At 70.2% G+C, this 114,576-nt stretch carries 105 protein-coding genes and 2 pseudogenes (1 of these 107 only partly in view); 34 read left to right on the forward strand and 73 right to left on the reverse strand.

Annotated elements, in window-relative coordinates; genetic code table 11:
* The coding region (locus C8E96_RS00005) for an aminotransferase class I/II-fold pyridoxal phosphate-dependent enzyme (RefSeq protein WP_133794072.1) at positions 1-436 on the forward strand (436 nt) is incomplete at its 5' end.
* Between the two features lie 10 nt (positions 437-446).
* Here the strand turns inward: C8E96_RS00005 and C8E96_RS00010 are convergent.
* Complete coding sequence (locus C8E96_RS00010; RefSeq protein WP_166657834.1) at positions 447-1,085, reverse strand: TetR/AcrR family transcriptional regulator; 639 nt, start codon at positions 1,083-1,085, stop codon at positions 447-449.
* Between the two features lie 70 nt (positions 1,086-1,155).
* Between C8E96_RS00010 and C8E96_RS00015 the strand changes: the two genes are divergently transcribed.
* From C8E96_RS00015 to C8E96_RS00030, 4 genes are read left to right on the forward strand one after another with little or no spacing between them, the layout of a single operon-like run.
* Positions 1,156-2,526, forward strand: coding sequence for a flavin-containing monooxygenase (locus tag C8E96_RS00015; RefSeq protein ID WP_091371022.1), 1,371 nt, complete (start codon positions 1,156-1,158; stop codon positions 2,524-2,526).
* Positions 2,523-3,323: an SDR family NAD(P)-dependent oxidoreductase gene (locus C8E96_RS00020; protein WP_091371021.1), complete on the forward strand. Its 801-nt coding sequence runs from the start codon at positions 2,523-2,525 to the stop codon at positions 3,321-3,323. The genes C8E96_RS00015 and C8E96_RS00020 overlap by 4 nt, the downstream gene beginning before the upstream one ends.
* A complete protein-coding gene (locus C8E96_RS00025) occupies positions 3,320-4,102 on the forward strand; it encodes an acetoacetate decarboxylase family protein (protein ID WP_228769709.1) in 783 nt (260 codons plus the stop codon). The genes C8E96_RS00020 and C8E96_RS00025 overlap by 4 nt, the downstream gene beginning before the upstream one ends.
* A gap of 1 nt (position 4,103) precedes the next feature.
* Positions 4,104-5,321 (forward strand): oxidoreductase, encoded by a 1,218-nt coding sequence (locus C8E96_RS00030; RefSeq protein ID WP_091371020.1) that lies wholly within the window; start codon positions 4,104-4,106, stop codon positions 5,319-5,321.
* Positions 5,322-5,367: 46 nt separating this feature from the next.
* Here the strand turns inward: C8E96_RS00030 and C8E96_RS00035 are convergent, their stop codons facing one another.
* Together C8E96_RS00035 and C8E96_RS00040 are read right to left on the reverse strand one after the other, a co-directional pair.
* Positions 5,368-5,823 carry a GNAT family N-acetyltransferase gene (locus tag C8E96_RS00035; RefSeq protein WP_091371019.1) on the reverse strand — a complete coding sequence of 152 codons (456 nt, stop codon included), beginning with the start codon at positions 5,821-5,823 and terminating at the stop codon, positions 5,368-5,370.
* Positions 5,824-5,836: 13 nt separating this feature from the next.
* Positions 5,837-6,607 (reverse strand): S1 family peptidase, encoded by a 771-nt coding sequence (locus C8E96_RS00040; protein ID WP_091371018.1) that lies wholly within the window; start codon positions 6,605-6,607, stop codon positions 5,837-5,839.
* A gap of 132 nt (positions 6,608-6,739) precedes the next feature.
* Between C8E96_RS00040 and C8E96_RS00045 the strand changes: the two genes are divergently transcribed.
* Both C8E96_RS00045 and C8E96_RS00050 read left to right on the forward strand, forming a co-directional pair.
* The gene (locus C8E96_RS00045; RefSeq protein ID WP_228769708.1) at positions 6,740-7,633 is read left to right on the forward strand and encodes a M15 family metallopeptidase; all 894 of its coding nucleotides are present in this window, start codon (positions 6,740-6,742) and stop codon (positions 7,631-7,633) included.
* Positions 7,634-7,637: 4 nt separating this feature from the next.
* Entirely contained in the window at positions 7,638-7,970 is a 333-nt protein-coding gene (locus C8E96_RS00050; RefSeq protein ID WP_091371016.1) for a YnfA family protein, read from the forward strand.
* Positions 7,971-8,703: 733 nt separating this feature from the next.
* On the opposite strand, the gene C8E96_RS00055 is transcribed toward C8E96_RS00050, so the two are convergent.
* Positions 8,704-9,756, reverse strand: coding sequence for a M48 family metallopeptidase (locus tag C8E96_RS00055; RefSeq protein ID WP_176926723.1), 1,053 nt, complete (start codon positions 9,754-9,756; stop codon positions 8,704-8,706).
* 128 nt (positions 9,757-9,884) lie between these two features.
* On the opposite strand from C8E96_RS00055, the gene C8E96_RS00060 reads away from it, so the two are divergent.
* The 3 genes from C8E96_RS00060 to C8E96_RS00070 are packed head-to-tail and all read left to right on the forward strand — an operon-like array spanning position 9,885 to position 12,553.
* Complete coding sequence (locus tag C8E96_RS00060; RefSeq protein WP_091371015.1) at positions 9,885-10,421, forward strand: YbhB/YbcL family Raf kinase inhibitor-like protein; 537 nt, start codon at positions 9,885-9,887, stop codon at positions 10,419-10,421.
* A 36-nt stretch (positions 10,422-10,457) separates the two neighbouring features.
* Positions 10,458-11,837, forward strand: a complete 1,380-nt coding sequence (locus C8E96_RS00065) for a mycothione reductase (RefSeq protein ID WP_091371014.1) — start codon at positions 10,458-10,460, stop codon at positions 11,835-11,837.
* Positions 11,838-11,878: 41 nt separating this feature from the next.
* Entirely contained in the window at positions 11,879-12,553 is a 675-nt protein-coding gene (locus tag C8E96_RS00070) for a FadR/GntR family transcriptional regulator (RefSeq protein ID WP_176926733.1), read from the forward strand.
* Between the two features lie 297 nt (positions 12,554-12,850).
* On the opposite strand, the gene C8E96_RS00075 is transcribed toward C8E96_RS00070, so the two are convergent.
* Positions 12,851-14,371, reverse strand: coding sequence for a cobyric acid synthase (locus C8E96_RS00075; RefSeq protein WP_091371013.1), 1,521 nt, complete (start codon positions 14,369-14,371; stop codon positions 12,851-12,853).
* Positions 14,372-14,420: 49 nt separating this feature from the next.
* Here C8E96_RS00075 and C8E96_RS00080 point away from each other — a divergent pair, with 49 nt between their 5' ends.
* Positions 14,421-15,110: an alpha/beta fold hydrolase gene (locus tag C8E96_RS00080; protein WP_091371012.1), complete on the forward strand. Its 690-nt coding sequence runs from the start codon at positions 14,421-14,423 to the stop codon at positions 15,108-15,110.
* Here C8E96_RS00080 and map read toward each other — a convergent pair.
* From map to dxr, 8 genes and pseudogenes are all read right to left on the reverse strand, one after another.
* The gene (gene map / locus C8E96_RS00085; protein ID WP_091371011.1) at positions 15,107-15,964 is read right to left on the reverse strand and encodes a type I methionyl aminopeptidase; all 858 of its coding nucleotides are present in this window, start codon (positions 15,962-15,964) and stop codon (positions 15,107-15,109) included. The two genes, C8E96_RS00080 and map, sit on opposite strands and share 4 nt — an antisense overlap.
* 21 nt (positions 15,965-15,985) lie before the next feature.
* A complete protein-coding gene (locus C8E96_RS00090) occupies positions 15,986-17,791 on the reverse strand; it encodes a penicillin-binding transpeptidase domain-containing protein (RefSeq protein ID WP_091371010.1) in 1,806 nt (601 codons plus the stop codon).
* 58 nt (positions 17,792-17,849) lie between these two features.
* Positions 17,850-18,707: a GNAT family N-acetyltransferase gene (locus C8E96_RS00095; protein ID WP_166657835.1), complete on the reverse strand. Its 858-nt coding sequence runs from the start codon at positions 18,705-18,707 to the stop codon at positions 17,850-17,852.
* A 41-nt stretch (positions 18,708-18,748) separates the two neighbouring features.
* Positions 18,749-19,351, reverse strand: coding sequence for an HNH endonuclease (locus C8E96_RS00100; protein WP_228769707.1), 603 nt, complete (start codon positions 19,349-19,351; stop codon positions 18,749-18,751).
* Between the two features lie 131 nt (positions 19,352-19,482).
* Positions 19,483-20,847: an AAA family ATPase gene (locus C8E96_RS00105; protein ID WP_091371008.1), complete on the reverse strand. Its 1,365-nt coding sequence runs from the start codon at positions 20,845-20,847 to the stop codon at positions 19,483-19,485.
* Between the two features lie 58 nt (positions 20,848-20,905).
* The gene (ispG, locus tag C8E96_RS00110) at positions 20,906-22,033 is read right to left on the reverse strand and encodes a flavodoxin-dependent (E)-4-hydroxy-3-methylbut-2-enyl-diphosphate synthase (RefSeq protein WP_091371430.1); all 1,128 of its coding nucleotides are present in this window, start codon (positions 22,031-22,033) and stop codon (positions 20,906-20,908) included.
* Positions 22,034-22,074: 41 nt separating this feature from the next.
* A pseudogene (locus C8E96_RS00115) lies at positions 22,075-23,294 on the reverse strand (M50 family metallopeptidase).
* A 2-nt stretch (positions 23,295-23,296) separates the two neighbouring features.
* A complete protein-coding gene (gene dxr, locus C8E96_RS00120; RefSeq protein WP_091371007.1) occupies positions 23,297-24,556 on the reverse strand; it encodes a 1-deoxy-D-xylulose-5-phosphate reductoisomerase in 1,260 nt (419 codons plus the stop codon).
* Positions 24,557-24,771: 215 nt separating this feature from the next.
* Between dxr and C8E96_RS00125 the strand changes: the two genes are divergently transcribed.
* On the forward strand, positions 24,772-25,041 hold the full coding sequence (locus tag C8E96_RS00125; RefSeq protein ID WP_091371006.1) for a GlsB/YeaQ/YmgE family stress response membrane protein: 270 nt from the start codon (positions 24,772-24,774) through the stop codon (positions 25,039-25,041).
* 104 nt (positions 25,042-25,145) lie between these two features.
* Positions 25,146-25,421: a DUF2631 domain-containing protein gene (locus C8E96_RS00130; RefSeq protein WP_091371005.1), complete on the forward strand. Its 276-nt coding sequence runs from the start codon at positions 25,146-25,148 to the stop codon at positions 25,419-25,421.
* 51 nt (positions 25,422-25,472) lie between these two features.
* Here C8E96_RS00130 and C8E96_RS33025 read toward each other — a convergent pair whose 3' ends face one another.
* From C8E96_RS33025 to C8E96_RS00140, 3 genes are read right to left on the reverse strand one after another with little or no spacing between them, the layout of a single operon-like run.
* Entirely contained in the window at positions 25,473-25,634 is a 162-nt protein-coding gene (locus C8E96_RS33025; RefSeq protein WP_166657836.1) for a hypothetical protein, read from the reverse strand.
* Between the two features lie 44 nt (positions 25,635-25,678).
* Complete coding sequence (locus tag C8E96_RS00135) at positions 25,679-26,920, reverse strand: ADP-ribosylglycohydrolase family protein (protein ID WP_228769706.1); 1,242 nt, start codon at positions 26,918-26,920, stop codon at positions 25,679-25,681.
* A gap of 38 nt (positions 26,921-26,958) precedes the next feature.
* Positions 26,959-28,122: a DUF418 domain-containing protein gene (locus tag C8E96_RS00140; protein WP_091371428.1), complete on the reverse strand. Its 1,164-nt coding sequence runs from the start codon at positions 28,120-28,122 to the stop codon at positions 26,959-26,961.
* Between the two features lie 88 nt (positions 28,123-28,210).
* Here C8E96_RS00140 and C8E96_RS00145 point away from each other — a divergent pair, with 88 nt between their 5' ends.
* A complete protein-coding gene (locus tag C8E96_RS00145; RefSeq protein WP_091371003.1) occupies positions 28,211-28,801 on the forward strand; it encodes a TetR/AcrR family transcriptional regulator in 591 nt (196 codons plus the stop codon).
* 14 nt (positions 28,802-28,815) lie between these two features.
* Here the strand turns inward: C8E96_RS00145 and rlmN are convergent, their stop codons facing one another.
* The 6 genes from rlmN to C8E96_RS00175 form a co-directional block, all read right to left on the reverse strand.
* A complete protein-coding gene (gene rlmN, locus C8E96_RS00150) occupies positions 28,816-29,922 on the reverse strand; it encodes a 23S rRNA (adenine(2503)-C(2))-methyltransferase RlmN (protein ID WP_091371002.1) in 1,107 nt (368 codons plus the stop codon).
* Positions 29,923-30,025: 103 nt separating this feature from the next.
* Complete coding sequence (locus tag C8E96_RS00155; RefSeq protein WP_091371001.1) at positions 30,026-32,572, reverse strand: phosphocholine-specific phospholipase C; 2,547 nt, start codon at positions 32,570-32,572, stop codon at positions 30,026-30,028.
* 35 nt (positions 32,573-32,607) lie between these two features.
* Positions 32,608-33,471: a carbohydrate ABC transporter permease gene (locus tag C8E96_RS00160; protein WP_091370999.1), complete on the reverse strand. Its 864-nt coding sequence runs from the start codon at positions 33,469-33,471 to the stop codon at positions 32,608-32,610.
* The gene (locus tag C8E96_RS00165; protein ID WP_228769705.1) at positions 33,471-34,427 is read right to left on the reverse strand and encodes a carbohydrate ABC transporter permease; all 957 of its coding nucleotides are present in this window, start codon (positions 34,425-34,427) and stop codon (positions 33,471-33,473) included. Before C8E96_RS00165 ends, C8E96_RS00160 begins: the two co-directional genes overlap by 1 nt.
* Before the next feature lie 92 nt (positions 34,428-34,519).
* Positions 34,520-35,836 carry an ABC transporter substrate-binding protein gene (locus tag C8E96_RS00170; protein WP_228769704.1) on the reverse strand — a complete coding sequence of 439 codons (1,317 nt, stop codon included), beginning with the start codon at positions 35,834-35,836 and terminating at the stop codon, positions 34,520-34,522.
* A gap of 203 nt (positions 35,837-36,039) precedes the next feature.
* Positions 36,040-36,825, reverse strand: coding sequence for a DeoR/GlpR family DNA-binding transcription regulator (locus C8E96_RS00175; protein ID WP_091370996.1), 786 nt, complete (start codon positions 36,823-36,825; stop codon positions 36,040-36,042).
* 197 nt (positions 36,826-37,022) lie between these two features.
* Here C8E96_RS00175 and C8E96_RS00180 point away from each other — a divergent pair, with 197 nt between their 5' ends.
* Genes C8E96_RS00180 through C8E96_RS00200 form a run of 5 tightly spaced genes read left to right on the forward strand, consistent with a single transcriptional unit; the run spans position 37,023 to position 41,700 of the window.
* Positions 37,023-37,913 (forward strand): SIS domain-containing protein, encoded by an 891-nt coding sequence (locus tag C8E96_RS00180; RefSeq protein ID WP_091371421.1) that lies wholly within the window; start codon positions 37,023-37,025, stop codon positions 37,911-37,913.
* Positions 37,914-37,939: 26 nt separating this feature from the next.
* Positions 37,940-38,845, forward strand: a complete 906-nt coding sequence (locus C8E96_RS00185) for an ROK family protein (RefSeq protein WP_091370993.1) — start codon at positions 37,940-37,942, stop codon at positions 38,843-38,845.
* Positions 38,842-39,960 carry an N-acetylglucosamine-6-phosphate deacetylase gene (nagA, locus tag C8E96_RS00190; protein ID WP_091370991.1) on the forward strand — a complete coding sequence of 373 codons (1,119 nt, stop codon included), beginning with the start codon at positions 38,842-38,844 and terminating at the stop codon, positions 39,958-39,960. The genes C8E96_RS00185 and nagA overlap by 4 nt, the downstream gene beginning before the upstream one ends.
* A complete protein-coding gene (locus C8E96_RS00195) occupies positions 39,957-40,883 on the forward strand; it encodes a 1-phosphofructokinase family hexose kinase (RefSeq protein ID WP_091370989.1) in 927 nt (308 codons plus the stop codon). The genes nagA and C8E96_RS00195 overlap by 4 nt, the downstream gene beginning before the upstream one ends.
* Positions 40,864-41,700 (forward strand): class II fructose-bisphosphate aldolase, encoded by an 837-nt coding sequence (locus C8E96_RS00200; protein ID WP_091370987.1) that lies wholly within the window; start codon positions 40,864-40,866, stop codon positions 41,698-41,700. The genes C8E96_RS00195 and C8E96_RS00200 overlap by 20 nt, the downstream gene beginning before the upstream one ends.
* Positions 41,701-41,894: 194 nt before the next feature.
* Here C8E96_RS00200 and C8E96_RS00205 read toward each other — a convergent pair whose 3' ends face one another.
* Positions 41,895-42,983 (reverse strand): ABC transporter ATP-binding protein, encoded by a 1,089-nt coding sequence (locus C8E96_RS00205; RefSeq protein ID WP_091370984.1) that lies wholly within the window; start codon positions 42,981-42,983, stop codon positions 41,895-41,897.
* 125 nt (positions 42,984-43,108) lie between these two features.
* On the opposite strand from C8E96_RS00205, the gene C8E96_RS00210 reads away from it, so the two are divergent.
* From C8E96_RS00210 to C8E96_RS00230, 5 genes are all read left to right on the forward strand, one after another.
* Entirely contained in the window at positions 43,109-43,996 is an 888-nt protein-coding gene (locus C8E96_RS00210; RefSeq protein WP_091370981.1) for an SIS domain-containing protein, read from the forward strand.
* 15 nt (positions 43,997-44,011) lie between these two features.
* Complete coding sequence (locus tag C8E96_RS00215) at positions 44,012-45,760, forward strand: glycoside hydrolase family 35 protein (RefSeq protein ID WP_091370979.1); 1,749 nt, start codon at positions 44,012-44,014, stop codon at positions 45,758-45,760.
* A gap of 126 nt (positions 45,761-45,886) precedes the next feature.
* Positions 45,887-49,756, forward strand: a complete 3,870-nt coding sequence (locus C8E96_RS00220) for an endo-alpha-N-acetylgalactosaminidase family protein (protein WP_091370977.1) — start codon at positions 45,887-45,889, stop codon at positions 49,754-49,756.
* 36 nt (positions 49,757-49,792) lie between these two features.
* Positions 49,793-51,043, forward strand: coding sequence for an ROK family transcriptional regulator (locus tag C8E96_RS00225; protein WP_091370975.1), 1,251 nt, complete (start codon positions 49,793-49,795; stop codon positions 51,041-51,043).
* 152 nt (positions 51,044-51,195) lie between these two features.
* The gene (locus C8E96_RS00230) at positions 51,196-51,729 is read left to right on the forward strand and encodes a PadR family transcriptional regulator (RefSeq protein ID WP_091370973.1); all 534 of its coding nucleotides are present in this window, start codon (positions 51,196-51,198) and stop codon (positions 51,727-51,729) included.
* Here the strand turns inward: C8E96_RS00230 and C8E96_RS00235 are convergent.
* From C8E96_RS00235 to rpsB, 6 genes are all read right to left on the reverse strand, one after another.
* Positions 51,726-52,478, reverse strand: coding sequence for a class I SAM-dependent methyltransferase (locus C8E96_RS00235; protein ID WP_091370970.1), 753 nt, complete (start codon positions 52,476-52,478; stop codon positions 51,726-51,728). The two genes, C8E96_RS00230 and C8E96_RS00235, sit on opposite strands and share 4 nt — an antisense overlap.
* A gap of 20 nt (positions 52,479-52,498) precedes the next feature.
* Positions 52,499-53,347: a phosphatidate cytidylyltransferase gene (locus C8E96_RS00240; protein ID WP_228769703.1), complete on the reverse strand. Its 849-nt coding sequence runs from the start codon at positions 53,345-53,347 to the stop codon at positions 52,499-52,501.
* 81 nt (positions 53,348-53,428) lie between these two features.
* The gene (gene frr / locus C8E96_RS00245; protein ID WP_091370966.1) at positions 53,429-53,986 is read right to left on the reverse strand and encodes a ribosome recycling factor; all 558 of its coding nucleotides are present in this window, start codon (positions 53,984-53,986) and stop codon (positions 53,429-53,431) included.
* A gap of 25 nt (positions 53,987-54,011) precedes the next feature.
* Positions 54,012-54,743 carry a UMP kinase gene (gene pyrH, locus C8E96_RS00250; protein WP_091370964.1) on the reverse strand — a complete coding sequence of 244 codons (732 nt, stop codon included), beginning with the start codon at positions 54,741-54,743 and terminating at the stop codon, positions 54,012-54,014.
* 102 nt (positions 54,744-54,845) lie between these two features.
* Positions 54,846-55,661 (reverse strand): translation elongation factor Ts, encoded by an 816-nt coding sequence (tsf, locus tag C8E96_RS00255; protein WP_091370962.1) that lies wholly within the window; start codon positions 55,659-55,661, stop codon positions 54,846-54,848.
* Between the two features lie 101 nt (positions 55,662-55,762).
* Entirely contained in the window at positions 55,763-56,611 is an 849-nt protein-coding gene (gene rpsB, locus C8E96_RS00260) for a 30S ribosomal protein S2 (protein ID WP_091370961.1), read from the reverse strand.
* Positions 56,612-56,967: 356 nt separating this feature from the next.
* Between rpsB and C8E96_RS33810 the strand changes: the two are divergent.
* Positions 56,968-57,987, forward strand: a pseudogene (locus C8E96_RS33810) (M23 family metallopeptidase); the annotation flags it as partial.
* Between the two features lie 78 nt (positions 57,988-58,065).
* On the opposite strand, the gene C8E96_RS00270 reads toward C8E96_RS33810, so the two are convergent.
* The 20 genes from C8E96_RS00270 to ffh all read right to left on the reverse strand — a co-directional run bounded on the left by C8E96_RS00270 (position 58,066) and on the right by ffh (position 76,209).
* Complete coding sequence (locus C8E96_RS00270) at positions 58,066-58,986, reverse strand: FliA/WhiG family RNA polymerase sigma factor (RefSeq protein WP_091370959.1); 921 nt, start codon at positions 58,984-58,986, stop codon at positions 58,066-58,068.
* The gene (locus C8E96_RS00275; RefSeq protein ID WP_091371419.1) at positions 58,958-60,037 is read right to left on the reverse strand and encodes a tyrosine recombinase XerC; all 1,080 of its coding nucleotides are present in this window, start codon (positions 60,035-60,037) and stop codon (positions 58,958-58,960) included. The genes C8E96_RS00270 and C8E96_RS00275 overlap by 29 nt, the downstream gene beginning before the upstream one ends.
* Before the next feature lie 31 nt (positions 60,038-60,068).
* A complete protein-coding gene (dprA, locus tag C8E96_RS00280; RefSeq protein WP_091370957.1) occupies positions 60,069-61,202 on the reverse strand; it encodes a DNA-processing protein DprA in 1,134 nt (377 codons plus the stop codon).
* Positions 61,203-61,319: 117 nt separating this feature from the next.
* On the reverse strand, positions 61,320-62,831 hold the full coding sequence (locus tag C8E96_RS00285) for a YifB family Mg chelatase-like AAA ATPase (protein ID WP_091370956.1): 1,512 nt from the start codon (positions 62,829-62,831) through the stop codon (positions 61,320-61,322).
* Positions 62,832-63,222: 391 nt separating this feature from the next.
* Entirely contained in the window at positions 63,223-63,579 is a 357-nt protein-coding gene (locus C8E96_RS00290) for a YraN family protein (RefSeq protein WP_091370954.1), read from the reverse strand.
* 146 nt (positions 63,580-63,725) lie between these two features.
* Positions 63,726-64,049, reverse strand: a complete 324-nt coding sequence (locus tag C8E96_RS00295) for a DUF2469 domain-containing protein (RefSeq protein WP_091371416.1) — start codon at positions 64,047-64,049, stop codon at positions 63,726-63,728.
* Between the two features lie 34 nt (positions 64,050-64,083).
* On the reverse strand, positions 64,084-64,821 hold the full coding sequence (locus C8E96_RS00300; RefSeq protein WP_091370952.1) for a ribonuclease HII: 738 nt from the start codon (positions 64,819-64,821) through the stop codon (positions 64,084-64,086).
* Positions 64,818-65,654, reverse strand: a complete 837-nt coding sequence (gene lepB, locus C8E96_RS00305) for a signal peptidase I (protein ID WP_091370951.1) — start codon at positions 65,652-65,654, stop codon at positions 64,818-64,820. Before lepB (C8E96_RS00305) ends, C8E96_RS00300 begins: the two co-directional genes overlap by 4 nt.
* 9 nt (positions 65,655-65,663) lie before the next feature.
* The gene (gene lepB, locus C8E96_RS00310) at positions 65,664-66,512 is read right to left on the reverse strand and encodes a signal peptidase I (RefSeq protein ID WP_091371413.1); all 849 of its coding nucleotides are present in this window, start codon (positions 66,510-66,512) and stop codon (positions 65,664-65,666) included.
* A gap of 87 nt (positions 66,513-66,599) precedes the next feature.
* On the reverse strand, positions 66,600-67,532 hold the full coding sequence (gene lepB / locus C8E96_RS00315; protein ID WP_091371410.1) for a signal peptidase I: 933 nt from the start codon (positions 67,530-67,532) through the stop codon (positions 66,600-66,602).
* Positions 67,533-68,060: 528 nt separating this feature from the next.
* Complete coding sequence (gene rplS / locus C8E96_RS00320; RefSeq protein WP_091370949.1) at positions 68,061-68,420, reverse strand: 50S ribosomal protein L19; 360 nt, start codon at positions 68,418-68,420, stop codon at positions 68,061-68,063.
* Positions 68,421-68,562: 142 nt separating this feature from the next.
* Entirely contained in the window at positions 68,563-69,342 is a 780-nt protein-coding gene (gene trmD / locus C8E96_RS00325; protein ID WP_091370948.1) for a tRNA (guanosine(37)-N1)-methyltransferase TrmD, read from the reverse strand.
* 9 nt (positions 69,343-69,351) lie between these two features.
* The gene (locus C8E96_RS00330) at positions 69,352-70,419 is read right to left on the reverse strand and encodes a M48 family metalloprotease (protein ID WP_091370946.1); all 1,068 of its coding nucleotides are present in this window, start codon (positions 70,417-70,419) and stop codon (positions 69,352-69,354) included.
* Positions 70,420-70,626: 207 nt separating this feature from the next.
* A complete protein-coding gene (rimM, locus tag C8E96_RS00335; RefSeq protein WP_091370944.1) occupies positions 70,627-71,145 on the reverse strand; it encodes a ribosome maturation factor RimM in 519 nt (172 codons plus the stop codon).
* A 16-nt stretch (positions 71,146-71,161) separates the two neighbouring features.
* The gene (locus tag C8E96_RS00340; RefSeq protein WP_054050002.1) at positions 71,162-71,401 is read right to left on the reverse strand and encodes an RNA-binding protein; all 240 of its coding nucleotides are present in this window, start codon (positions 71,399-71,401) and stop codon (positions 71,162-71,164) included.
* The gene (rpsP, locus tag C8E96_RS00345; protein WP_091370942.1) at positions 71,398-71,862 is read right to left on the reverse strand and encodes a 30S ribosomal protein S16; all 465 of its coding nucleotides are present in this window, start codon (positions 71,860-71,862) and stop codon (positions 71,398-71,400) included. Before rpsP ends, C8E96_RS00340 begins: the two co-directional genes overlap by 4 nt.
* Before the next feature lie 171 nt (positions 71,863-72,033).
* Positions 72,034-72,789: a LamB/YcsF family protein gene (locus tag C8E96_RS00350; protein WP_091370940.1), complete on the reverse strand. Its 756-nt coding sequence runs from the start codon at positions 72,787-72,789 to the stop codon at positions 72,034-72,036.
* Positions 72,786-73,526: a CPBP family intramembrane glutamic endopeptidase gene (locus tag C8E96_RS00355; RefSeq protein ID WP_091370938.1), complete on the reverse strand. Its 741-nt coding sequence runs from the start codon at positions 73,524-73,526 to the stop codon at positions 72,786-72,788. The genes C8E96_RS00350 and C8E96_RS00355 overlap by 4 nt, the downstream gene beginning before the upstream one ends.
* Before the next feature lie 74 nt (positions 73,527-73,600).
* A complete protein-coding gene (locus C8E96_RS00360; protein WP_166657838.1) occupies positions 73,601-74,674 on the reverse strand; it encodes an amidohydrolase family protein in 1,074 nt (357 codons plus the stop codon).
* Positions 74,671-76,209 (reverse strand): signal recognition particle protein, encoded by a 1,539-nt coding sequence (ffh, locus tag C8E96_RS00365; RefSeq protein WP_091370936.1) that lies wholly within the window; start codon positions 76,207-76,209, stop codon positions 74,671-74,673. The genes C8E96_RS00360 and ffh overlap by 4 nt, the downstream gene beginning before the upstream one ends.
* 246 nt (positions 76,210-76,455) lie before the next feature.
* On the opposite strand from ffh, the gene C8E96_RS00370 reads away from it, so the two are divergent.
* The gene (locus C8E96_RS00370; protein ID WP_091370934.1) at positions 76,456-78,387 is read left to right on the forward strand and encodes a hypothetical protein; all 1,932 of its coding nucleotides are present in this window, start codon (positions 76,456-76,458) and stop codon (positions 78,385-78,387) included.
* A gap of 179 nt (positions 78,388-78,566) precedes the next feature.
* Here C8E96_RS00370 and C8E96_RS00375 read toward each other — a convergent pair whose 3' ends face one another.
* The 3 genes from C8E96_RS00375 to C8E96_RS00385 are packed head-to-tail and all read right to left on the reverse strand — an operon-like array spanning position 78,567 to position 82,669.
* The gene (locus tag C8E96_RS00375; protein ID WP_091370932.1) at positions 78,567-80,948 is read right to left on the reverse strand and encodes a [protein-PII] uridylyltransferase; all 2,382 of its coding nucleotides are present in this window, start codon (positions 80,946-80,948) and stop codon (positions 78,567-78,569) included.
* 3 nt (positions 80,949-80,951) lie between these two features.
* The gene (locus C8E96_RS00380) at positions 80,952-81,290 is read right to left on the reverse strand and encodes a P-II family nitrogen regulator (protein WP_133794075.1); all 339 of its coding nucleotides are present in this window, start codon (positions 81,288-81,290) and stop codon (positions 80,952-80,954) included.
* A gap of 5 nt (positions 81,291-81,295) precedes the next feature.
* Entirely contained in the window at positions 81,296-82,669 is a 1,374-nt protein-coding gene (locus C8E96_RS00385) for an ammonium transporter (RefSeq protein ID WP_228769701.1), read from the reverse strand.
* A 173-nt stretch (positions 82,670-82,842) separates the two neighbouring features.
* Between C8E96_RS00385 and C8E96_RS00390 the strand changes: the two genes are divergently transcribed.
* Entirely contained in the window at positions 82,843-83,418 is a 576-nt protein-coding gene (locus C8E96_RS00390; RefSeq protein WP_091370930.1) for a (2Fe-2S)-binding protein, read from the forward strand.
* Positions 83,419-83,422: 4 nt separating this feature from the next.
* Here the strand turns inward: C8E96_RS00390 and C8E96_RS00395 are convergent, their stop codons facing one another.
* From C8E96_RS00395 to ftsY, 3 genes are read right to left on the reverse strand one after another with little or no spacing between them, the layout of a single operon-like run.
* A complete protein-coding gene (locus C8E96_RS00395) occupies positions 83,423-84,649 on the reverse strand; it encodes a DUF6986 family protein (protein WP_091370928.1) in 1,227 nt (408 codons plus the stop codon).
* Position 84,650: 1 nt separating this feature from the next.
* Positions 84,651-86,177, reverse strand: a complete 1,527-nt coding sequence (gene aceB, locus C8E96_RS00400) for a malate synthase A (RefSeq protein WP_091370927.1) — start codon at positions 86,175-86,177, stop codon at positions 84,651-84,653.
* Between the two features lie 37 nt (positions 86,178-86,214).
* Entirely contained in the window at positions 86,215-87,642 is a 1,428-nt protein-coding gene (ftsY, locus tag C8E96_RS00405) for a signal recognition particle-docking protein FtsY (protein ID WP_091370925.1), read from the reverse strand.
* Between the two features lie 94 nt (positions 87,643-87,736).
* Between ftsY and C8E96_RS00410 the strand changes: the two genes are divergently transcribed.
* Both C8E96_RS00410 and C8E96_RS00415 read left to right on the forward strand, forming a co-directional pair.
* The gene (locus C8E96_RS00410; protein WP_091370923.1) at positions 87,737-88,924 is read left to right on the forward strand and encodes an anhydro-N-acetylmuramic acid kinase; all 1,188 of its coding nucleotides are present in this window, start codon (positions 87,737-87,739) and stop codon (positions 88,922-88,924) included.
* The gene (locus C8E96_RS00415) at positions 88,911-90,467 is read left to right on the forward strand and encodes a sodium:solute symporter (protein ID WP_091370922.1); all 1,557 of its coding nucleotides are present in this window, start codon (positions 88,911-88,913) and stop codon (positions 90,465-90,467) included. Before C8E96_RS00410 ends, C8E96_RS00415 begins: the two co-directional genes overlap by 14 nt.
* Here the strand turns inward: C8E96_RS00415 and C8E96_RS00420 are convergent.
* The 3 genes from C8E96_RS00420 to C8E96_RS00430 are packed head-to-tail and all read right to left on the reverse strand — an operon-like array spanning position 90,384 to position 93,421.
* The gene (locus C8E96_RS00420) at positions 90,384-91,004 is read right to left on the reverse strand and encodes a GNAT family N-acetyltransferase (RefSeq protein WP_091370920.1); all 621 of its coding nucleotides are present in this window, start codon (positions 91,002-91,004) and stop codon (positions 90,384-90,386) included. The genes C8E96_RS00415 and C8E96_RS00420 overlap by 84 nt on opposite strands.
* Before the next feature lie 13 nt (positions 91,005-91,017).
* Positions 91,018-92,457, reverse strand: a complete 1,440-nt coding sequence (locus C8E96_RS00425; RefSeq protein WP_091370918.1) for an FAD-binding protein — start codon at positions 92,455-92,457, stop codon at positions 91,018-91,020.
* A gap of 43 nt (positions 92,458-92,500) precedes the next feature.
* Positions 92,501-93,421, reverse strand: a complete 921-nt coding sequence (locus C8E96_RS00430; RefSeq protein ID WP_091370917.1) for a GNAT family N-acetyltransferase — start codon at positions 93,419-93,421, stop codon at positions 92,501-92,503.
* Between the two features lie 248 nt (positions 93,422-93,669).
* Between C8E96_RS00430 and C8E96_RS00435 the strand changes: the two genes are divergently transcribed.
* A complete protein-coding gene (locus tag C8E96_RS00435) occupies positions 93,670-94,146 on the forward strand; it encodes a hypothetical protein (protein WP_091370915.1) in 477 nt (158 codons plus the stop codon).
* A 55-nt stretch (positions 94,147-94,201) separates the two neighbouring features.
* On the opposite strand, the gene smc is transcribed toward C8E96_RS00435, so the two are convergent.
* The 5 genes from smc to C8E96_RS33675 all read right to left on the reverse strand — a co-directional run bounded on the left by smc (position 94,202) and on the right by C8E96_RS33675 (position 99,993).
* A complete protein-coding gene (smc, locus tag C8E96_RS00440) occupies positions 94,202-97,828 on the reverse strand; it encodes a chromosome segregation protein SMC (RefSeq protein WP_091370914.1) in 3,627 nt (1,208 codons plus the stop codon).
* 87 nt (positions 97,829-97,915) lie between these two features.
* Positions 97,916-98,554 carry an anti-sigma factor family protein gene (locus tag C8E96_RS00445; protein WP_228769730.1) on the reverse strand — a complete coding sequence of 213 codons (639 nt, stop codon included), beginning with the start codon at positions 98,552-98,554 and terminating at the stop codon, positions 97,916-97,918.
* Positions 98,555-98,559: 5 nt separating this feature from the next.
* Positions 98,560-99,075 carry a sigma-70 family RNA polymerase sigma factor gene (locus C8E96_RS00450; RefSeq protein WP_091370910.1) on the reverse strand — a complete coding sequence of 172 codons (516 nt, stop codon included), beginning with the start codon at positions 99,073-99,075 and terminating at the stop codon, positions 98,560-98,562.
* A gap of 39 nt (positions 99,076-99,114) precedes the next feature.
* Positions 99,115-99,411 carry an acylphosphatase gene (locus tag C8E96_RS00455; protein WP_228769700.1) on the reverse strand — a complete coding sequence of 99 codons (297 nt, stop codon included), beginning with the start codon at positions 99,409-99,411 and terminating at the stop codon, positions 99,115-99,117.
* Positions 99,412-99,627: 216 nt separating this feature from the next.
* Positions 99,628-99,993 carry a hypothetical protein gene (locus C8E96_RS33675; protein ID WP_176926722.1) on the reverse strand — a complete coding sequence of 122 codons (366 nt, stop codon included), beginning with the start codon at positions 99,991-99,993 and terminating at the stop codon, positions 99,628-99,630.
* 93 nt (positions 99,994-100,086) lie between these two features.
* Between C8E96_RS33675 and C8E96_RS00465 the strand changes: the two genes are divergently transcribed.
* Positions 100,087-100,854 (forward strand): CAP domain-containing protein, encoded by a 768-nt coding sequence (locus C8E96_RS00465; protein WP_133794079.1) that lies wholly within the window; start codon positions 100,087-100,089, stop codon positions 100,852-100,854.
* 223 nt (positions 100,855-101,077) lie between these two features.
* On the opposite strand, the gene C8E96_RS00470 is transcribed toward C8E96_RS00465, so the two are convergent.
* Both C8E96_RS00470 and C8E96_RS00475 read right to left on the reverse strand, forming a co-directional pair.
* Positions 101,078-102,232, reverse strand: coding sequence for a DUF1700 domain-containing protein (locus C8E96_RS00470; protein WP_091370904.1), 1,155 nt, complete (start codon positions 102,230-102,232; stop codon positions 101,078-101,080).
* Positions 102,229-102,558, reverse strand: coding sequence for a PadR family transcriptional regulator (locus C8E96_RS00475; protein WP_091370902.1), 330 nt, complete (start codon positions 102,556-102,558; stop codon positions 102,229-102,231). The genes C8E96_RS00470 and C8E96_RS00475 overlap by 4 nt, the downstream gene beginning before the upstream one ends.
* Positions 102,559-102,677: 119 nt before the next feature.
* Between C8E96_RS00475 and C8E96_RS00480 the strand changes: the two genes are divergently transcribed.
* Positions 102,678-103,061 (forward strand): VOC family protein, encoded by a 384-nt coding sequence (locus tag C8E96_RS00480; protein ID WP_091370900.1) that lies wholly within the window; start codon positions 102,678-102,680, stop codon positions 103,059-103,061.
* Here C8E96_RS00480 and mutM read toward each other — a convergent pair.
* The 7 genes from mutM to rsmD form a co-directional block, all read right to left on the reverse strand.
* Entirely contained in the window at positions 103,056-103,907 is an 852-nt protein-coding gene (mutM, locus tag C8E96_RS00485; RefSeq protein WP_091370899.1) for a bifunctional DNA-formamidopyrimidine glycosylase/DNA-(apurinic or apyrimidinic site) lyase, read from the reverse strand. The two genes, C8E96_RS00480 and mutM, sit on opposite strands and share 6 nt — an antisense overlap.
* Complete coding sequence (gene rnc, locus C8E96_RS00490; protein WP_091370897.1) at positions 103,908-104,651, reverse strand: ribonuclease III; 744 nt, start codon at positions 104,649-104,651, stop codon at positions 103,908-103,910.
* Between the two features lie 15 nt (positions 104,652-104,666).
* Positions 104,667-104,849, reverse strand: coding sequence for a 50S ribosomal protein L32 (gene rpmF, locus C8E96_RS00495; RefSeq protein WP_091370894.1), 183 nt, complete (start codon positions 104,847-104,849; stop codon positions 104,667-104,669).
* 71 nt (positions 104,850-104,920) lie between these two features.
* A complete protein-coding gene (locus C8E96_RS00500; RefSeq protein ID WP_091371406.1) occupies positions 104,921-105,496 on the reverse strand; it encodes a YceD family protein in 576 nt (191 codons plus the stop codon).
* A gap of 106 nt (positions 105,497-105,602) precedes the next feature.
* Positions 105,603-106,325, reverse strand: coding sequence for a DivIVA domain-containing protein (locus C8E96_RS00505; protein WP_091370892.1), 723 nt, complete (start codon positions 106,323-106,325; stop codon positions 105,603-105,605).
* 144 nt (positions 106,326-106,469) lie between these two features.
* Positions 106,470-106,967 (reverse strand): pantetheine-phosphate adenylyltransferase, encoded by a 498-nt coding sequence (gene coaD, locus C8E96_RS00510; protein WP_091370890.1) that lies wholly within the window; start codon positions 106,965-106,967, stop codon positions 106,470-106,472.
* 25 nt (positions 106,968-106,992) lie between these two features.
* Positions 106,993-107,568, reverse strand: a complete 576-nt coding sequence (rsmD, locus tag C8E96_RS00515) for a 16S rRNA (guanine(966)-N(2))-methyltransferase RsmD (RefSeq protein WP_091371403.1) — start codon at positions 107,566-107,568, stop codon at positions 106,993-106,995.
* Positions 107,569-107,706: 138 nt separating this feature from the next.
* Here rsmD and C8E96_RS00520 point away from each other — a divergent pair, with 138 nt between their 5' ends.
* Positions 107,707-109,830: a HelD family protein gene (locus tag C8E96_RS00520; protein ID WP_091370888.1), complete on the forward strand. Its 2,124-nt coding sequence runs from the start codon at positions 107,707-107,709 to the stop codon at positions 109,828-109,830.
* 10 nt (positions 109,831-109,840) lie between these two features.
* Positions 109,841-111,328, forward strand: a complete 1,488-nt coding sequence (locus tag C8E96_RS00525; protein WP_133794081.1) for a GGDEF domain-containing protein — start codon at positions 109,841-109,843, stop codon at positions 111,326-111,328.
* A gap of 173 nt (positions 111,329-111,501) precedes the next feature.
* Here the strand turns inward: C8E96_RS00525 and C8E96_RS00530 are convergent, their stop codons facing one another.
* A protein-coding gene (locus C8E96_RS00530) for a pyruvate carboxylase (protein ID WP_091370884.1) crosses the window boundary here: on the reverse strand, positions 111,502-114,576 show its 3' portion. It continues 300 nt past the right edge of the window; the window shows 3,075 of its 3,375 coding nt (coding positions 301-3,375); its start codon lies off the right edge, out of view — the gene reads right to left on this strand; the stop codon is at positions 111,502-111,504.

Consider the following 114,576-nt stretch of genomic DNA (forward strand, 5'->3'; position numbering starts at 1 on the left):
CGGGGCCGTGGTCGGGCCGCGGAAGGTCATCCGGCACCTCGTGGAGAACGCGCGGTCGTTCATCTTCGACACCGGCCTGGCCCCCGGCAGCGCGGCGGCGGCACTGACCGCGCTGACCGTGCTGAAGGAGGAGCCGGAGCGGGCGGGGCGGGCACTGACGGTCGCGGTGACCCTCGCGGAGCGGTTGCGGGAAGCCGGACTTCAGGTGTCGGAGCCGACCGCGGCCGTGGTGTCGGTGCGCGCGCCATCGCCGGAGGCGGCGGTGAAGTGGGCGGACGACTGCCGGGCAGCCGGTGTGTGGGTTGGGTGCTTCCGACCGCCGTCAGTGCCGGACCAGGTGTCTCGCCTGCGGTTGACGGCACGGGCGGACCTCACCGCGGCGGACATCGACCGGGCCGTCTCGGTCATCACCGAACACGCCCCACCGCGCGCCTGATTTTCGCTGGTCAGCGCCCGCGGTTGAAGAAGGTTTCGACCATGAACCGGGCCATGGCGGTGAGGCGCTCGGGCGGGTAGGTGTCCGGGTCGTTGAGGATGAGGCGGCTGCCTTCCTCCATGGCGGTGAGAAGCAGGTGGGCCAGCAGGTCGACGTCGATGGTGTCGGCGTCGGGCTGCTCGCGGATGAACCAGCGGGTGATCTCGGCGATGCGCGCGCGGACCGCGGTCTCGGCCTGCTGTTTGTAGTTCCGCACCGGCGGCGGTGATCCGTCGACGGGGAGCAGGATGGAGCGCCAGCGTTGGGGGCTGGCGGTGACCGCGGCGAACAGCCCGGCGGCCACCTGGGTGAACGTCTCCACCGGATCGGCGTCGGTGAGATCGCCGGGCAGCACGGCCGCGATCTGGGCGAGCGCGCGTTCGCCCTCGCGGTGCAGCAGGTCGCGCAGGATGTGGTTGGCGTCGGTGAACTGCCCGTAGACGACCGGCCGGGTGACACCGCAGGCCTTGGCGACCCCGTCGACGGACACAGCGGCGACGCCGTCGGTGTTGATGATCTCCAGCGCGGCGTCGAGCAGTTGTTCGCGCCGCTCGGCTGCCGGTGTGCGCGCGCTGTAGCGGCGCTTGGGCGTCGTCGCGGAAGACGTCATGGGAGCCATCCTACCCTTGCGAATTTACAGCACTGTATATACAGTCATGTAAAATTCGTTGGAGGTCGTGATGGTGGATGGCACGCCGGAGCGTGTGTGCGTCATCGGCGCCGGCTACACCGGAATAGCGTTGGCGCGGGCGGTCAAGGAGGCAGGCCTCGCCTATGACCACTTCGAGGCCACCGGCGCGGTCGGCGGGAACTGGTCGCACGGGGTGTACGACTCGACGCACCTGATCAGCTCGAAGAAGTCCACGCAGTACCCGGAATACCCGATGCCCGCGCACTACCCGACGTTCCCGAGCGCGGCGCAGATGTTGGCCTACCTCAACGACTATGTGGACCACTTCGGGTTGCGCGAGCGGATCGAGTTCACCACCGCGGTGGTCGACGTGCGGCCGCTGGACCGCACCGGGATGGCGGGCTGGCGGGTGACCCTCGCCTCTGGCGAGCAGCGCGAGTACGCCGCGGTGGCAGTGGCGAACGGGCACTACTGGGAGCGCAACATTCCCAGCTACCCCGGCGTCTTCACCGGCCGTCAGACGCACTCCAAGGACTACAAGCGCCCCGCGGACTTCGGCGACGGCGGGCGGGTGCTCGTCGTGGGCGCGGGCAATTCGGCCGGCGACCTCGCGGTGGAGGCGGCGGCCACGTTCGGCGGCGCCGACCTGTCCATGCGCTCGGGGTACTGGTTCATCCCGAAGACCATCTTCGGCATTCCGGCCTCGGAGTGGGACCGGGTGTGGCTGCCGATGCCGGTGCAGCGCCTGGGTTTCAAGATTCTGCTGAGGCTGTCCTACGGCCGCTACGAGCGCTACGGCCTCGACCATCCGAACCATCGGCTGTTCACCAAGGACGTCACGGTCAACTCGTCGCTGCCCTACGCGCTGCTGCACGGGAAAGTGCGGCCGCGCAAGGAGATCGCCCGGTTCGACGGCGACACCGTGCACTTCGTCGACGGCACCCGCGGCGAGTACGACACCATCGTGTGGGCCACCGGCTACCGCACCCGGTTCCCGTTCCTCGACGAGGCGATGTTCACCTGGGAGAACGGCCAGCCGCTGTTGGTGGAGCACACGCTGGTGCCGCGGTACGCCAACCTCTACATCTGGGGACTGGTGGCACCCCGCTCCGGCGCCGGGAAGATCATCTCGGTGGGCGCGGCCTTTCTGGTCGAGGCCATGCGGGCACAGCGGCTGTTCCCCATCCCGCTGTCGGATCTGGTCGCCCGCCGGGTGCGGGCCCGCAGCTCCATCCTGGCCGGGTCGGCGGAAATCCTCGGTCGGATCAAGCTGCTGCGCCGGGCCATCCGGATCCATGCGCGCCGTGCCCGGCTGCTCGGTGGCGGGCTCGCGACCTGGAGCGTCCGCCGCGAACCACCGCCGGCGTCCCCCAATGGCCAGGTCAAAGTCGTCGACAAGATCGAGGAGCTGTCCGCATGAGCCTGCCCACACCGACACCGCGCAACCGGGCCGTGATCACCGGCGCCTCCTCCGGGATCGGCGCCGCACTGGCCGAGCGGCTGGCCGCGCGCGGTTATTCGCTGATCCTCGTCGCCCGCCGGGAAGACCGGCTGCGCGAGTTGGCCACCCGGCTCAGCGGCAGCCACCGGGTCGAGGCCGAAGTGCACGCGTGCGACCTCGGCGACCGCGACGCGCGCGCCAAGCTGGCAGGCGAACTGGCCGCCCGCGACATCGCGGTGCTGTGCAACAACGCCGGGTTCGCCACCTACGGTCCGCTGTCCACACTGGACCCGGAACGGGAGCGGCTGCAGGTGGAGCTGGACGTGGTCGCGGTGCATGAGCTGACCCTGGCGGTGCTGCCCGGCATGCTCGAACGCAAGGCGGGCGCGATCCTGATCACCGGTTCCACCGCGGGCAACCAGCCCGGCCCGAACAACACCACCTACGCCGCGTCCAAAGCGTTCGCCAACACCTTCGCCGAGTCGCTGCACACCGAGTTGGCGGGCACCGGTGTCGGCTGCACGCTGCTCGCCCCCGGCCCGGTGCGCACCGAGTTCGCCCAGGTCGCCGAGGTGTCCTCAGTGGACCGACTGGTGCCCGGCCCGCTCTGGGTCACCGCGGAGGAGGCCGCCAAACAGGCCGTCGCGGGCCTGGCCAAAGGCAAGCGCCGGGTCGTGCCCGGACCGTTCGCCAAGGCGCAGACCCTCGGCGGGCAGTACAGCCCACGCTGGATCAGCGCGGCGGTGCTGCGCGCGGTCTACCGGAGGCTGACATGAGCGACTGGGAACCCACCACCCGCACCCACGGCCGTGGCCTGCGCTCCGACCTACGCAGGATGCTCACCTTGGGCGACCCGCGGCGCACCCTCTACCGCGACGCGCACTACTTCGCCGCCACCGTCGAGGTCGACGCCGACACCATGAAGCAGTGGCTGCCGCGCGGAGTCCGCCTTGCCGAACCCGCCAGAGCAGACCTGTTCACCGCGTTCTTCCCGGACTGCAACTACGGCTCGGTGTACCACGAAGCCGGACTGTTCGTGCACATCAAGGCAGGCCGCAAGACCGGCATCCACTGCCCGTGGATGATCCTCGACGACGACGTGGCGCTCATCCTCGGCCGCGAACTGCTGGGCTACCCGAAGAAGCTCGGCGAGATCGACTGGAACCTTGGCGGCGACACCATCAGCGCCACCGCCACCCGCCGGGGCAGCAAGCTGATCACCATGAGCGGCACCCTCGGGGAGCGGATCGCCCAGCCACCCCCGATTCTTGGCCGCCCGCACCGCAACGTCGTCGGCCTCGCCGGGCTGGCGCTCCCCCGGGTCATCGCCTTCACCCCTGGCGAGCAGCCGATCGAGGTTCGCGAGGTCACCGACTTCGAACTGCGACTCGGCGGCTCCGAACGCGACCCGCTCGACCAACTGGGCCTCGGCCGGGTCATCCAGGCGCGGCTGCACCGCGTCGACCTGACCGGCGGCGGGTTCCTGCCGCCGATCCCGCTGTGGCCCCTGTCCCCGCTCTACACCGTGACCCGACTCCGACCGAGGGTGCTCTGACATGACTGATACGACGCTGAACCTCTCCCACCAGCTGAAACTGCCCTGCGGCGCCGTGCTGGCCAACCGCATCGCCAAGTCCGGCATGAGCGAGCAACTCGCCGACCGCGACGGCGCGCCCACCGACAAGCTGCGCCGCCTCTACGCCTGCTGGGCGCGCTCCGGCGCCGGACTGCTCATCACCGGCAACGTCATGATCAACCGCGACGGGCTCGTCGAACCCCGCAACATCGTCCTCGACGACGACCGGAACCTGGCCGACTTCGCCACCTGGGCCGACACCGTCCACGCCGGGGGCACCGCCGCCGTGTGGATGCAGATCAACCACCCGGGCCGGGTCGCCACCGTCCCGTTCACCCGCCGCCCGGTCGCCCCTTCGGCCGCCCGCGAACCCGTGCCCGGCTACAACCTGCGCAAACCCCGCGAGCTGACCGGCACCCGGATCCAGGAACTCATCCGGTCCTACGGCCGCACCGCCGAACTGGCCGTCGCCGCCGGGTTCGACGGCGTCCAGATCCACGCCGCGCACGGCTACCTGCTCTCGCAGTTCCTGTCCCCACTGGCCAACACCCGCGACGACCACTACGGCCGCGACGCCGTCGGCCGCCGCCGCGCGCTGCTGGAGACCGTGGCCGCCGTGCGCGCCGCCGTCGGGCCGCACGTGCCGGTCTCGGTCAAGTTGAACTCCAAGGACTTCCAGCACGGCGGCTTCACCGAGTCCGACTCGCTCGACGTCGCCGTCGCACTGGCCGACGCCGGTGTCGACCTGCTGGAGATCTCCGGCGGCAACTACGCCGAACCCGCCATGGAAGGGGTGCACCACACGGGCGAGGCCTACTTCGCCGACTACACCCGCAAGGTCCGCGATCGCGTCGACATACCGCTCATGCTCACCGGCGGCCTGCGCACGCGGGCAACCATGGAAACCCTGCTGCGCGACGGCGTCGACCTGATCGGCATGGCCCGCCCCATGGCGTTCGTGCCCGACTACCCGGCCCGCGTCCTGGCGGGCGAGGCCGAACCCGTGCTGCCCGCCGGCCCCCGCCCGCTCGGCTACCGCCCGCTCGACGGATATCTCCAGCTCGCCGCGCACAACGCCCAGTTCCACCGCATCGCCGACGGCCGCACCCCACACACCCACGCCGGACTCGGCACCGTGCTCCGCGCGCTGGGCAAGATGTCCGCGGCCATGGCGGGCCAGGCGGTGCTGCCCCGATGACCGACCGCGCGGCACGGGGGAGCCGCCCGTTTCCGCAGGTAGCGCCCTAGTCGGGTGCGCTCGCCGGACGGCGCATGGTGATGTGGGGGATGCCGTCCTCGTCGAAGGGGTCGCCGACGGGGACGTAGCCGAAGCGGGCGTACATGCCTTGGGCTTGCACCTGGGCGTCGAGGACGGTGTCGACCTCGCCGACGTGGGCCAGGGCCGCTCCCATCAGTTTGCCGCCCAGGCCGGTGCCTCGGGCGTCCTTCGCGGTGCAGACGCGGCCGATGCGGACCGGGCGGCCCGCGTCGGCGGGGAGGATGCGCAGGCAGGCCAGGGGTTCGGGGGCGTCGGCGGGCTGCCACCACAGGTGCACGGTGTCGGGGGCGAGGTCACGGCCGTCGAGTTCCGGGTAGGGGCATTCCTGCTCGACGACGAAGACGTCGACCCGGAGCTTGAGCAGGGCGTAGAGCTGGGCTGCCGTCAGGTCCGGCCCGGCGGCGGTGTGCAGTGCGGTCACGCCGCCTTGGATATCACAGGTGTTCGGCGATGTCCGAGGCGTAGACGGTCACGCGGGTGTAGACGCCGGGCTTGTTCGCCTCGGCGCAGCCTTCACCCCAGGAGGCGATGCCGACGAGCCTGCCCGCGATGACCAAGGGGCCACCCGAGTCGCCCTGGCAGGTGTCGACGCCGCCTTCGGGGAAGCCCGCGCAGACCATCGACTCCTCCGCGAAGGCCTTGTACGACTTCTGGCAGGCGTCGTCGGCGATGGTCGGGACCTCGGCCTTGAGCAGGTAGCGCGACGCCGGGCCGCCGTCGGAGGTGCGGCCCCAGCCGAGGATCGTGCCGCGGGTGCCCGGCTTGTAGAGGGCGTCGTCGCGGGAGTCGGCGACCGGCAGGGTCTGGTACTCGAGGGGCTTGGCGAGGGTCAGCACGGCGATGTCGGCGCCGCTGGCCACGTCGGTGAAGTCGGGGTGGATCCACGTGCTGGTGACCTTGACCTCGACGCCCTCGGTGGAGCGCTTGTCCTCGCGGCCCGCGATAACGCGGATGTCCTTGGGGCCGTAGGCCTGGGCGCAGTGCGCCGCGGTGACGACCTTGTCCTCGGCGACGAGGGTGCCGCCGCAGAATTGGTAGCCGTCGCGGGTGGCTATGTAGACCATGTACGGATGGTCGGCGATCTTCGCGCGGGTCCCGCCGACGATCTGCTCACGCGCGTCCGCGGCGAACTGGCCGAGGATGACGGCGACGATGGCGATGGCGGCGGCGACACCGATGATGCGGCGCGCGGCGGTTCCCCCCATGGGAGAGTCTCCTGTCGGTGAGTTTGGGCAACGATCCGTGCTCCGCAAGACACGCTAGGTCAAACGGACCCGAAATAGTGACTCGGTGTGGTCGCACGAATGGGTGGAAGTTGGGGCGGGCATGCTGGAGAGGTGCCGTACCGCATCCGGGTCGTTCTCGCCCTCACGCTGGTCCTTGTCGTAGGCGCGTGCGTCACGCCGCCCGAACAGGACGCGGCGCGGCGCTCCACAGAACCCCAGGTGAGTGCCCCCGCACCGACGACGACGACGTCGGCGACTGTGGAGCCGACGGAGTCGAGCGCGGCTCCCCCGCCCAGCACGGCGGCGGCGAAGCCCGCATGGGTGGTGGGTGCGAACCCGCTTCCATTGCGGCCCGACGGTTTCGGCCAGGTGCTCCCGACACCCCCCGTCCTGGTGAACCGGTCACTCCCGACCGCGGACCGGCTGCCGCCACCGACCCGCGGGTACGCGGCGACGGTGTCGGCGATCCCGGACGACGTGCTCGCCCGCAGCACCTGGCGCGTCGACTGCCCGGTGGGCCGCGACGACCTGCGGTACCTGACGATGTCGTTCTGGGGTTACGACGGTCGCGCGCACACCGGCGAGATGATCGTGAACGCGTCGGTCGCACGGAACGTGACGAAGGTGTTCGAGGAGCTGTTCAAGAATCGGTTCCCGCTGGAGGAGATGCGGGTGACCGCGCTGCCGGAACTCGACCTGCACCCGACCGGCGACGGGAACAACACCTCGGCGTTCGTGTGCCGCAAGACGGTGCGCTCGACGACCTGGTCGGCCCACGCCTACGGGCTTGCCATCGACATCAACCCGTTCTGCAACCCATACATCCGCGGCGACTTGGTACTGCCCGAGCTTGCATCGTCCTATGTGGACCGAAAGAACGTCCGGCCGGGCATGATTTTCGCGGGGGACATCGTGGTTCGGGCGTTCAGGTCGATCGGGTGGACCTGGGGCGGGACGTGGACGTCACCGGTCGACATCCAGCACTTCAGCTCGACAGGAAGGTGAAGCGGTGAACGTCGTGAAGTCGGTCCTGCTGTTCGGGGTGGCGGCGGTCGCCGAGATCGGCGGGGCCTGGCTGGTGTGGCAGGGCGTCCGGGAACAGCGCGGGTGGCTGTGGATGCTCGGGGGCGTGCTGGCTTTGGGGGCGTACGGGTTCGTGGCGACGCTGCAGCCGGACGCGCACTTCGGGCGGATCTTGGCTGCTTATGGGGGTGTGTTTGTCGTTGGGTCGTTGCTGTGGGGGATGGTGGCGGATGGGTTTCGGCCTGACCGGTTTGATGTGATCGGGGCGGCTGTGTGTTTGGTGGGGGTTGCGGTGATCATGTATTCACCGCGTGGGTGAGTTGTTCGGGCTTCGGTGCTGGTGGTTCGCCGCTGACTGGCGCGGGTGGGCCTGTTTGGGTGGTTCGCCGCTGGCTGACTTTGGGTGGGGTGCCTGTTTGGGTGGTTCGCCGCTGGCTGACTTTGGGTGGGGTGCCTGTTTGGGTGGTTCGCCGCTGGCTGACTTTGGGTGGGGTGCCTGTTTGGGTGGTTCGCCTTGATTTGGGGACCCCGGAAATGGACCTGCGCGGGTAAAGCGGGCAGGGTGAAGAAACTGCCCCGCGCCGCGAAAGTTTAGGTCCATTTCACCCCAAATCAAGGCGAACCACCCAAACAGGCAAGTGGGATCGGCCCCTTGCGTTTGAGGGTGCTAGGGCCCGACCCCTTGCGTTCAGCGGGTGCTGGGCTCGACCCCATGCGCTCAGGGGTGCTGGAACCGGGCCCTTGCGTTCAGCGGTGCCGGGATCGACCCCATGCGCTCAGGGTGCTGGACTGGCCCCCGCATCAGCGGCGCCGGGCCCGACCCAATGCGTTCACGGTGCTGGGACTGGCCCCGCATTCAGGGGTGTCGAGCCCGACCCCACGCGCTCAGCGGTGCCGGGCCTGGGCCCTTGCGTTCAGCGGCGCCGGGCCCGACCCCACGCGTTCACGGTGCTGGGACCAGCCCCTCACGTTCTAGTGGCTGGGGATGGTGATCGCCGCCGACCACGCGGGCGCGGTGGTGGGTCGGGGGCTGCAGCGCTGATCGCGGTGTGTCAGGAGTCGGTGGTGGTGTTTCCGTTGCTGTCGGGGCGGTTGCCGAACTTGCTGAAGACCTTGCCTGCCGCGTCCGACATGGCGTCGCCTACGCCGTTGAGGATTTTGAACAGTGGGTCCGAGGACTCGTTGAAGGAGTCCTTGTAGGACTTCGCGGCGGTGCGGAGGTCGTCGGTGAAAGCGGAGGAGGGGTTGTCGTCGTCGCGGCGGGCGTAGGTGCCTGCGAGGATGGCGCGGTATTCCTCCGAGGCGGCCCACTTCTGCAACTGGGCGGCGCGGACTACGGCGAAGGGGTGGCTCATGCCCTCGACGCTGCGGAGCTTGTGGATGCTGTCGCGGATGTCGTCGACTTCCTCGTACTCCTTCGCCTGCTGCAGGAAGGACGGGATGTCGATCTGCGTCAGGTCGGTGCCGCCCGCCAGGTAGACGTGGGTGCGCAGGGCGGCCGCCGGGTCTTGGGCACACAGCAGGCCCGCGCGGTCGCAGGTCAGTTCGGCCTTGCGGAACCACTCGCGCAGGGCGGCGATCGCCGCGCGCAGGGCCAGGGCGCCCGCGGGGATGAAGGCGATCGTCATCTGCAGGTGGAGCAGCCGCAGCAGCAGCGTGCGCAGGACGGCGTGGCCGGACAGCACATGGCCCATCTCATGGCCGATGACGAACCGCAGGCTCTCGGTGTCGAGGGCCTCCACCAGGCCCGTCGTCAGGACGATGAACGGCTCGTCGATGCCCACGGTCATCGCGTTGGCGACCGGGTTGCGCTCGACGTAGACCTTGGGGACCACATCAAGGTCGAGGGTCTCGGCGCACTCGACGACCAGCTGGTGGATCTTCGGGTACTGCTTCTCCCCCACCCGGATCGCCGACGCGAGGGCCAGCAGCCGCTCGCCGCGCTCGCTGAACAGGCCGGAGACCGCCTTGAGCACCTCGGACACACCCGGGATGGCGCGCAGGCCGGCCATCGCGCCGCGGTCGGCCGGGTGTTCGTAGGCGCGCGGGCTGATCCGCGGGAACCGCACGCGCGTGGTCGAGCGCGAGACCTCGTTGTCCGTCACTTTCGTTCCTCCCCTGGGTGTGTTCCGGACCCACAGTAGGCCGATTCGGCTGAGAGCGTCGTCGTTTGTCCACAGGCACTAACCTTCGGAGCGCAAAGCACCGGCAAGCTCGCGGAGGATTGAAGACGATGAGCCTGGAACGCCCTGTCGCACCCGACCCGTACGCGCTGCTGCCGCGAACCGAGTCGTTCACCGTGACGTCCGAGGACGTCCGTGACGGCGAGAAGGTCGCACTCAAGCACGTCTACGGCGGAGCGGGCGGCGACAACGTCTCCCCGCACCTGGCCTGGAGCGGCGCGCCGGAAGGCACCAAGAGTTTCGTGGTGACCTGCTTCGACCCCGATGCCCCGATCCCCGGCGGCTTCTGGCACTGGATCGCGGTCAACATCCCGGCGTCGATCACCGAGCTGGCCGCGGGCGCGGGCGCGCGGGACGAGACGCTGCCCGAGGGCGCTTTCCACGTCCGCAACGACTTCAGCACGCGCGACTACGCGGGCTCGGCGCCGCCCGAGGGCGACCAGGATCACCGCTACTACTTCGTCGTGCACGCCGTGGACGTCGAGAAGCTCGACGTCGACGAGAACAGCAGCGCGGCGGTGGTGAGCTTCAACCTGGCGTTCCACACGCTGGGCCGAGCCATCATCACCCCCACCTACCGGCACTAGCGCCACCAGGCGAGGTCGATGGGGTTTGATGGGAATGTGCGCCACTTCGATCTGATCATCATCGGGACCGGTTCCGGCAACTCCCTGCTCGACCCCAGGTTCGCGGACCTGGACGTCGCCATGGTCGAGCGCGGGGTGTTCGGCGGGACCTGCATCAACGTCGGGTGCATCCCGACGAAGATGTTCGTCCACGCCGCCGACCTCGCCGCGACGCCGAAGGCCGCCGCACGGCTGGGGGTCGACGAGACGCTCGACGGCGTGCGCTGGCCCGAGATCCGCGACCGGATCTTCGGGCGCATCGACCCGATCGCGGTGGGCGGCAAGGCGTACCGCGAAGAGCACCCCGACAACGCGAACGTGACGCTCTACACGGGCGACGCGCGGTTTGTGGGCGAGCGGCGGTTGGAGATCGACGGCCAGGAGACCATCACCGCGGACCGGATCGTGCTCGCCGCAGGCGGCAGGCCGGTGGTCCCCGCGATCGAGGGCATCGACGACGTCGAGTTCCACACCAGCGACACGGTGATGCGACTCGACGAGCTGCCCGCGCGCATGGTGATCCTGGGTGGCGGGTTCATCGCCGCCGAGTTCGCGCACGTGTTCTCGTCATTCGGTGTCGAGGTGACCGTGGTGGTCCGCTCCGGGGCCCTGCTGCGCCGGGAGGACCGCGACATCAGCGCCCGGTTCACCGAGCTGGCACGGGCCCGCTGGGACGTCCGGCTCGACCGCAAGATCGAGCGCGTGGAGCGTTCGGGCGACGGTGTGCGGGTCCGGCTGGTGGGTGACGAGGTGATCGACACCGACGTGCTGCTCGTCGCCGCGGGTCGCACGCCGAACTCCGACCAGCTCGACGTCGCCGCGGGCGGCATCAAGGTCGACGACCACGGCTACGTCGTGGTCGACGAGTTCCAGCGGGCGAGCGCCGAGGGCGTGTGGGCGCTGGGCGACATCTGCTCGCCGTGGGAACTCAAGCACGTGGCGAACCACGAGGCGCGGGTCGTGCAACACAACCTGCTCAACCCGGACAAGCCGCTGGCCGCCGACCACCGGTTCGTCCCGCACGCCGTGTTCACCTCGCCCCAGATCGCCTCGGTCGGGCTCACGGAGCAGGAGGCCCAGCGCCAGGGCGTCGACTATGTGACGGCCACCCAGGAGTACGCGGGGATCGCGTACGGCTGGGCGATGGAGGACACCACTGGTTTCGCGAAGCTGCTGGCCGACCCGAAGACCGGGCAGTTGATCGGCGCCCACATCATCGGCCCGCAGGCGTCCACGGTCATCCAGCCGGTCATCCAGGCCATGAGTTTCGGGCTCGACGCGCGGGCCATGGCGCAGGGTCAGTACTGGATTCACCCGGCCATGCCGGAGCTGATCGAGAACGCGCTGCTCAAGCTCCCACTGGAGATGGGACACTGATCCCGACCGATGTGGGATGGCAGGACGAGAGGATGAGCGCGGTGCCGTTGGCGACGACTCGGCGAGCCGGTCTGGTGGACCAGGTGATCGAGCAGATGCGCACGGCGATCGCGAACGCCGAATGGAAGGTGGGCGAGCGCATCCCCACCGAGCCCGAGCTGGTCACCGCCCTGGGCGTCGGCCGGAACACGGTCCGGGAAGCCGTTCGGGCGCTGTCCCACGCGGGTCTGCTGGAGGTCCGTCAGGGCGACGGCACGTTCGTCCGGGCGACCAGCGAGTTCTCCGGCGCCGTCCGCCGGTTGGCGGGCACCGAGCTGCGGGATGTCCTGCAGGTCAGGCGCACCTTGGAGGTCGAGGGTGCCCGGCTCGCGGCGAGCAGTCGGACGGACGCGGAACTGGCTGAGCTGACCACGCTGCTCGACGCGCGCGAGCGGGCGATGGAGGCGAAGGACTACGAGGTGGGCGTCGACAAGGACGCGGCTTTCCACCTCGCGGTGGTCCGGTGCTCGCACAACCAGCTGCTGGCGGAGCTGTACCAGGGGCTGACGGAGGTCGTGCGCGCCTCGGTGGCGAGCACGGTCCGCACCACGCCGAGCAAGGCGAACGTCGACCACCGCCAGCTGCTCAACGCCATCCGCGACCAGGACGCGGACCGCGCGGCGTCCGAGGCAGCAGGCTTCCTCGACGAACTCCTAGCCAACCTCGACACCCCCTAGCCCCACAAATCGCGAGTCGCCCCTCCAGGCAAGTGAGTCGCCCCTCCAGGCGAATGAGTTCAACACTCAAGACCAATCCGAGCCTCGGCACCCTGAGCTCGCCGGCCATGCCATATCCGCTCATGCCCGTGCCCAATGCGCACTCGCCAGCCGGAATGTCGAACTCGCTTGCCTGAACGTCGAACTCGCTCGCCGGAATGTCGAACTCGCTTGCCTGAACGTCGCACTCGCTTGCCTGAACGTCGAACTCGCTTGCCTGGAGGGGCGACTCGTTTGCCTGGAGGGGCGACTCGCGGGTTAGGGGGCGCCGGGGGGGATGAAGGGGAGGCCGGCAGGTGGTCCCTGGTCGATCAAGCGGCGGATGGCGGTGGTGTCGAGGTGGTTTTCGACCAGGTCGCCGAGGATGTCGAGTTGGGTGGCGCGGGCGGTGGCGAACGAGGTGTCCGAGGCGGGCTTGAAGCCGTCGCGGCCCGCCCATTCGGCCGCCCAGCGCAGGATCGCGCGGCGAGGGGCGTCGTTCTCCAGGAGGCCGTGCCAGTGGGTGCCGAGGATGGCGCCGTCGACGACGCCCTCCGTGGACCCGTCGGGCAGCATCACCAGGCCCTCGTGTTCGGACCTGGTGACCCGGCCGTGGTGGATCTCGTAGCCGACCGCCGGTTCGCCGAAGACCGTCCCCTGTGGACGGGTCAGGACCTTCTCCGCGGCGAATTCCACGTCCATGTCCAGCAGCCCCAACGCCTCCACGACGCCCGCGCCTGACTCGACGCGGTCGTTGATGCTCGCGCCGAGCATCTGGAAGCCACCGCAGACGCCGACCACCGGCAGGCCGCGTCGGGCGTGCGCCATGACGGCGTCGGCCAGGCCGGTACGACGGAGCCAGTGCAGATCGTCCACTGTGGACTTCGAGCCGGGGAGCACGACCAGGTCGGCGTCGGCGAGCCGGGACGGCTCGGTGACGAACCGGACCGAGACACCGGGTTCGCAGGCCAACGCCTCGACGTCGGTCGCGTTCGAGATACGCGGAAGCCGGACGACGGCCACACGGAGCCACTGGGTGCCGACCGGTGGCGCGGGTCGGCCGACGACACCGTCAGCGGCGTAGGACAGCGAGTCCTCCGCGTCCAGCCAGAGGTCTTCACACCACGGGACAACACCCAGGACATCGCGACCGGTCAGGGAGTGCAACTGGCGCAGACCCGGCTCCAGCAACGCCGGGTCGCCGCGGAACTTGTTGATGACGAAGCCGGAGATCAGGGCTTGGTCCGCCGGGTCGAGCAGGGCCAGGGTGCCGAAGAGGTGAGCGAAGACACCACCGCGGTCGATGTCGCCGACGACCAGGACCGGCAGGTTCGCCGCCCGGGCCAGGCCCATGTTGGCGATGTCGCTGGCCCGCAGGTTGATCTCCGTGGGCGAGCCCGCGCCTTCGCAGACGACGACTTCGTAGTCCGAGCGCAGGTCGGCGAGAGTCGCCAGGACGGTCTCCATCAGCTCGCTCTTGCGCGCGCGATACGACAGCGCGGTAGTGACGCCCACCGGCTTGCCCAGGACCACGACCTGCGAACTGCGGTCGGACCCCGGCTTGAGCAGCACCGGGTTGAAGCGGACGCTCGGCTCGATCCCGCACGCCGCCGCCTGCAGCGCCTGGGCCCGGCCGATCTCGCCGCCGTCGGGGGTGACCATCGAGTTGTTCGACATGTTCTGCGCCTTGAACGGCGCCACCCGCACCCCGGACCGGGCCAACCATCGGCACAGACCCGCCACGAGGACGCTCTTGCCCGCGTCCGAGGTCGTCCCCGCGACCAACAACGCTCCGGACATTCGACCGTCCCCTCACCTTTCGTCGGGCCAGGCTGCCATCATCCCCGTTATGCCCGCCGCACCCGTCACCGCCGTCCTGGTGCACAGCCCGTTCCTCGGGCCCGCCAGCCTGCGTCCGCTCGCCGACGCACTCGCCGCTCTCGGGCACCCCGCGGTCCTGCTGGACCTGCGCCTCAGCGTCGTCGCCTCCCCCGTCCACCAGCGGCTCATCGGCGCGTTCGCCGACGCCCTGTCCGACGTGCCGCTCACCGGACCGGTGGTCCTGGTGGGCCACAGCGCCGCCGGGCCGCTGCTGCCCGCGTTCGCCGAGGACCTGGAGGACGCCGTCGCGGGTCTGGTCTACCTCGACGCGGGCCTGCCGACGCCGGGTCAGAGCTGGCGCGAGACGGTGGCCCCCGAGGTCTACGACGGGCTGTACAAGATCAGCCGCAACGGCAGGCTCCCCCGCTGGCCGGACTGGTTCGACGCCGACCCGCTGCCCGACCTGGTCCACGACGAGGCGCTGCGCGCGGAGATCGCCGACGAGGCCCCCGAGGTGCCGATCGCGTTCCTCAAGGAGGCGCGGCCGAGCGTGGAGTGGTCCGGCCCGTCGAGCTACGTCTGCCTGTCGGAGGCCTACGTCGGCGAGTTGGCCCAGGCGCGCGAGTCGGGCTGGCCGACCCGCGTGCTCGACTCGCACCACCTGGCCCCGGCGACCGATCCGGGACCGGTCGCCGCGGCCGTCCTAGAGGTGCTCTAAGGGAGCGTGAGGATCTCGGAGCCGGTGTCGGTGACGACGATGGTGTGCTCGAACTGGGCGGTCCAGCTCTTGTCCTTGGTCGTGACCGTCCAGTCGTCGTCCCAGATGTCGTAGTCGATGCCGCCGAGGGTGATCATCGGCTCGATCGTGAACGTCATGCCGGGCTCGATCATCGTGGTGACCGTGGGCTCCTCGTAGTGCAGGATCACCAGTCCACTGTGGAACGACGTGCCGATGCCGTGGCCGGTGAAGTCGCGCACCACGCCGTAGCCGAACCGCTTGGCGTAGGCCTCGATGACGCGGCCGATCACGTTGATCGCGCGACCCGGCCGCACGGCCTTGATCGCGCGCATCGTGGCCTCGTGGGTGCGCTCGACGAGCAGCCGGGCCTCCTCGGCAACCTCGCCCGCGAGGAACGTCGCGTTGGTGTCGCCGTGGACACCGCCGATGAACGCGGTGACGTCGATGTTGACGATGTCGCCGTCCTCGATCACCGTCGAGTCGGGGATGCCGTGGCAGATGACCTCGTTGAGCGAGACGCAGCAGGACTTCGGGAAGCCGCGGTAGCCCAGGGTCGACGGGTAGGCGTGGTGGTCGAGCAGGAACTCGTGCACGACCGCGTCGACGTCGTCGGTGGTCGCGCCCGGCTTGACGGCCTTGCCGCCCTCCTGCAGCGCCTGCGCGGCGATCCGCCCGGCCACCCGCATCGCCTCGACGATCTCCGGCGGCTGCACCCACGGGTCGGTGTTCTTCCGGGGCGCGGGCCGGTCGACGTACTCGGGACGGGCGATGGTGGAGGGCACGACGCGACGAGGCGACTGCTCTCCCGGCTTCAGTGGAGCACGCACAGACATGACTACCAGCCTACGACCCGCTCAGGCGACGGCGCCGAGGAACCTCGCCGCGGCCTGCACCGCCGTGCCCGACTGGCCCACGTCGGTCAGCAGCACGGCGAACGCGAGGTCGCCGCGGTAGCCCACGAACCAGCCGTGCGAGTGGGTCCCGTCGCCGAACTGCGCGGTGCCGGTCTTGCCCCGGACGTCGCCGTACGGGCCGAGCGCGCCCGCAGTGCCCGCGGTGACGACCTCACGCATCATGTCCCGCACGGGCCCGAGCACCTCGGCGGCCACCGGGTCCGCAACGGTGTCGGACTTCGTCTCCGAGCCGCGCACCAGGACCGGCTTGGGCACCGTGCCGGACGCGACGGTGGCCGCCACGACCGCCATGCCGAACGGGCTGGCGACGACCTTGCCCTGGCCGAACCCGTCCTCGGCGCGCTCGACCTTGCCCGTGGCGGGCGGCACCGATCCGGTGATGGTGGTGAATCCCGGCACCACGTAGTCGACGCCCAGGCCGAGTTGCTTGGCCATGGTCGTCAGCTCGTCGGGCGCCATGGCCACGGCCAGTTCGGCGAACGTGGTGTTGCACGAGAACGCGAACGCCGAGCGCAGCGGGATGACGCCCTTGTCGAACTTGCCGCTGTTGGGGATCTCGCGGCCGTCGATGACCTTGGTCCCCGGGCAGCCCAGCGGGGTGTCCGCGGCGGCCTTGCCGGACTTCAGCGCGGCCGCGGCGGTGACGATCTTGAACGTGGAGCCGGGCGGGTACCGGCCGGTGAGCGCGAGCTGACCGGCGGCGTCGGCGGGCGCGTTCTGCGCGACCGCGAGGACGTCGCCGGTGGACGGCTGGATCGCCACGATCATCGACGGCGTCGCCTCGCCCGCGATCGCGGCCTGGGCGGCGGTCTGCACCTGCTTGCTCAGCGCGACCCGCACCGCGGTCGCGGTCTCGGCCTGCTTGCTGAACAGCTCCTCGACGTCGGCGCCCGCGCCGTCCACGGTGTGCACGCTCCACCCGGCCGCGCCCTCGACCTGCTGCTCGACGAGCTTGCGGATGCCAGGCAGCAGCGTGGGCGCCAGCGCCTTGTCCACCGGCAGCAGCCGCGACTCGGCGGTGAAGCGGACCCCTTGCAGCTCGTAGATCAGCGATCGGACCTTCTGGTAGTCGCCGTCGCGCAGCGCCACGACCTGGTAGGCCTTGCCGCCCGCCTTGGTCGCCCCTTCGAGGATCGAGGCCTGGGTGATGGTCGGGTCGATCCCGGACAGCGCGCCCGCGAGCTGACCGGCGATGGCCGTGGCGTCGCCTGCCTTGCCCTGGTCGAACAGCACCGAGATCACTCGTTCGGGTTGCAGCACGGGGGTGCCGTCGCGGTCGAGCACCGGGGCGAGCGACGCCTCGATGTCGCGCACGGCGATCGTCTGCTGGGCGGCGAGCTTGGGGTGCAGGACGCTGGGCTCCCAGTGCACCTTCCACGCGTCGTTCTCGGTGCGCAGGTCGAAGGTGCTCGTGTAGGTCCAGAGCCTGCCGCGGCCGAGGTCCCAAGTGATCTCGTAGGTCGCCTTCGCCGACGGCTGGCCTTCGGTGGTCACGACGTCCTTGACGTGCGCGATCACCGTCGCGGGCTTGATCCCGCCGCGCACCTTGTCCATCAGCGCCTTGGCCGATTCGGCGGAGTCGGTGTGCTGGGAAGCGGTCACGGTGTCGCCACCGGCGAACGCGGCGACGAACTGGTTGGCCGCGTCCTTGGGGCCGGGGTCGGACCCAAAGGCGCAGGCGGTCAGCGGGAGGACGGCCACCAGCGCGGCGAGGAGAGCGGCGGGGCGGCTGAGGGAGACGCGCACGCCCCGCAGTATGCCCGGCGCCGTGTGTGGCTCGTGCGGGATCTCCCCGGAACGGCCCTCAGAACAGCACCGTCGCGTACTGGCCGACCTGCGCGAACCCGATGCGCGTGTACGCGGCGCGCGCCGCGGAGTTGTACGAGTTGACGTAGAGGCTCGCCGTGCGGCCCATGCCGTCGATCAGCCGGTGCACGACGGCGGCGGTGCCCCCGCTGCCGAGGCCCTCGCCGCGACGGTCCGGGTGCACCCACACCCCTTGGATCTGGCCGACCGCGCTCGACAGCGCGCCGATCTCGGCCTTGAACACGACGTCACCGCCCTCGAACCGGGCGAACGCGCGCCCGCCCGCGATCAGTTCGGCGACCCGCGCGCGATAACCGGACCCGCCATCGCCGACGCGGGGGTCGACACCGACCTCTTCGATGAACATCGCGATGGCGGCGGGCAGGTAGCGGTCGAGTTCGTCGGGCCGGACCGGGCGGACGAGCGGGTCGGGCGCGGTGGCGGGCGGGGTGGAGATCGCCATCAGCGGCTGGTCGGCGCGGACCTCGCGGGCCGGGCCCCAGTCGGGCTCCAGTTCCGACCACAGGCCGAGGACCTGCTCGGCGGGGCCGACCATCGACGAGCACATACGGCGCCTGCGCAGCGCCCGCTCGGCGAACGCCTGCAAAGCGGACCGCTTGCCGCGTAAGGGAATCAGGTTGGGACCGGCGAAGCAGAGGGCTTCGAGCCTGCCCACCGGGCGCAGCCCGCGGGTCTCGCAGCCCCAAACCTCGCCACCGAGTCGCCACGGGTCCAGACCGACGGATTCGACTCGGGAGGCGACCATGCAGGACGCCACAGGGTCGGCGGTGAGCACCGCGCGCACCGCCTGACCGTCCCGTTCGTCGAGCAGCCGCGCTCCTGCTAGCCGCAACACCCCTCAAGCCTGCCAGAAACCGGGCCGCACGGGAAACGGAATCACCTGGCCAGACACGCGCGGAGCCGCGGATCGCGCAGCGTGGGCAGGACGTCGCTGTCGCGGCCGAAGACGATCTCGGCGCGCGGCACGTCGGCTTGGCGCAGCATCGCGTGGCACACGTCGGCGAACGGCTGCTCGCGGATGGTGAGGACGCATTCCTCCATGTCCGGCTCGTTGTCGCGGGCCCGGGCGCGCTCCCAGCCGCGCAGGCTCGCCACGACGACCCGTCTGGCCTGCTCGCGGCCGCGCACGAGCAGCGCGCGGTTGAGCCCGAACACCTCGATGGTCGCGGTCCCCTTCGGCGTCAGCGCCCGGTATTCGCCGACCGACAGCGACAGCAGGAGGTGGTCGAACGGGTCCTCGCTGGTCGGGTCGACGAGCAGCGGGCTTCCCCTGTCGTCGACGGGGAACCGGTCGCGCTTCTGGTGGCTGTTGCACACCGAACAGGCGAGGAGGTGGTTGAGCCAGTCGAAGGTCCGCAGCGGGGAACGGGAGAGCGGGTCGAAGTGGTCGATGTCGGCGCCGAGGCTGTCGCCGCAGTACATGCACCGCTGGACACCGGGCGCCATGTAGGCCAGCGCTTCACGAAGGGAGGCTTTCACCGCCGAATTCGTCCGCCAGAAGGCGCGAGCCGACGCCACACGTTCCGCGCGGCGGACGGCGGAGATTTTGTTGGTCAGGTCCGATAGTCGGTCCGTTGTTGTCGAGTGCAAAGTGACGCGAGCGATGCGAATCACGCTCCGGCAGCTCCCGCTTCGTGCAGCCGGGCAGTCACCTCTCCCACCCTGGCCACGGGTGAACTCTCGAGCAATTCCCGCAACTGCAGATAGCGCCGTTCCTGTTCTTCGTCGGCGACGTCACTGACGACCGCGACCTCGAGATCGACGAGTTCGCGGCGCAATGACTGCGCCTTCTCCGAGTATGGCGTATCCAGGCCGAAAAGGTCAGAGAGCACCGCGTCGTCCCCGCTGCCGAAAACGATGCGCTCATACAGGTCCTGACCGACCACGGAAGGAGGTTCTTCCTGGTCAGGACCGGCAAGGCGGATCAGACCACCAGGGTCGGCGGCCTGGCAAATGTAGGGGCTATGGGTGGTGACGATGAATTGAATGTTGGGAAAATGAGACTTCAGCCAGCCACCGATACGCTTCTGCCAGGAGACGTGCAGGTGGGCGTCCACCTCATCGATGATGACCACTCCGGGTGCGGTGACCGCGGTGATCCCGGAGTCATTATTCACCGGAATGGTCCCATACGCGTCGTTGATCTGCTTCAACAAGTCGACAACGAGTGCCGCTACCGTTCGGTAACCGTCACTCATTTCGCGCAATGGGAATCGTTTGTCCCCATTGGCCACCCACAGTCCGTCGGAATCGACCTTCTCGATCCGATAACCGTCCGGTAGCAGTCCGTTCGCCAGAATTTGTAGTGCGGCCACCTTCAGCTGCTCGGCACCGGGCCGTTCTTCGAGGGTGCGCAGGTGCTGCTCGATGAGCCACCCGACGCCCTCGGCGAGCGACGCGTCCTCATGGAAGAGGCTCACCAGTCGGGCGACCGGTCCCGGGCTGAGCATCAGCCGCTGCGCGTCACCGGCCCCGCCGACCAGCCTGCGGAACGGCCCGTAGGCCGCGCAGAACCAGCCGCCCGGGTTGTCCTGCCACGGGCCGCGGGCGACGAACTGGCTGCGGCTGCTGGGACTGCCCGCGGCCGCCATCGACGGCTGGTTGGTGCGCCTGCCGTCGTCGCTGTCGTCCGGGTAGGTCCACTGCAGGCCCGCGCCGAAGTCGCGGGCGGGCAGCCTGCCCTTGCCGTAGAACCGGTCGAAAACCGGGTCGTAGGCGATGCGGACCTGGGCGGAGGCCTCGCGGCACCCCACCGTCACCCAGTTCTCGAAGTCGGGCACGAGACTGCGGGCCACGGCCGGTCCGCTGACCGCGAGCGCGATGCCCCGCAGCAGGGACGTCTTGCCGGATCCGTTGCGGCCCGCGATCACGGTCCAACCGGCGTGCGAGCCGTCCGGTCGGGTGAGTGGCAGGTCGACGTCGCGCGCGCCGGAGAAGCCGCGGATGTTCCGCAGTGTCACGCGGGCGAGGTACATGACGAAGGTCCCCTCTCCTGTCGACGCGGGGAACTCTACGGAAGTTGATCCGTGTTCGTCAGCCCACGGTGACCGATGGCGTCCCTTCGGACTCACCCATCTGCTCGGCGAGCCGCATGGCTTCCTCGATCAGGGTCTCGACGATGAGGTGCTCAGGCACGGTCTTGATGACCTCGCCCTTGACGAAGATCTGGCCCTTTCCGTTACCGGAGGCCACACCGAGGTCGGCTTCCCGCGCCTCGCCTGGCCCGTTCACGACACAGCCCATGACCGCGACGCGCAGCGGGACCTCCATGCCCTCCAGGCCCGCGGTCACCTCGTCGGCCAGCTTGTACACGTCGACCTGCGCGCGCCCGCACGACGGGCACGACACGATCTCCAGCTTGCGCTGCTTGAGGTTGAGCGACTGCAGGATCTGGATGCCGACCTTGACCTCCTCCACCGGAGGGGCCGAGAGCGACACCCGGATCGTGTCGCCGATGCCCTGGCGCAGCAGGGCACCGAACGCCACCGCGGACTTGATGGTGCCCTGGAACGCCGGACCGGCCTCGGTGACACCGAGGTGCAGCGGGTAGTCGCACTGCTCGGCCAGCAGCTCGTAGGCGCGGATCATCACGACCGGGTCGTTGTGCTTGACCGAGATCTTGATGTCGTGGAAGTCGTGCTCGGCGAACAGCGACGCCTCCCACATGGCCGACTCGGCCAGCGCCTCCGGGGTGGCCTTGCCGTACTTCTTGAGCAGCCGAGGGTCGAGCGAACCGGCGTTGACACCGATCCGGATCGGGGTCCCGTGGTCGCGCGCGGCCGCCGCGATCTCCTTGACCTGGTCGTCGAACTTGCGGATGTTGCCCGGGTTCACCCGTACCGCCGCGCACCCGGCCTCGATCGCCGCGAACACGTACTTCGGCTGGAAGTGGATGTCGGCGATCACCGGGAGCTGCGACTTGCGCGCGATCGCCGCCAGCGCCTCCGCGTCGTCCTGCGACGGGCACGCCACCCGCACGATGTCGCAGCCCGCCGCGGTCAGCTCGGCGATCTGCTGCAAGGTGGCGTTCACGTCCGCGGTGACCGTCGTCGTCATCGACTGCACCGAGATCGGCGACTCGCTGCCGACGCCGACGGAGCCGACCTGCAACTGCCTCGTCTTGCGGCGCTCGGAGAGCACCGGGGGCGGCAGCGCGGGCATCCCGAGCATCACGTCGGACATGTTCCTCAGACCTCTCGTGGTTACTGCAATCGAATCGGGTTGACGATGTCGGCGGTCACGGTGAGCAGCACGATCGCGCCACCCACGATCACCAGGACCATGGTGATCCCGGTGAGCCTGGTGTAGTCGACCGGACCCGCCGGGGTCAGGCCGCGCAGCTTGCGGATCATGTCGCGCACCCGCTCGTAGAGCGTGATGGCGATATGCCCGCCGTCGAGCGGGAGCAGCGGCAGCAGGTTGAACACGCCGACGAAGAAGTTCAGCGCGGCCAGCATCAGGACGAAGATCTCCCAGATGCCCTGCTCGGCCGCGTCCGCGCCGATGACACTCGCGCCGACGACGCTGACCGGTCGCTCGGGGTCATTCTCCGCCCCGCCGATCGCGCGCACCACAGCGGGGATCTTCTCCGGGAAGCGCATGAGGCCTTCCCAGGTCTTGACGAACATCTCGCCGGTGAACGACACCGTGCCGCCGACCGCGGACAGAGCCGAGAAGTCGACCATCGCGGCCTTGCCGATGCCGACCGCGCCGACCTCGGTCAGCTTGGTGTCGTCCTTGCCGGGCTGCGCGTCGACCGGCCCCGCTGGACGGTGGCGACGGCGACCTTCATGGTCAGCTCCTGGCCGTCGCGCAGGACGACGAAGGTGCTCTCCCCGCGCAGGTCGCGGACCGTGGTGAGGACCTCGGACCAGTTCGCCGTGGGCTTGCCGTTGACGCTGACGATCTCGTCGCCCTCGCGGATCCCGGCGGCGATCGCGGGCGACGGGTCGTTCGGGCCGCAGTCGGCCTGCTTGAACGTCTTCGGGTCCATCGTGGGCGCCGCGCACGACGTGGAACCGACGACCGCGCGGTTCTCGTAGTTCGGCAGGCCCATGGACACGGCCATCAGGTACAAGATGATGAAGCCGAGGATGAAGTGGGTGATCGACCCGGCGGACAGCACGACGATGCGCTTCCAGGCCGGGTAGCGCCACATGGCGCGCGGCGCCTCCTCGGGGGTGACCTCGTCGAGCGCGGTCATGCCCGCGATGTCGCAGAAGCCGCCCGCGGGGATCGCCTTGAGGCCGTACTCGGTCTCGCCGCGGCGGAACGAGAAGATCTTCGGTCCGAACCCGATGAAGTACCGGCGGACCTTCATGCCGAACGCCTTCGCGGTCAGCATGTGCCCCGCTTCGTGCAGTGCGACGGACACACAGATGCCCAGCGCGAAAAGCACGAGACCCAGGAGCCAAACGAGCACGGTCAGTTCCTTCCCGGCCCGACGACGTCACGCGGACCAGCTGTCACCGCGAGGCGTTCTCGCGCGCGGGCGCGTGCCCAGTGCTCGGCGGCGAGCACCTCATCGACGTCGCGTGGCGCACCCTGCCAGTCGCCCGCGTCGTCGAGCACCCGAGCAATAGTGTCCACAATGGCTGTGAAGGTGGCGTCGCCTCGCAGGAACGCGGCGACGGCTTCCTCGTTGGCCGCGTTGTAGACCGCGGGCAGGCAGCCCCCGGTCTCACCCGCCGCCTGGGCCAGCCGTACGGCCGGGAATGTCTCGTGGTCGAGCGGTTCGAACGTCCACTGGCTCGCGGTGGTCCAGTCGCACGCCTTCGCGGCGCCGGGGATGCGGTCGGGCCAGCCCAGGGCCAGCGCGATCGGCAGCCGCATGTCCGGCGGGCTGGCCTGGGCCAGCGTCGACCCGTCGGTGAAGGTGACCATGGAGTGCACGATCGACTGCGGGTGCACCACCACGTCGATGCGGTCATAGGGCACATCGAAGAGCAGGTGCGCCTCGATCAGCTCCAGCGCCTTGTTCACCAGGGTCGCGGAGTTGATGGTGATGACCGGGCCCATCGCCCACGTCGGGTGCGCGAGGGCGTCGATCGCGGTGACGTCCGTCAGCTCGGCGCGGGTCTTCCCCCGAAAGGGACCACCCGATGCGGTGAGGACGAGTCGGTCGACCTCCTCGCTGCGACCGCCCCGCAACGCCTGGGCCATCGCCGAGTGCTCGGAGTCGACCGGCACGAGCTGGCCGGGCTTGGCCGCGTCCAGGACCAGCGAGCCGCCCGCGATGAGCGACTCCTTGTTGGCCAGGGCGAGGGTGGCGCCGGATTCGAGTGCCTTGAGGGTCGCGGGGAGGCCGCGGGAGCCGGTGATGGCGTTGAGGACGATGTCGGCGGGCACGGCCTCGATGAGGTCGGTGACCGCGTCCGGCCCGGCGAAGATGCGCGGCATCCGGAAGTCGCCCGAGGTGTAGCCCCGCTTCTGGGCCTCGGCGAACAGGGCGAGCTGGACGTCCTGGGCGGCCGTGGCCTTGGTGACCGCGATGGCGCCCGCCTGGAACCGCAGCGCCTGCTCGGCGAGCAGGGCCGGGTCGGAGCCGCCCGCGGCGAGGCCCGCGACGGTGAAGCGGTCGGGGTTGGCGGCCACGACGTCGAGGGCCTGCGTCCCGACCGAGCCGGTCGAGCCGAGCACCAGCAGTGAGCGCTCACGCGCAGGAGAGGGAGTCATCGGAGTCATTACGGTCCATTGTTCCCGAAGTCCGACGGTCGGACGTACGGGCGGGGCGTGATGTTGCTGTCCGTGACGCTGGTAACGCCTCTACCCCCGGCCGTCGGCCGTCAAATTAGCCCGTTCAGCTCAATCTGATCTCCGGGGCGAATACCCGGAGGTGGTTTCGGGCATCCATCCGCCAGGACCCCGCAGGACGCGGGAACCAAGCGAAGGAGTACCCGATGGGCATTCTCGGCTGGATCGTTCTAGGACTGGTCGCCGGTCTCATCGCCAAGGCCATCATGCCTGGTAACGACCCTGGTGGCGCCATCGTCACCATCCTGATCGGCATCGTCGGCGCCATTCTCGGCGGCTTCATCGGCAATGCCATCTTCGGCGGCGGCCTGGGCACGTTCTTCAACCTGCGGACGTGGCTGCTGGCCATCCTGGGCTCGCTGATCCTGCTCGGCGTGTACCGACTCGTCACGGGACGTGGTCGAGCGAGGGTGTAGCGACTCCGATCACAGTGCGGGCGCCGTGGCGACCACGGCGCCCGCACTATGTCCGGGGTATGGAAATATGACCCCCGCACGGACCGATCACCCTGGAGGAACACGTGGCGCGCACGGAGCTGGAGAAGCGGAAGGCCACCCCTGCCGCCGCGTTCAGGGTCAGCCCGCAGGAGGAGCCGTCGGCCGAGTGGGGCTGGCACGGCTCGTTCCCGCGCGGGACCGTCATCGCCGGTGTGTTCGTCGGCCTGGCGATGTTCGGGATGCTCATCGGCAACCACGGCGGCTGGACCGAGAACCTGTGGCTCATCGGCACCGGCGTGTTCCTGCTGGGCGGCGTGGGCTGGCTCGTCCACAAGCGCCGCACTTCCTGGCGCTCCTAGCCCGCGTCTTATCGACGCCGCGCGCACGCGGCGTCGGTTATCCGACCATCGCTACGCGACGGTCCTCTCCGGTCGAGGCAGCTTCGCGATCAGGTGTTTGATCGCGCGCTGCAGATCGGCCTCGTCGTGGCCGAAGTCGGTCAGGTACGAACGCAGCGCGGCCAGGATCAGCTTGAGCTCGTCGTCCTCGACTTCGATGACCTTCGTCGCCATGCCTCCACGGTAGACCCGCAGGTCACAGCCGCGCGACCACCGATTCAGTCCTTCGGGTAACGAGTCGCCCACCGGTCGTCGGCGGGCGGCCGGGGACCGAACTCGGCGAGCAGGTCCGCCGCCATCGCCTCGATGACCTCGCGCAGCTCCAACTGGGCCAGCCAGGTCGGCTCGATGGCGTCCTCGCCGTAGAGCGCGCCGACGAGGTTGCCGCACACCGCGCCCGTGGAGTCGCTGTCGCCGTCGTGGTTGACCGAGACCAGCAGGGCGGCGTTGAGGTCGTTCGTGGCCAGCGCCGCGTACACGGCGATGGACAGCGCGGTCTCCCCCACGTTGCCGCCGCCGAGGGTGCCGACCTTCTCCGGGGTGGGCGCGCCGCGGCCGGACAGGTCCACGGCCGCGTCGAGGGCCGCGGTGGTCTCCTCGTGGCCGTTCCACCGGAACAGCTGGGCCCGGCAGGCGGCCAGCGCGTCGGCCAGGGAGCCGCCGCGGACCAGGGTGTGCACCATGACCGCGAGGGCACCGGCGGGCAGGTAGCCGCTGGGGTGGCTGTGGGTGAGGGCGGCGGTCATCGCGCCGATCTCGAAGACCGCCGCCGGATCGTCGGACCACAGCGCGGCCGGGGCGGCCCGCATGACCCCGCCGCAGCCCTTCGAGTTGTTGAGGGTGTGGGTGAACGTCCCCATCTCCCCGGTCTGCCCGTACCCCTTGAGCGCGAAGAAACACGTCGCCCCCGGCGCGCGGCGCTTGAACAGCGCAGGGACACCCATGAGCCAGCCGTCCGGGGTCGCGGTCAGGTTCTTCGGCCCACGGGCCTTCTCCCACGGGACGCCCTGGGTGTGCAACCAGCGCTGGTAGGCGAGTTGGGTGCTGTAGCGGACATCGCTGGAACCCTCGCGGCGCTGCTGCGCGTGCGCGCGGATCAGGGCTTCGGCTGTGAACAGGGTCATCTGGGTGTCGTCGGTGATCCGGCCGATGCCGTCCCGCTCGGGGACCAGCCCAGTGATGCCGCCCGGCCCGAAGACCTCCCGGATCTGGTCGATCGGCTTCGACTCGATCGGCGCGCCCAGGGCGTCGGCCACCGCGCCCGCCAACAGGCTCCCCCGCCACCGGCGGGGATCAACCTGGCCCGCTGTCTCCGACTGGACCGGGTGCGCCGACTGAACAGCGGCAGGTTGCCGATCCTCCGGCTGGACCACGGTCGGCTGCAGGACATCCGGGTCCGCGGCCCCCACCGGGGCGAGGACCGCGAGGTCGGTGTGACTGAGTCTCTGATCGCCCGCCATGCGCCAGTCCCCCTGAAGATCGCCAACGGCCGCCGACTCTAGGGCAGGAGTGCGCGTCGGATTCGCCTTGGGCCACGGCCGAGGGTTGCCGCGCGAAGCAGCCATTCCAGGGGGCCGTAGCGGTGGCGCCGCACCCACCAGGCACTGACGGCCAGCTGCGCGGCATAGAGGGCGATTGTCACGCAGACCACCGCGGGGGCGGGCAGCCTGCCGATCAGCCCGAGGCCGTACCCAAGGAACACCACGCTGAGGACCGCGGACTGGGCGACGTAGTTGGTCAGCGCCAGCCTGCCCGCGGGGGCGAACACGGCAACCGCGCGGGTCTCGCACAGGCGCAGCAGCAAGGCGACGTAGCCGCCGGTGAGCAGCGGGGCGGTGAGCATGCCGACGCCGATCGCGAGGGTTTCGACCGGGCTGCCGGGATGGTAGGTCGCAACGTAGCCATAGAACGCGGCCCCGGTGAGGCCGACCGGCAGGCCCGCACGCAGCAGCCACGACCACAGGGCCCGGTGCCGCTCCGGTTCGGCGAGCACCCGTTCCCTGCCCGCGGCGAAGCCGAGCAGGAACATCGCCAGCGCGCTCGGGGCTTGGACCAGCAGCACGACCACCAGAGTGCCGGGCAGCTGCCGAAGGTGTTCGGCCACAACGGTTTCCGGCGTCCCACGGAACCCGGCGACGGAGTCGGCGACCCTGGTCGACACCGCGGCGGCGTCGACTTGGCTGTGGGTGAACAGGTCCAGTACGCCAAGCAGGGTCCACGCGGTGCCCGCGATGAGCACCAGGCCGATGGCGACGCGCACCGCCCGGGGGGAGGACAGGCCGCGCAGGGCCAGCAGCACCATGCCGAGCACGGCGTAGGCGGTGAGGATGTCGCCGTGGAACAGCAGCACGGCGTGGGCGACGCCGATCGCGGCCAGCCCGAGTTGCCTGCGGATGATCCTGGGCACGAACGCGACGTCCGCGCGGGCCGCCGAGTCGAGCTGGAGGGTGAAGCTGTAGCCGAAGAGGAAGGAGAACAGCAGGTAGAACTTGGTTTCGAACAGGGTCGAGACGATCAGCTGGATGACTGGATGGCCTGCCGGGTCGGCGATCCCGGAGGCGTAGTAGCCGGTGGCGAACGCCCAGACGTTGACGGCCAGGATGCCGAACAGGGCGAAGCCGCGCAGGGCGTCGACCCGCGCGATGCGGTGTGGTGCGGACATCTGCATGCCTCTTTCATAAACCGAGTAGTCGGTCTAATATTGGACGCGATGATCCTCCGCCGTCAACTCCCTGGTTGAATCACGACCGATGCGTACCGTGGACCCGGCCAAGCACGAGGCGCGCCGCCGCCAGATCCTGGCGGCCGCGACGCGGTGTTTCGCGCGCAAGGGTTTCGGTCAGACCCGCACCGCCGACATCTGCGCCGAGGCCGGGATGAGCTCGGGCAATCTGTTCCACTACTTCGAAAGCAAGCATGCGATCTTTGCGGCGATCGTCGAGCAGGACGGGATCGAGACCGACGCCCTGTTCGCCGAGCTGTCCACGATGGACCCGTGGGCGGCACTGACCGCGTTCTTCGACCTACTCGTCGACCTGGCCGACGACGAGTACGCCAAGCTCGCCCTGGAGATCTCCGCCGAGGCCAATCGAGACGAGCGGATCGCGGAGCTGGTCACGGCCAACGACAGGACACTGCGCGCCGGACTGGCCGCGCTGGTCGAGCGGGCCACCGCGGCGGGCCGCATCGAGCCCGGAGTGGACGCCGACACTGCCGCGACCTGGCTGACGGTGTTGGTGGACGGCCTGTTCAACCGGGTCGCGGTGGACCCATCGTTCGCACCGAAGCGCGAGCGCGAGACCCTGCGCCAAGTGGTCGCGAGGGTTCTTCAGGCGAATTAGGCCTGGCGGGTCTTCTAGCCTTCGGCGGCGAGCTGGCCGCAGGCGGCGGCGATTTCCTGGCCGCGGGTGTCACGCACGGTGCAGGCGACTCCGCCCGCGTTGACGCGGCGGACGAACTCGCGCTCGACCGGCTTCGGGGCCGCGTCCCACTTGGAGCCCGGGGTGGGGTTCAAGGGGATCACGTTGACGTGGACCAGCTGGCCCAGGTGCTTGCGCAAGCGCTTCGCCAGCAGGTCGGCGCGCCAGGGCTGGTCGTTGATGTCCTTGATCAGCGCGTATTCGATCGAGACGCGGCGGCCGGAGACGTCGGCGTAGTAGCGGGCCGCTTCCAGCACCTCGTCGACCGACCAGCGGTTGTTCACCGGGACCAGGGTGTCTCGCAGCTCGTCGTCCGGAGTGTGCAGGGACACCGCGAGGCGGACCTGCATCTTCTCGTCCGCCAGCTTGCGGATCGCGGGGGCCAGGCCGACCGTCGACACCGTCACCGACCGGTGCGAGATGCCCAGGCCCTCGGGGGCCGGGTCGCAGATGCGGTGCACGGCCTCGACGACGCGCTTGTAGTTGGCGAGGGGTTCGCCCATGCCCATGAAGACGATGTTGGACAGCCGTCCTGGTCCGCCGGGCAGCTCGCCGTCGCGCATGGCGGCGGCGCCCATGCGGACCTGGTCGACGATCTCCGCGGTCGACAGGTTGCGGGTCAGGCCCGCCTGGCCGGTGGCGCAGAACGGGCAGGCCATGCCGCAGCCCGCCTGGCTGGAGATGCACAGGGTGGCGCGGCCGGGGTAGCGCATGAGAACGCTCTCGATGAGCGTTCCGTCGTGGGCGCGCAGCAGGGTCTTGCGGGTGGTTCCCTCGTCGCAGGTGATCTTGCGGACGACGGTGAACAGGGTGGGCATCAGCTCGCCGACCAGCTTGTCGCGGCTGGTGGCGGGGATGTCGGTCATCGCGTCCGGGTCGACCGTGAGCCTGCCGAAGTAGTGGTTCGCCAGCTGGGTCGCGCGGAACGGCTTCTCCCCCAGCTCGGCCACGGCGGCACGGCGCTCGTCGGGGCTGAGGTCGACCAGGTGCCTCGGCGGAAGACCGCGACGAGGTGCGTCGAAAACAAGAGGGAGGGAAGTCATAACCCGCCCATTGTCTCATGCTGGACAGCCGCGTCCTCCCGACGGCTCGGCGCCCCGATATTCCTCGGTGGGGGCGCCTTGGGCGGCGCCCCCACGAGAAACATCACCAGCCGAGCGGGATCACCTCGGCCGCGGAGGTCCACGGACCCCGGTTGCCCGCCTCACTGAGTGCCCGCAGGCGCACATAGCGGGCCGGGGTGGGCCAGCAGCGGACGGTCTTCGACGTGGCGTCGTCGGCGAAGGTGCCTGCCGACACCGCGCTGCCCCAGGTAGTCCCGTCTGTGCTCGCGTACACCTCGTACCGGCCGATGCGGCCATTGGCGGCGCCGTCCTGGCGGGGCACGTAGGTCAGCCCCGTCAGCGTGCGGGACGTGCCCAGGTCCAGGACGATCTCGTGCGGCAGCGGGTCCGAGCCGCCGCTCCACTTGGTGTGCCAGATCGTGGTGGTCCTGCGGTCGACGGCGTTGGCGGCGGCTCCGTTCTCACCGACCGTCTCCTGGCTGGAGTACGACCGGACGACCGCCGACAGCGAGCCTGAGCCCATCACCGGGTCGCTGGTGGTTTCCGCGCCGGTCTCCATGTGCCCCGCGAAGCGCCGGGTGAAGCCGTCGGTGGTGTCGGCCGTGGCGGTCAGGTCGTACCAGCCGTTCATGCCGTTGCCGGTGCTGAACCAGTCCTCGGCGGTGGCCCCGGGGTTGACGACGTAGGTCCACGGCCCGCCGCCGCGGTTGTTCGTCCGGACGGTGACCACGCATGCCTTCGTGCCCGCGTTGGTCATGGTGAGGTAGACCCGCCCCTCGGCGGGCGAGTAGCGCAGGGTCACCTCCGGGTTGGCGTTGCCCGTGGTGGTCGCGGTGACCCGGTTCCCGGCGAAGCGGCGGATGAAGCCGTTGGGGCCGTGGACGTTCAGGTCGTAGCTGCCTGCCGGGGTGCCCGACTGCCAGTAGTCCGCCAGCGTCTTGCCCGCCTCGACGGTGTAGCGCCATGGTCCGTCGGTGCGGAAAGCGTTTGCGTAGACATAGAAGTGGGCGCCCGCGGTGCCGGTGTTGGCGAAGTCGATCCAGAACCTGTCGGCGGCGACCCGTCCGGAGGCGTTCAGGACGTAGGGCAGTGGCCGCGCGGTGCGCACGCCTGCCTCGTGGATCGGGAACGTCTGCACGGCGGGCGGCGCCGGGTTGGTGCCCTTGGGTCCGGAGGTGAGCACGGGCGCGGGCAACACCGGGTAGGTGGTGTTCGGCGCCGACGTGTCCAGAGTGGACGTCAGGTCACCGCAGACCGCGCGCCGCCACGGGGAGATGTTCGGCTCGTTGATCCCGGTCCACTTCTCCAGGAATCGCACGACCGAAGTGTGGTCGAAGACCTCCGAACACACCTTGCCGCCTCGGCTCCACGGCGAGATGACCATCATCGGCACCCGCATGCCCAGGCCGATCGGCTCGCTGCCGACAAGTTCGTCGGTGGTGGCCACGGTGCTGCGGCCATCGGCGTCGCCGACCGGCGGGGCGGGTGGCGGCATGTGGTCGAAGAACCCGCCTTCCTCGTCGTACATCAGCAGGAAGACCGTCTTGTTCCACACCTCCGGCTTCGACGCGATGGCGTCCAGGGTGCGCTTGACCAGGTCCGCCCCGGTGTTGGGCCCCCAGTACGGGTGCTCGGTCTGGTCCTCCGGCGCGACGATCCAGGACACCGCGGGCAGCTTGCCCGCGTCGATGTCGGCCTTGAATGTCGGCACGAGCTGGTGCGGTCGCACGCGGTGCAGGGCGCGGTCGTAGAGGCTCCGCTCGGCGGCGGTCAGCGTGTTCACGCCCAGAGCGAGGTCGGCGAGCAGCTTCTGCTGGTCGGTCGTCGAGGCCTTGGCCACGGCGTAGTAGAAGAACTCCAGCTTGGTGTATGGGTTGCCGTTGGCGTCCCTGGTCTTCGCCAATGCCTTGCGCCCGACGGCCATGAGGCTGATGAAGTAGTCCAGCGAGTTGTCACCGTAGTTGTCCCACTCCTGGTAGACCTTCCAGGTCTTCCCCGCCGCCTGCAGGCGCTCCGCGTAGGTGGTCCAGGAGTAGCCGATGTGGCTCGCGTTGTTCCAGGAGGCGTTGCCGGTGGCGCGGGTGGTGCCGTTCGGCTCGTACCCGATCTTTCCGGTGAACAGGTACATCCGGTTCGGGTTCGTCGGGCCCATTTCCGAGCAGTGGTAGGCGTCGCAGACGGTGAAGGCGTCGGCCAACTGGTGGTAGAACGGCAGCGCGGAACGGGTGTGGTAGGTCAGCGACAGGTTCCCCTTGTTCGCATACCACTGGTCGTGCCTGCCCTTGTTCCACGCGCCATGGCCGTCACCCCAGTTGTGGTTGACATCGGCCAGGAACTGATCGCCCACCTCGTAGGGCAGCAACTCACCGGTCCCTTTGGGCTGGTAGAAGACCGATTTGCCGTTGGGCAGCCGGATCGCGGCCGGGTCGGCGAATCCGCGCACACCCTTGAGCGTGCCCAGATAGTGGTCGAATGAGCGGTTCTCTTGCATGAAAATCACGACGTGCTCGATGACTTCGAGCCCGCCGGTGGGTGCTTCCGCGGCGAGCGCGACGCGCACGCTTTCCGGTAGCAACGCGAAAGCGGCCGCCGACCCGGCAGCCGCTTTCAACACGGTACGTCGCTTCATTTTCTCTCCTTGGCAGGGGCGGAGACAAACGCGATCTACTTCACGGCGCCCGCGGTCAGGCCCGAACGCCAGAAGCGCTGCAGCAGAATGAAAGCGATGATGAGCGGGATGACGGAGACCGCCGCACCGGTGACAGTCAGCCCGTAGTTCGACGTCGTGCGCAGGCTGTCCCAGTACGTGAGGCCGACGGTGATCGGCCACAGTTCGTCGTCCTGCAGCATCACCATCGGCAGCAGCAGGTTGTTCCAGATCTCGACGAGCTGGAAGAGGAACACCGTGACCAGCGCCGGGGACATGACTCGAAGCGACACGGTGAAGAAGATCCTCGTGTCGCTCGCGCCATCGATGCGGCCTGCCTCGATCAGCTCGTCGGGCACTGAGGCCGCGGCGTAAACGCGGCACAGGTAGACCCCGAACGGGGAAACGATACTGGGCAGGAAGACGGCCCAGAAAGTGTTCACCATGTCCAACTTGGCGAACATGAGGTAAAGCGGAAGTGCCAGCATCACCTTGGGCACCAGCACCGCGGCGATGATCACACCGAACACCGCTTCCTTGCCGCGGAACTGGTACTTGGCGAGGACGTACCCGGCCGCGGCGGAGATCAGCGTGCTCACGACGGCGCCGACACCCGCGTAGAGAATGGTGTTTCCCACCCAGGTGAGGAACACGCCGTCGTCGGCCTTGAACAGGTTCGTCAGGTTCGTCCACAGCTGGATGTCGGCGAACCAGAAACCGTTGGTGGAGAACAGCTGCCCGGTGCTCTTGGTGGACGAGACCAGCAGCCACCACAGGGGCAGCAGGAAGTACACACTCAGGACGAACAGGAACGCGGTACCGAGGACCTGTCCCTTGGTGAAAGTCTTGGCGCCCTTGCGCGTGGTGGTCGGGGTCGCCATCAGACTGCCTTCCTGCGGGCGAAGCGGAGGATCAGGAACGACACCAGGAACGTCCCCAGTGCGAGCACGACCGACACGGCCGCGGCGAAGTTGTAGTCGCTGTTCTCCAGACCGGCCGTCTGCGCGAGCATCAGCGGGGTGTACTTGGAGTCGATGGCGGGCGCGATGTGCTTGACGATGGCAGGCTCGTTGTAGAGCTGCAGGGTGCCGATCACCGACATCACGGCGGTCAACGTGATCGCGGGGCGCACCAGCGGAATCTTGATCCGCCAGGCGATCTGCCAGCCGGTGGCGCCGTCAAGGCGCGCGGCCTCGTAGATGTCCTCGGGCAGGGCTTGCAGCGCCGAGTAGATGATCAGCATGTTGTAGCCGGTCCACGCCCAGGTCACGATGTTGGCCAGCGACCACAGCACCGTGTCGCTGCCGGTGAAGTCGATGGACAGCCCCACCAGCGCGAACAGCTTCTGGTACGGGCTCGACCCCGGCGAGTAGAGGAACGACCAGAGCAGCGCGGACACCACGACCGGCAGCGCGAACGGGATGAAGTAGGCGATCCGGAAGAAACCGGGGAACTTGACCACAGTGGAATCGAGCAGCAGGGCCAACAACAGGGCCAGGCCCAGCATCACCGGGACCTGGACGGCGCCGAAGAGCAGCACCCGGCCGATGGCGCTGAGGAACGCGTCGTCGGAGAAGACCCTGGCGAAGTTGTCCAGGCCGGCGAACTCGGTGGTGCTCGGGCCAAGGCCCAGGCCGGACCGCTTGACCGTGTAGAGGCTCTCCACCATCGCGTAACCGATGGGCGCCAGGTACATGGCGACGAACAGCAGTCCGAAGGGGACCAGGAAGCCCACGACGAACTTCCGGTGCGACACCGGCTTACGCCGTTTCGCGCCTGCTGCCTTGACGGGCGTCGGGGGCGCGGCGGTGGCTTTCCGCGGGGCGACGGTGGGCACGGCGGACCTTCCTTTGTCCTTTGTCGAGAGTGGGCGGAATCCGCCCGGACGGCCCGCCCCCGCATCGGGCAGGCCGTCCGGGCGGCGCGGGATCACCCGCCCGCGACCGAGAGGCCCTTCTGCTTGATCGCGCCGACGGTCTTGTCCTGCACGGCCTTCAGCGCGTCGGGCAGGCTGCCCGTGCCGGTGACGGCCTTGCCCGCGGCGTCGCCGAAGTCGGTGCTGACCTGGGTCATCGTCGGGCCCCAGCGCCAGCCGGTGTCGGTGTTGTTGGCGGCTTCCTTGAAGGCGGCGCCGAGGTTCTGGCCGGAGAAGTACTCCGACGGGGCGTTGAGCTCGGGAAGGTCGAGCAGCGACTTGGCCGCCGGGTACAGGCCCGCCTTCTCGATCAGGATCTTGTAGGCGGCCGGGTCGGTGCTCATCCACACCGCGAAGTCCCACGCCTGCTTGGGGTCCTTGCAGCCCTTGAGCACCGCGGTGGACGAGCCGCCCGCGTTGCCCGCCTTCTTCTCGCCCGCGGTCCACTGCGGCATCGGGGCCACGCCCCACTTGCCCTTGCCGTCGGGGGCGTTGTCCTTGATCAGCGCGGACGCCCAGGAGGCACCGACGTAGCTGGCGACCTTGCCGCTGTTGACGTCGGCGTTCCACTCCTTGTCGAAGCCCGGCTCGGGCTTGACCAGCTTCTCGGCGAGCAGCCGCTGCCAGTACTCGGCGACCTTGGCGGTGTCGCCGCCGGCGACGTCGACCTTCCAGCTCTCACCCTGGGTGCCGAACCACTCGGCGCCGTTCTGCCAGGCGTAGCCGGCGAAGGTGTAGAGGTCGGCGCTGTCGAAGGAGGTGATGAAGTAGCTCGGGTCGGCGGCGTGGATCTTCTTGGCGGCCTGCTCGTACTCGTCCCAAGTGGTCGGGACCGCGACGCCGAACTTCTCGAAGACGTCCTTGCGGTAGTAGAGCACCATCGGGCCGGTGTCGACCGGGGCGGCGAAGACGGCCTTGCCCACCTGCACCTGGTTCCAGGTCCAGTCGACGAACTTGCCGCCGTCGCCCGCGGCGTGCGTGCCGACGTCGGCCAGGGCGCCCTCGACGACGAAGGTCGGCAGCGTCTCCAGCCCGACCTGGGCCAGGCACGGCGCGGAGCCGCCCTTCACCGCGTTGAGCATCTGCTGGTAGCCGCCCTTGGAGCCGGACGGCGTCTTGTTGAACTTGACCTTCACGTCGGTGTGCGTGGAGTTGAAGAGGTCGGCGGCTTCCTGGTAACCGGGCGCCCAGCCCCAGAACTCCACGGTGACGGGTCCTGCGGAGAGGGGGGCGTTGTCGGAGTCGGGCGAGCCCGCGCACGCGGTGACGCCGAGGGCGACCGACGCGGCGGCGGCCAGTGCCGCGAACCGCTTGGACACATCTGGGAACACGGGGAACCTCCGGGCGATCGGCGACGCTTGGCGCGCGAACCTGTTAGATATTGGAGGATTCTGAGCGTAATCGAACATCGAGTCAACAGTTTCGCGCAACATCCCGGTCACGGTCTCTTCATCGACCCCCAGAGACGGCGACGGACCCGCGGAAGTAGACCATTCCACGGGTCCGGAACCGGGCGCGTTATCCCCCGCACGGGTCAGACCTGGTGCACCGAGATGCCTGCCGACTGAAAGGCCGTGATCACGTCAGCGGGCGCGCCTGAGTCCGTGACCAGCGCGTTGATGCCGGAAAGCGGGCAGATGCGGGTGAAGGCGTGCCTGCCGAGCTTCGAGCTGTCGGCGACCACCACGACCTTGGTCGCCCGCTGGACCATCAATGCGTTGATGCTCGCCTCACCCTCGTGGTGGGCGTAGGCCCCGGTGTCCGGGTCGAAGGCGTCGACGCCGAGGAACAGGATGTCCAGTCCGATGTCACCGAGCACGCGGGTGGCGAGCGGGCCGGTCAGCTCGAAGGACTGCGGACGCGCCACACCCCCGGTGACGACCAGCTTGATGTTCTGCCGGACCGCGAGTTCATTGGCGATGTTGAGCGCGTTGGTCACCACGGTCAGCGTCCGGCCGTCGCTGGTGCGAGCGAGATCACCGCGGGTGGCGAGGGCGCGCGCGACCTCGGTCGTGGTCGTGCCGCCGTTGAGTCCGACCACGTCGCCCTGCGCGACCAAGGTGGCGGCGCAGTGCGCGATCTTGGATTTCTCCGGCGCGCGCCTGCCCGACTTGTAGCGCAGCGGCAGTTCGTAGCTCACGTTGTTGACCACGGCGCCGCCCCGCGTCCTGGTGAGCAGCTGCTGCTCGGCGAGGTGGTCGAGGTCGCGGCGAATGGTCGCCGCGGAGACGGTCAGCCCGGCCGCCAAGTCCTCGATCTCGACCCGGCCCCGCTGGCCGAGCAGCTCGAGCATCGCGCTCAGACGCTCATGCCGGTCCATGTCCACCTCCGTAGGTCGCGAGGGTGCGCGATCCATCCTGTTCGGTATCGGGCAGGCCCGCGCATGATTCCGCAGACACCCGACGGAGCACCAGGTTCTCATCACTGCACAAACATGCGCAAAACTGTTTGAAATGCGCACCTTTTGTGTAGGATCGAGCACGCACTCAGCAGTCAATCAGAGGAGGTCACGTGGGACTGTCCGCTTCCGCCGAGGAAACCAGCAGCCAGCCGGAGTGCTGGATCCGTGCCGCGGACGCCGTCGCGGAGTACCAGCCGGTGCTGCCGCGCGAGGGCGAGCGGGTGGCCGTGACCGGCTGTGGAACCTCCTGGTTCGTGGCGATGGCCTACGCCTCGCTGCGCGAGGGCGCGGGCCACGGCACCACCGACGCCTTCGCCGCCTCGGAGTTCCCGGTCGGCCGCACCGACTACGACCGGGTCATCGTGATCACCCGCTCGGGCACCACCACCGAGGTGCTGACCTTGCTGGAGGCCCTGCGCGGTCGCACGACCACGGTCGCGATCACGGCGACCGAGGGCTCGCCGGTCACGAAGGTGGCCGACCACGCGATCGAGCTGCCGTTCATCGACGAGCGCTCGGTCGTGCAGACCCGGTCCGCGACGTCGGTGCTCGCGCTGCTGCGCGCCTCCCTCGGCGAGGACCTGACCCAGGCCGTCGCCGACGCGCGCGAAGCGCTCACCCGACCGCTGGGCGACCTGCCCGCCGCCGACCAGATCACCTTCCTCGGCCAGGGCTGGACCATCGGCCTGGCGCACGAGGCCGCGCTCAAGCTGCGTGAGGCCGCGCAGCTGTGGACCGAGTCGTACCCGGCGATGGAGTACCGGCACGGTCCGGTCAGCATCGCCGAGCCCGGGAGGCTGACGTGGGTGTTCGGCCCGGCCCCCGAGGGCCTGCCCGAGGACGTCGCGGCGACCGGCGCCACCTTCGTCACCGACGACCTCGACCCGATGGCGCAGCTGGTGCTCGCGCACCGGCTCGCGCTCGCCATCGCCGAACGCAAGGGGCTCGACCCGGACAGCCCGCGCAACCTCACCCGGTCGGTGATCCTCGCCGCCACAGGCCAGTGAGCGCCGGTGCGGCTAGCGTCATTCCGGTGAGCTTGGTCGCCGCCGTCGACATCGGCGGCACAACCATCAAGGCGGCGCTGGTCGACGGCGACCTTCGGGTCCGCCACACCCTGCGCCGCCCGACCCCGTACGGCGCCGACGCCGTGCTCGACGCGGTCACCAAGGTGCTCGCGGAGCTGGATCAGCTGGCCGACGCCCCGGTCGCGGCGGCGGGTGTGGTGTTTCCCGGACTGGTCGACGAGACCGCGCGGATCGCCCGGTTCTCGGTGAACCTGGGCTGGCGCGACCTGGACCTCGCCGACCTCGCCGACCGCACCGGCAGGCCCACCGCCATCGGCCACGACGTGCGCGCCGGCGCCCTGGCCGAGTGGCGGCTCGGGGCCGCCAAGGGCTACCAGGACGTCGCCTTCGTCCCGGTCGGCACCGGCGTCTCCGCGGCGTTCATCGCCGACGGCGCGATGGTCGTCGCGGGCGGCTACGCCGGGGAGATCGGCCACCTGGTCGTCGAACCGGATGGCGAGCCGTGCCCCTGCGGGGGCCGCGGCTGCCTGGAGACAGTGGGGTCGGCGAGCGCGCTCGCCCGCCGCTACAGCGCCCTGACCGGCGAAGACGTGTCCGCCGCGCTGGAGGTCCTCGACCGGATGCGCGCCGGGGACGTGGTCGCCGCGCAGGTCTGGAACCAAGGTGTCGACGCCCTCGCCGACACCTTGGCCACCGTGGTGACCGTGCTCGCGCCGGAGGTCGTCGTCATCGGCGGCGGGCTTTCCGGCGCGGGCCCGGCCCTGTTCGACCCGCTGCGCGCGCGACTCGGCGCGCGGCTGACCTTCCAGCGCGTGCCCACGGTGGTCGCGGCCGCGCTCGGCGACCAGGCGGCCTGCCTCGGCGCCGCCCTGCTCGCCCTGGACCACCTGCAGACCCGGAGCGGTGAATGACGACCGAAGTGCTGAGCGGCGGGCGGATCCTCACCGCCACCGGTTGGCTGGACCGCGGCTGGATCGCGGTCCGGGAGGGGCGCGTGGAAGCGCTCGGCGACGGATCGCCGCCCCCGGGCGACACCATCGAACTCGGCGGCGACCCGGTGGTGCCGGGGTTCGTCGACCTGCACGTCCACGGCGGCGGCGGCGCGTCCTTCCAGGACCCCGCCCAAGCCCAGGCCGCCCGCGACTTCCACCTCGGCCACGGCACGACCACGATCCTGGCCAGCCTGGTGACCGCACCGATCGACGAGCTGGTCGCCGCGACGGCCGGGCTGGCTCCGCTCGCGCGCGCCGGGGTGATCGCGGGTATCCACCTGGAAGGCCCGTTCCTGGCCTCCTCCCATTGCGGCGCCCACGACCCGGCGCTGCTGATCGACCCTGATCCCGACCTGCTCGAAACGCTGCTCGACGCGGGTGCGGGCACCGTCCGGGTGGTCACGATCGCCCCCGAGCGGCCCGGCGCGATCGCCGCGATCGCGCTGCTCACCGCACGCGGTGTGGTGGCGGCGATCGGACACACGGGCGCGGACCTCGCGCGGACCCGGACCGCGATCGACGCGGGCGCCCGGCTCGCCACACACCTGTTCAACGGCATGCCCGCGATGGGCCACCGCGATCCCGGTCCCGTGCTCGCCCTCCTCGACGACGACCGGGTGACCGTCGAGCTGATCAACGACGGCGTCCATCTGCACCCGGACCTGGTCGCGCATGTGCTGCGCACCAAGAAGTCCACCGCGCTGATCACGGACGCGATCTCGGCGACCGGCATGGGCGACGGCGAGGTCCGGCTCTCCGGGCTCGATGTCCGGGTCGAGTCGGGCGTGGCCCGGCTGGCCAACGGCGGTTCCCTCGCGGGCAGCACCCTGACCATGGACGCCGCCGTGCGCAACGCGGTCGACTCCGGTATCCCGCTGGCCGACGCCGTGCGCGCCGCGAGCGCCACCCCGGCGGCGGTGCTCGGGCTCGACCGAATCGGCACTCTCGCCCCCGGCATGGACGCGGACCTGGTGGTGCTCGACGCCCGACTGGGGGTGCGCCGAGTGCTGGCCAAGGGAAGGTGGGTCCGGTGATCGTCACCGTCACCGCGAACGCCGCCCTCGACGTCACCTACGTGGTGCCCGCGCTACTGCCCAACGGCAGCCACCGGGTGACGTCGGTCAGCAGCCGGGCGGGCGGCAAGGGCATCAATGTGGCCCGAGTGCTTGCCCGCCAAGGTATCCCAGTGATCGCGACCGGGCTGGTGGGCGGTCCGACCGGCGGCCTGCTGGACCGCGACCTGGCCGCCGCGCACGTCGAGTTCCACCCGTTCGAGGTCGCCGCCGAGTCTCGGCGCACCGTCACTGTCGTCGCCGACGGCGACGCCACCGTCTTCAACGAGCCGGGCGAGACGGTCACCGCCGCCGAGTGGGCCGGTTTCCGCGGTCACTTCGCCGGACTGCTCGCCGACGCCCGGCTCGTGGTGCTCTCCGGCAGCCTGCCGCCGGGGCTGGGCGTCGACGCCTACGCCGACCTGGTCGGCATCGCCCGCGAGCACGGCTGCCGCACCATCCTCGACACCAGCGGCGACCCGCTGCTGGCGGGCATCGCGGCGGGCGCGGACGTGGTGAAGCCGAACGCGGTCGAGTTGTTCGAGGCCACCGGTGAATCCGACCCGGTGGCGGCCGCGCAGGCACTGCGGCGGGCGGGCGCGGGCGCGGTGGTGGCCTCGCTCGGCCCCGACGGGATGGTCGCGGTCACCGCCGACGGCTGCTGGCGGGCCCGGCCCGGGCGGCGGATCAGCGGCAACCCGACCGGGGCCGGTGACGCGGGCGTCGCGGCGCTCGCGGCGGGCCTGGTGGCCGGAAACCCTTGGCCGGACTTGATTCGCGAGGCGGTGGCGTGGTCCGCGGCGGCGGTCGCCGCGCCCCTCGCGGGAGATATCGACGAGGGCACGCGCGACGAGCTGCGTGCCGGGGTGAACGTGGAGGAACTCGATGCCGCTAGTCGGAACTGACCAGATCGTGGGGCCCGCCCGGGCGGCGGGCCGCGGGGTGGGCGCGTTCAACGTGATCCACCTGGAGCACGCCGAGGCGCTGGTCGAAGGCGCGTCCGCGGCGGGTGCGCCGGTGATTCTGCAGATCAGCGAGAACTGCGTGCGCTACCACGGCGCGCTGGAGCCGATCGGCGTCGCGACCCTCGCGGTGGCGCGGGCGGCGGACGTGCCGGTGGCCGTGCACCTCGACCACGCGGAGTCGGTGGACCTGGTCCACGAGGCGGTCCGGCTGGGCTTCTCGTCGGTCATGTACGACGGCTCCACTTTGGACTACGCGGCGAATGTGGCCCGCACCAAGGAGGTCGTCGAGCACTGCCACCGCCACGGGGTGTGGGTGGAGGCCGAACTGGGCGAGGTGGGCGGCAAGGACGGGGTACACGCGCCTGGGGTGCGGACGAATCCGGGCGAGGCGGTGGAGTTCGTCGAGGCGACCGGGGTCGACGCGCTGGCGGTCGCCGTCGGGTCGTCGCACGCGATGCTGACCAGGGACGCGTCTTTGGACTTCGCTCTGATCGCGGCCCTGCGGGAGGCGGTGCCGGTGCCGCTGGTGCTGCACGGTTCGTCCGGTGTCGCCGACCCGGATCTCGCCGAGGCCGTGCGCTCGGGGATGACGAAGGTCAACATCGCTACCCAGCTGAGCAAGGTCTTCACCGAGGCCGTGCGCGCCTACCTGGCCGAGCACACGACCACTGTGGACAGTCGGAAGTATGTCGCCGCGGGCCGTGCCGCGGTGGGCAAGGAAGCGGCGCGGCTGCTTGAGGTTCTCGCAGCACGCTGACCGCGCGATCCCGGCGGGTGCGGCCTCCTCGACCGCACCCGCCGGGCCCTGCGCGTGGGGGCGTCGCACGCGATGCCACCCCAGGGACTCCGCACCAGAGCAAGAAACAGCGCGGTCGCCCAAGATCCTCGGCACCCGCAGACAGCGCGATCCCGGCGGATGCGGCCTCCTCGACCGCACCCGCCGGGACCGGCTCACTCTCCGTCGAGCCGCAACCCGGACGCGGCGTCGAACACGTGTAGGCGCTCGACGTCGGGGACGAGAGTGATGCGTTCTCCGCGCATCGCGCGGGACATGCCTTCGGTCCGCACCGCGATCGGCTCGTGGTCGGGGGCGCCATCCGGGCGGCAGTAAAGGAATCCGTCGCTGCCGAGCTCCTCCACGACCTCGATGGTCACCGCCATCCCCCGCGAACCCTGGGCGCCGACGCGCCAGTTCTCCGGACGCACGCCGACGACCACCTCGGGGCTGGTCAGGTCGCGGAGCTGGGCACGGGACAGCGGCACCCGCTGCCCGCCGAACACCGCGTCGCCGTTGTCCACTGTGGCCGAGAGCAGGTTCATCGCGGGCGAGCCGATGAACCCGGCGACGAACAGGTTGGCGGGCCGGGAGAACAGGGCGATCGGGGTGTCGCACTGCTGCAGCTCCCCGTCCTTGAGCACCGCGACCCGGTCGCCCATCGTCATCGCCTCGACCTGGTCGTGGGTGACATAGAGGGTGGTGACGTCGAGCCGCCGCTGCAGGGTGGCGATCTGGGTGCGGGTCTGCACGCGCAGCTTGGCGTCGAGGTTCGACAGCGGCTCGTCCATCAGGAAGACCTGCGGCCTGCGCACGATCGCGCGGCCCATCGCGACCCGCTGGCGCTGACCGCCGGAGAGCTTGGCGGGCTTGCGGTCCAGGTACTTCTCCAGGTCGAGCAGCTTGGCCGCCTCCAGCACGCGGCGCTCCCGCTCGACCTTCTCCACCTTGCTGATGCGCAGGTGGAAGCCGATGTTCTCGGCCACGGTCATGTGCGGGTAGAGCGCGTAGCTCTGGAACACCATGGCGATGTCGCGGTCCTTCGGCGGCAGCGAGGTGACGTCGCGGTCGCCGATCCAGATCTCGCCGTCGTCCACCGGCTCCAGCCCGGCGAGCATCCGCAGGGTGGTCGACTTGCCACAGCCCGACGGACCGACCAGGACGAGCAGCTCCCCTTGTTCGATCTTCAGGTCGAGTTCCGCGAGGGCGGGACGCTCCACGCCGGGATAGCGGCGCGTGACACCGCGGTACGAAACACCGGCCATGAGGGGCTCCAAAGGTAAGAGTGCAAGAACATGCGAAATTCTATGGCGTTACAACCATAAGTCAACAGTTGTGAACAGCTTTGTGTACGCTGTCGCCAGTTCCCCGGTCCGGACGGAGGGTCGCCATGTCCTTCATCACCAGCGAGATCGCCAGCCAGCCCGAGTGCTGGAGCCGAGCGGTCGACTTGGCCGCCGATCTGGCGCGCGTGCTGCCGCAGTCCGGTGAGCGCGTCGCCGTGGTCGGCTGCGGCACCTCGCGGTTCATCGCGGAGTCCTACGCGGCTCTGCGCGAACAGCGCGGACACGGCCGGACCGACGCCTTCGCGGCGTCGGAGTTCCCGGAGGCCCGCACGTACGACACGGTCATCGCGCTGACCCGCTCGGGCGCGACCAGCGAGGTCGTCGACCTGCTGCGCGCTCTGCCACCCCGCACCCGGACGGTCGCGGTCACCGCGGATCCGGATTCGCCGGTGTCCCGCTTCGCCGACGACGTCATCCCGCTCGCCTTCGCCGACGAGCGCGCGCTGGTGCAGACCCGGTTCGCCACCACGACCCTGGCGCTGCTGCGGGCCGGGCTCGGCGAGGACCTCGGACCGGCCATCACGGACCTGAGCGAGGCGATCACGCTGCCGCTCCCGCCGGACGTCGTCCACGCCGCCCAGTTCACCTTCCTCGGTCGCGGCTGGACTGTCGGGCTCGCGCACGAGGCCGCGCTGAAGCTGCGCGAGGAGTCCGCGGCCTGGAGTGAGTCCTACCCGGCGATGGAGTACCGGCACGGCCCGATCAGCGTGACCGAACTCGGCCGCGTGGTCTGGATGATCGGCGAGCTTCCCGCCGGACTCGGCGACGAGATCACCGCCGCGGGCGGCACCCTGGTCACCTCGAACCTCGACCCGATGGCCGACCTGGTCCTCACCCAGCGGCTGGCCTCGGCGATCGCGGAGGTCCACGGGCTCGACCCGGACCACCCCCGCAACCTGACCAGGTCGGTCATCCTCCCGCAGCCCGTCTGACCGTTTAGGACACCCATGAGCGACTCCCCCCGGTTCGTTGTCGGCAGCAAGGACTTCCTGTTCGACGGCGAACCGATCCGACTGCTCTCCGGCGCCCTGCACTACTTCCGCGTGCACCCGGACCAGTGGGCCGACCGCCTCGCCGCCGCGCGGGCGATGGGGCTGAACACGGTGGAGACCTACCTGCCGTGGAACCTGCACGAGCCCGAGCCGGGCAGGCACGACTTCAGCGGCGGCCTCGACGTCGAGCGGTTCGTCGCCCTGGCCGAGGAAGCCGGGCTGTTCGTGCTGCTGCGGCCCGGCCCGTACATCTGCGCGGAGTGGGAACTCGGCGGTCTGCCCTGGTGGCTGCTGCGGGACCCGGACATGCGACTGCGCAGCTCCTACCAGCCGTTCCTCGACGCGGTCGACGCCTGGTTCGACGTGCTGATCCCCAAGCTGCTGCCGATGCTGACCACCCGCGGCGGGCCCGCGCTGATGGTGCAGGTGGAGAACGAGTTCGGCTCCTACGGCGCGGACCCCGACTACCTGACGCACCTTCGGGACGTCCTACTGCGCCGCGGTGTCGACGTGCCGCTGTTCACCTCGGACGGCCCGGAGGAGCACATGCTCACCAACGGCCTCGTCGACGGCGTGCTCGGCACCGTGAACTTCGGCTCGCGCGCGGAGGAGGCGTTCAAGGCGTTCCGCGGGCACCGACCCGACGGCCCGCTGATGTGCATGGAGTTCTGGTGCGGCTGGTTCGACCACTGGGGCGAGCGCCACCACGAGCGCGACCCGCTGGACGCGGGGGCGACCCTGGACGACATCCTGGCCGCGGGCGCGTCGGTGAACTTCTACATGTGGCACGGCGGCACCAACTTCGGCTACCTCAACGGCGCCAACCACGGTGCCGGGTTCGAGCCGACCATCACCTCCTACGACTACGACGCGCCGCTGAGCGAGTGGGGCGCGCCGACACCGAAGTTCGAGGCGTTCCGCGAGGTGATCGCCAAGCATCTGGGAGAACCCCTCACCGAGGACCCGCCCGCCGTGCGCCTGGCCGGATTCGGCGACGTGCGGCTCACCGAGAGCGCCGCCGTTCTGCGCAACCTGGTGTCGGTGGGCCGGTTCGACCAGCCGCCCACCGTCGAGGAAGCCGGGATCGGACACGGGTTCGCCGTCTACCGCGCGAGCCTTCCCGCTGGAGCGACGACCTTGCGGCTCCCCGTCGTGCACGACCGCGCGCAGGTGCTTGTGGACGGCGTGGAGGTCGGGGTGCTGGAGCGCGACGGCGAGGGCGACACGGTGGCACTGCCGCCGGGGGGCGCGCTGGTGGAGATCCTGCTGGAGAACCAGGGCCGGGTGAACTACGGCCCGCACCTGCACGACCGCAAGGGCCTGCTCGGCGGCGTGCTGGTCGACGGCGTCGCGCTGACCGGCTGGGAAGTCCTGCGCCTGACCGAGGTCGGCAAGATCCACTTTGGACAGCAGACCGGTGGGCCCGTGTACCGGCGCGGCGTGCTGCGGGTGGACGAGCCCGCGGACACCTTCGTCGACCTGCCCGGGTTCACCAAGGGCGTGGTGTGGGTCAACGGCTTCAACCTGGGCCGCTACTGGGACCGCGGCCCGCAGACCCGGCTCTACGTGCCGAAGCCGGTACTGGTCGAAGGAGCCAATGAGGTCGTGGTGCTGGACCTTCATCCCGGAGACAGCGACACTGTCCGCTTCATGGCCGAACCCGCGCTGGGCGAACCGGACGTCTTCCGGGGCTCACTGGGCTGATTTTCTGCGCGAAGTTGGTCTTGGTCGACTTAATTCGAGCACTTTTTTGCAGCCGAGCTCTTGACGTGGACAAAGTGAGTTAGAACACTAGCTGAACTAACTCTCCTACCCCCTGCAGGAGTGCGCATGCGTGCCCAAGTCCCGCTGACGCTTGCCTTGATAGCCGGTTCCTTATCCCTCCCCGTCGTGACCGCCGCCGCCGAGGGCGCGGCGGTCACCATCACCTCGCCCGCCCTGTCCGTCAGCGTCGACGACAGCTTCCCCCGCGTGATCAGCTACACCGACCGCACGAGCAGCGCCGTACTGCACGGCAACGAGGACGTCCTCACCCAGATCCGGGTCAACGGCATCACCTACACCCCGACCGTCACCTCGACCGTCGCGACCGACCGAGTCGACTACAAGCTCTCGTTCTCCGGCGTCACCATCGACGCCCGGCTCTCGGTGAGCGGGTCCGTCGTGCAGTTCGCGGTGACCGGCATCAGCGACACCGCCTCTCTGCGGGTGTCCACTTTGGCCATTCCGGGCCACAACCTGGTTTCCGTGCGCAGCAGCCAGACCGGCGCCGCGCTCGCCACGGCGCGGATGAACACCGCGACCACCGGCACCGGCGACACGTTCACCGCGATCACCTCGTCGACGCCCGCCGACACCGCGCCCACCGGGGCGATGTTCGCCGTGGCCAACACCTCGACGCTCGGCGCCGCGATCGTGTCGAACTCCTACTACGACAACCTTTCCGACACCGACCCCAACGCCGACGAGAACGGGCGGCTGCAGAAGCAGGTCGTGGCGAAGACGGGCTACCGCCGGGCCGGGCTGTGGAGCGGCGACTGGCTCTACCGGCCCGCGGGCGCGGCGCTGACCGACACCGAGCCGCTGCCCTACGCGAAGGTCGCGATCACCCGCGACCGCAACGGTGACAGCGTGGTCGACTGGCAGGACGCCGCCGTCGCCGCCCGCGACATCTGGACGGCGCCGCAGGGCTGGGAGCACACCGCGGACCGCGTGGTGCAGCGCATCCCGTTCAACTTCGCCTCCCAGGCCACGCACCCGTTCCCGCAGACCCTCGACGAGACCAAGCGGGTCGCCAGGGCCACCGACGGGCTCGGACAGTTCGTGCTGCTCAAGGGCTACGGCTCCGAAGGCCACGACTCCGCGCACATGGACTACGGCTACGTCGGCCCGAAGATGGGTGGCGCCGCCGAGTTGCGCGCGCTGACCGAAGCCGCCGAGGGCCTCAACGCCGACATCGGCGTGCACGTCAACGCCACCGAGGAGTACGCGGTGTCGAGCACGTTCAACCCGGCAATGCACGACGGCAGGCTGGGCTGGGACTGGCTGGACCAGTCGTACATGGTGGACACCCGCCGCGACGGCCAGTCCGGCGACCGGCTCGCCCGACTCAACCAGCTGAAGACCACCGTGCCCGGGCTGGACTTCCTCTACGTGGACGTCTGGTGGGAGGACGGCTACCTCTCCCGCAAGCTGGCGCGTGACATCAACGGGCTCGGCTGGCAGATGGCGACCGAGTTCCCGGACAAGCTGATCGACAACACCGTGTGGACGCACTGGTCGGCCGACGTGAACTACGGCGGCACCAACTACAAGGGGATCAACTCCCAGCTCGCCCGGTTCATCGGCAACCACACCCGCGACGACTGGATCGTCCGGCACCCGCTGCTCGGCGGCGCGGAACTCGAGGCGTACGAGGGCTGGCAGGGCAAGAAGGACTTCAACGCCTTCCTGCGCACCACTTTCGGGACGAACCTGCCAACGAAGTACCTGCAGAACGCGCCGATCACCAAGTGGACCACCGACACGGTGGCGCTGGCCAACGGCGTCAGCGTGACCAACGCGGGCGGCACGAAGGTCATCCGCGACAACGGCCGGGAAATGCTGCGCGGCAACGCCTATCTCCTCCCCCGCGACAACAAGCTCTACCACTGGAACGGCTCCGGCGGCAGCACGACGTGGACCCTGCCCGCGGGCTGGACCGCGCCGAAGCTCTACCAGCTCACCGACGGCGGGCGCGTGCTCGTCGGCGACCTGGCCGTCACCGGCGGGCAGGTCTCGCTGAACGCCTCCGCGAACACCGCCTACGTCGTCTACAACGGCGCGGCGCCTGCCCAGGGCGACGCGGGCTGGGGCCAGGGCACGCCGGTGAAGGACCCGGGCTTCTACGCCGGGAACCTGTCGGCGTGGTCGGTCACCGGGACGGGCGCCTCGGTCACCCGCAACGGATCCGGCCAGAACGAGCTGACCGTCGGGGCGAACGCCACGCCGACGGTGTCCCAGCAGCTCACCGGGCTGACCGCGGGCACGTACTCGGCGTCGGTGTGGGTATCGACTCCCGCGGGCCGCAAGGCCACGCTGAGCGTGACTCCCACCGGCGGGACAGCCGCGTCGGTGTACGCCGACTGGTCCGGGGTCACCCAGGCCGCGGGGGGCAGTGAGAAGAACGGCACGACGATGCAGCGGATGAAGGTCCTCTTCGACGTCCCCGCCGGGCAGACCACCGCCACCCTGGCGCTCTCGACCGCGACCGGCTCGGGCACCGTGATCTTCGACGACGTGCGCGTGGTCCGATCGGGACGCACGCCCTTGAACGGGCACTACTTCGTCGAGGACTTCGAGAACGTCGACGCGGGCTGGGGCCCGTTCGTGGTCGGCGGCGGTTCGCAGAACGACCCGCGCACCCACATCGCCCAGCGCAACGCGCCGTACACCCAGGCGGGCTGGAACGGCAAGCTGGTCGACGACGTGATCACCGGCGAGAACTCCCTGAAGGCGCACGAGGAACGGCAGCGGCTGATCTACCAGACGGTGCCGCAGACGCTGCGGTTCACCGAGGGCAGGCAGTACAAGGTGACGGCCAACTACCAGGCCGGGTTCGGCAACGAGTACGCCTTCGTCACCGGCTCGGGCGCCTCGGAGACCAGCTCCACGAACTTCGCCCAGGCGCGGACGACCACGGTGTTCAGCAAGACGTTCACCGCGGGCCCCAACGCCTGGATCGGTGTCCGCAAGCTGACCCCGGAGAACTCGAACAACGAGGCCGACCTGATCCTCGACGACCTGGTGGTCGACGACCTCGGCCCCGGCTCCGGCGGCGACGTAGTGCGGGTGCCGCAGTCCGGGATGTCGGTGTCCTATGTGGACTCGCAGGAGACCACGGGCGAGAACGGCGCCGCGGCGAACGTGTTGGACGGCAACTCGAGCACCATCTGGCACACCAAGTGGTCCGGTGGTTCGGACCCGATGCCGCACGAGATCCGGGTGGACCTCGGCGCGACCTACAACGTGTCCACTGTGTACTACCTGCCGCGACAGACCCAGAGCAACGGGCGGATCGCGAACTACGAGGTGTACACCTCGACCGACGGGGTGAACTGGGGAACGGCGGCGGCGACCGGCACGTTCCAGAACACCACGACGGAGCAGGCGGTCACCTTCACCGCCCGGCAGGCCCGGCACGTGCGGCTGCGCGCGCTGTCGGAGGTCGGCGGCAACCCGTGGACCGCGGTGGCCGAGCTGAACGTCGGATACAAGGCGGCGTCAAGGATCCCGCAGTCGGGGATCACGATCGAGTCGGTGTCCAGTGCGGACACCGCGACCAACGGCGGCGCCGCCAACGTGCTCGACGGCGTGGCGGACACGCTGTGGCACACCGCGTGGTCGCAGGTCGACCCGGACGCGGCGTACCCACACGAGCTCGTGCTCGACCTCGGCCGGTCGTACTCGGTGTCGTGCCTGCACCACCTGCCCAGGCAGAGTGGGGTCAACGGCAAAGTCGCGGGTTACGAGGTCTACGTTTCCGCGGACGGCACGACGTGGGGCACGGCGGTGAAGACCGGGACGTTCGCCAACACGACGGCCGAGTCCGATGCCTGCTTCACGGCGAAACCGGGGCGGTACGTCAAGTTCCGCGCCACCTCGGAGCAGGCGGGCGGGCCTTGGGCGTCGGTCGCCGAGCTGAACGTCACCGGGGTGTAGGAAAGTAGTGGGATCGACCAAGGGGGACCGGAAACGATGCGCATGACACGAGCGGACGTTCCGGTCCCCCTTGTCCGGTCCGGTGAGGTGGCCAGCCGCACCGCCATCCGCCGGGCCAACCTCGGGTTGGTACTGCGTGACCTCAACACCCACGGGTCGCGGTCGCAGACCCAGCTCGCGGAGGATCTGGGGCTGCCCAAGGCGACGGTGTCGACGCTGGTCAGCGAGCTGATCGAGCTCGACTTGGTCTATCAGACCGACGCCACGAGGGCCGGCGCGGTCGGCAGGCCCCGGCAGACAGTGGAGCTGCGCGGCACGGCCTTCTGCGGCCTGGGCGTGGAGATCGCCGCCACCGGCGCCCGCGCGGTCGCGCTCGACCTGCGCGACGACGTCCTGCACGACCACGCCATCGCCTTCGACCGGGCCGACCCCGACACCGTGCTCGCCGCCGTCGCGGGACTCATCGACGACGCCCTCACGGTCCTGGGCGCGGCGGGCAGCCAGGTCCTCGGCGTCACCATCGCCGCGCCGGGCCAGATGGACCGCGACACGGGCGTGATCCGCTTCGCCGCCCCACTCGGCTGGTCGGAGGTGGCCCTGGTCGCCGGACTGACCGAGCGGCTGCCCGCGAACATCCCCCCGATACTCATCGACAACGACGCCCGGCTCGGCGCGGTCGCCGAGTACGCCGTGGCCCGCGCCGAGGGCATCCACGACCTGCTCTACGTGACCGGCGGACTGGGAGTGGGCGCCGGAATCCTGGTCGACGGGCAGATCCTGCGCGGCGCCATGGGCTTCGCGGGCGAGATCGGCCACCTGCCGCTGGGCAATCCCGACCTCGCCTGCCCGTGCGGACGCAACGGGTGCGTGGAGGCCACCGTCGCGGTGACGGCGTTTCTCGACGCCGTGGCCGACCCACCGCACGACTTGCGTGACCTCGAGCAGCTGATGACCGACCTGCGAGCTCGCGCCGACGCGGGCGACCCCGCTGTCCTGGCCGCGCTGGGGATGGTCGGGCAGGGCCTAGGCGTCGTCGTGGGCATGCTGATCGACGTGCTCAGCCCCCGAGCGGTAATCCTCGGCGGCTACTTCTCCTACTTCGGCGACCACCTCCTCACCCACGTCCGTGGTGCGGTGGAGGCGCGGGCCATCGCGGGCCAGGCGGGCGGCTGCGAGATCAGGACCTCCGGCTTCGGCTTCACCGGCCCCGCTCGAGGAGCCGCCCACACCGCACTGGAAGCCGTCTTCACGGACCCAGTCGCCTGCATGGAGCGCCTGAGCAAGTAGTCCTCATCCGCTCTTAACCCCCATGACAACAGCTACCTAAGGGGACCGTGACGCCAGACGACCCCGGCTACAACGCGACCGCGGGTGACCCGCGTCAGGACCAGGCTCAAAATTCCGGGGTGGCGGACTAGCACTTCGACCCGGAGGCCGAGATGACCCCGCCGTTCCCCCCATTTCCCCCGTTCCCGCCCGGGTTCGGCGGACACGGTCCGGGCGGACGCGGACGTCGCGGCCCGGGTGGGCGCCAGCGCCGCGGCGACGTCCGCGCGGCCCTGCTGACGCTGCTCAAAGACCGGCCGATGCACGGCTACGAGATGATTCAGGAGATCGCCCAGCGCACCGGCGGCTTCTGGAAGCCGAGCCCGGGCTCGGTCTACCCCACGCTGCAGTTGCTCGCCGATGAAGGCCTGGTCCGCGCGGCGGACGGGGACGGCGGCAAGCGCCTGTTCGAGCTGACCGAGGACGGGACCGCCGCCGTCGAGCAGTTCGGCGATACCGCGCCGTGGGATCACGTCACCGCGGGAGTCGACCCGGCCGAGGTCAGCCTGCGTGGCGCCATGGGCCAGTTCAGCGCGGCCGTCATCGGGGTCTCCCAGGCCGCGAACGCCCGGCAGAAGGCCAAGGCGATCGAGATCATCAACGAGGCTCGGCGCCAGCTCTACGCGGTCCTCGGCGAAGAGGACTAAGACAAGATCAGGCCGGTGGGCTTGCGCCGGATCAGGACCCGGTAGCCCACGGTGAACTCGAGTCCCGGCACCTCCGCGAGCGCGCGCGCCGCCACGGCCGCCGAGAACTCGATCCGCAGGACGGCCGCCATGCTCTCCCGGTCGGCGAAGCGCCACACCGTGGAGACCCGGTGGCGGGTGAACCCTTTGAGGTCGAAGAACTTGTCGACCTCCGCCGGGTCGTAATCCGGCAGGTCGGCCCGCATCCACCGGCCGTACGGCGGGCGCGCCGCGTCGAGATCGACGATCACCAGCGTGCCGCCGGGCCGCAGCACGCGGTCGGCCTCACGCAGTCCCGGGTCGCAGCCGGGGCCGAAGAAATACGCCGTTCTGGCGTGCACCACATCGAACGTCGCGTCGCCGACCGGCAGCTCCTGCGCCGACCCCGGCGCCACCGTGATCCCGGGCATCTTCGCGATCCGGGCACGGGCCCGCTCGACGAGCGGCGGATGTGGCTCGACCCCGAGCACCGATCGGGCCGCCGAGGCGAATCGCGGCAGGTGGAAGCCGTCGCCGCAGCCCACGTCCAGGACGTCGCCCGACCAGTCGCACAGGTCGCCGAGGAGTCGCCACAGCGTGCCCTCGGCGTCCTGGGCGCGGTTCTCGGTCTCGTAAACCTCGGGCCAATGCCAGATGTTGGGGCTCGGCACGATCTCCGACGCGCGCAACGACGTGATCAACCGTGCCCTAGCGCGCGCGACCATCCCCATACCACCCACATAAGCACAAATCAGGCGGGGACGAACAGGCGAAGCAGAAGCCAGGAGACAACAGCCGACGGAAGCAGCGAATCCATCCGGTCCATCAGGCCACCGTGCCCCGGCAGCAGCGTGCCCATGTCCTTCACGCCAAGATCGCGCTTGATCACCGATTCCACCAGGTCACCCAAGGTGGCGGTGGCGACGATGGCGATACCGAACAGCACGCCCTCCCAGACCTCGCCGCCCAGCATGAAGTGGACGGTGAGCGCACCCGCGACGACACCGGCGACCACCGAACCGCAGAAGCCCTCCCAGGACTTCTTCGGGCTGATCACCGGCGCCATCGGGTGCTTGCCGAACAGCACACCGGCGACGTACCCGCCGGTGTCGGAGCTGACCACGAGGATCATGAAGCAGAGCACCCGGGCCGCGCCGTCGGCGGGGACCACGAGCATCGCCGCGAAAGCGGCGAACAGCGGCACGTAGGCCGCGGTGAAGATTGACGCGCTCGCGTCACGCAGGTAGCCCTCGACACCACCGCGCAACCGCCACAGCAGACACGCCAGGATCGTCACCACGAACCCGGTGAGCAGGCCGTCGCGACCGAGTGGCCACGACAGCCACACCATCGCCTGGCCACCGATCAGCACCGGCCACAGCGCCACGTCGATCCCCGCGCCGCGCTTGAGCGCGCCCACGAGTTCCCACGTCGCCACCGCGACCGCGATCGCCACGATCCCGATGAACACATGCCGGACCGTGAGCAGGGCGAGCAGCACAGCCCCGCCGAGCACCACGCCGACACCGATCGCCGCGGGCAGGTTGCGGCCCGCGCGCGAGACGTTCGGCGCGGGAAGATCCGCGCTTCCGGCTGTCACCGGGTGGTCCCTAGATTCATGCTCCAGCTCCCCGACGGGCCCGGCCACCATCTCCGCGTACTCCTTGCCAGCTGTTCGAGGTCAGACCTCGAGCAGCTCGGCTTCCTTGTGCTTGACGATCTCGTCGACCTGGTGGACGTACTTGTCGGTCAGGTTCTGCAGTTCCTTCTCGGCGCGGACCACGTCATCCTCACCCGACTCGCCGTCCTTCACCAGCCGGTCGAGTTCTTCCTTGGCCTTGCGGCGGACGCTGCGGATCGAGATCTTGGCGTCCTCACCCTTGGTCTTGGCGACCTTCACCATCTCCTTGCGGCGCTCCTCGGAGAGCTGCGGGATGACGATGCGGATGATGCTGCCGTCGTTGCTCGGGTTGACGCCCAGGTCGGAGTCCCGGATCGCCTTCTCGATGGCGTTGAGCTGGGTGGCGTCGTACGGCTTCACGACCGCCATCCGCGCCTCGGGGACCGCGACGCTCGCCAGCTGGTTGAGCGGGGTCATCGAGCCGTAGTACTCGACGTGGATGCGAGAGAACATCGACGGCGTCGCGCGACCGGTGCGGACGGAGTTCATGTCCTCCTTGGCCACCGACACGGCCTTTTCCATCTTCTCCTCGGCGTCGAGGAGTGTCTCGTCGATCAAGGGGGCGCTCCTTAAATGCAGTGGGTCACGCTGACTTCGCGGGCGTACTGACCAGCGTGCCGATCCTCTCACCACGCACAGCGCGGGCGATGTTCCCCTCCGTCAGAAGGTTGAACACGATGATCGGCATGTTGTTGTCCATGCAAAGGCTGAACGCGGTCGCGTCGGCGACCTTGAGTCCACGCTCCAGCACCTCGCGGTGGGTGATGTCGGTGAACATCTTCGCGTTCGGGTCGAGCTTCGGGTCCGCGTCGTAGACACCGTCGACGGCCTTGGCCATCAGCACCGCGTCGCAGCCGATCTCCAGGGCGCGCTGCGCGGCGGCGGTGTCGGTGGAGAAGTACGGCATGCCGACCCCGCAGCCGAAGATGACCACGCGGCCCTTCTCCAGGTGCCGCTCGGCGCGGCGCGGGATGTAGGGCTCGGCGACCTGGCCCATGGTGATGGCCGTCTGGACGCGGGTGTCGATGCCTTCCTTCTCCAGGAAGTCCTGCAGGGCGAGGCAGTTCATGACGGTGCCCAGCATCGCCATGTAGTCGGCCCGGTCGCGGTCCATCCCGCGCTGGCTCAGCTCCGCGCCGCGGAAGAAGTTGCCACCGCCGATGACGATGGAGGTCTGCACGCCGCCGCGGACGACGTCGGCGATCTGCCGGGCCACCGCGTAGACGACGTCCGGGTCGACACCGACCTCGCCGCCGCCGAACATCTCGCCGCCCAGCTTGAGCAGGACTCGGCGGAAGCTGCCGTTCTGAGTCACGTAAGACCCCTCCTCGTGACTATGCCCCGCCCTCGGTCGGTACCGGGGACGGGGCATAACCCTAGTCACTGTGTTGCTGTTAGGGCCCGCTTAGGCCCTGTGTCAGGCCTGGCCGACCTCGAAGCGCGCGAAGCGGCTCACGGTCACGCCCGCCTCGTCGAGGATGGCCTTGACCGACTTCTTGGAGTCGACGACCGAGGACTGCTCGGTCAGCACGACGTCCTTGAAGAAGCCGTTGACCCGGCCTTCGACGATCTTCGGCAGCGCGGCCTCGGGCTTGCCCTCTTCGCGGGCGGTCTCCTCGGCGATGCGGCGCTCGGTCGCGACGACGTCGGCGGGCACCTCGTCACGGGTGACGTAGCGCGGCTTCATCGCGGCGATCTGCATGGCGACCGAACGGGCCACCTCTTCACCGTCGCCGGAGTACTCGACCAGCACGCCCACGGCGGGCGGCAGGTCGGAGGCGCGGCGGTGCAGGTAGGTGGTCGCGGGGCCGTCGAAGACGACGACGCGGCGGAGCTCGAGCTTCTCGCCGATCTTGGCCGAGAGGTTGTGCACGGCGTCGCCCACGGTGCCGCCATCGAGCTCGGCGGCCTTGAGGGTGTCGACGTCGGTGGCCTTGGTGTCGCGGGCGACGGCGACGATCTTGTTCGCCAGCGCCTGGAACTCCTCGTTCTTGGCGACGAAGTCGGTCTCGCAGTTCAGCTCGACCATGACACCGCCGTCGGCGGCGACGAGGCCCTGGGCGGTGGCGCGCTCGGCGCGCTTGCCCACGTCCTTGGCGCCCTTGATGCGCAGGATCTCAACGGCCTTCTCGAAGTCGCCGTCGGTCTCGGTCAGCGCCTTCTTGCAGTCCATCATTCCGGCGCCGGTGAGGTCCCGGAGCTTCTTGACGTCGGCCGCGGTGAAGTTCGACATCGTGCGTTTTCCGTCCTTCTTCGGTTACGCGCGTTCGCTTAGTTTGTGGCGCGATGGCCGCCCCGGACCGTGTGGTCCAGGGCGGCCACCGCGAGCCGAGATCAGGACTCGGCGGGGGTTTCGGTCGCGGCCTCGACCGCGGCGACGGCCTGCTCGCCATCGGCGGCGGCGGTCTCGGCACCCTTGAGCAGCTCCTGCTCCCACTCGGCCAGCGGCTCGGTGGCAGCACCCGCTTCCGGCTTGTCGGCGCCGTTGCGGGCACCCGAGCGCGCGATGAGACCGGCGGCGGCGGCCTCGGCCACCACCTTGGTCAGCAGCGCGGCGGAGCGGATCGCGTCGTCGTTACCCGGAATCGGGTAGTCGACCTCGTCCGGGTCGCAGTTGGTGTCGAGGATCGCCACGATCGGGATGTGCAGCTTGCGCGCCTCGCCGACCGCGATGTGCTCCTTCTTGGTGTCCACGATCCAGATGGCGCTGGGAACGCGCGCCATGTCGCGGATACCGCCGAGGGTGCGGTCGAGCTTGTCCTTCTCGCGGGTCAGCATCAGGATCTCTTTCTTGGTGAGACCCTGGAAGCCACCGGTCTGCTCCATCGACTCCAGCTCCTTGAGGCGCTGAAGACGCTTGTGCACGGTGGAGAAGTTGGTGAGCATGCCGCCCAGCCAGCGCTGGTTCACGTAGGGCATGCCGACGCGCAGCGCCTCGTTGGCGATGGCTTCCTGCGCCTGCTTCTTCGTGCCGACGAAAAGGATCGAGCCGCCGTGGGCGACAGTCTCCTTGACGAACTCGTAGGCGCGGTCGATGTAGGTCAGGGTCTGCCGCAGGTCGATGATGTAGATACCGTTGCGGTCAGTCAGGATGTAGCGCTTCATCTTCGGGTTCCAGCGGCGGGTCTGGTGCCCGAAGTGCACGCCGGAATCCAGCAGTTGCCTCATGGTGACGACGGCCATGGCCGGGTTCGCACCTCTTCATTTCGGGCGCGCCCGGCGGTTGGGCCGTGGCGCGCGTACTCGGTTGTCGCCGCAAGTCGGTGACCTGCAGGCCCTGGTGCCGTGCGGGCGGCCGAACCCGCTGGTGAGAACGGGACCGTCGATCGCCCTTTATGCCGCGGCTGCCACTGTCGGTGGCCGCGAACGCGCACTGGCACGCGAAGTCGCCTCATGTCGCCACGAGACGCGGATCGAAGTGTACGCCGGTCAGGGTCGGAATCGAGAATCGGAGCCCGCGGTTATCCACAGGGCCCGGATTCATCCACAGATCTGATCACGCCCTGGTGCCGCTGGATGGGCCCCGGCAGGCTTGTCGTATGCCCCTTCACCAGCGCGAACACCGCCGCCACCGCCACCGTGTGGTGATCTTCGCGGCGCTTCTGGGGGTGGTGGTGGGGGTGACGTCGGGGGCTGTGGCGGCGGGCTGGTTGTGGCAGGCGGGCGCGGGCCTGACCACCGGTCCTGAAGCCACCAGCTCCGCCGAAGTCGCCTGGGTCGGCCCGATCGGCGCAACCCCCGTTCATCGGGCCGTGCCGGGAGGCCCGAGCGATCCGACCCGACCACGCGGCAACGCCCTCACCCCGCCGGACCGCCCCACACCACCAGCCGACCCACCCAATGGCGGTCCCCCACCGGCGGACCTGCCCGATCACCGCCCCCCACGACCGGTTGATCCTGCGGACCACCACCTCGCACTACAGGCGGACCTGCCCGTTCACCGCCCCACACCACCAGCCGACCCTGCGAACCACCGCCTCGCACCACAGACGGACCCACCGCACCACCGACCCCCACGACCGGTCGGTCCTGCGGATCACCGCACCCTCCCGCCCGGTGTGGCCCACGGTGACGGCTCTTCCAATCCCGCCGGGCCGCCCGGCCGAGGCCGGGCCGCGGAGCCGGAGCCCTGGAAGCCGGAGCCGGGTCCGGGGCCTGAGCCTGGGCCTGGGCGTGGGCCTGGGCCTGGGCCTGAGCCGCCAGATGATGGCCGCTTCTCCTGGCCGCTTCCTCCACCCCACGAAATCGTGCGGCCGTTCCAAGCCCCATCGAGCCCCTATGGGCCCGGTCACCGCGGTGTCGACCTGGCGGCCGCGCCTGGGACGCCGGTCCTCGCCGCGGGCGACGGTGTGGTGGCGTTCGCCGGGCGGGTGGTCGACCGCGAGGTCATCGCCATCGACCACGACGCCGGTCTGCGCACCGCGTACGAACCGGTGGTGCCGTCGGTGGTGGCCGGGGCGCGGGTTCGCCGTGGCGAGCGGATCGGGGTGCTCGCCCCCGGCCACCCAGGGTGCCCCGCCGCCGCGTGCCTGCACTGGAGCGTGCGGCGCGACGGGATTTACCTGGAGCCCCTGTGGCTCATCCGCCCGCCGAGGGTGCGACTGCTCCCCGTGGAACCCGGCTGGGAGTCCGGTGCCTCAGACTTCCGCGACCTCGAGGAGTTTCGCGCGGAGGCGGAGGACGGCGCGGGTGTGCAGCTGGCAGACCCGCGACTCGGTGACGCCGAGGACGCGGCCGATCTCGGCGAGGGTGAGGTTCTCGAAGTAGTACAGGGTGACCACGACCCGGTCGCGCTCGGCGAGCCTGCCGATGGCCTCGGCGAGCTGGCGGCGGTTGTCCTGGTCGACGAGCAGCGCCACCGGGTCCTCGGCGGTCTCGTCCTCGAGCGTGTCGGCCAGCGAGGTCGATCCCCGCCCGGCGGCTGCGAGTTCGTCGAGCGCGACGACGCTGGTCAGCTGGAGTTGGGCGTAGACGTCGCGCAGTTCGCCGACTGTCAGGCCCAGTTCGCCCGCGAGCTCGGCGTCGTTCGGGGTGCGCTGGAGTTTGGCGCCGAGGCGTTCGATGCCGCGTTCGACCTCTCGGGCGCGGCCGCGGACGGTGCGCGGCACCCAGTCCTGGGCGCGCAGGTCGTCGAGGATCGCGCCGCGGATGCGCTGCATGGCGTAGGTCTCGAACTTGAGGCCGCGCTCCGGCTCGAACTTCTCGATGGCGTCGACCAGGCCGAAGATCCCGGACTGGATCAGGTCCGACACGTCGACGTGCGAGGGCAGGCCGGTGCCCACCCGTCCCGCCACGTACTTGACGAGCGGTGCGTAGTGCAGGACGAGCCGGTCCCTGAGCCCGTGCGCGCGCTGCTCGCCGAACTTGCGCCACAGGGCGACGATGCCCGCTTCGACGTCGTCGGCGGTGCGTTGGTCTCCGGGCAGCACGCCGGAGGTCTCGCCGGTCCCGAAGGAGACGGCGGTGCCGTTCACCGGGGGTCTCGATTCCGGGGACGGGGCCACCGGTGTCCGAGAACCTTCCCCGGTGTCACCGGGAACGGGGATGGGTTCGGTCATGGATCGCCTTCAGCCGTTCGACGGTCACGTGGGTGTAGAGCTGGGTCGTCGAGAGCGTAGCGTGACCAAGTAGCTCCTGGACGCTACGAAGGTCAGCACCCCCTTCGAGCAGGTGCGTAGCCGCGGAGTGACGAAGGCCGTGCGGGCCCATGTCCGGGGCGCCCGACACCGCCCCCAAAGCGTCGTGCACGATTCGCCGCACACTGGCTGGTTGCAGCCGTCCCCCACGGGTACCGAGCCACAGTGCCGGCGGGGAATCGTCGCGTGCAAGTGCCCGCCGACCCCGGTCAAGCCAGGTCGACACCGCGGCGGCGGCCGGAACCCCGAACGGGACCGTCCGCTCCTTGCCGCCCTTGCCCATCACCCTGAGTACCCGCGACCCCGAATCGACGTCGTCGATGTCGAGCCCGCAGAGTTCCGATACCCGGATGCCGGTGGCGTACAGCAACTCCAACAGCGCGTGATCACGCAGTGCCACCGGATCCAACTGCGCCGCGCCCGCCGCCGAGACCCGCATCAACTCCGACGCCTGGTCCTGCCGCAACACCGACGGCAGCGTCCGGTGCCGCACCGGAGCCACCAACCGCGACCCGGGATCGACGTCGAGGTGCTCGCGCCGTAGCGCCCATGCGGTGAACGTCCGCGCCGAGGCCGACCGCCTGGCCATGGTCGTCCGACTGGCACCGGCCCCCAACTGCGCCGCGAGCCACCCACGCAGCCCTTCAAGATCAAGCCCGACGCCGCGCAGTCCCGCCCCTGGCTGGATGGGGTGGTCGGTATGCCGCTCGGCGTCAGCGTTGTCGGCCTCGGTTCCGGACTCGGACTCCGCATCGGAGCTGTCGAGGAGGCCGTGGAGGTGACCGAGCAACGAGACCGCGTCGCCGACGTAAGCGCGGACCGTGTGCGGGGACAGGCCCCTTTCCAGGGCCAAATGGCGTTCGTAGTCGGCCAAAACCGTGCGGACCTCGCCCGGCAGCGCGGATCGGACCCGGTGGAGGTCGACCCGGCTTGATCCGGTGGAGGCGCGAGGCACCCCCTGACGCTGCGCCATGGCGGGGCCCGGGTCAAGCATCGCCACGCGGTCATGATCGAAGTCGGCACCACCCTTCTTCGCCGCGCGCGGCGAGTCCGGTGAGTTCCAACTCCGGCAGCAACGCTCTGACCCGCGACAACGGCACTCCCGACGCCGACGAGACCTGTTCGGGACTGAGCCCGCCCCGAGTTTTCAGTGCTTCGTGCACACGGAGAGCCTGATCACCCAACCCGTCGGTCGACCGCTTCGGCTTCTCCCGGGGCGTGACGAGGTCCGCGCCGACCTGCCCGACCGCCTCCAGGATCTCCGGCACCGAGCACACCACGGTCGCCGCCCCGAGCCGCAGGAGTTCGTGGCAGCCCAGCGACATCGCCGAGCCGATCGGGCCGGGCACCGCCAGCACGACCTTGCCCAGCGCCGCCGCCGTCGACGCCGTGTTCCGGGCGCCGCTGCGCACGCCCGCCTCGACGACGACCGTGCCCGCGCTGAGTGCGGCGATCAGCCGGTTGCGCACCAGGAACCGGTGTTTCGCCGGTGGCGTGCCCGGCGGGTACTCGCTGATCACCGCGCCGGTGTCGGCGATCCGGTCGAGCAGCCGGGAATGCGCCGCCGGGTACCGGACGTCGACTCCACAGCCGAGCACGGCGACGGTCGTGCCTTCGGCGCCGAGCGCGCCGCGGTGGGCGGCGCCGTCGATGCCGTACGCGGCGCCGGAGACGACTGTCGCGCCCGCCTCGGCGAGGCCGTAGCCGAATTCGGAGGCGACGTGTTCGCCGTAGCTCGTCGCGGCCCGGGCCCCGATGACGGAGACGGCACGCTGGAGCCCGTCGTCGAGTGCGACCGGGCCGCGCACCCACAGCGCGAGCGGCGGCCCGGCCCAGCGCAGACCGCGCCCGCACGCGTTGTGCAGGGCGAGCAGCGGCCAGCCGGGCCACTCGTCGTCCTCCGGGATGACCAGCCGCGCACCGGCCGCCGCCGCGTTCTCAAGGTCGGCCTCGACGTGGTCACGCGCGCTGCGGGCCGAGGTCTCGTCCCGAACCGGGTCCGGCACCTCCCCCGCCTTGACCCGCGCGGCGGCCTCCACCGGGCCGAGCGCCTCGACGAACATCGACAGCGCGGGCGCGGGCGGCTCGGCCACGCCCAGGAGGTAGGCGCGAGCGGCGCGAATAGGGTCGATCGTCATATCCATCCCCCAAACTCGCTTGTGGCCAAAGGGAATCGGCTCGATTGCTCGTCATGGTCCTTCGTAGGCAAGCTGTTCATCAGTGTTCCTTTGTGAAGTCGTTTTATGGCAAGGAGTTCACGCCGACCGGCGATCGCGGAACTCAAGTGCGGCCGCGACGTGGTCCGGGCTGGGCGTTGCCGACTCCGCCAGGTCGGCGAGAGTCCAGGCGATGCGCAGGCAGCGGTCGGCGCCCCGCGCGGTGAGGGCGCCGGTGTTGAGGCTGCGGTCGAGCAGGGCGGTGGTGTCGCGGGGTAAGGCGAATTCCCGGCGAAGGATCGGGCCGGGTGCTTCGGAGTTGGTCCGCCAGCCGTAGGCGGACCACCGGTGCGCCGCCCGGTCGCGGGCCTGCTCGACCCGCTCGCGGACCGTGGCGGTGGACTCCGGGTCGGCGTCACCGGCTCGCGACATCGCGGTGATCGGCCGCATCCGCACCCGCAGGTCGACGCGGTCGAGCAGCGGCCCGGAAAGCCTTGCCAGATAACGACGTCGGGCGTGTGGGGCGCAGACGCAGTCCGCTTCCCGCGACGGCGCGCAGGGGCAGGGATTGGTGGCCAGCACCAGCTGGAACGCGGCCGGATAGCGGACGACACCGTCGCGCCGGGCCAGGCGGATCTCGCCTTCCTCCAGCGCGGTCCGCAGCGCTTCGAGCCGGTTCGGGGCGAACTCGCAGGCTTCATCCAGGAAGAGGATTCCCCTGTGCGCCTTGCTGATCGCACCCGGCTTGGCCAGGCCCACGCCACCGCCGACGAGCGCGGGCACGGACGTCGTGTGGTGCGGCGCGATGAACGGCGGAAGGGTGATCAGCGGTGACTCCGCGGCCAGGTCGCCGGAGACGGAGTGGATGGCGGTGACTTCAAGGGCTTGCTCCCGGGCCAGTGGGGGCAGCAGACCTGGGAGTCGTTTGGCGAGCATGGTCTTGCCCGTGCCGGGTGGTCCGGCGAGCAGCAGGTTGTGCCCACCGGCCGCCGCGACCTCGAGAGCCCACCGGGCCTCGGGCTGGCCGAGCACGTCGGCGAGATCCGGCGGCGCGGCCCCGGTGTCGGCGGTGAGCGGCTCGGGCCGGGCCAGCTCACCCTCGCCGCGAGCCCAGGCGAGGACGTCGGTGAGGCTGTCGGCTCCGTAGACCTCCAGGCCGCCGACCAGCGACGCTTCCGCCATGGCGGCCGTGGGCACAATGGCCCGACGCAACCCGGACCGGCGAGCCGCGAGCATGCACGGCAGGACACCCCGGACCGTGCGCAGCCTGCCGTCGAGCGCGAGTTCGCCGAGGAGGACGGTGCCCAGCAGCAATTCCGGCGGTGCCTTGCGGTCGGCGACCAGGACGGACAGCGCGAGCGCGAGGTCGTAGCCGGAGCCGCCCTTGGGGAGGGCGGCGGGTGAGAGGCCGAGGGTGACCAGTTGGTCGGGCCACTGCAGCCCACTGTTGCGCACGGCGGCGCGAACCCGGTCCTTGGCTTCGTTGAGGGAGGCGTCGGGGAGGCCGACGATGGTGGTTTTGGGTTTGCCGCCACCGATATCGGCCTCGATCTCGACGGTGATCCCGTCGACGCCGAACAGGGCGATCGACCACGCGCGGGCAAGGACCATCAGGCCACGCCCCCAAGGGACGAAGAAGGCGGAACCGCACTGTGCGAGGCGAAGCTCAGCTGCGCATGGGACGAGCCGGCGGCAGCAAGAGAGGCCTGGGCCGGGCGGGCGACGGTGGAGTAAGGGGCGGTAGTGGGCGGTGAGGCGAAGGCGGCAGGTGACCGAATGACGGTCGACGGAACCGCGTCGAGCAGCGGCGCGGCCAGGGCGACGGCCGCAGACGGCACCCGAGCGGAGGGCGTTGGGGTGGCGGCAGCAGGGATCGAGGCAGCGGGGGTGAAGCGAGTCGGGGTGAGGACGGTGCGGCCGGAAGGAGCGGGTACGGGTCGGACCGTGATGGGAAGGGCGGTAGTGGAACCGGCGTCCACGGTCATGGGCAAGCAGCCGCCCATCAGAACGCCGCCTTGAGGTGGCGGATCTCCGGTGTCCCACCAGGCGTCCACAGCACCGACACGATGTCGAAGCGGGTTTCGCAGGGCAAGAGGCCGTGGTCTACCCGCCAGCGGGTGGCCAGGCGGCGGATTCGGGCGGCTTTGGCGTCCGTCACCGACTCGGTGGGGGTGCCGTAGGCGGTGGAGGTTCGGGTTTTGACCTCACAGACCACGAGCCGGGTGCGGTCGGTGAGGATCAGGTCCAGTTCGCCCTGGCGGCAGCGCCAGTTGCGGTCCAGCAGGACCAGGCCGGTGCTCTCCAGGTACCTGGCCGCGAGGACTTCGCCTTGGGCGCCTAGGTCGAGATGGGCGGGCATGGTGCTCCAGTCGGGATCGAGTGGTGTCGATCTCGACGGTGTCGCACCTCAGGGCCCGGCGGGAGTACCCGGTGCCTGCCTGTGGATTGGTGTGGACAGACCCGGAGAAGTCGATCTCCGGGTCACTTCTTTGTCGCCCGCTTGTGTTAGGTGCCGAAGGGGCCGTCTTCGGGCAGCCGGAGGTCCGGCTTGTCGAGTTCCTCGACGTTGACGTCCTTGAAGGTGATCACCCGGACGTTCTTCACGAACCTCGCGGGCCGGTACATGTCCCACACCCAGGCGTCGGACATGCGTACTTCGAAATAGACCTCGCCGTCGGCGTCGCGTACTTGGACGTCGACGCCGTTGGCCAGGTAGAAACGTCGCTCGGTTTCCACCACGTAGGCGAACTGTCCGACGATGTCGCGGTACTCCCGGTAGAGCGACAGCTCCATCTCGGTCTCGTACTTCTCGAGATCCTCCGCGCTCATGTGCCGCGCGCCCCTCCTGGTCGTGATGTCCCGCTCACTGCGGTGGTCCACCATTCTGAACCACGGCGGCCGCGGCCACACTCAGCGCCACCCGGTGTGGCGCGCGCAGGCCGTGGGTCAGCCCCGCCGCGGCTACGTTGGCGAAGGACCACCGGTGCTCGTGGCTTGGTCCGTGCTCTTCCAACGCGGCGGTGTGGATGCCGGTGCAGTAACCCTTGTGAACATCGAATCGGTACTGCGGCAACTGCTCGTGCAAGTCCTCCATGATGCGGTCCCGGGTGACTTTCGCCAAGACCGACGCCGCCGCGACGCACGCCGCGGCCTGGTCGCCCTTGAGCACCGGCACGCTCGGGGCCGTCAGGCCCGGCACGCGGAAGCCGTCGACCAGCACGTACCCGGGGTGGGTGCCGAGCCGGGCGACGGCGCGCCGCATGCCCTCGATGTTGGCGACGTGCACGCCCATCCGGTCGACCTCGGCGGTCGGCACGACGACGACCGCGTAATCGACCGCGCGCTTCTTGACCAGGTCGAACATCTTGTCGCGCGCCGCCGCCGTCATCAGCTTGGAGTCGGTCAGCCCGTCGAGCCGGTCGGCGTCGCCGGGGCGCAGCACGCAGGAGGCGATGACCAGCGGGCCCGCGCACGCGCCGCGACCCGCCTCGTCGACGCCCGCCACCGGGCCCAGGCCGCGGCGGTGCAACGCGGCCTGCAGGCTCCAGTTGCCCGCGTCGCGGCGGACCACGGCGCGGGGTGGGCGCAGGAAAGCGGTCATCGGGGCCTCACCAGGGTGCGCACGCGCCGACCCAGCCACAGCGTCGGCCACGCCGCCGCGATGCCCAGTCCCGCCGGAATCCCGGTTTGCCACGCGGGCGCGGACAGCGCCTGCGAGTGGTGGTCGCCGACGCCCTGCCACCGCGACGGCGGCAGGATGATCGCCCGCACCTTGCCGATCACGTTGTCCACCGGCACCAGTCCGTTCCCGCCGCCACCGCCCTGGCTGCGCGAGTCACCCGAGTTGTTGCGGTTGTCGCCCATCACGAACAGCATGCCCTGCGGAACCGTGATCGGACCGAACTGCGCCTGCTTGGGATCGCCCATGGAGGTGTCCCAGAAAATGTACGGCTCATCGAGGGGCTTCCCGTTGACAAGCACCCGGTTCTGCTCGTCACAGCACTCGATCGTCTGACCGCCCACCGCGGCGATCCGCTTGACGACGTCGTCCTCGTCGGGCGCCGCAAGCCCGAACAGCCCGCCGATGCTCTCCAGCCAGCTCACCACGACGTTGTCCGACCGCGAGGAGGTGAACTCCGGGCGGTTCCAGGTGGCGGGCCGCTTGAACACGACGACCTCGCCTGCCTCCGGCTCACCGAAGGTGTAGACGAGCTTGTCGACCAAGACCCGGTCGCCGTAGCACCCCGGGCAGCCGTGCAGCGTCTGCTCCATCGAGGCCGAGGGGATCACGAAGACCCGGGCGAGGAACGTCTGGATCAGGAACGTCAGAACCAGCGCGACCGCGATAAGGATCGGCAACTCCTGCCAGAAGGGCCGCTTCTTCTTGCTCTTGCGCGGTTTCGGCTCATCCTCGTCGAGGGGTTGGTCGGACACCGATCAAGCCTACCGGGGAGCCGAGCGACCACCGGCGGTGAGCATGCCCCGCACCCGGCGTCCCAGCCACAGCGTCGGCCATGCCGCCGCGATGCCCAGCCCCGCCGGAATCCCGGTCTGCCACGCGGGAGCCGAGAGCGCCTGCTGCGGGTTGTGGTCGCCGATGCCCTGCCAGCGCGACGGCGGCAGGATGATCGCGCGGGCCTTGCCGATGATGTTGTCGACCGGGACGAACCCGTTGACTCCACCGCCGCCCTGCGAGCGCGAGTCGCGCGAGTTGTTGCGGTTGTCGCCCATCACGAACACCATGCCCTGCGGGACGGTGATCTTCGCGAACACGTCCTGCTGGGCGTCCGGCGCGGGCATGTAGCGGTACGGCTCGTCGAGAGACTTGCCGTCGACCCTGACACGGTTCTGGTCGTCGCAGCACTCGATGGTCTGGCCCGCGACGGCGACGACGCGCTTGACGACGTCGTCCTCGCTCGGTTCGACCATGCCGAACTGCGAGCCGATGTCCTCGATCCACGCGACCAGCGCGTTGCTTGACCGGTTGTTGCCGCCGTGCTGGTCCCAGGTCGACGGACGCTCGAAGACCACCACGTCGCCCGGCTTCGGGTCGTTGAAGTAGTAGACGACCTTGTCGACCAGCACACGGTCGCCCGTGCAGCCCGTGCACCCGTGCAGGGTGCGTTCCATCGACTCGGACGGGATGACGAACACCCGCGCGATGAAGGTCTGGATGAGGAAGGTGAGGACCAGGGCGACCGCGATCAGGATCGGCACCTCGACCCAGAAGGACCGCTTCTTCTTGGCCCTACCAGCCTGCTCGCCCGATTCGGGCTGATCCGACTCCTGCATGTCCGGCTCCTGAGTGCCCGGATCGTCGACGGCGAGATTCTCGGCGCCGCGTCCATCCCCTGGCACGGCACCGTGTGCGTCCGACAACTAATCAGCCTTCCGTGATGTGAGAGCGATCTTCGCGCGACGGCCGATCCACAGCACCGGCCACGCGGCGGCCACGCCGAGACCGGCCGGGATCCCCTGCTGCCACGCCGCCGCCGCCAGGTCCGCGTCCCCTTGGGGGTTGTGGTCGCCGACACCGCGCCAGCGCGATGGCGGAAGCACGATGTAGCGAGCCTTGCCGATGACCTTGCCGAGCGGGACAACGCCGCGGATGCCGCCGCCACCCTGGAACCGGGAGTCGGAGGAGTTGCCGCGGTTGTCACCCATCACCCACAGCGTGCCCTCGGGCACCGTAACGCGAGCGAACTGCTGGCGCTCGTCGGGACCGCCGTGCTCCCAGTACACATAGGGCTCGTCGAGGGGCTTGCCGTCGACCAGCACGCGGTTCTGCTCGTCGCAGCACTCGACGGTCTGGCCGCCGACGGCGATGACCCGCTTGACGAAGTCGCGCTCGTCGGGCGGGGCCACCCCGATCAGCGAACCCATGTACTGCAGGCCGCGGACCAGCGGGTTGTCCGACCGCTTGTCGCGGATGTCGTTCTCGGTCCAGGTGTTCGGACCCTGGAAGACGACCACGTCGCCCGGGCTGGGGTCGCGGAAGTCGTAGACGATCTTGTCGACGAACACCCGGTCGCCGGTGCACCCGGGGCAGCCGTGCAGCGTCTGCTCCATCGAGCCGGACGGGATGGAATACACCCGACCGATGAAGTGCTGGATCGCGAAGGTGAGGAGCAGGGCCACCCCGGCGAGGACGAGCAGCTCGCGCCAGAGCGGCTGCTTGCGCGGCGGCCTGCGGTGCTTGCCCTGCCTGCGCCTGCGCTCCTCGTCGGTCTCCTCGGCGTCCGCCTCGGGCTCGGGCTCTGGCTTGCGCGGAACCGACGGCTTGGCGGCGGGCTCGGCCTTCGGCGGCACCACCGGCTTGGGCGGGACCACGGGCTTGGGCGGAAGCGTCGGCGCGGGTGCCTCGACCTTGGGGATGAGCTCGGTCTCGGCGTCAACGGGGCGACGCGCGATGCGCTCGGTGACGTGCGTGTCCGGCGGCGGCGCGTCGAGCCTGCGGGAAATCTGCTCGGTCACCTGGGTGGACACACCGGGGACCGGCGGCTTCGGCGGCTCTTCGGGCAGCGGCGGGAGGGTTTCCTCCGGCAGCGGCGTGCCGAACCAGAACTCGGGACTGACTGACTGCGGGCCCGAAGGCGGCGTCTCGGCGGCGCGTCGGATCGGCTCGGTGTAGGCGATCTCGGGAACCGCGGTGCCGTTGACCTTGGTGCCGTTGACCCGCTTGGCGCTCACCGGAGCCCCGTTGGTCTGGCCATGACGCTGGTCCGCCGTCTCCCCCTGGAAATGCCCGACGTGTGCCGCGCCTTCAGCAGGCAGCGGCACACGGCGGGAGGAACGGTCGACCACGCACGCCAGCGTACGTGAGCCGGTGTGCTGAGCGCGTCAGGAAGCGGTCTGAGGCTCGCGCTTCTCCTTGATCTTCGCGGCCTTGCCGCGCAGCTCACGGAGGTAGTACAGCTTGGCGCGCCGGACGTCGCCGCGCTTGGCGACCTCGATCTCGGCGATGTTGGGAGTGTGCACCGGGAAGGTGCGCTCCACGCCGACACCGAACGACACCTTGCGAACGGTGAAGGTCTCGCGGATCCCGCCACCCTGGCGACGGATGACGACGCCCTGGAACACCTGGACACGAGTACGAGTGCCCTCGATGACGCGGACGTGGACCTTCAGCGTGTCACCCGGGCGGAAGTCCGGGATGTCGGAACGCAGCGACTTGGCGTCCAGGGCATCCAGGGTGTTCATCGGTAGTCCGTCCTCGTCAATTCGGAGATGTTCGTTCGTCGCTCCCGGCCGCAGGCGGCAAGCCGCCGATGTGTCCAGCCTGGGAGTGGGCTTGTGAGGTGCGCGCTCGGGAAGACCCGGACGCGACAACTCAGGAAGTATGTCAGACGGGATCGTCGGACCGGAAATCGCCCCCTGGCGGGGCCTGCCGCAGCCGCTCGAGCAGAGCCCGGTCGTGCTTGTCCAGCGACTCGGCGGGCAGGGCCGCGAGCAGGTCGGGCCGACGCTCGAAGGTGCGCTCGATCGCCTGGTCACGGCGCCAGCGGTCGATCGCCTTGTGGTTGCCCGAGCGCAGCACGTCAGGCACCGCGCGGTCGCGCCAGACCTCGGGCCGCGTGTAGCTCGGGCCCTCCAGCAGGCCATCGGAGAACGAGTCCTGCTCGGCTGAGAGCGGGTTGCCCAGGACGCCGGGCAGCAGCCGGGCCACCGCCTCGACCATGACCATGACCGCGACCTCGCCGCCGACCAGCACGTAGTCGCCGATGGAGACCTCGTCGACCCGCATCCGGGTCGAGGCGTCGTCGATGACGCGCTGGTCGATGCCCTCGTAGCGGCCGCAGGCGAACACCAGCCGCGACTCGCCGGCGTATTCATGGGCCATGGCCTGGGTGAACGGCCTGCCCGCCGGGGTGGGCACGACCAGCCGGGGCGGCTCGCCCGCGCACACCTCGTCGAGCGCCTCACCCCAGACCTGGGGCTTCATCACCATGCCGGGACCGCCGCCGTAGGGGCTGTCGTCGACGCCCTTGTGCACGTCGTAGGTCCAGCGACGCAGGTCGTGGACGTCGAGGCTGAGCAGGCCGCGCTCGATGGCCCGGCCCAGCAGCGCGCCGCGCAGGGGGTCGAGGTACTCGGGAAAGATCGTGACAATGTCGATCCGCACCGCAGAAGGCTAGCCGCGCGTCTCCAGGCGCTGCGCGATGGCCGGGACCAGGTCGAGGAAGAGGTGCTCGAACCAGCGCATCAGCCCGCCGGGCAGGTCCAGCGGCGGCACCGGCATCGTGGCGCGCGCGTATTCCTGCTCTATGACCGGCCACAGGGCGTCCCAACGCTGACCGGACGGCGGGTGCCCGCTCGGCGCGGGCGGGTAGCCCACGACCTTGAGCTCGCCGTCGAGTTCGTGCAGCACCAGGTCGAGCAGCAGGAAGTACAGCGGCCCGGTGGCGGCGGCCGCGGCGGCGAGGCCGTGCCTGCGGACGAACTGGGGGTCCGTTTCGGCGGCGGCGGCCAGCCACTGCTCGGTGAGGACCAGTTGGGCGCCGAGGCGGTCGGCTTCGAACTCGTCCTCAACCGACCGGGTGTGGACCTCGACCTTGGAATCCACCGAGGTCAGCGTGGTGCGGCCGACCGGGGCGTGCTTGGCGACGATGTGGCCGTACTCGTGGCCGATGGCGAACCGCACCGACGCGTTGACCAGCAAGTCCAGCATCACCTCGCGGTGGCCGGTGAGCGGGGGCAGCGGCGCGGACCGCCACGGGTCGCCGTAGCGCAGGTGCGCGGCGAAGACGTCGGCCAGCGCGGCGAGCGTCTGCGGCCGGTCCAGGATCGGCGGCTCGCCGAACATCTGGGCGGACATCATATTGATCTTGAGGGTGAGGAAGACCAGGCCCATCGCGCCGCTGCTCATCAGGATGAGGTCGCCGCCCGCGGCCGGGGTGGTCCAGGCGTTGAGGTCACCGAGCGGGTAGAGGCCGGTGACGATCCGGCGCGGGTCGAACGACAGGTTCAGCGAGTGCGCCGCAGTCTCGACTTCCTCGACCCGGCGGTCCAGCGTGTCCTGCGCGGAGCTGAGCCTGCGCAGCGGCTCGGCGACGTGGTCTTCGGTGGCGGCGAGCAGGGCCCCGATGCGCTCGGCGGTGTTGTGCCCGCCCACGGCGGGGCCGATCAGCCTGCCGCTGAACCCGTCCCGCTGCACCAGCGCGAGATAGGTCGTGACCAGCTTCCTGGACCGCGTGCTCATCGCGGATCGAATGCGCCCCTGCCCGTGACGGCCTGGACTAAGGCGACGTCACGCAGGGACTGGACTAAGGACGGCACGACCTCGACGCGGGTCGGCGACGGCATGCCGCTCGTGTGCACGTTGTCTGACATCCGCCACCCCCAGGGTCGAAGCGGTCGCCAGACTAGCGGAGGCATTCACCCATCAGTGGGTACCCGGGACACGGGTTTATTCGATGAGTCCCTCGGGCGGGTCGAGCACCACGCGGCCGCCCTTGACGTCCACTTCCGGGACGATCTGGCGGACGAACGGCACCAGGACCTCTTCGCCGCTCGGACGGTTGATCACCAGCAGCTCACCGCCGAGGCCGTGAGCGATTTCCTTGACCTTGCCGACCTCGGTCCCGTCCAGGAGCACCGCGGACAGGCCCGCAAGCTCGTAGTCGTAGAACTCGTCGGGGTCGTCGATCGGGGCCAGCGTCGAGGGGTCGGCAAGCAGGAGCGCTCCCCGCATGTCCTCGGCGGTGTTGCGATCGGGGACTTCCTCGAAACGCACCAGCAGCCGCCCGGCGTGAGGCCGGGCGGCTGTGATGGTGAGCGTGCGCTTGGAGCCGTCCCGCAACTGGGCTGTCACCGACTCACCGAGCGCGAAACGCTGCTCGGGCGAGTCGGTGTGCAGCTCGATAGCCAGTTCGCCGGTGATTCCGTGTGCCTTGGCGACACGGCCGACGAGTACCAGCGCGTTCATTCGCTCCACAGTCCGATCAGTGATCGGTGTCGACCACGTCGACCCGGATACCGCGACCGCCGACACCGGCCATCACGGTACGAAGGGCCGTGGCGGTGCGGCCGCCCCGGCCGATCACCTTGCCCAGGTCCTCCGGGTTGACGTGGACTTCGAGCGTGCGGCCACGACGGGTCGTGACCAGCTCGACCTGGACATCGTCGGGGTGATCGACGATGCCGCGCACGAGGTGCTCGAGTGCGTCCGCGAGGGCACTCACTCGGCCGGCGCCTCGGTCTCGGTGGCGGCCGCGGCCGGTGCCTCGGCGTCAGCCTTCGGCTCGGCCTTCTTCGGCGCCGACTTCTTCTTCGGCGTGGTCGCGTCGGTCGAGGGCTCCTCGCCCGCGGCCTTGAGCGCGGCCTCGAACAGCGACTGCTTCGACGGCTTCGGCTCCTTGACGCGCAGGGTGCCCTCGGCGCCCGGCAGGCCCTTGAACTTCTGCCAGTCGCCGGTGATCTCCAGCAGGTTCTTCACCGAGTCGGTCGGCTGCGCGCCGACACCCAGCCAGTACTGGGCCCGCTCGGAGTCGACCTCGATGAGGCTCGGCTCTTCCTTCGGGCTGTAACGGCCGATCGTCTCGATCGCCTTGCCGTCACGACGGGTGCGCGCGTCGGAGACGATGATGCGGTAGTACGGCGCACGGATCTTTCCGAGGCGCTGCAGCTTGATCTTGACAGCCACGGGTTGGGGTGCTCCTCAAAGCTCTCGGTACTGCGATGTGTGAGCGCGGCGTTCCGAGTGGGGTCGGTCGGCCTTGCCCGAAGGTTCAGGCGTCACGGCACGGTGAGAGGGTCCGGCCATGACGGACAGCGGGTAATTGTGCCAGACGCGAGACGGGCTTGACGCCCTGGGTCACCCGACGAAGGCGGCGACCTCGACACCTGCCTGGTCGAGCGCCGCTCGGACGGCCCGCGCGTGATGCACGGCACCCGGTGTGTCGCCGTGCAGGCACAGCGACCTGGCGGGCATCAGGAGCACAGTCCCGTCGACGGCGACGATCTCCCCGGACACCGCGAGGCGCACCGCGCGGTCGACCACGGCGGCGGTCTCGGTGATCAACGCGCCCGCCTCGCCGCGCGGCACGAGCGTGCCCTCCGGGGTGTAGCCGCGGTCGGCGAACGCCTCGAAGACACACGGCAGGCCCACGGACTCGGCGGCGTCGAGCAGCCGTGAGCCGGGCAGGCCGAGGACGGGCAACTCGCCGAACGCGCGCACGGCGTCCGCGACGGCGGCGGCCTGGGCGTCGTGGTGCACCACGGCGTTGTAGAGCGCGCCGTGCGGTTTCACGTAGCCCACGGAAGTCCCGGACGCGCGCGCGATGCCGTCGAGCGCGCCGATCTGATAGAGGATCTCGTCGGCCAGCTGGGCCGGGTCGACGTCGATGAAGCGCCTGCCGAACCCCGCGAGGTCCCGGTAAGAGACCTGGGCGCCGACAGCGACTCCCCCGGCCGCCGCGGCCTGGCAGACCGCGCGCATCGTCGAGGCGTCGCCCGCGTGGAAACCGCAGGCCACGTTGGCGGAGGTGACGATGTCGAGCAGGGCGGCGTCGTCGCCGAGGCGCCACACGCCGAAGCCCTCGCCGAGGTCGGCGTTGAGGTCGAGAATCATGGCTGAATCACCCCGAGAGTGACCAGCAGGATGGCGAGAGCGGGCACGAAGTTGTTGATCTGGTGGGCGACGATGCTCGCGCCGAGCCTGCCGGTGTAGAGCCGTGCCAGGCCGATCGGGATGCCGACGACCAGCAGCAGCGAGGTGCGTAGCGGTTCCAGATGGGCGATCGCGAAGATCACGGTGGTCAGGCCGAACACCACCCAGCGGCCCATGTTCAACCGCTCCAGCGCCCCCCACAACAGGCCGCGGTAGATGATCTCCTCGCACACCGGGCCGATGAGCCACACATAGACGAACCACGTGATCGCGACGGCCACCGGCATCAACTGGCCGTCGACGAGCTGGCCGAGGGAGGACTTGGCGGCCTCCTCGCCGACGACCTTGGCCCACACGGTGCCCGCGATGGTGGTGATCACCAGGCCGAGCAGGCCGAACTTGAAGCCCGCCTTGAGGTCCTCGCGGGTGTACGACCACCGCAGGTCGACCTTCGGGCCGTTGCCGCGCACCTTGGTGACCAGCAGGGCCAGTAGGGTGGCCAGGGCGGTGGGAACCACGGTCCCGACGAGGACCACCGCGATCGAGTGAGTCTTGTTGAGTCCGTACATGCGCGCGAACGTGCCGATGACCACGGCGGTCAGGATGTAAACGCCCAATACCAGCAGGAACGCGCCGAATCCCCATTTGTGGTCTCGAACGACCGGCGTCTCCGCGGGAGTTTCCGTCACCGGGGTCATGATCGCCTCCCCCCGTGTCCGGATATGGCTATTCCAGTGTGGGGCAAGAGACTAGCCGCGGTGGGACGAGCGGGTTAACCGACCACCCGGCCGCGCAGCACGATCCGCTTCGGGGTGCGCAGGACTTCGAGGTTCTTGAAGGGGTCTTCGTCGAAGGCCAGTAGGTCTGCGGCTGCCCCTTCGGTGAGGCCGGGCCAACCCAGCCACGACCTCGCACCCCAGGAGCCCGCCGCGATGGCCTGTTCGGGGGTCATACCCGCCTTGTGGAGCGCGACGATCTCGTCGACCAGCCTGCCGTGGGCGATGCCGCCGCCGGCGTCCGTGCCCGCGTATACCGGGACGCCTGCCTCGACGGCTTCGGCGACCATGCCCGACGCGCGGGCGTGGAGGTCGAGCATGTGTTGGGCGTACTTCGGGTACTTGCCCGCGCCCGCCGCGATGCCGGGGAAGTTCTCGATGTTGATCAGAGTCGGGACCAGGGCCGTGCCGCGTTTCGCCATTTCGGTGATGACGTCGGTGGTGAGGCCGGTGCCGTGTTCGATGCAGTCGATCCCCGCGTTGATGAGCCCGGGCAGGGCGTCCTCGCCGAAGACGTGGGCGGTGACTCGAGCCCCGGCGGCGTGGGCGACTGAGATCGCTTCGGTGAGTACGTCGTCGGGCCAGAGTGGGGCGAGGTCGCCTTCGCCGCGGTCGATCCAGTCGCCGACCAGCTTGACCCAGCCGTCCCCGTATTCGACCTGTTCGGCGACGGCGGCGGGCAGCTGCTCGGGGTCGCCGACGTCGATGCCCAGGTGCGGGATGTAGCGCTTGGGGCGGGAGAGGTGCCTGCCTGCGCGGATGATGCGCGGCAGGTCCAGGCGCTCCTGCAGCGGGCGGGTGTCGATCGGCGAGCCGCAGTCGCGGATGAGCAGGGTGCCCGCGTCGCGGTCGGTTTCGGCCTGTTCGGCGGCGGTGTCGAGGTCGACCGGGCCCTGGGGGCCGATGCCGACGTGACAATGCGCATCCACCAGGCCGGGGACCAGGTAGCCGCCGTCGAAGACCGTTTCCGCACCCGGGACGGGCTGGGTGCGGACGCGGCCGTTGACGATCCAGATGTCTTGTTCGTCTTCGCCGGGCAGGATCACCCCGCGCAGATGCAACGCGGTCACTTGTTCTTGGGGAACTTCAGCTTCGACGGGTCGAAGCCGGGAGGCATCTGGTCGAGACCGCCGAAGCCGGGCGGCAGGCCGCCCTGCGGGCTGGGCGGCAGCTGCGTCAGGTCGGGCATCCCACCGGGGAAGCCGGGCATGCCGCCGCGCATCTTGGGCGGGGTCGGGCCGCGGCCCTTCTTCCCCTTTTTGCCCTTCTTGCCCTTGCCCGCGGCGCGACCGCCGGGCATGCCGAAGCGGCCCGCCATCTGCTGCATCATCTTCTTGGCGTCGTAGAAGCGGTTCACCAGGTCGTTGACCTCGCGGACCTGCACGCCCGAGCCCTTGGCGATGCGCAGTCGCCGGGACGCGTTGATGATCTTCGGGTCGTTGCGCTCGGCCGGGGTCATGCCGCGGATGATCGCCTGCAGCCGGTCGATGCTCTTCTCGTCGACCTGGGCCAGCGCGTCCTTCATCTGGCCGGCGCCGGGGAGCATGCCGAGCAGGTTGGCGATCGGGCCCATCTTGCGGACCGCGAGCATCTGCTCGAGGAAGTCCTCCAGCGTCAGCTCGCCGGTGCCGATCTTGGCCGCGGCCTTCTCCGCCTGCGCCTGGTCGAAGTGCTGCTCGGCCTGCTCGATCAGGGTGAGGACGTCGCCCATGCCGAGGATGCGCGAGGCCATCCGGTCGGGGTGGAACGCGTCGAAGTCTTCGAGCTTCTCGCCGTTGGAGGCGAACATGATCGGCATGCCGGTCACTTCGCGGACCGACAGGGCGGCGCCGCCTCGGGCGTCGCCGTCGAGCTTGGTGAGGACCACGCCGGTGAAGCCGACGCCGTCGCGGAACGCCTCGGCGGTGGTGACCGCGTCCTGGCCGATCATCGCGTCGACGACGAAGAGGACCTCGTCGGGCGACACGGCGGCGCGGATGTCCGACGCCTGGCGCATGAGTTCCTCGTCGACGCCGAGGCGGCCGGCGGTGTCGACGATGACGACGTCGTGCTGGGCGCGGCGGGCCTCGTCGAGGCTGTCGCGGGCGACCTTGACCGGGTCGCCGACGCCGTTGCCGGGCTCGGGCGCGTAGACGGCGACGCCCGCGCGCTCGGCGACGACCTGCAGCTGGGTGACGGCGTTGGGGCGCTGGAGGTCGCAGGCGACCAGCATCGGCGCGTGGCCCTGGCCCTTGAGCCAGCGGGCGAGCTTGCCCGCGAGGGTCGTCTTACCGGCACCCTGCAGACCCGCGAGCATGATCACGGTCGGCGGGGTCTTGGCCAGGTTGAGCCGTCGGGTCTCGCCGCCGAGGATGGCGACGAGTTCCTCGTTGACGATCTTGATGACCTGCTGGGCGGGGTTGAGCGCGCCGGAGACCTCGGCACCCTTCGCCCGCTCCTTGATCTTCGCGATGAAGGTGCGCACGACCGGCAGCGCGACGTCGGCTTCCAGCAGCGCGATGCGGATCTCGCGCGCGGTCGCGTCGATGTCGGCGTCGGTGAGCCGGCCTTTGCCCCGCAGGTTCTGCAGGACGGATGTGAGCCGGTCGGAGAGTGTGTCGAACACGAGTGTGGCGCTCCAGCCAATCAGGTCAACTCAAGTCGGCAAGCGGGCCGAGTGCGAGCCCAGCCCGATCGAGGGTAGCCGCTCCGCGGCGGACGGCGTGACCACAGGGCCGATCACGCGGCCCGGTTTCCGGTCGAAGTGAGATCCAGGTCACAGATTTGCGACCTTTTCGACTGGCCCCGAATAGTCCGACCCGGATGGTAGCTTCCGAATCGCTGATCAACTCCAGCCGCGTGGGGGGACACCATGAGCGACCCGGAAGTCGGCACGAACCAGCTAGCGGCCCGGTTGACGGTCACCGCCGCCCTCTTGCTTGGCATCAGCACCATCGTGTTGTTCACCGCGATTCCCGGCCGGGCGGGCAGGTTCGCGTTGCTCGCGGTCGTGATCGTGCTCGGCGTCGCCGTGTTCGCGGCCGGGTCGCGCGCGTTCGGCCGGTTCTCGTACACCGTGGGCCCCACGGTGTGCCGCGGTGTCGGCGGTGGGGCGATCGTGCTCGGCGCCTATCTGAGCGGTCCGCTCTTGGTCGACGCCGTGGGCGAGACCTCGCTGACCACGTCCGTGCTGCTGACCTTCTTGCCCGCGTTCCTCGCGCTGCTGGTCCTTGCCCTCAAGGGGGTGGGCGCCGGTGTCGTGGGCGCGGCGGTCGTGGCGCCGACCGTGCTGGTGCTGCTTCTGGCGGCGAACGGGGCCGGGCCGGGAACGACCGCCCTTTGCCTGCTCGCGCTGGCGGTCGCGGCCGCCGTCGTCGCCGTGCCCGCGCCGTCGTCGTGGAGCACGGCCGGGATCAGCGCGGGGGCGATCGCGGCCGCCGCCGCGGTCGGTGGCGGCGCGACCCCGCTGGGCGCGCTCACCGGTCCCCCGGTCTTCGATGCCATGCCCGAGCCCGGGATGCGGGCCCTCGTGATCGTGGCCGGTCTTGTCTTGCTTGCCCTGTTCGGCGCTCTGGCGATGCTGCGACGCGATACGGCGGGCGGGGTGTTCGTCGGGCTGGCGCTTGTCGCCCCTGTGCCGATGCTCGTGCACGACCAAATGGTCTCCGGCCGACTCGACTCGGCAGCGATCGCGATGGCCGTCGTCCCGTTGGCGGTGGCGATCGCGGTCGCGTGCGCCGTCACGGTGGGCTCCGCACGGCAGCTCGCGGGGCGACTGGCGGGGTGGCTCCGGCCGAGTGGGTCGACGACGGTCCCCGCGCTGCTGTCGGTGGCCGGCGTGACGGCGGTCGTGTTCGCGGCGCAGCCGCTGCCTTCCTTGGTGCCGGACATCCGCCTGCAAGGGGCGATCGCGGTGGTGCTACTCGCTTTCGCGGTCGTGCTGGCGCTGCGCCTGTGCGGCATGCCGGGTGCCATCGTGGCCGCGGCGGCGCTGATCGGGCTGCAGACGATGTCGCCGTGGCGTCGGCTGCTCGCGGGTCTCGTCGAACCGGGAGGCGATCCGTTCGCCCACCTGAAGGTCATCGTGGGGGCCACGGTCGTGGCGGCGGTCGCCGTGACCTGGCTGCTGCTGCGCAGGCATCGGCACGTGGGTGTTGTGGTGGCCGCCGCCTACCTGCTGGCCGGAACGCTCGCCGACCTCGTGCGGGCGATCTCGCTGCTGGGCGGTTGGTCGGACCGGGAGTCCGTGTGGGTCACCACGACGATCGTGCCGCTGCTCATCCTCGGTCTGCCCGCCGCGGTGGCGGCGCTGGTGGCCCGCGCCGCGCCGACGCGGGTGGCGGGTCAGGCGGTCGCCGCGCTGATGGTGGTGATCGGCGGCTTCTCGCTGTTCAAGGCATTGCTGCGGACGTTCTCCGGCGCGAACCCCGGCGAGCCGACTGTCCTGACGCCGACCGACTTCACCACACTCACCTCACTGGACCAGGCGGGTGGCCCGGTCGCCTTCGGCGTCGCGGGGCTGCTCCTGGTGGCGGCCCTCGCGACCCTGTCCACGACGCGTCATGCGAGTGCGGCGGTGGTGGCGGCCGTGATGCTCTTCGGGGTGGGTGGCACGCAGGTCGTGCTCGGGATCGCGCTGCAAACCGGCGGAGGCGCGGCGTTCGACCTGGTCCAGTGGATCGTGCTGGGCGTCAGCGCGGTGGTGACGGCCGCGGCGGTCGTCACTGTCCGATCGTCACAGTCCCCTTTGGCCGCGGAAGAAGCCCGACCCCCAGACGGGCCCCTCCCAGCGGCACAGGCTTGACTCGGCCTGCCGAACACGACGGGATGAGGCCCGACCCCTCGACGGGCCCCCTCCCTACGTCGCCTGGTGACTGGGTGGGCCCTCCCCGGACCGCCCCTTCACCTGACAAAGAGAAGACTGTCAAGGATCGAGGGCGGGCCCCAGCGTGATCACCCGCGAGTAGGGGTGAGTAGGTCTACCTATTTGCTGGCCCGCAAAACCGCGGACTCGACCGTTTGCCGCCAGCCCGGGGCCTTGCCGGGGACGAAGCTGAACGAGTCGACGGCCGAGCCGCCCATGGTCGCGACCCGCGCCCACAGCACGTCGATTCCGCATCGCTCCAAAGCGGACGCGACGCTGTGCAGCAGGCCGATGCGGTCGGCGGCACGCAGTTCCAGGACGACCGCGGCGCCGTCCTCATCGCCTGCCTCGTGGTCGAACCACAGCACGCGGGGTTCGGGTGCGTCCTCGGCGCGGCCGCCGTAGTCGCGTTCCTTGGCGGCGAGTTTGTCCGCCAGGGGAAGGGATCCGGCTTCGGCGCGGAGGAACTGCTCGCGCAGCAGCGCCGGGTCCGGCATGGAGCCGAAGCGCGGGGTCACGGAGAACACGCCGACCGCGACGCCCGCGTGCGTGACGAGCGAGGCCGCGTGGACTTCGAGGAGATTGAGCGCCAGGACGCCTGCCGCTCGGGACAGGACGCCGGGCCGGTTCTTCGCGGCGAGGGTGATGGTGGCGACGTTGTCGCTGGTGTCGACCAGGAAGTCCGCCTTGCCGGTGGCGTTGACCGCCTCGGCGAGTTCGGTCTGCGCGACACTGAGCGGGATCGGGCCGGGAAGCTGTTCACCCGCCATCGCGGCGCGGCAGCGGGTGACCAGATCCGTTGTGAGAGCGGCTTTCCAGTCCGTCCACACACCGGGTCCGGTGGCCAGCGAGTCGGCCTCGGCGAGGGCGTGCAGCAGTTCCAACAGGACCGGGTCGCCGCCGAGGACGTCGACGACGCGCAGCACGGTGGCCTCGTCCTCGACGTCGCGGCGGGTCGCGGTGTGCGGCAGCAGCAGGTGATGGCGGACCATCGCCGAGAGCGTGTCGACGTCCTGTTTGGACAGTCCGAGCCGAGCGCCCACCTGGGTGGCGAGCGCGGCGCCGACGATCGAGTGGTCCTGGTCGCGTCCTTTGCCCAAGTCGTGGAGCAGCGCGCCGATGAGCAGCAGGTCCGGGCGGGACACCCGGGTGACCATCCGGGACGCGTTGACCGTCGTCTGCACCAGGTGGCGGTCGACGGTCCAGATGTGCGCGGCGTCGCGCGGGGGCAGGTCGCGCACGGCGCCCCACTCGGGGAACAGCCGCGCCCACAGTCCGGTGCGGTCGAGCGCCTCGACGACGTCGGTCAGGCCCTCGCCCGCGCCCAGCAGCGACACCAGGTCCTGGCGGACCTCGGCGGGCCACGGCGCGCGCGGTTCGGGGGCGTGGTCGCTGAGCCGCGACAGCGCGCCGGGGGCGATCGGGTGGCCGGTGCGGCCGGAGGCGGCGGCGACGCGCAGCAGCAGTCCCGGGTCCTTGCCGGGGTCGGCGTCGCGGGCGAGCGCGACCTCGCTGCCGTGCAGCACGACACCCTCGTCGAGCGGGCGGCGGTCGGGGGTGCGGCGCAGCAGGCCGAGGACCCGCTTGCCGTTGGCCGCGCCGGTGGAGCGCAGCGCGACGTCCATCGCGTAGGCGACCGAGCGGCCCGCCCCGGACAGGGCCCTGGCGAGCGCGAACCGGTCGGCCAGGCCGAGGGCGGCGGCGATCTCGTCACCGTCCTGGGGGCGGACGATGTCGCGCGGGCGGCCCGCGATGCGGCGCAGCTCGGTGCGGGTGTCGAGCAGGAGAGTGTGGGCGGCGACGACGTCGGCGCCGGGTCTGTCGATCAGCTGGGCGAGCGAGAGAGCGTCGAGGATGCCCAGGTCACGCAGGCCGCCGCGGCCGTGTTTGAGGTCCGGTTCGACCCAGTGGGCGACCTCGCCCGCGCGGCGCCAGCGCTGCTTGACGGACTCGATCAGGTCGCCGAGCCGGTTGCGCACACCGGTCCGCCACTGCTCGCGCGCGGAGGTGGCCAAACGGACGGCGACCTCGGCGTCGCCCGCCAGGTGGCGGGCGTCGAGCAGGCCCAGCGCGGTCCGCAGGTCGGCCTTGGCGACGTCGAGCGCCTCGCCGACCGTGCGGACGGAGTGGTCGAGCCCGACACCGGAGTTCCACAGCGGGTACCAGAGGCGTTCGGCGATCGTGTCGACCGCCTTGCGGCCGTCGTGCACCAGCACGAGGTCCAGATCGGAGTACGGGACCAGCTCGCGCCTGCCCAGCCCCCCGACGGCCAGCAGCGCCACGCCACCGCCCCGGCCACCGACACCGGCCTGCGCGGCGGCGGCGGTGAGCCAGAACTCGTGCAGGTCGGTCAGCGCCTCGCGCAGCGTGTCCGGTGCGAGCCGGTGGCCCGACTGAGTCGACTGCCCAGACGGGCTGGCGGACCTGGCACCCTGACCGAGAAGCCGGTCACGAGCGAGCACCAGGTCCGCCGCCGTCGGGGAACTTTCCCCCGTTGTCATGATCTAGATCGCGTCCGTCCCGCGCTCTCCGGTGCGGACCCGAACCACGGTCTCGACCGGTGTGACCCAGACCTTGCCGTCACCGATCTTGCCGGTGCGCGCCGCCTCGACGATCGCGTCGACGACCTTGTCGCCGGTCGTGTCGTCGGCCAGCACCTCGACCCGGATCTTCGGGACGAAGTCCACCGAGTACTCCGCGCCGCGGTAGACCTCGGTGTGGCCCTTCTGCCTGCCGTAGCCCTGGACCTCGGAGACCGTCATGCCGAGCACGCCGATCTGTTCCAGCGCCGCCTTCACGTCGTCGAGGGTGAAGGGCTTGATGATCGCGGTAACCAGCTTCATGTCCCTCAGCCTTCCTTACCCGCGGTGGCGGAGACCTTCTCGGCGGTGTGTTCGGCGTGCTTGATGGTCGTGGTTCCGCCGGAGCGCAGGCTGGAGAACTCGTAGCCGCTCTCCGCGTGCTCGGCCTCGTCGATGCCCGTGGCCTCGGCCTCGGCGGAGACCCGGAAACCGATCGTCTTCTGGATGATGAAGGCGATGACCAGGGTCGCGACGAACGAGTACGCCATGACCGCACCGGCGGCGACCGCCTGCTTGCCGAGCAGGTCGAGACCGCCACCGTAGAAGAGGCCTTCCTTGCCCGCCGAGTTCACGCTCGTGGTGGCGAAGAGCCCGATCAGGATGGTGCCGGTCAGGCCGCCGACCAGGTGGACGCCGACGACGTCGAGCGAGTCGTCGTAGCCCAGCTTGAACTTCAGGCTCACCGCGAGGGCACACAGGACACCGGCGACGAGGCCGATGGCGAGGGCGCCGAGCGGGTTGACGAAGCCACAGGCCGGGGTGATGGCGACCAGGCCCGCGATGGCGCCGGAAGCGGCGCCGAGCGTGGTCGGCTTGCCGTCGCGGATCTGCTCCACGACCAGCCAGCCCAGGATCGCGGCCGCGGTGGCGGCGGTCGTGGTCAGGAACGCGACACCGGCGAGGTCACCCGCGCCGAGCGCCGAGCCGGCGTTGAAGCCGTACCAGCCGAACCACAGCAGACCGGCGCCGAGCAGGACGAAGGGCAGGTTGTGCGGCCGCATGGGCTCACGCGGCCAGCCCTTGCGCTTGCCGAGCACCAGCACGAGCGCCAGGGCCGCGGCACCGGCGTTGATGTGGACCGCCGTGCCGCCCGCGAAGTCGAGCGCGCCGAGCTTGTTGGCGATCCAGCCGCCGACGAAGTCGGTGCCGGTGACGCCGTTGAAGTTGAACACCCAGTGCGCGACGGGGAAGTACACAATCGTCACCCAGAAGGCGATGAAGATCGTCCACGACCAGAACTTCGCGCGGTCCGCGATCGCACCAGAGATCAGGGCCGCGGTGATGATCGCGAACATGAGCTGGAAGACGACGAAGACGACGTGCGGGATCTGGTGGCCATCGACCCACGGCGCCGCCGCGTCGGCCGGTGCGACACCGACCAGGGTGCCCACGATGTTCCCCAGGTTGACGAAGTCGAAGCCGCCGAGCAGGCCGCCACCGAGATCGTTACCGAAGGTCAGACTGTAGCCGTAGAGCACCCACAGCACGGTGACAACACCGAGCGAGATGAAGCTCATCATGAGCATGTTGAGCACGCTCTTCGCGCGCACCATACCGCCGTAGAAGAATGCGAGGCCGGGAGTCATCAGCATGACCAAAGCCGCGCTGATCAGCACCCAAGCTGTATCTCCTGCGTTCACATCGTCCTCCCGTGAACCTGTTGATTGCCGGGAAGCATGGGTTTGTCCTGTTTCGCGGGATCGCTTACGACGTTTCGCCCACGTGAACTGTCGGCCCGGTCGTGTTACGGGCAGGTTTCCTCTACGGGCTGTATTCGATCGACTACCGAATCGTGTCGGTAACGTGATCCCCTGTGGACGCTGCCCCCATCTCGCTCATCCAGGACGCCGGGTGGCTCTCCACGCAGCTCGCGCTGGCGTCGCGGCGGTACCGGACCCGTGATGAGCCGGTACTGGGGGTCCTGTGGTGGTACTCGGCGAGCCTGGTGCTGCTCGGACCGGTCGTGGAGTCCTCGGCTGATCCGGCTTCGGTGACGTTGCTGGTGGAGCCGGACGGGCGGGTGCTCTCGGCGACTGCTTCTTCTTTGTGCACGAATCCGGGGCCGCGGCTGCGGGAGGTCATCTCGGCGTCGGTGGGGTCACTGTCTGGCTTGACCGGTGCGTCGGAGCGGGCGCTGTGGGCGATCACGACGGACTCGCTGGCGAACCGGGTGCTGTGGGCGAGCGGCAGGCCCGCTGACGCGGTCGCGCTGGCGCGGGCGGTCGGGCCGGAGCTGCCGGTGCCCCGGTTCGTGGAGGTCGGCGGCCGCACCGTGGTCCGCCGGGCGTCGTGTTGCCTTGTTTACGAGACGCCGGGCGCGGACAAGTGCGTCAGCTGTCCCCGACAGACTCCCGCCGACCGGATGGCGCGGTTGGCGAGAGGCGTCTGACCGCTCAAAGGCGGCGTTGGGCGAGTGCGGTCAGCGACTCCGGGCTAAGTCCGCAGAAGCCGGCCACCTCCGCTTCGGTCAGGGCGCCGCAGTCGATCCCTCTGGTCAGCGAGGTCGCCAAGGCGGCCGCGGTGGCGGGTTCGTCGAGGACTGAGCCGCCGGTACGGGACACGTACGCGGCGAGGCGGGCGCCGTCGGCTTCCGCGGTTTCCAGGTGGTGGGTGAACACCGCGCAGTAGCGCGAGACCAGCTGGGCGGGGTGCAGGTCCCACCCCTGGAAGAAGCCGCGCGACAGCGACCTGCGGACCAACTCGTAGTGCGTGAGCCACCCGTGGCGGACGTTGTCGCCGACGGGCAGGACGTTGGAGGAGCCGTCGGACAGGCGGACGCCAGTGCCCGCCGCGCCCACCTGCATGGCGTTTCGGGCGAAGTCGCAGGCCGGGTGGGCGAGGTGTTGGTCGGCGGCGCTGAGGCCGCAGGCGGCCGTGTAGTCGTAGGTGCCGAAGTGCAGGCCCGAGACGCGCCCCGCGCCCGCGCCGATCAGGCGGGGAATCGCGAACCGTCCTTTGTGGTCGATCACGGCCTGGGTGGTCTCGATCTGGATCTCGAACCGCAGCGAGCCCTCCGGCATCCCCAGGCGCGACTCGAACAGGTCCAGGAGCTCGACCAGGGCCGTGACCTGCTCGGGGCCGGTGACCTTCGGGAACGTCACCACGAACCCCGGCGGTGGCGTGCCGAGTTCGGTCAGCACGAGGTCGAGGGTGTCAACCGCCCGGTGGGTCAGCTCCATGGTGTCGAACGACTTCATCCGGATGCCGACACCGGCCAGCCCCCAGCCGCGGATCAGGCGGGCCGCGGCCAGGGCGTCGGCGTCCTCGGTGGCGGCGTCGCGGATGCCGTAGCCGTCCTCGAAGTCGACGCGGAGGTCTTCCACGGGTTCGTGTTCCAGCTTGGCGCGCACCCGGTCGTACACCGTCGGGGCGAGCGCCGCCGGCACGCCGATGATGGCCGCCATCGCCGCCGGGTCCGGTGCGTGCTCGTCGAAGGCGGCCAGTGCCTGTGCGCCCCACCGGGCGGGCAGGTCCTCGGTGGCTTGGTCGGCTGGGACGTAGCAGGTGTGCACCGGCTGGCGCCCGCCGCTGTCGCCCGGGTAGCGCCGCGCCCGCGCACTGTCCACTTCGGCCAGACGGTTGGTCAGCACCGCGAGGAAGGAACCATCCATCGTTCGCATGTCAGATCCGCTCGTAGGCAGGGATCGTCAGGAAGTCGACATACTCCGCGGCTAGCGCGACCTCGGCGAACAGCTCGATGGCGGGCGACTCCGGCTCCTCGGCGAGGATCGCCCACACGAGGTCCTCGGTCACCTGGTCGCCGGTGTCGAGCACGACCTTGTTGCGCACCCACTGCCACACCAGCGACCGGGAGATCTCGGCGGTCGCCGCGTCCTCCATGAGGTTGTGGATCGCGGCCGCGCCATTGCCCGCCAGCCAGGACTCCAGGTAGCGGACACCGATGTCGATCGCCGAGCGCAGCCCGGCCATCGTGGCCCGGCCCGGGGTCGCCGACACCGCGAGGAGGTCCGCGGCCGTCACCGAGACGTCCTCGCGCAGCCGGTCGAGCTGGTTGGGCCGCTCGCCCAGCGCCGCGTCGAACACCTCGCGGCACACCGGGACCAGGTCGGGGTGGGCCACCCACGAGCCGTCGAAGCCGTCGCCCGCCTCCCGGCCCTTGTCCTCGCGCACCTTCTCCAGCGCCCGCGCGGTGACCTCCGGGCTGCGCCGGTTCGGGATGAACGCGGCCATCCCGCCCATCGCGAAAGCGCCGCGCCGGTGACACGTGCGCACGAGCAGTTCGGTGTACGCGCGCATGAACGGCGCGGTCATGGTGACGGCGTCGCGGTCGGGCAGGACGAACTCCGGGCCCGCGTCGCGGAAGTACTTGATCAGGCTGAACAGGTAGTCCCACCGGCCCGCGTTGAGGCCGGAGATGTGCTCGCGCAGCTCGTAGAGGATCTCGTCCATCTCGAACGCGGCCGGGATGGTCTCGATCAGGACTGTGGCGCGCACGGAGCCGTGGGCGATGCCCAGTTCGCGCTCGGCGTGGGTGAAGACGTCGTTCCACAGCCGCGCTTCGAGGTGGCTCTCCAGCTTCGGCAGGTAGTAGTAGGGCCCGGCCACCCGCGCGTTGTGGAAGAAGTGCAGGCCGAAGTCGACGAGGGCGCCGACCGCTCGGCGGCCGTCGAGAAGGACGTGCTTCTCGTCGAGATGCCAGCCGCGCGGGCGGACCACGACCGTGGCGGGCCGCTCGGCGTCCACGGCGTAGTGCTTGCCCTCGGGCGAGGTGAACTCCAGCTGCCCGCGCGCGGCGTCGAACAGCGTGACCTGCCCGGACATGACGTTGCGCCAGTGCGGGGTGTTCGCGTCCTCCAGGTCGGCCAGCCACACCCGGGCGCCGGAGTTGAGTGCGTTGATCGCCATCTTGGCGTCGGTCGGGCCGGTGATCTCGACGCGGCGGTCGGTCAGCGCGGGCGGCGCCGGGGCGACCCGCCAGTCGGACTCGCGGATGTCGCGGGTCTCGGGCAGGAAGTCGAGCCTGCCCTCCCGCGACGCCCGCTCCCGCTTGGCGACCCTGGCCCGCAACAGCTCGTCGCGCCGATCGGCGAACACGTGGTGCAGCCCCGCGACGAACTCGAGGGCGTCAGGGGTCAGGATCTCCGCGTCGCGCTCGACCGGCTCGCCAAGCAACTTGATGTCGACCATGGGTCCATAGTGGCCCCCGTCACGCGGATGGGACAGCTCAGCCGAGCAGCGCGTCCACGAATGCCGCGGGGTCGAAGGGGGCCAGGTCGTCGGCGCCCTCGCCGAGACCGACCAGCTTGACCGGAACGCCCAGCTCACGCTGCACCTGGAAGACGATGCCGCCCTTGGCGGTGCCGTCGAGCTTGGTCAGCACGATGCCGGTGACGTCGACGACCTCGCCGAACACCCGGGCCTGGGTCAGCCCGTTCTGCCCGGTGGTGGCGTCGAGGACCAGCAGCACCTCGTCGACCTCGGCCTGCTTCTCCACGACCCGCTTGACCTTGCCCAGCTCGTCCATCAGGCCGGTCTTGGTGTGCAGGCGGCCCGCGGTGTCGATCAGGACGGTGTCGACGCCGGTCGCGATGCCGCGCTTGACCGCGTCGAACGCGACGGCCGCCGGGTCGGCGCCTTCCTTGCCGCGCACGACCTCGGCGCCCACCCGGTCGGCCCAGGTCTGCAGCTGGTCGGCGGCGGCGGCGCGGAACGTGTCGGCGGCGGCGAGGACGACCGTGCGGCCGTCGGCGACCAGGACGCGCGCGAGCTTGCCGGTGGTCGTGGTCTTGCCGGTGCCGTTGACCCCGACGACGAGCGCGACGGCGGGCTGCTTGTTCTCGCCCTCACCGTGCGGCAGCGCGCGGACGGCACGGTCCATGTCCGGGTGCAGTGCATCGATCAGCACCTCGCGGAGCACCGCGCGGGCGGCCTCCGGGGTGCGCACGGCGCGCGCGACGAGTTCGGAGCGCAGCCGGTCGACGATCTCCTGCGTGGTGGCCGCGCCCAGGTCGGCGAGCAGCAGGGTGTCCTCGACCTCGGTCCAGGAGTCCTCATCGAGGTCACCGGCGCCGAGCAGACCGAGCAGGCCCTGGCCGAACGCGGACCGGGAACGGGACAGGCGCCCGCGCAGCCGTTCGAGCCTGCCCGACGTCGGCGCGATCTCGTCCATGTCGGGCGCGTGCGGCCCGATGGGCTGCTCGGGAATGACCGGCGGCGGCACGATGTCAGTCGGGCCCGCCTGGGTGGGAATGCGGTCGGTGGTGCCGTGGCCCTGGACCGGGATGCTGTCGGCCAAGTCCTTGTCGGCCGTGTCCTCGATGTCGTCGAGCAACTGGTCTTCGGGCAGCGTCACGTCGACAATCCCGCGACGCGGCGAGTCGCGCGGCACCGAGGCGTCGTCGCCGACACCGGGCTGGCCGTCGACCTCGGTGCGGTCCTCGACCGGGTGCGGCGGCGGAGTCGCCTTCGGACCGCCCTGGGTCAGGCTGATCCCGCCACCCGCCTGGTAACCGCCGCCCTTGGGCTTCTCGACCTCCCGCTTCGCCTCGGCCAGGCTGATGCGCCTGCGCTTGGCCAGCACGACACCGGTGACCAGGGCGGCGAGCAGCACGACAGCGGCGACGATGAGGATGACGATCAGGGTCTGTGACACCCGGCCATCCTCGCATCCCGCCAGGCGGGCGCACCGACCACCGGGAAAAAGTCCCCTCTTGCGCCGAACGGACGGGTGCAATAGACCAAGAGCAATGGGTTGGTACCGCGTCGTCGGGGTGATCTCCGGTACTTCGATGGACGGTGTCGACGTGGCCGTCGCCGATCTCACCGTCCGCGGGGACACGATCGATCTCGTCCCGGTCCGGCACGCCCAAATCCCCTACCCGGACGACCTGCGCGACGCGCTGACGGCCGCGCTGCCGCCTGGGGACTGTTCCGCCGAGACACTGTGCAAGCTCGACACCGCCGTCGGGCAGGCCTTCGCGGAAGCCGTGGTCGCGGTCGGGGCCGAGGGGGCCGACCTGGTCGCCTCACTTGGGCAGACACTGTTCCACTGGGTCGACGGCGGCCGCTGCCTGGGCACACTCCAACTCGGACAGCCCGCGTGGATCGCGGAGGCGACCGGGCTGCCGGTGGTCGCCGACCTGCGCGCCCGCGATGTCGCCGCGGGCGGGCATGGCGCGCCGCTGGCGCTGGTCCTCGACCGGCTGCTGCTGTCCGACCCGGACACGCCGACAGCGGCGCTCAACCTCGGCGGGATCGCCAACATCACCGTGCTCACCCCGAATTCGCCCGCTATCGCTTTCGACACCGGTCCGGGCAACGCCCTGCTCGACGCCGCCGCCCAATCCCGGCTGGGCACGTCCCACGACGTCGACGGCGCCCACGCCGCCACGGGCACGGTCCGCGAAGACCTCCTGGGCGTTTTGCTGCGCGACCCCTATTACGCGGCGCCGCCACCCAAGTCGACGGGCAAGGAACTGTTCAACGGCACCTACCTCGACGCCGCGCTCGCCCGGGTCGGCCCGGTCGCCGACGCCGAGCTGCTCGCCACCCTTGTCGCGCTGACCGCCACCACCGTGGCCGACGCCTGCAGGCGGCACGACGTCAAGAAGGTGGTCGCGTCCGGCGGAGGAGTACACAACACAGCACTGCTCTCCGCTTTGCGCACCGCTCTCGATCCGGTGCCCCTTTCCACCACCGACGACCTCGGCCTGCCGGTGGATGCCAAGGAGGCCTACCTCGCCGCGCTCCTGGGGTTCCTCACCTGGAGCGGCATCGCGGTCGACCCGGCCACCGGCGCGGCGGGACCGCGCCTGCTCGGCAGCATCACCCCCGGCACGCGCCCGGTCAGCCCACCCGACCCGGTCGGCGGCAACCCCCGCCGACTGCGGATCGTCGTCCCCCAACCCCTCGGAGGCGTCCATGCGCGCACTTGATCTGGCGATCATCGTGGTCTTCCTGGTGGGGATGCCGCTGCTGGGCATCTGGATCGCCGGTCGGCAGCGGTCGGGCAGCGACTACTTCGTCGGCGAGGGCAAGATCTCCTGGTGGGTGGCCTGTCTGTCGGTGGTCTCGGCGGAGACCTCGACGCTGACCGTGCTGAGCGTCCCCACCGTGGCCTACCTGGGCGCGTTCACCTATCTGCAGCTCGCGATCGGCTACGTGATCGGCCGGATCGTGGTGTCGTTCGTGCTGCTCCCCCGCTATGTCGCGGGCAACATGACCACCGCCTACAACTTCCTCGGCAAGCGCTTCGGCGGCGGGATGCAGGGCACGGCGTCGGTGACGTTCCTGTTCACCCGGCTGCTCGCCGACGGCGTGCGGCTGTTCGCCACGGCGATCCCGATCAAGATCGTGCTGGCCGCCTACGGTGTGAACGCCGCGTACTGGCAGATCGTCGCGGTGCTGGGGATCGCGATGGTCGTCTACACCTTCTTCGGCGGTGTGCGCGCGGTTGTGTGGGTCGACGCGATCCAGATGCTCTGGTACGTCCTCGGCGGTGTGGCGGTCATCGTCGTGCTGGCGGACCGGCTGCCCACCGGCTGGCTCGGCGCGGCGGTGGACGCGGGCAAGACGCAGCTGCTGGACTTCGCGAGCGCGCCGCTGAGCAACAACTACGCGTTCGTCACCGCGGTCCTCGGCGGCGCGGTGCTGTCGATGGCCTCGCACGGCGCCGACCAGCTGATCGTGCAGCGGCTGATGGCGTGCAACGACCTCAGGGCGAGCCAGAAGGCGCTGATGGCCAGCGGGGTCGTGGTGTTCCTGCAGTTCGGGCTGTTCCTGCTGATCGGCACCATGCTGTGGTCGTTCTACAAAGGACTCGACCCGGTGAAGGACCTTGGGTTGGCCACCAACGACGAGCTGTTCGCGTCGTTCATCGTCAACGAGTTGCCGAGTGGGCTGTCCGGCTTCGTGATCGCGGGCATCCTCGCGGCGGCGCTGAGTTCGTCGCTCGGCGCGCTGGCGTCGTCCACGGTGACCGATGTCTATCAGCGCTTCGTGCGGCGCCCGCTCACCGAGGCCGAGTCGCTCAAGCAGGGCCGGATCTGGACCGTGGTGTGGGCGGGCGCGCTGATCGTGTTCGCGTCGATGTTCACCACGACGAAGAACCCGATCGTCGAGACCGCGCTCGCCATCACCGGCTACACCTACGGCGCGCTCCTCGGCGCGTTCCTGTTGGGCCTGCTGGTGCGCAAGGCGCGGCAGGCCGACGCGATCGTCGCGTTCCTGAGCACGGTCGCGGTGATGGCGTTCGTGATCCTCGGGCTCAAGTTCAGCAAGAAGACCGGCGAGTTCCTCGGGGTGGACTTCGCCAAGGCCGCAGGGGATTCCGTGGCGCTGGCGTTCCCCTGGTACACGCCGCTGGGCGTGGCCGTGACGCTGGTCGTCGGCGGCCTACTCGCCCTGCGCCACCGCGGCTCCACCGTCCCCGCTGCCCTCGACGACCCCGACGACACCGCCGTTCCCGCCACGAAGTGAGCGCCACTCGTCGGCCAGGATCGAGTAGACGACGATGTCGTGGCGAACACCGTTGTGCGGGAACTCCTCGCGGTGCACGCCCTCCTTGGTGAAGCCGATCCGCTCGGCGGTGGCCAGGCTGCGGGTGTTGGTCGCCCCCGCCTGCCACACCACCCTGGCCATGCCGCGCTCCTCGACCGCCCACTCGATCATCAACCGGACCGCGCGGGTGACCAGCCCGCGGCCGACCGCTTCGGGCGCCAGCCAGACCCCGACCTCGCAATTGTTGAAGCGCTGATCGAAGGTGCGGAACAGCGTGCCGCCGACGAGCTTCCCGTCGATCCAGATGCCGTAGATCCGCCCCTCTCCCTTGGCCTGCCGGTCGGCGTAGCTCTGCAGCAGCACTTCGGCGGACCCGGCGTCGACGATCCGGGCGACCCACGGCAGCCACGTGTCGAGGTAGTCGCGCGCCGAGTCGATGTGTTCGAAGAACTCCGCCCCCTGCCATGGCTCGAGAGCTCGGAGTTCGGCGTTCTCGGTCAGCGCGACAGACAGCAAAGGGGCCTCCAGATCAGGGGAAGACGTGCTGGCCGGGTGTCAGCACCCCGTGCGGATCGAAGCGTGCTTTCGCGCGAAGGGCCACCGAATATCGGTCGCCGTAGTGCGCGCGCCAGTCGCCGGGCCGCACCGGGATCGCGCTGACGGGGTACTGTTTGCCGCCGGCCGCGACGGCCGCGTCGTATGCGGCCCGGTTGTCGGCGAGCAGCCTGCGGACGGTGTCGTCGTTCGGTGGGGCGACGACGCGCAGCATCGCGAAGAGGAACACCGTGGGGCTGTCGGGAAGCGCGACCATGGGCGTGGTCAGCCTGCCGCGCGGCACCGGGTAAAGCAGGATCGGGCCGCCGACGTCGGCCGGGTTCAGCCGGGACACAAGGTCGGCGACGTAGGCGTCGGTCGCCGCGTCCGGCAGGAAGAGGTTGATCCACGGGTTGGGGAACTTCAGCGGGCGCAACTGGTCGACCAGCGCGGTGATGCGGTCCAGCCAGTCGAAGTAGGGCAGCTCGGCGATCTCGGTCGACTTCGGCGCGGGCAGCCCGGCGAGCATCGCCGTGTCGTCGGGGCTGTTCGGGGCGGTGAAGTAGGCGACGCCCTCGAGCAGGTAGTCCCAGCCGCCCTCGACGGGGACGACTTGGCCTTCCAGGTAGGAGAAGCGGCCGTCGGCGACCGCGGTCCGCTGCGCGGTGAGCAGCGACGGCAGGTCGTCGTAGGTGAGGTTGTAGACGCGGGCGGTGCTCGGAGCGGGGATCAGCCGGACCGTCGCCCGGACTATGACCGCGTACTGGCCGAGGCCGCCGAGCACGGCGTCGAACAGTTTCCGGTTCTTGGTCTTCGAACAGGCCATGACGTCGCCGGTGCCGGTGACGACCTCCAAGGCGATGACGTTGTCGACCAGCATTCCGTGGTGCGAACTCGCACCGCCGATGCCGCCTACCGACAGCGTCCCGCCGACTGACAGGCCGATGTAGTCGGTGGCGACCGGCGGGGTCAGTCCACTCGCGAGGGTCCGCTTGATCAGGTCGGACCAGGTGACACCGGCGTCGACCACCGCGCGGTCGGCCGCGACCGAGTGCACGCGGGCCATGGTGCGGGAGTCGATGACCACGCCCGCGCCCGCCTGCGCCTGGCCGTGCACGGCGTGACCCTGGCCGCGCATGGCGACGGTGATGTCGTGGGCGGCGGCGAAGGTGATGATCTTCGCGATGTCCTTCACCGAACCCGGTCGCAGAACCGCGCGCGGGCGCTCGTGGACGATCTGCCCGTAGTCCTCGGCCGCTTCGGCCAGCGCGGCGTCATCGGTGACCAGCTCCCCGTCGAGGCGGGGCACGGGAATCCCATTGGGACTGGCGTCGGCCTCGGTGAGCCACCCGATGCCCAACGGGTCGAAGGCGACGACAGCGGTCGCGGCCCCCACCGCGAGAAACCTGCGTCGGTTGAGCCCGGTCTCGCGCATGTGGACGCTCCTCACCCTCAAGTGATCTTGGCCGTCGATCACCCTATCGAGTAAGTCGATACCCGACGAGTTCCAGATGGAGGTCAAAACCGAGCGCGGTGAACATGCGCTCCGAGGCGTCGTTGCCCAAGGAGATCACCGCGGCGGCCTGCGGGCGGACACCGTGGTCGGCAGCCAGTTTGCGGAGCAACGCGCGGACCAAGCCGCGGCCCGTTCCCGCCGCGCGCATCTCGGGGTCGACGGCGACATAGTCGACGTAGAGCTCCTCCTGTTGGACGAACCCGGCGGCGTAGCCGAGCAGCCCGGTCGCACCCGTCGCGACGACCACCGTGTGGCCGCGGGCGCCGTCGACCAACTGCTCACCGGTGACCGACCGGTTGGGGAAACACCGCTCATGCAGGTCGATCACCCGCTGCCGGGTCTCCTCGTCGGTGCCGAGCGGTCGCGTGGTGTCAGCGTCGTCTACCGCGGAGACGAGAACCGGCCGCAGATCGTCCCCGGTCAGGGTGAACACCCGGCTGGTGCCGCAGGTGGTGAAGCCGTGGCGGGCGGCGAAGTCGCCGAGCCTGCGGTTGAGGCGGTGCCCGTAGAGCTCCAGGTCGCCGATGCCCGCCAGGCGCGGCACGGCCATCGCGTGCTCGAGCAGTTCGTCGGCCGCGTTGTGCCAGCACTGGCGGGCGGCCGGGTGATCAGCGGGGACGTCCACGAACGGCCCGTGCAGCCAGCCGCGCCCGACCACCGGGTCGGCGTCGACACTGAGGACCCCGCATGGCTGGTCGTCGCCGTCGACCGCGAGGACCGCGCCGGAGGCCCAGTCGGGCGCGAAGCCGCCCAGTTCCTCGGCGACCTGCGCCTGCGTCACCCCGTGATAGCCGACGTGGTGGGCCGAGTCGGCCTGCAAGCGGACTACCAGCGCGACGACCGCGGGCAGGTCGGCGGGCCGGGCGGGGCGAATGGCATACATGCCCAAAATGGTGAACGTTCAGGCCACGCCGACGCGACTGGATTTCGTTCGGAACACACCGCTACCGGTTATGCCCGCACAGTGACAACCTGGGAAAACTTGTCAGATCTTGGAACGATCCCGTTATTCCGGCGCGTCTCAATCGGACCATACTTTCCCCCACCTCCGGCGTGGCCGTCACAGTCGTGACCGGGTCGGCGATTTCATAGCGGAATCCACAGTGTTCAGATCAGAAGGGCCGCAATCCGATGGCTAATTTCGACGCAAAGCAGGTCACCCCGATCGAGTGGGCAGGCATCGGCGCAGGCGCGCTCGCGTTCCTGGTCAGCTTCTTCCCCTGGTACTCCTTCTCCTGGGACGGCGCAGGCCTCGGCATCGGCGGCACCAGCGGCAGCGCCAGCGCGTGGACCATCGGCATCGGCGGCTGGGGCGCCGTCCTGCTCCTGGTGGCCGCCGCGGTGATCATCCTGCTGCCGCACCTGGGCACCGCCGTCCCGAACAAGGCGAGCCTGTGGCTGGGCTTCGCCGCGGGCGCCACGGTCATCATCCTGATCCGCTGGCTGACCCTGCCCGACGACGGCGGCCTCGGTGAGCTGGGCGGCCTCGCGGGCGGCGGCTTCTCCTCCGGCGCGGGCTTCGGCCTGATCATCGGCCTGATCGCGGCCATCGTCTCCGGCGTTGCGGCGTTCCTGACCTTCCAGGGCGCCAAGAAGGCCACAGCGTAATCCCGCACTGACAGCGAAGCCCCGATCGCGCACGCGATCGGGGCTTCGTCGTGTCTCAGGCGGCCGGGTCTTCCTCGGTCGACTCCTCGATCGCCGCGTCCCGGTCGGTGCGCTGCAGGCGCTGGGAGATGACCTGGGTGATGCCGTCGCCGCGCATGCTGACGCCGTAGAGGGCGTCGGCGATCTCCATGGTGGCCTTCTGGTGGGTGATGATGATCAGCTGCGAGCTGGACCGCAGCTGTTCCAGCAACCCGATGAGGCGCCGCATGTTCGTGTCGTCGAGCGCGGCCTCGACCTCGTCCATCACATAGAACGGCGAGGGGCGGGCGCGGAAGATCGCGACCAGCATGGCCACCGCCACCAGCGACTTCTCGCCGCCGGAGAGCAGGGAGAGCCGCTTGACCTTCTTGCCCGGCGGGCGCGCTTCGACGTCGACGCCGGTGGTCAGCATGTCGTCGGGGTCGGTGAGGATCATCCGGCCCTCGCCGCCCGGGAACAGCACGTTGAACACGATCTCGAACTCGCGGGCGACGTCGGCGTAGGCCGAGGTGAAGACCTCCAGGATCTTCTCGTCGACGTCCTTGATCACCGTGAGCAAGTCGCGGCGGGTGTCCTTGAGGTCTTCGAGCTGCGTGGAGAGGAACTTGTAGCGCTCCTCCAGCGCCGCGAACTCCTCCAGCGCCAGCGGGTTGACCTTGCCCAGCAGCGCCAGGTCGCGCTCGGCGCGCTTGGCCCGGCGGGCCTGGGTGTCACGGTCGTACGGCGACGGCGGCGGCATGGAGACGTCCTCGCCGCGTTCCTTGGCCTGCTCGTACTCGGCCAGCTCGGCCGGGCTCGGCGGCACCGGGACGTTCGGGCCGTACTCGGCGACCAGGTCGTCGAGGCCGATGCCGAACTGCTCGGCGATGCGCGTCTCCAGCTGTTCGAGCCGCAGTCGCTGCTCGGCGCGCAGCACCTCGTCACGGTGCACGGCGTCGGTCAGCTTCTCCAGTTCGCCCGCCAGCTCGCGGACCTTGGCGCGCACCTCGGCGAGCACCCGCTCGCGTTCGGCACGCTGCCCCTGCACGACGTCGCGTTCCTCGGCGGCGCGGCGCAGCGACCCGGCGATGCGCTGCAGCGCCAGTTCACCGCCCTCGACGACAGCCTGGGCGACGACGGCGCCGCGCTTGCGGGCGGCCATCGCGCGGGTCGCGCGTTCGCGGGCCTCACGCTCGGCGCGGGCGGCCCGGCGCAGGCCGTCGGCCTTGCCCTGCAGCGCGCGGTGGCGTTCCTCGGCGGTGCGCAGCACGAGCCGCGCTTCCATCTCCTCTTGGCGCGCGGTGGCCAGCTCGGCGGTGTACTCGTCGCGCTCTGCGGAGTCGGGTTCGTCCTCGACTTCCTGCTCCTGCACGACCGCGAGACGTTCCTCCAGGTCGGCGAGCTTGAGCAGGGACTCCTCGCGCGCCTGCTCGACCTTGGCCCGCTGCGAGGTGGCCCGCTCGACCTCGGCCTGCGCGGCCCGCAGGGCCTGACGCAGCCGGTTGAGCCGCTCGGAAGACCGAGCCGCCCGCACCCGCGCCTCGTTCATCGCTTCCTTGACCGCGCCGACCTCGGCGCGCCGGGCCTGCTGCTCGGCGCGCGCGCCCTCAAGCGCGGCGGCGGAGCCTTCCAGCGACCGCTCGGTGGCGGCGAGCTTGGCGTTGGCCTCGTCGACGGCGGCCTGCACCTCGATGACGCTCTGCGCCCGCTCGGACCCGCCGACGGCCCAGTGCGCGCCCAGCACGTCGCCCTCGGGCGTGACCGCCCGCAGCTCGGGGTATTCGGTGACCAACGCCTGCGCGGCGGGCAGGCCGTCGACCACGGCCAGCTTGTCGAGCGCGCGGTGCACGGCGGGCAGCAAGGCCTCCGGCGCGCGCACCAGATCGACGGCCCACCGCGCCCCCGGGGGCAGCGTTGGCCAGGACGAGCGGTTCGAGGTGTACGCCGGTCCACCGACCAGCATCCCCGCGCGACCCGCGTCACCCGCGCGCAGCATCCGCAGGGCGGCGACAGCGCCTTCCGGGTCGGCCACAGCGACCGCGTCGGCCACCGGCCCCAGGGCGGCGGCGAGCGCGGCCTCGGCACCCGGTTCGACGGTCAGCAGCGCGGCGACGGACCCGAGCAGGCCCGGCAGCCGGTCGCTCGCGGCGAGCAGTGCGCCCGCGCCGTCCTTGCGGGCCAGACCCATCGACAGCGCGTCGACCCTGGCCTTCCATGAAGCGATCTCGCGCTCGGCGTCGCGCTCGGCCTTGACCAGTTCCTCGACCCGGGCCTTCGCCGCGTCGTTGGCCTGCACGGCGCGCTGGTGGCGCTCCTCGAGTCCGGCGTCGTCGCCTTCCTCGGTGCCGGTGGCGGCCTCGCCCTCGGCGAGTTCCTGCGCGGCGAACTCGGCGCGGTCACTGGCGTCGGCCAGAACGGTCGACAGCCGCTCGATCTCGTCGGCGGTGGCGTTGGTGTTGCTCCGCAACGCCTCGACCTGGCCCGCCAGCCGGGCCAGGCCCTCGCGGCGGTCGGCGATGGCACGCACGGCGGCCATGTGGGCCTTCTCCGCGGTCCGCACGAGCTGCTCCAGCTCGCCGCGCCGCTCGGTGGACTCGGCCAGCGTGTAGCGGGCCTCCGCGACGGCCTCGAACAGCTCGGCCTCGCGCATCGCGGTGTGCTCGGCCTCTTCTTCCATCTCGTCCGGGTCGCGACCACCGCGCGGCGCCTCGACCGACGCCGACAGGTGGCGCGCGCGCTCCACGGCGAGCCGGACAGTGCCGCGCAGCCGCTCCTCAAGTGCGGAGAGCCGATACCAGGTCTCCTGGGCGGCGGCCAGCATCGGCGCGTCCACCGCGAGCTGGTCCTCCAGCTCGGTCTGGCGGGACTGGTAGATCTCCAAAGCCTGCTCGACCTCGGAGCGCTTGCGCCGCGCGCTGGCCTCGTCGGCCTCCTCGCGGGCGATGTCCTCGCGCTGGTTCACCAGGTCGTCGGCGTGCAGGCGCAGGCGTGCGTCGCGCAGTTCGGACTGCACGCTCTGCGCCCGGCGGGCGATCTCGGCCTGCTTGCCCAGCGGCTTGAGCTGGCGGCGCAGCTCGGCGGTGAGGTCGTTGAGGCGGGTCAGGTTGGCCTGCATCGCGTCGAGCTTGCGCAGCGCCTTTTCCTTGCGCTTGCGGTGCTTGAGGACGCCCGCGGCCTCCTCGATGAACCCGCGGCGCTCCTCGGGCTTGGACTCCAGGATCGCCGAGAGCTGGCCCTGCCCGACGATGACGTGCATCTCGCGGCCGATGCCGGAGTCCGACAGCAGCTCCTGCACGTCCATCAGGCGGCAGCCGTTGCCGTTGATCTCGTACTCGCTGGCCCCGTCGCGGAACATCCGGCGCGTGATGGAGACCTCGGAGTACTCGATCGGCAGCATGCCGGAGGAGTTGTCGATCGTCAGCGTGACCTCGGCGCGGCCCAGCGGCGCGCGGCCAGAGGTGCCGGCGAAGATGACGTCCTCCATCTTGCCGCCGCGCAGGCCCTTGGCGCTGCCCTCGCCCATGACCCAGCGCAGCGCGTCGAGGACGTTGGACTTGCCCGACCCGTTGGGTCCGACGACACAGGTGATCCCCGGCTCGAATTTCAGCGTCGTCGCCGAGGCGAAGGACTTGAAGCCCTTCAGCGTCAGGCTCTTGAGGTGCACGAAACCGGCCCTTCCGAGTGCTGTATCCGGGAGAGACTACCTGCGGATACACGGCCACTCGGGGAGGCGGGGCCGTTTGGCCGCATGTCAGGCCGGGGCGGGCACCGTGACCAGCACCTTGTCGTCGTCGGTCACGACCTCGACCCGGGCGATCCGGGCAAGGTCGAACGAGGTGCTGCCGGGGATGGTCTCACCAGGCTCGAAGGTGGTCGACCACCAGCCCGCGACCTGCCTGCCGCCGTCGCGGTCGCGCACCACGAGCTTGCACGGCTTGCCCGCGGGCACGTCGCGCAGTGTGATCCTCACCTCGGTGCCCCACGCGTGGCCGGTCAGCGCCACCTCGGCGCCCACCCCGCTGGCCGTGTCCTTCGCCGACCAGCTGACCGCCGTCGGCTCGGGCTCGCGCTGGTTCTGCGCCAGGACCGCCGTGCCCGCACCCAGGGCGACCACGATGACCACGGCCGCGGCGAGCGGCCACTGCCGCCTAGGACCGCGCTTGCGGCGGAGCGGGATCGGCTCGGCGAGCGGCACCGGCTCGGGTTCGGGCAGGTCGGGCTGGTCCTCGTAGTCCTCGGGGGTGATCCGGTGCAGCAGACCCGGCAGCGGCGCCATGCGCAGCAGTTCGGCCTTGCAGGAGGCGCAGCCCGCGAGGTGCGCCTCGAACTCGGCCCGGTCGGCCGGGTCGAGGGCGCCGAGGACGTAGGCGCCGACGGAGGTCAGCAGCATGCAGCTCACGGCTCGGTCACCCCTCGTTCCTCCAGGGCATCGCGCAGGGCCCGCAGCGCGTAGAACGTGCGGGACTTGACGGTGCCTGCCGGGATGCCGAGGACCTTGGCGGCCTCGGCGACGGTCCGCCTGCGGTAGAACAGCTGGCCGATGACCTCACGGTGGTCCTTCGACAGGGCACGCATGGCCTCGGCGACCTGCCAGCCTTGCAGGACCTGCTCGAAGTCGTCGGTCGGGCGGGCCCAGTCGGTCTCGATGGGCACCTCCGCGACCCGGGCGCTCTGCTTGCGGTAGCCGGAGATCACCAGGTTCTTCGCCACGGTGTAGAGCCACGGGCCCGCGTGGTCGACCTGGAGCCGGTCCGCGTGGCGCCAGGCGCGCAGCAGGGTCTCCTGGACGATGTCCTCGGCCCGCTGGTGGTCGTTGCCGACCGCGCGCAGGACGTAGCTGTGCAACGGCCGCCGGTAGCGGTCGTACAGCTCGCGGACGAGGTGCTCGTCCTGTCCCGGGTCGTCACCCACCTAAGTGCCTACGCGTGCGGTTCGGGATCGGTTCACCGGTCACCGTTCGACGAACCCCTCGATCGTCCCCTTCGCCGGTCCCCACTGCTCGACCACGGCGTCGACGCTGCCAGGGGCCTGGCCGGACTGCAGTGCCTGGAGAAGTCGGTCGCACTCGTCGCGCGCGCCTTCGGCCACGACCTCGACCCGGCCGTCGGCGGTGTTGCGGGCCCACCCCGACAACCCGAGTTCGAGCGCGCGGCTGCGGGTCCACCACCGGAAACCGACGCCCTGGACACGGCCGCGCACCCACGCGGTCAAACGGACGGGATCAGCACGGTTCTCAGGCTGTGACACACCGTCATCCTGCCGCACGGACCGGCCATTCACCGAGAGTGAGAAAACATACGCACGGGTAGTAGGCCTTGCCCGAGATGGTATTTTTTCGCGCCGTCACGGCCGACGAACCGGCTCGCTCGCGAGTCAGGGAGAGTGGACCTGCATGTCCGAGTCAGCAGACCGGGTCGAAGTGTCACCAGTGGACGACGAAACGCCAGGTCTCCGCCGCGCGCCCTACGCGATCCTGGGTGTGTCGGGCGTCGTCGTGGCGACCGTTTTCGCCGCGGTCGCGGCCTTCGCCTCCAACGAGAGCGACGACGCGGGCCCGATCGCGCCCGCCGCGCCCGTGACGGCCACTTCCGTCAGGCCCACGACGACCAGCTCCGTGTCCATGACGTCCTCGGAGGTGCCGTCGTCGACGACGGAGAGCACCACCACGACGACCGAGTCGACCACCTCGAGCACGACGACAACCACGACGAAGCGCGGGACCAGGCCGACCACCACCACTACGACGCCGCCGCGTCCGGTGACCACGACGCCACCGACGACACCGCCGAAGACGACGCCACCGACCACACCGCCTACGACGCCACCCACCACGCCGCCAACCACAACGGAGCCAACAACTCCGTAACAGAGAGTTTCGGAGTATTCACGTAGATCCACTCTTTGGTGGTACCTTCCGCGACCGTGACACACCGTCGTGGGCGTAGTGGACTAGTGCAGGCCGTTCTTGTCGCGCTCGCGGTCGGCGCGGGCACTGCCGGAGTCGTCACCCTTCTGGGGAGTTCGTCCAAGATCAACGAGAAACCCAGTCGGATCTCCCTGGACGTCCCCGCGACCTCGACGCCGTTCGATCCCACTCGACCGACGATGTCGGCGCCGCCGTCGGCGTCGGCGAGCGTGACCGGTATCTCCGCGCCACCGCCGTCCTCGGCCGTGGGCAGCATCGTCCCCTCGACCTCGGCAGGCGCGACACCGGGACAGCCCGACCCCGGCGGGCCCGGACCGGGCCAGCCGACCGGCGGCCCCGGCCCCACGACGACCCGCCCTCCGGTCACGACGACGGCGGCGCCCCCGCCGGTGGACAGCACCGTCGCGCCGAAGGTGCTCAACATCGTGAACAACTGGCGCCTGCAGTTCGGCTGCGCGCCGATCTCCCTGGACAGCAGGCTGAACCGCGCCTCGCAGAACCACAGCGCCGACATGGCCGCGAACAACTACTACTCGCACACCAGCCAGGACGGCCGCAGCTACATGGACCGCGCCTACGAACAGGGCTACTGGATGCCGGGCGGCGAGAACCTGGCCCGCGGCCCCCGCACCGCTGAGGAAGTCATGAACGCGTGGATGAACTCCTCCAGCAACCGCGCCAACATCCTCAACTGCAACCTGCGCACGATGGGTGTTGGCCTGGCGGGACCGGGCTACTACTGGACCCAGATGTTCGGCTACTGAGTGGAAGCAATACCCCAGATCGGTTCTACCGTTGCTTCGAACACTCACGGCAGGCGCGGACGGCGGATTCCGAAGCGCTGCTCACTCGGGACGCCCGGCGATATCGGACTATTTCCCACCGTGGAGCTCGTATCACCGAGCTAACAACCGGCGTACCTAGCCAAACAAAGGTGGGAGCGGGCCCCCGATGCCCGCTCCCACCTTCACTCCCGCACCCCGAGGCTCAGCCCGTCGGCGGGACGGCCGGTGTCGTGACCGGCGCCTTCGCCGGCGTGGACGGGCCCGTCGACGGCGGCACTGAAGTCGCCGTGGTCGACGGTGGTGCGGTCACCGTGGCCGAAGTCGACGGAATCATCGACGCGGACGGGGGCAGCGGCACGAACGGGAGGCCGGTCCGCTCGTCGCAAATGCCGTTGGTGTAGACGATTCGCGGCAGTGGGAAACGGTTCCGGTTGTCCGTGTGCTCACCACACGAGGGGTGGTAGACCGTGATCGGCCTGCCGTCCTCGTCGTAGAGGTAGAACTCCTCGATGGCCTTGCCGTCGGCGCCTACCGCGTACACATTGGACAGTGGGCTGCCGTTGTAATACAGGCCATTGCCCGAGTAGCCGCCGTAGTATGTCGGGCCACCGCTGCCGTTGTTCGACGCGGCCGCCACCGCCAGCGCGATGCCGCAGCCGACGACGAAAGCGTTGCCGGGCACCGTGACCGCCAGCAGCCGCCGGTCGGTCTTGACCCGGCCCGCCGTCCACAGCAGCACACCCGCCGCGACCAGGATCGCGACCGCGAAGACTGGTGCGCGGCTGATCACGGCGAGGAAAGCCAGTGCCAGCACCACGAACCGCAGGACCGTCCACGCGGGACGCAGCGAACGCAGGTACTCCACCGCCGCCGGCTGCAGCAGGTTCATTCCCGTCCGGACCGACCAGCGGTACTCCCGCAGCTCCTCGATGTCCGAGCGGCGGACGCGGCCGGTGAAGATGAGCCACGCCGCGGCCGCGAACAGCGGCAGGAACAGGAGCACCGCGACCAACGGGCTCTCCGAGCGTTCTCCGACCCCGGCGATGCCGACGATCAGGGCGACCAGCGTCGTGATCGCCAGCGCCCACAGGGCGAACCGGCCCGCGAGCTTGCGCGGAACCACCGGCACGGTCCGGCTCGGCGGCGGCGGGTAGCCACCCGTCGCACGCAGCTCGGCCGCGTAGTCCTCCGGTGTGCCAAGGCGTTCGACGGGCGAACCGTCCTCGCCGAAGACCTCGGTGACGTGCGGCTCGACGTCCTCCATCAGCTCGGTCAACTCGTCGGCGGGGAGGTCGGCCAGCGCCTTCCGCACCCGGGCGAGGTACTCGTCGAGCTCCAGGCGAGTGTCGCTGTTCACGCCGCCTTCCCCTTTCGCAGAATCCCGTCCAACGTCTCGGCGAACGCCCGCCAGGCTTGCTCGGTCTCGACCAGCCGGGCCCGGCCCAAGTCGTTGAGCCCGTAGTACTTGCGGTGCGGCCCCTCGTCGCTCGGCACCACATAGGAACTGAGGTACCCCGCCTTGTACAGCCGCCGCAGCGTTCCGTAGACCGAAGCGTCCCCGACTTCCTCGATGCCGCCGCCCCGCAGTCGTCTGAGAACGTCGTAGCCGTAGCCGTCCTCATCCCGCAGCACGGCGAGCACCGCGAGGTCCAGCACTCCCTTGAGCAGCTGGCTCGTATCCATGCACCCTCCCCGGTATCGCGCTAAGAGCACTATTGCGCATTACGCAGTACCGCGCAAGGTGGAAACTGGTGACAGCAACGTTCTACGGTGGTAGGGAGCACTCAAGGGAGAGGAAAGCCATGCCGATCCAGCTCAACCACACCATCGTGGCGGCCCGCGACAAGGCCGCCTCTGCCCAGTTCATGTCGGAGATCCTGGGACTGCCGAAGCCGTTTGCGTTCGGCCCGTTCCTTTGTGTCCAGACCGACAACGACGTCACGCTCGATTTCATCGACAGCGCCGAGGTGATCGCCACCCAGCACTACGCCTTCCTGGTGAGCGAGGACGAGTTCGACGTGATCTTCGATCGGATCAAGGACCGGAACCTGACCTACTGGGCCGACCCGCACCACCGACAGATCGGGGAGATCAACACCAACGACGGCGGCCGGGGCGTCTACTTCGACGACCCGGATGGGCACGCGCTGGAGATCCTCACCCGGCCGTACGGCAGCGGGTCATGAGCGGCGCTGGCAGCGCGGGCAGGAGAACGACGAGCGGTTCATGAACGGCTCGCGGCGGATCGGGCTGCCACAGCGGGGGCACGGCAGCCCCTCCTGCCCGTAGGCGGCCAGCGACCGGTCGAAGTAGCCGGACTGGCCGTTCACGTTGACGTACAAGGCGTCGAAGGACGTGCCGCCCGCGACGAGCGCCTCGGCCATCACGTCGGTGGCGGCGCCGATCAGCTCACGGGCTTTCGCCGCGGACAGCCGCTCCGTGGGCCGCGCCCAGTGCACGCGGGCGCGCCAGAGGGCTTCGTCGGCGTAGATGTTGCCGATGCCGGACACCACGGTCTGGTCCAGCAAAGCCCGCTTGACCTCGGTGCGCTTGGCGCGCAGCGCACGGACGGCGGCGTCGAGGTCGAACGCGGGGTCCATCGGGTCGCGGGCGATGTGCGCGACGGGCTCGGGCAGCGTGTCGCCGTCGACGACGACGGTGTCCTCGACGGACAGGCCACCGAAGGTGCGCTGGTCGACGAACCGCAGTTCCGGGCCGTCGTCGGCGAAGCGGACGCGGACCCGCAGGTGCTTCTCGTCGGGCGCCTCAGCGGACTGGACGAGCATCTGGCCGCTCATGCCGAGATGGGCCAGGACCGCCTCGCCTGAGCTCAGCTCGACCCACAGGTACTTGCCGCGGCGGCGCGCGGCGTCCAGGGAATGCCCCACGAGCCGGGACGCGAAGTCGATCGCGCCCGGGACGTGGCGGCGGATGGCACGGGGGTGCAGGACGTCGACCGAGGCGATCGTGCGACCGGTGACGTGGCGTTCCAGACCCCGGCGGACGACCTCGACCTCAGGCAGCTCGGGCACTCAGGACTCGTCGGACCGCTTGGCGTCGATCGACTCGGAAAGCTCGCGCCACGCCGCTTCCGCGGCCTTCTGCTCGGCTTCCTTCTTGGTCCGTCCGTCACCGTTGCCATAGCCCTGGCCGTTGACGACGACGATGGCCGTGAACTCCTTGCGGTGGTCCGGGCCTTCCTCGCGCACCCGGTACTCCGGCACGCCGAGGCCCGCGGACGCGGTGAGTTCCTGCAGGCTCGTCTTCCAGTCCAGCCCGGCTCCGCGAAGCGGCGCTTCGATGAGCAGCGGGTCGAACAGGCGGTGCACGACCTGGCGGGCCGTGTCGATGCCGTGCTGCAGGTAGACCGCGCCGATCACGGCTTCCATGCCGTCGGCGAGGATGCTCGCCTTGTCGCGGCCGCCGGTCAGCTCCTCACCCTTGCCGAGGAGCAGGTGCGCGCCGAGTCCGCCGTCGCCCAGACCGCGGGCGACACCGGCGAGGGCGTGCATGTTGACCACGCTGGCCCGCAGCTTCGCGAGCTGCCCCTCGGGCAGGTCGGGGTGGCGGCGGTAGAGGTGGTCGGTGACGACGAGGCCGAGGACCGCGTCGCCGAGGAACTCCAGGCGCTCGTTCGGCGGCAGGCCGCCGTTCTCGTACGCATACGAGCGGTGCGTCAGCGAGAGCACGAGCAGCTCGGCGTCCAAGTGGACGCCGAGCGCGTCGAGCAGCGTTGACGGGTCCGCTGTCGGACCTCGAGACGCCTTAGCCCCCATGGCGTGAACCTACGGTCACGCGGGCTGAACGACCTGGCGACCGTCGTACTGGCCGCAGGTCGGGCAGGCGATGTGCTGCGGCTTCGGGGCCCGGCAAGCCTTGTTCGAGCAGTTCACCAGGTGCACCGCAGTGGTCTTCCACTGCGACCGGCGCGAGCGGGTGTTCGAACGCGACATCTTCCGCTTGGGGACGGCCACGACTGAATCTCCTCTGAGCAAGCTGTGTGAGCAGGACGGACAGTTACAACGACGCTACAGACTGTGTTGTCTCAGCCATCATCCTGTTGGAACCGCTCTTGGAGCGCGGCCCATCGAGGATCAATGGTCTCATGCCTATGATTCGGGCCGAGTTCGGCCCACTTGCCACCACACTCCGTGCACAGCCCGGCACAGTCCGGGCTGCACAGCGGCACGTGCGGCAGTGCCAGGACGACCGCGTCGCGGACGACTGGCTCAAGATCGATGAGGTCGTCGACGAGGCGGCTGACCTCGTCTTCGTCGGTCGTCTCGACCGTCGCGCTCAGCGGGTAGGCGAAGAGCTCGGTGATGTCGACCTCGACCTCGTCGGTGATCGGGTCGAGACACCGGGAGCACTCCCCCGCGAGCGGCGCGGCGGCGACCCCGGAGACCAGGACACCCTCCACGACGGACTCCAGCAGGACGTCGAGATCGACATCGGCGCCCGCGGGCACGGCGATGACGCCTTCGAGCCCGATGGCGTAGTCGGCCTGGGCGGTGCGGTGGACCGGTCGCGAGGATCCGGGTCGCCTTCCCAGCTCACGGGTGTCGATGACCCACGGGCTGGTCAGGACCGGACGGGCCGGGCCTTTGCGCTTCTCGGACATGGTGGACTCGGTCACGCCTTCGTGGATTGGTGGGGCCGACGCGGATGTCCGCGCGGCCAGCTAGAACAGGGTACGTGAGGCGTGGTCAAACGGGAAATCAGCTCGGTCAGCCGTGGTAGTCGAAGGGGACGGCTCCCGCGGGGACGCCGTTCATGGCGCCGCGCAGGTGGGTGCGGCCCTTGCCGACGGTGCGCAGGGTGTGGCTGAGCAGGTCTTCGAACTCGGCCAGCTTGGTGTCGACGTAGTCGTCGCACTCGGCGCGCTTGCGGGCGGCCTCGTCGGCAGTGGCGTCGAGGATGCGGGCGGACTCGGCGTGGGCGGCCTGCACGACCTCGGTCTGCGAGACCAGCCTGGCCTGCTCGAAGCGGCCTTCCTCGACCGCGCGCTCGTAGGACTCGCGGCCCGCCTGCAGCATCCGGTCGGCCTCGGACTGGGAGCGGCCGACCAGGCTCTCGTACTCGGCGCGGCCCGCGGCGACGGTGCGGTCGGCCTCGTCCTGGGCCTCGGCGACGAGGCGGTCGGCGTGCGCGGTGGCGTCGGCGATGAGGCGCTCGGCCTGGGCGCGGGCGTCGGCGACGAGCTGTTCGGCTTCGAGGGCCACCTTGGAGCGGGTCTGCTCGGCCTGGTGTTCGGCGCCGCCGATGATCTCGTCCTTGCGGTCGAGCACGTCCTGGGCGTCGTCGATCTCGGCGGGCAGCGCGTCGCGCACCTCGTCGAGCAGTTCGAGGACGTCGCCGCGGGGCACCACGCAGCCCGACGTCATCGGCACGCCCCGGGCTTCCTCCAGGATCGTGACCAGTTCGTCGATCGCCTCGAAGACCTTGTACACAGCTCCTCCTCCACCTCCACGCGCGGGACGTGACGGCTCCCCGTTCGATTCTGCCCGCTTACCGGGCTTCGCACGTGGAGATCGAGTGGGCGTGTTCCTTTGTGACGGTGTGGGGGCTTGTGATGATCCGCACCGTCGCGCTTTCTAGCTCTCGTCCGCCGCCGCGTTGTCGGCCAGGCGCTTGAGGAGGCGGGTGTGGACGAGCTCCGGGAGCAGGTGCGAGACCGCGCCGCCGTAGGTCGCGACCTCCTTGACCAGGGAGCTGGACAGGAAGCTGTTGAGCGGGCTGGTCGGCATGAACATGGTCTCCACGCCGGTCAGGCCCTGGTTCATCTGGGCCATCTGCAGTTCGTAGTCGAAGTCGCTGATGGCGCGCAGACCCTTCACGATCGCCTGGACGTCGTTCTGGGTGCAGTAGTCCACCAGCAGCCCGTGCCAGGAGTCGACGCGGACGTTGGACAGGTGCGCGGTGGTCTCGGCGAGCATGTCCATCCGCTCTTCGACGGTGAACAGGCCGCGCTTCGACTTGTTGATCATGACGGCGATCACGACCTCGTCGAACAGCGCCGCGGCCCGCTCGATGATGTCGAGGTGGCCGTTGGTGGGCGGGTCGTACGAGCCCGGACAAACTGCGCGCGTCATGGATTTGGACCGTAGCAGCCGGGAGTCAGTCGGAGTCCGTGTCGACACTCACTTGCGAGGCCCAGTGCAACTCGGTATCGCCATAGCGGCGGGAACGCTCCGGCACGAGGGCGGCGGGCCAGTCGGGGGCGCCCGCGCGGGTGGCCCGCTCGACGATCACCGTCGAGCCGGGCGCGGTCCAGCCGTAGTCGACCAGGGCGTTGAGCATGACGGCGAGTTCCGGGCCCTCGACGGCGTAGGGCGGGTCGGCCATGACCAGGTCGTAGGGCTCGGCGGAGCCGGTGGAGAGGACCTGGGTGACCCGTCCGGCCCGGATGTCGACGCCGGGCAGCGCGACGATGGCGGCGTTGCGCTTGAGGACGCCGACGGCGTTGCGGTCGGCCTCCACCATGGTGGCGAGAACCGCCCCACGCGACAGCGCCTCGAACCCGAGCGCGCCGGAGCCCGCGTAGAGGTCGAGCACCCGGGCGCCATGCAGGCCCACCCCGGCCTCCAGCGCGCTGAAGAGGGCCTCACGCACCCGGTCCGACGTCGGCCTGGTGCCCTTGGGCGGCACGGCCAGCCGCCTGCCCCCGGCGGCGCCCGCCACAATCCTTGTCACCTCCATATGGTGCCTGACCAGCCCGCGCGGCAGCCCCGGAGGGGTGACCCGGCGCACATCGGCCATCAGGTCGATTCAGGCGCGACGCAAAGCGCGTAATCTCGCTCTTCCTGTCGGAAACCAACCTGGGAGCGCTGCGTGTCGGAAACCTCTGTGAGAGAGGCCGAGATCGCGGTCGAGCAGAAGCACGTCGACGTCGTGTACGCGCGCGTCGACGAGATGCGCAGCGAGGCCGAGGCGATGCGCAACCGCGGTGACGCGCTCGCCCACGGAGCACGCAACGAGGCGGTCTTCGAGCAGGCCGCCATGCTCTTCGAACGCGATGTCATGGTTCGCCACGCGAACCAGATCCTGCGCACCCTCGACGCGGAACACGAAGGGCTGGTCTTCGGGCGGCTCGACGACACCGCGGGCGAGACGATGTACGTCGGCCGTCTCGGGGTCCGCGACGTGGAGTTCGACAACCTGGTCACCGACTGGCGCGCCCCCGCGGCGGCGCCGTTCTACCAGGCGACCGCCGAGCAGCCGATGGACATCATCCGCCGCCGGGTGATCCGCTCCTCGGGGCAGACCGTGGTCGACATCGACGACGACCTGCTCATGCCGGAGCGCCACCTGGAGAGCATGGCCGTCGTCGGCGAGGGCGCGCTGATGGCGAGCCTGACCCGCGCGCGCGGCGAGAACATGCGCGACATCGTCGCCACCATCCAGAAGGAGCAGGACGAGGCGATCCGGGCGCCGTGGCGCGGGGTCACCGAGATCACCGGCGGTCCCGGCACCGGCAAGACGGCGGTGGCGCTGCACCGCGTGGCGTACCTGCTCTACCGCGACCGCAGGCGCATGGGCGGCACGGGCGTGCTCGTGGTCGGCCCGTCGCCCGCGTTCACGTCCTACATCTCGCGGGTCCTGCCCTCCATGGGTGAGGACAACGTGGAGCTGCGCTCGCTCTCGGACCTGCTCGACGGCGTCAAGGCGGTCCGGGTCGACTCGGCGCCGGTGGCCGCGGTCAAGGGGTCGCTGCGGATGCGCCGGGTGCTCAAGCGGGCCATCCGCGAAGCCCCCGCGGACGCGCCGAACGAGCTGCGGATCATGTACCGGGGCGAGGTGCTCAAGCTCGACGCGCGCGAGCTCGACACGGTTCGCAACAACGTCCACAATGGACGTCGTCCGCCGAACCAGGCACGGGTGGACGCCGCCGAGGCGCTACTGGAAGCGTTGTGGCGCAAGGCTGATTCCTACACCGACTTCCCGGTGAAGCGAGCCGACCTGATCACCGAGCTCGGCGAGCGGATCGACTTCCACCGGTTCGTGGTCGTGTGGTGGCAGCTGCTCACCCCGGCGGAGGTGCTGCGTTCACTGAGCGACCGCAGGCGCCTGTCGCGGATCGCGGGGCGCGGGCTCACCCGGTCCGAAGTGGACATGCTGGCCGACTCGTGGGCCGACCCGAGTGGGCCCTCGGTCGCCGACATCGCCCTGCTCGACGAGCTGCGGATGCTGCTGGGCAAGCCGCCCAAGCGGCGCAAGCGCAAGACCGACACCTCGGCCGCCGAGCTGCAGACGTGGTCGGAGCGGCAGAGCGGGCCGGGTTATCACCGGCCCGACGACTACGACGAGTACTCCCACATCGTCGTCGACGAGGCACAGGACCTCTCGCCGATGCAGTGGCGGATGGTGGGCAGGCGCGGCAAGTACGCGAGCTGGACCGTCGTCGGCGACCCGGTGCAGAGCTCGTGGCCGGACCCGGCGGAGGCCCGGCAGGCGCAGGACGGCGCGTTCGGCGGCCCCCGGACCGTGCGCAGGCAGTTCGCGCTGCGCACCAACTACCGGAACTCGGCGGAGATCTTCGACCTCGCGGGCAAGGTCGTCCGGGATGTCTCGACCCCCGAGCAGCTGCCGCACGCGGTGCGCAGCACGGGAATCGAACCCTCGATCCAGGTCTGCTCGTTCGACCAGCTGACAGAGTTCGCGGTCAACGCGGCGAAGGAACTGCTGGGCACGGTCGACGGCACGGTCGGGGTCATCACCGCGACCAGCCGGGTCGACTCGACCCGGTCGGCGATCGAGCGGCTCAACGACGAACGGCTGCGGGTGGTCGACGGGCTGGAGTCCAAGGGTTTGGAGTACGACGCGGTCGTGCTGATCGAGCCTGCGGAGCTGGTCGCGGAGTCCACCACGGGGCCACGAACTCTGTATGTCGCCCTCACGCGGGCCACTCAGCGGCTTACGGTAGTGACGACCGACCGAAACTGGCCGGACAGCTAAAAGGAGCAGCGTGCCGGAGCCCGACCCGAGCCGACCAGCAGGTCAGTGTGCCGACCTGCTCAGGCTCATGGACGCGGGCAGGTTGCGCGACGCCGCGGCCAGGGCGAAGCTGCTCACCCGGTTCAGCACCGATCCGCATGAGCGGACCCAGGCGCACCTGTTCCTCCTCGGCGCGCTGCTCACGCTGGGGCAGGCGGGCACCGCGGAGTTCGCCCACGTCCTGGCCGAGGCCGACGACGCGGTCAAGCTGTTCCCGGAACCCGCTTTCGTCGGCGAGTTCCACGCCCTGGCGGGCGGCGCGGCGTTCGCGGTCGGCGAGATCGAGAGCGCGATGCTGCACACCGTCGACGGGATGCGGGCGACCGCGCAGGCAAACCCCAGCGTGACGACCGCGTTGGCCTGGTACGACCTGGCGTGGACCGCGGGCGAGCTGGGGATGACCGATGAGGTCGACCTCGCCCTGCGCCAGGCCCACGAGGCGGGCAGCCCTTGGGGCCTGCACTACGAGGACGCCCCGATGCGGTTGGTCACCGCAGTGTCGGCGGATCACCGCGGCGACACCGACCAGTGCGCGTCCATGCTGGCGGACATGTCCGCCGACGGGCGCAGGCTGGCGGCCGGAGACCTCGACGGCGTCGCCATGGCCGACCGCGCGTACCTGGCCTACGCGACTGCCCGGTACACCGTGCTGGGCGGCGACCCGGGTGTCGACCCGCGGCGGCTGATGCCCGCGGAGGCCGACCAGGCGAGCAACCCGTACCGCATCCTGACCCGGGTGTGCCTGGCGATCACCGCGGGCAGGCCCACCGACGTCCTGCCCGCGTTGGCCGCGACCGTGCCGATCAATCTGGTGCACGAGGTGGAGATCCTGCGGCTGCGCTCGCTGGCGCTGAGCTCGGCAGGCGACCTGACGGGAGCGCTGGCCGCCGAGCGGGAGGCGATCCGGCGGTTCACCGAGCCGTGGCAGAACCTGCGCAGGCTGGCCACCAACGCCGCCCGCTTCCGCGCGGACCACGCGGTCCTGTCGGAATACGCGGCGGCCGCGCTGACCGATCCCTTGACGGGCCTGCCGAACCGCAGGCACCTGGAGGAACGGCTCGAGGAGATCAGCGGCAGGCGGCAGCGGGCGATCGTCGGGCTGATGGACCTGGACAACTTCAAGGAAGTCAACACCCACCACGGCCACCTGGCGGGCGACGCCGTTCTGGCCCGCATCGCGTCGGTGGTGGCGTCCTCCCTGCGGGAGGGCGACTTCCTGGCGCGATACGGCGGCGACGAGTTCGTCGCGGTCCTCACCGACACGTCGATGAGCGCCGCCCACGAGGTCGGCGACCGGGTGAGTGCGGCTCTGGCCCGGGAGAACTGGGGCGAACTGGCGCTGGCGGCGCCGGTGGGAATCAGCATCGGCTGGGCGGAACTGACCGCACACGGCCCGAGCGCGGCACTGGCGGCGGCGGACCAGGCGATGTACGCCCGCAAGGGCGCCCGGGACTACTGAACCGAAGTCCGCAGTAGCAAAGATCCCCTGCCCCGACCCGCGAGTCGCCCCTTCCAGCAAGCGAGTCGCCCCCTCCAGCAACTGAGTCGCCCCGCCCAGCCAAGTGAATGTCGAATTCACTTGCCGGACGGGGCGACTCGTTTGCCTGGAGGGGCGACTCGCGGGGGTGGGGCTCAGCCCAGGACCACCAACAGGTCCCCACCCTCGACCTGCTGCACCTTCCCAATAGCGAGCCGAGAAACCTTCCCCGCCTTCGAGGCAGTGATAGCCGCCTCCATCTTCATCGCCTCAATAGTCGCGACAGTCGCACCCGCCTCAACCTCGTCGCCCTCGCTGACCGAAAGCGTGACAACGCCGGCGAACGGAGCAGCGACATGGTTGGGGTTCGTCTTGTCGGCCTTCTCCGCCACCGGCAGATCCGAAGCGATCGCCCGGTCCCGCACCTGAATCGGCCGCAACTGGCCGTTCAGCGTCGCCATCACGGTCCGCATGCCGCGCTCGTCCGGGTCGGCGACCGCTTCCAGCTCGATCAGCAGGGTCACGCCCTTGCCGATGCCGACCGCGTACTCCTTGCCCTGCTCCAGGCCGAAGAAGAAGTCCTTGCTGGCCAACACACTCGTGTCGCCGAACTGGTCCCGGTGCGCCAGGTACTCCTTTGTCGGCCCCGGGAACAGCAGCCGGTTGAGCGTGGCCCGCCGGTCCGACGCCAACCCCTCCCGGTCGGCCTCGGTCAGTTCCGCGACGCCCTTCGGAGCCGCTCGGCCCTTCAACGCCTTGGTGCGGAACGGTTCCGGCCAGCCACCGGCCGGGTCGCCGAGTTCACCGTGGAGGAAGCCGACGACCGAGTCGGGCACGTCGAAGCTGCCCGGTTCGGACTCGAACATCTTCGGGTCCACCCCGGCGCCCACCAGGTGCAGCGCCAGGTCGCCGACGACCTTGGACGACGGCGTCACCTTGACCAGCCTGCCGAGCATCCGGTCGGCCGCGGCGTACATCGTCTCGATGTCCTCGAAGCGGTCGCCCAGGCCCAGCGCGACCGCCTGGGTGCGCAGGTTCGACAGCTGCCCGCCGGGGATCTCGTGGTGGTACACGCGACCGGTCGGCGACGGCAGGCCCGCCTCGAACGGGCGGTACACGCGCCGGACGATCTCCCAGTACGGCTCGAGGTCCGACACCGCCTGCAGCGACAGGCCGGTCTCGCGCTCGCTGTGGTCGGTCGCCGCCACGATCGCCGAGAGCGACGGCTGCGAGGTGGTGCCCGCCATCGACGCGACCGCGCCGTCGACGGCGTCCACACCGGACTGGATCGCGGCGAGGTACGTCGCCAGCTGGCCACCGGCGGTGTCGTGCGTGTGGAGGTGGACCGGGAGGTCGAACTCCTTGCGCAGCGCGGTGATCAGGCGGGCCGCGGCGGGCGGGCGCAGCAGGCCCGCCATGTCCTTGACCGCCAGCACGTGGGCACCCGCGCCGACGATCTGCTCCGCCAGCTTGAGGTAATAGTCCAATGTGTACAGCTGCTCGGCCGGGTCGCTCAGGTCCGCCGTGTAGCACAGGGCCACCTCGGCGACCGCGGAACCGGTCTCCCGCACGGCCTCGATCGCCGGGCGCATCTGCTCGACGTCGTTGAGCGCGTCGAAGATCCGGAAGATGTCGATGCCGGTCTTCGTGGCCTCCTCGACGAACGCGGAGGTCACCTCCGTCGGGTACGGCGTGTACCCCACGGTGTTGCGCCCGCGCAGCAGCATCTGCAGACAGATGTTCGGCACGGCCTCGCGCAGCGCGGCCAGGCGCTCCCACGGGTCCTCGGCGAGGAACCGCAGCGCGACGTCGTAGGTCGCGCCGCCCCAGCACTCCAGCGACAGCAGCTCCGGGGTCATCCGCGCGACGTGCGGGGCGACCGCGAGGAGGTCCTTGGTGCGCACCCGGGTCGCGAGCAGCGACTGGTGGGCGTCGCGGAACGTGGTGTCGGTGACGCCGACGTTCTTCGACTCGCGCATCCAGCGGGCGAAGCCCTCCGGCCCGAGTTCGACCAGCTTCTGCTTGGAGCCCGCGGGCGCGTCGGCGTTGAGGTCGATCTCGGGGAGCTTGGCGCGCGGCTCGATCACCTTCGGCCGCTCGCCGTGCGGCTTGTTGACCGTCACGTCGGCGAGGTAGGTCAGCAGGCGGGTGCCGCGGTCGGCCGAGTGCCGCGCGGTGAGCAGGTGCGGGCGCTGCTCGATGAACGACGTCGTCACCCGCCCGGCCACGAAGTCCTCGTCGTCGAGGACGGCCTGCAGGAACGGGATGTTCGTGGCCACACCGCGGATGCGGAACTCCGCCACCGCGCGCTTGGCCCGCCGGACCGCCGCGTCGAAGTCGCGGCCACGACAGGTGAGCTTGACCAGCATCGAGTCGAAGTGCGCGCTGACCTCGGCGCCCGCCGCGGTGCCGCCGTCGAGCCGGATGCCGCTTCCGCCCGGGGAGCGGTAGGCGCTGATCATGCCGGTGTCGGGGCGGAACCCGTTGGCCGGATCCTCCGTGGTGATGCGGCACTGCAGCGCCGCGCCGCGCAGGTAGATGTCGTCCTGGGTGAGCCCGAGGTCGGGCAGCGTCTCGCCCGAGGCGATGCGCAGCTGCGACTGGACGAGGTCGACGTCGGTGACCTCCTCGGTCACCGTGTGCTCGACCTGGATGCGCGGGTTCATCTCGATGAAGACGTGATGGCCGCGGGTGTCGAGCAGGAACTCGACGGTGCCCGCGTTGAGGTAGCCGATGTGCCGGGCGAACTTGACCGCGTCGGCGCAGATCCGCTCGCGCAGCTCGGGGTCGAGGTTCGGCGCGGGGGCCAGCTCGATCACCTTCTGGTGGCGCCGCTGCAGCGAGCAGTCGCGCTCGTAGAGGTGGATCACGTTGCCGTCGGCGTCGGCGAGGATCTGCACCTCGATGTGGCGCGGGTCGACGACGGCCTGCTCCAGGAACACCGTGGAGTCGCCGAACGCCGACTCGGCCTCACGCATCGCCGCTTCCAGCGACTCACGCAGCGCCTTGGGCTCCTCGACGCGACGCATGCCACGGCCGCCACCGCCCGCGACCGCCTTGACGAAGATCGGGAATCCGATCTCCTCGGCGGCCTTGAGCAGCCCCTCGACGTCCTTGGACGGCTCGGAGGACTGCAGCACGGGCAGGCCCGCGGCCTTGGCGGCGGCGATCGCGCGCGCCTTGTTGCCGGTCAGCTCGAGGATGTCGGCGGTCGGGCCGACGAACGTGAT

This window comes from Actinokineospora alba (assembly GCF_004362515.1).
Lineage (GTDB): Bacteria > Actinomycetota > Actinomycetes > Mycobacteriales > Pseudonocardiaceae > Actinokineospora > Actinokineospora alba.

Excerpts from the sequence above, each read along its gene's own strand:
- C8E96_RS00025 (WP_228769709.1), top strand. The coding sequence starts at position 3,320 with ATGAGCGACTGGGAACCCACCACCCGCACCCACGGCCGTGGCCTGCGC.
- C8E96_RS00355 (WP_091370938.1), bottom strand. The coding sequence starts at position 73,526 with ATGACCCCGGTGACGGAAACTCCCGCGGAGACGCCGGTCGTTCGAGAC.
- dxr (WP_091371007.1), bottom strand. The coding sequence starts at position 24,556 with ATGACTCCGATGACTCCCTCTCCTGCGCGTGAGCGCTCACTGCTGGTG.
- C8E96_RS00135 (WP_228769706.1), bottom strand. The coding sequence starts at position 26,920 with ATGGCGGGCGATCAGAGACTCAGTCACACCGACCTCGCGGTCCTCGCC.
- C8E96_RS00155 (WP_091371001.1), bottom strand. The coding sequence starts at position 32,572 with ATGAAGCGACGTACCGTGTTGAAAGCGGCTGCCGGGTCGGCGGCCGCT.
- C8E96_RS00015 (WP_091371022.1), top strand. The coding sequence starts at position 1,156 with ATGGTGGATGGCACGCCGGAGCGTGTGTGCGTCATCGGCGCCGGCTAC.
- C8E96_RS00275 (WP_091371419.1), bottom strand. The coding sequence starts at position 60,037 with ATGGCGCAGCGTCAGGGGGTGCCTCGCGCCTCCACCGGATCAAGCCGG.
- C8E96_RS00350 (WP_091370940.1), bottom strand. The coding sequence starts at position 72,789 with ATGATTCTCGACCTCAACGCCGACCTCGGCGAGGGCTTCGGCGTGTGG.
- C8E96_RS00080 (WP_091371012.1), top strand. The coding sequence starts at position 14,421 with ATGCCCGCCGCACCCGTCACCGCCGTCCTGGTGCACAGCCCGTTCCTC.
- nagA (WP_091370991.1), top strand. The coding sequence starts at position 38,842 with ATGACGACCGAAGTGCTGAGCGGCGGGCGGATCCTCACCGCCACCGGT.
- C8E96_RS00370 (WP_091370934.1), top strand. The coding sequence starts at position 76,456 with ATGAGCGACCCGGAAGTCGGCACGAACCAGCTAGCGGCCCGGTTGACG.
- rnc (WP_091370897.1), bottom strand. The coding sequence starts at position 104,651 with ATGGGGGCTAAGGCGTCTCGAGGTCCGACAGCGGACCCGTCAACGCTG.
- C8E96_RS00010 (WP_166657834.1), bottom strand. The coding sequence starts at position 1,085 with ATGACGTCTTCCGCGACGACGCCCAAGCGCCGCTACAGCGCGCGCACA.
- C8E96_RS00060 (WP_091371015.1), top strand. The coding sequence starts at position 9,885 with ATGAGCCTGGAACGCCCTGTCGCACCCGACCCGTACGCGCTGCTGCCG.
- lepB (WP_091371413.1), bottom strand. The coding sequence starts at position 66,512 with ATGCAGGAGTCGGATCAGCCCGAATCGGGCGAGCAGGCTGGTAGGGCC.
- C8E96_RS00145 (WP_091371003.1), top strand. The coding sequence starts at position 28,211 with ATGCGTACCGTGGACCCGGCCAAGCACGAGGCGCGCCGCCGCCAGATC.
- aceB (WP_091370927.1), bottom strand. The coding sequence starts at position 86,177 with ATGGTCGACATCAAGTTGCTTGGCGAGCCGGTCGAGCGCGACGCGGAG.
- C8E96_RS00105 (WP_091371008.1), bottom strand. The coding sequence starts at position 20,847 with ATGTACCTCGCCCGCGTGACACTGCGGAACATCCGCGGCTTCTCCGGC.
- rpsB (WP_091370961.1), bottom strand. The coding sequence starts at position 56,611 with ATGGCCGTCGTCACCATGAGGCAACTGCTGGATTCCGGCGTGCACTTC.
- C8E96_RS00290 (WP_091370954.1), bottom strand. The coding sequence starts at position 63,579 with ATGCCCGCCCATCTCGACCTAGGCGCCCAAGGCGAAGTCCTCGCGGCC.
- rlmN (WP_091371002.1), bottom strand. The coding sequence starts at position 29,922 with ATGACTTCCCTCCCTCTTGTTTTCGACGCACCTCGTCGCGGTCTTCCG.
- C8E96_RS00330 (WP_091370946.1), bottom strand. The coding sequence starts at position 70,419 with ATGAGCACGCGGTCCAGGAAGCTGGTCACGACCTATCTCGCGCTGGTG.
- C8E96_RS00270 (WP_091370959.1), bottom strand. The coding sequence starts at position 58,986 with ATGACCGAACCCATCCCCGTTCCCGGTGACACCGGGGAAGGTTCTCGG.
- C8E96_RS00230 (WP_091370973.1), top strand. The coding sequence starts at position 51,196 with ATGACCCCGCCGTTCCCCCCATTTCCCCCGTTCCCGCCCGGGTTCGGC.
- rimM (WP_091370944.1), bottom strand. The coding sequence starts at position 71,145 with ATGAACGCGCTGGTACTCGTCGGCCGTGTCGCCAAGGCACACGGAATC.
- C8E96_RS00295 (WP_091371416.1), bottom strand. The coding sequence starts at position 64,049 with ATGAGCGCGGAGGATCTCGAGAAGTACGAGACCGAGATGGAGCTGTCG.
- C8E96_RS00125 (WP_091371006.1), top strand. The coding sequence starts at position 24,772 with ATGGGCATTCTCGGCTGGATCGTTCTAGGACTGGTCGCCGGTCTCATC.
- C8E96_RS00380 (WP_133794075.1), bottom strand. The coding sequence starts at position 81,290 with ATGAAGCTGGTTACCGCGATCATCAAGCCCTTCACCCTCGACGACGTG.
- C8E96_RS00210 (WP_091370981.1), top strand. The coding sequence starts at position 43,109 with ATGTCCTTCATCACCAGCGAGATCGCCAGCCAGCCCGAGTGCTGGAGC.
- C8E96_RS00375 (WP_091370932.1), bottom strand. The coding sequence starts at position 80,948 with ATGACAACGGGGGAAAGTTCCCCGACGGCGGCGGACCTGGTGCTCGCT.
- C8E96_RS00075 (WP_091371013.1), bottom strand. The coding sequence starts at position 14,371 with ATGTCCGGAGCGTTGTTGGTCGCGGGGACGACCTCGGACGCGGGCAAG.
- C8E96_RS00160 (WP_091370999.1), bottom strand. The coding sequence starts at position 33,471 with ATGGCGACCCCGACCACCACGCGCAAGGGCGCCAAGACTTTCACCAAG.
- dprA (WP_091370957.1), bottom strand. The coding sequence starts at position 61,202 with ATGACGATCGACCCTATTCGCGCCGCTCGCGCCTACCTCCTGGGCGTG.
- coaD (WP_091370890.1), bottom strand. The coding sequence starts at position 106,967 with ATGACGCGCGCAGTTTGTCCGGGCTCGTACGACCCGCCCACCAACGGC.
- C8E96_RS00445 (WP_228769730.1), bottom strand. The coding sequence starts at position 98,554 with ATGCTGCTGACCTCCGTCGGCGCCTACGTCCTCGGCGCCCTCGACCCG.
- C8E96_RS00030 (WP_091371020.1), top strand. The coding sequence starts at position 4,104 with ATGACTGATACGACGCTGAACCTCTCCCACCAGCTGAAACTGCCCTGC.
- C8E96_RS00200 (WP_091370987.1), top strand. The coding sequence starts at position 40,864 with ATGCCGCTAGTCGGAACTGACCAGATCGTGGGGCCCGCCCGGGCGGCG.
- C8E96_RS00415 (WP_091370922.1), top strand. The coding sequence starts at position 88,911 with ATGCGCGCACTTGATCTGGCGATCATCGTGGTCTTCCTGGTGGGGATG.
- tsf (WP_091370962.1), bottom strand. The coding sequence starts at position 55,661 with ATGTCGAACTTCACCGCGGCCGACGTCAAGAAGCTCCGGGACCTCACC.
- C8E96_RS00220 (WP_091370977.1), top strand. The coding sequence starts at position 45,887 with ATGCGTGCCCAAGTCCCGCTGACGCTTGCCTTGATAGCCGGTTCCTTA.
- C8E96_RS00435 (WP_091370915.1), top strand. The coding sequence starts at position 93,670 with ATGGCTAATTTCGACGCAAAGCAGGTCACCCCGATCGAGTGGGCAGGC.
- C8E96_RS00225 (WP_091370975.1), top strand. The coding sequence starts at position 49,793 with ATGCGCATGACACGAGCGGACGTTCCGGTCCCCCTTGTCCGGTCCGGT.
- C8E96_RS00175 (WP_091370996.1), bottom strand. The coding sequence starts at position 36,825 with ATGGACCGGCATGAGCGTCTGAGCGCGATGCTCGAGCTGCTCGGCCAG.
- C8E96_RS00300 (WP_091370952.1), bottom strand. The coding sequence starts at position 64,821 with ATGACCGCTTTCCTGCGCCCACCCCGCGCCGTGGTCCGCCGCGACGCG.
- C8E96_RS33025 (WP_166657836.1), bottom strand. The coding sequence starts at position 25,634 with ATGGCGACGAAGGTCATCGAAGTCGAGGACGACGAGCTCAAGCTGATC.
- C8E96_RS00235 (WP_091370970.1), bottom strand. The coding sequence starts at position 52,478 with ATGGGGATGGTCGCGCGCGCTAGGGCACGGTTGATCACGTCGTTGCGC.
- C8E96_RS00285 (WP_091370956.1), bottom strand. The coding sequence starts at position 62,831 with ATGGTCCTTGCCCGCGCGTGGTCGATCGCCCTGTTCGGCGTCGACGGG.
- rplS (WP_091370949.1), bottom strand. The coding sequence starts at position 68,420 with ATGAACACCCTGGATGCCCTGGACGCCAAGTCGCTGCGTTCCGACATC.
- C8E96_RS00480 (WP_091370900.1), top strand. The coding sequence starts at position 102,678 with ATGCCGATCCAGCTCAACCACACCATCGTGGCGGCCCGCGACAAGGCC.
- C8E96_RS00410 (WP_091370923.1), top strand. The coding sequence starts at position 87,737 with ATGGGTTGGTACCGCGTCGTCGGGGTGATCTCCGGTACTTCGATGGAC.
- C8E96_RS00140 (WP_091371428.1), bottom strand. The coding sequence starts at position 28,122 with ATGTCCGCACCACACCGCATCGCGCGGGTCGACGCCCTGCGCGGCTTC.
- C8E96_RS00500 (WP_091371406.1), bottom strand. The coding sequence starts at position 105,496 with ATGTCCGAGAAGCGCAAAGGCCCGGCCCGTCCGGTCCTGACCAGCCCG.
- C8E96_RS00205 (WP_091370984.1), bottom strand. The coding sequence starts at position 42,983 with ATGGCCGGTGTTTCGTACCGCGGTGTCACGCGCCGCTATCCCGGCGTG.
- C8E96_RS00395 (WP_091370928.1), bottom strand. The coding sequence starts at position 84,649 with ATGCGAACGATGGATGGTTCCTTCCTCGCGGTGCTGACCAACCGTCTG.
- map (WP_091371011.1), bottom strand. The coding sequence starts at position 15,964 with ATGTCTGTGCGTGCTCCACTGAAGCCGGGAGAGCAGTCGCCTCGTCGC.
- C8E96_RS00475 (WP_091370902.1), bottom strand. The coding sequence starts at position 102,558 with ATGGATACGAGCCAGCTGCTCAAGGGAGTGCTGGACCTCGCGGTGCTC.
- ispG (WP_091371430.1), bottom strand. The coding sequence starts at position 22,033 with ATGCCCGCGCTGCCGCCCCCGGTGCTCTCCGAGCGCCGCAAGACGAGG.
- C8E96_RS00215 (WP_091370979.1), top strand. The coding sequence starts at position 44,012 with ATGAGCGACTCCCCCCGGTTCGTTGTCGGCAGCAAGGACTTCCTGTTC.
- C8E96_RS00430 (WP_091370917.1), bottom strand. The coding sequence starts at position 93,421 with ATGTATGCCATTCGCCCCGCCCGGCCCGCCGACCTGCCCGCGGTCGTC.
- C8E96_RS00040 (WP_091371018.1), bottom strand. The coding sequence starts at position 6,607 with ATGGGGGGAACCGCCGCGCGCCGCATCATCGGTGTCGCCGCCGCCATC.
- C8E96_RS00425 (WP_091370918.1), bottom strand. The coding sequence starts at position 92,457 with ATGCGCGAGACCGGGCTCAACCGACGCAGGTTTCTCGCGGTGGGGGCC.
- C8E96_RS00020 (WP_091371021.1), top strand. The coding sequence starts at position 2,523 with ATGAGCCTGCCCACACCGACACCGCGCAACCGGGCCGTGATCACCGGC.